Annotated in this window: 104 protein-coding genes and 1 pseudogene (1 of these 105 running past the window's edge); 28 read left to right on the top strand and 77 right to left on the bottom strand. The window is 35.8% G+C overall.

What is annotated here, in order from left to right; translation table 11 throughout:
- The 8 genes from moeA to fdhF all read right to left on the bottom strand — a co-directional run.
- A protein-coding gene (gene moeA / locus FOT98_RS08370) for a molybdopterin molybdotransferase MoeA (RefSeq protein ID WP_063262501.1) crosses the window boundary here: on the bottom strand, positions 1–565 show its start. It extends 719 nt beyond the left edge of the window; the window shows 565 of its 1,284 coding nt (coding positions 1–565); it begins with the start codon at positions 563–565; the stop codon falls past the left edge of the window.
- Between the two features lie 18 nt (positions 566–583).
- Positions 584–1,600 (bottom strand): molybdopterin-synthase adenylyltransferase MoeB, encoded by a 1,017-nt coding sequence (locus tag FOT98_RS08365; protein WP_063262500.1) that lies wholly within the window; start codon positions 1,598–1,600, stop codon positions 584–586.
- A 24-nt stretch (positions 1,601–1,624) separates the two neighbouring features.
- Entirely contained in the window at positions 1,625–2,404 is a 780-nt protein-coding gene (locus FOT98_RS08360; protein WP_061678487.1) for a formate channel, read from the bottom strand.
- A 200-nt stretch (positions 2,405–2,604) separates the two neighbouring features.
- Positions 2,605–3,621 carry a GTP 3',8-cyclase MoaA gene (moaA, locus tag FOT98_RS08355; protein ID WP_063262499.1) on the bottom strand — a complete coding sequence of 339 codons (1,017 nt, stop codon included), beginning with the start codon at positions 3,619–3,621 and terminating at the stop codon, positions 2,605–2,607.
- Positions 3,622–3,641: 20 nt separating this feature from the next.
- Positions 3,642–4,439: a formate dehydrogenase accessory sulfurtransferase FdhD gene (fdhD, locus tag FOT98_RS08350; RefSeq protein WP_063262498.1), complete on the bottom strand. Its 798-nt coding sequence runs from the start codon at positions 4,437–4,439 to the stop codon at positions 3,642–3,644.
- Between the two features lie 16 nt (positions 4,440–4,455).
- The gene (locus tag FOT98_RS08345; RefSeq protein WP_000039580.1) at positions 4,456–4,800 is read right to left on the bottom strand and encodes a Na-translocating system protein MpsC family protein; all 345 of its coding nucleotides are present in this window, start codon (positions 4,798–4,800) and stop codon (positions 4,456–4,458) included.
- A gap of 116 nt (positions 4,801–4,916) precedes the next feature.
- Complete coding sequence (locus tag FOT98_RS08340) at positions 4,917–5,399, bottom strand: helical membrane plugin domain-containing protein (protein WP_000729894.1); 483 nt, start codon at positions 5,397–5,399, stop codon at positions 4,917–4,919.
- Between the two features lie 12 nt (positions 5,400–5,411).
- Positions 5,412–8,351 (bottom strand): formate dehydrogenase subunit alpha, encoded by a 2,940-nt coding sequence (fdhF, locus tag FOT98_RS08335; protein WP_063262497.1) that lies wholly within the window; start codon positions 8,349–8,351, stop codon positions 5,412–5,414.
- Between the two features lie 448 nt (positions 8,352–8,799).
- Here fdhF and FOT98_RS08330 point away from each other — a divergent pair, with 448 nt between their 5' ends.
- Genes FOT98_RS08330 through FOT98_RS08320 form a run of 3 tightly spaced genes read left to right on the top strand, consistent with a single transcriptional unit; the run spans position 8,800 to position 12,569 of the window.
- A complete protein-coding gene (locus FOT98_RS08330) occupies positions 8,800–10,338 on the top strand; it encodes a spore germination protein (protein WP_063262496.1) in 1,539 nt (512 codons plus the stop codon).
- Positions 10,335–11,432 (top strand): endospore germination permease, encoded by a 1,098-nt coding sequence (locus FOT98_RS08325; RefSeq protein WP_063262495.1) that lies wholly within the window; start codon positions 10,335–10,337, stop codon positions 11,430–11,432. The genes FOT98_RS08330 and FOT98_RS08325 overlap by 4 nt, the downstream gene beginning before the upstream one ends.
- Positions 11,433–12,569 (top strand): Ger(x)C family spore germination protein, encoded by a 1,137-nt coding sequence (locus FOT98_RS08320; protein ID WP_063262494.1) that lies wholly within the window; start codon positions 11,433–11,435, stop codon positions 12,567–12,569.
- 79 nt (positions 12,570–12,648) lie between these two features.
- Here the strand turns inward: FOT98_RS08320 and FOT98_RS08315 are convergent, their stop codons facing one another.
- The 5 genes from FOT98_RS08315 to FOT98_RS08295 form a co-directional block, all read right to left on the bottom strand.
- Positions 12,649–12,783: a hypothetical protein gene (locus FOT98_RS08315; RefSeq protein WP_001116178.1), complete on the bottom strand. Its 135-nt coding sequence runs from the start codon at positions 12,781–12,783 to the stop codon at positions 12,649–12,651.
- A 57-nt stretch (positions 12,784–12,840) separates the two neighbouring features.
- On the bottom strand, positions 12,841–16,203 hold the full coding sequence (locus tag FOT98_RS08310) for a tubulin-like doman-containing protein (RefSeq protein ID WP_063262493.1): 3,363 nt from the start codon (positions 16,201–16,203) through the stop codon (positions 12,841–12,843).
- Positions 16,204–16,276: 73 nt separating this feature from the next.
- Positions 16,277–18,376: a vWA domain-containing protein gene (locus FOT98_RS08305; protein ID WP_063262492.1), complete on the bottom strand. Its 2,100-nt coding sequence runs from the start codon at positions 18,374–18,376 to the stop codon at positions 16,277–16,279.
- Positions 18,377–18,632: 256 nt separating this feature from the next.
- On the bottom strand, positions 18,633–18,971 hold the full coding sequence (locus FOT98_RS08300) for a VOC family protein (RefSeq protein ID WP_063262491.1): 339 nt from the start codon (positions 18,969–18,971) through the stop codon (positions 18,633–18,635).
- A 71-nt stretch (positions 18,972–19,042) separates the two neighbouring features.
- A complete protein-coding gene (locus tag FOT98_RS08295) occupies positions 19,043–19,378 on the bottom strand; it encodes a hypothetical protein (protein ID WP_063262490.1) in 336 nt (111 codons plus the stop codon).
- Between the two features lie 135 nt (positions 19,379–19,513).
- Here FOT98_RS08295 and FOT98_RS08290 point away from each other — a divergent pair, with 135 nt between their 5' ends.
- Complete coding sequence (locus FOT98_RS08290) at positions 19,514–19,906, top strand: hypothetical protein (protein WP_063262489.1); 393 nt, start codon at positions 19,514–19,516, stop codon at positions 19,904–19,906.
- Positions 19,907–19,946: 40 nt separating this feature from the next.
- Here FOT98_RS08290 and FOT98_RS08285 read toward each other — a convergent pair whose 3' ends face one another.
- From FOT98_RS08285 to FOT98_RS08240, 10 genes are all read right to left on the bottom strand, one after another.
- A complete protein-coding gene (locus tag FOT98_RS08285; protein ID WP_063262488.1) occupies positions 19,947–20,666 on the bottom strand; it encodes a class I SAM-dependent methyltransferase in 720 nt (239 codons plus the stop codon).
- Positions 20,667–20,773: 107 nt separating this feature from the next.
- Positions 20,774–22,480, bottom strand: a complete 1,707-nt coding sequence (locus tag FOT98_RS08280; RefSeq protein ID WP_063262487.1) for a peptide ABC transporter substrate-binding protein — start codon at positions 22,478–22,480, stop codon at positions 20,774–20,776.
- Positions 22,481–22,764: 284 nt separating this feature from the next.
- The gene (locus FOT98_RS08275) at positions 22,765–24,471 is read right to left on the bottom strand and encodes a peptide ABC transporter substrate-binding protein (protein WP_063262486.1); all 1,707 of its coding nucleotides are present in this window, start codon (positions 24,469–24,471) and stop codon (positions 22,765–22,767) included.
- 376 nt (positions 24,472–24,847) lie between these two features.
- Positions 24,848–26,560 carry a peptide ABC transporter substrate-binding protein gene (locus FOT98_RS08270; RefSeq protein WP_063262485.1) on the bottom strand — a complete coding sequence of 571 codons (1,713 nt, stop codon included), beginning with the start codon at positions 26,558–26,560 and terminating at the stop codon, positions 24,848–24,850.
- A gap of 347 nt (positions 26,561–26,907) precedes the next feature.
- Positions 26,908–27,945, bottom strand: a complete 1,038-nt coding sequence (locus FOT98_RS08265; RefSeq protein WP_063262484.1) for an LCP family protein — start codon at positions 27,943–27,945, stop codon at positions 26,908–26,910.
- Between the two features lie 17 nt (positions 27,946–27,962).
- On the bottom strand, positions 27,963–28,961 hold the full coding sequence (locus tag FOT98_RS08260) for a hypothetical protein (protein ID WP_063262483.1): 999 nt from the start codon (positions 28,959–28,961) through the stop codon (positions 27,963–27,965).
- Between the two features lie 12 nt (positions 28,962–28,973).
- Entirely contained in the window at positions 28,974–29,507 is a 534-nt protein-coding gene (locus tag FOT98_RS08255; protein ID WP_063262482.1) for a sigma-70 family RNA polymerase sigma factor, read from the bottom strand.
- A 127-nt stretch (positions 29,508–29,634) separates the two neighbouring features.
- Positions 29,635–30,006: a VOC family protein gene (locus FOT98_RS08250; protein ID WP_063262481.1), complete on the bottom strand. Its 372-nt coding sequence runs from the start codon at positions 30,004–30,006 to the stop codon at positions 29,635–29,637.
- A 50-nt stretch (positions 30,007–30,056) separates the two neighbouring features.
- Positions 30,057–30,863 (bottom strand): ABC transporter permease subunit, encoded by an 807-nt coding sequence (locus FOT98_RS08245; protein ID WP_063262480.1) that lies wholly within the window; start codon positions 30,861–30,863, stop codon positions 30,057–30,059.
- Positions 30,856–31,749: an ABC transporter ATP-binding protein gene (locus FOT98_RS08240; RefSeq protein WP_063262479.1), complete on the bottom strand. Its 894-nt coding sequence runs from the start codon at positions 31,747–31,749 to the stop codon at positions 30,856–30,858. The genes FOT98_RS08245 and FOT98_RS08240 overlap by 8 nt, the downstream gene beginning before the upstream one ends.
- A 136-nt stretch (positions 31,750–31,885) precedes the next feature.
- Here FOT98_RS08240 and FOT98_RS08235 point away from each other — a divergent pair, with 136 nt between their 5' ends.
- Positions 31,886–32,506, top strand: coding sequence for a TetR/AcrR family transcriptional regulator (locus FOT98_RS08235; protein WP_144290990.1), 621 nt, complete (start codon positions 31,886–31,888; stop codon positions 32,504–32,506).
- 92 nt (positions 32,507–32,598) lie between these two features.
- On the opposite strand, the gene FOT98_RS08230 is transcribed toward FOT98_RS08235, so the two are convergent.
- Entirely contained in the window at positions 32,599–33,543 is a 945-nt protein-coding gene (locus tag FOT98_RS08230; protein WP_063262477.1) for a helix-turn-helix transcriptional regulator, read from the bottom strand.
- Positions 33,544–33,625: 82 nt separating this feature from the next.
- Between FOT98_RS08230 and FOT98_RS08225 the strand changes: the two genes are divergently transcribed.
- The 4 genes from FOT98_RS08225 (at position 33,626) to FOT98_RS08210 (ending at position 37,816) form a co-directional block, all read left to right on the top strand.
- The gene (locus FOT98_RS08225) at positions 33,626–34,069 is read left to right on the top strand and encodes a VOC family protein (RefSeq protein ID WP_063262476.1); all 444 of its coding nucleotides are present in this window, start codon (positions 33,626–33,628) and stop codon (positions 34,067–34,069) included.
- Positions 34,070–34,321: 252 nt separating this feature from the next.
- Positions 34,322–35,554 carry a tyrosine-type recombinase/integrase gene (locus tag FOT98_RS08220; protein ID WP_000156041.1) on the top strand — a complete coding sequence of 411 codons (1,233 nt, stop codon included), beginning with the start codon at positions 34,322–34,324 and terminating at the stop codon, positions 35,552–35,554.
- A complete protein-coding gene (locus FOT98_RS08215) occupies positions 35,541–37,421 on the top strand; it encodes a tyrosine-type recombinase/integrase (RefSeq protein ID WP_001096999.1) in 1,881 nt (626 codons plus the stop codon). The genes FOT98_RS08220 and FOT98_RS08215 overlap by 14 nt, the downstream gene beginning before the upstream one ends.
- Positions 37,421–37,816 (top strand): DUF6262 family protein, encoded by a 396-nt coding sequence (locus FOT98_RS08210; RefSeq protein WP_000002619.1) that lies wholly within the window; start codon positions 37,421–37,423, stop codon positions 37,814–37,816. The genes FOT98_RS08215 and FOT98_RS08210 overlap by 1 nt, the downstream gene beginning before the upstream one ends.
- Positions 37,817–37,915: 99 nt before the next feature.
- Here FOT98_RS08210 and FOT98_RS08205 read toward each other — a convergent pair whose 3' ends face one another.
- The 8 genes from FOT98_RS08205 to FOT98_RS08170 form a co-directional block, all read right to left on the bottom strand.
- Positions 37,916–38,947: an oxidoreductase gene (locus tag FOT98_RS08205; protein ID WP_063262475.1), complete on the bottom strand. Its 1,032-nt coding sequence runs from the start codon at positions 38,945–38,947 to the stop codon at positions 37,916–37,918.
- A gap of 184 nt (positions 38,948–39,131) precedes the next feature.
- On the bottom strand, positions 39,132–41,555 hold the full coding sequence (parC, locus tag FOT98_RS08200; RefSeq protein WP_061679912.1) for a DNA topoisomerase IV subunit A: 2,424 nt from the start codon (positions 41,553–41,555) through the stop codon (positions 39,132–39,134).
- A gap of 1 nt (position 41,556) precedes the next feature.
- Positions 41,557–43,521 (bottom strand): DNA topoisomerase IV subunit B, encoded by a 1,965-nt coding sequence (parE, locus tag FOT98_RS08195; protein WP_061679913.1) that lies wholly within the window; start codon positions 43,519–43,521, stop codon positions 41,557–41,559.
- Between the two features lie 375 nt (positions 43,522–43,896).
- A complete protein-coding gene (locus FOT98_RS08190; protein WP_063262474.1) occupies positions 43,897–44,310 on the bottom strand; it encodes a CoA-binding protein in 414 nt (137 codons plus the stop codon).
- A gap of 79 nt (positions 44,311–44,389) precedes the next feature.
- Positions 44,390–45,631, bottom strand: a complete 1,242-nt coding sequence (locus FOT98_RS08185) for a S1C family serine protease (RefSeq protein ID WP_063262473.1) — start codon at positions 45,629–45,631, stop codon at positions 44,390–44,392.
- A 203-nt stretch (positions 45,632–45,834) separates the two neighbouring features.
- A complete protein-coding gene (locus tag FOT98_RS08180) occupies positions 45,835–46,512 on the bottom strand; it encodes a response regulator transcription factor (RefSeq protein WP_061679915.1) in 678 nt (225 codons plus the stop codon).
- 18 nt (positions 46,513–46,530) lie between these two features.
- On the bottom strand, positions 46,531–46,983 hold the full coding sequence (nrdG, locus tag FOT98_RS08175; RefSeq protein WP_000867061.1) for an anaerobic ribonucleoside-triphosphate reductase activating protein: 453 nt from the start codon (positions 46,981–46,983) through the stop codon (positions 46,531–46,533).
- Entirely contained in the window at positions 46,980–48,836 is a 1,857-nt protein-coding gene (locus FOT98_RS08170; protein WP_063262472.1) for an anaerobic ribonucleoside triphosphate reductase, read from the bottom strand. Before FOT98_RS08170 ends, nrdG begins: the two co-directional genes overlap by 4 nt.
- A 225-nt stretch (positions 48,837–49,061) precedes the next feature.
- Here FOT98_RS08170 and plsY point away from each other — a divergent pair, with 225 nt between their 5' ends.
- Both plsY and FOT98_RS08160 read left to right on the top strand, forming a co-directional pair.
- On the top strand, positions 49,062–49,658 hold the full coding sequence (gene plsY / locus FOT98_RS08165; RefSeq protein ID WP_000258967.1) for a glycerol-3-phosphate 1-O-acyltransferase PlsY: 597 nt from the start codon (positions 49,062–49,064) through the stop codon (positions 49,656–49,658).
- A gap of 108 nt (positions 49,659–49,766) precedes the next feature.
- The gene (locus FOT98_RS08160; protein ID WP_001054449.1) at positions 49,767–50,057 is read left to right on the top strand and encodes a HesB/YadR/YfhF family protein; all 291 of its coding nucleotides are present in this window, start codon (positions 49,767–49,769) and stop codon (positions 50,055–50,057) included.
- A gap of 29 nt (positions 50,058–50,086) precedes the next feature.
- Here FOT98_RS08160 and FOT98_RS08155 read toward each other — a convergent pair whose 3' ends face one another.
- Both FOT98_RS08155 and FOT98_RS08150 read right to left on the bottom strand, forming a co-directional pair.
- Positions 50,087–50,506 carry an acyl-CoA thioesterase gene (locus FOT98_RS08155; RefSeq protein WP_063262471.1) on the bottom strand — a complete coding sequence of 140 codons (420 nt, stop codon included), beginning with the start codon at positions 50,504–50,506 and terminating at the stop codon, positions 50,087–50,089.
- Between the two features lie 165 nt (positions 50,507–50,671).
- Positions 50,672–51,787 (bottom strand): RNA-guided endonuclease InsQ/TnpB family protein, encoded by a 1,116-nt coding sequence (locus FOT98_RS08150; RefSeq protein WP_063262599.1) that lies wholly within the window; start codon positions 51,785–51,787, stop codon positions 50,672–50,674.
- A 321-nt stretch (positions 51,788–52,108) separates the two neighbouring features.
- On the opposite strand from FOT98_RS08150, the gene FOT98_RS08145 reads away from it, so the two are divergent.
- Positions 52,109–53,401, top strand: coding sequence for a glycoside hydrolase family 18 protein (locus FOT98_RS08145; RefSeq protein WP_061679919.1), 1,293 nt, complete (start codon positions 52,109–52,111; stop codon positions 53,399–53,401).
- Between the two features lie 68 nt (positions 53,402–53,469).
- Here the strand turns inward: FOT98_RS08145 and sspN are convergent, their stop codons facing one another.
- From sspN to FOT98_RS08125, 4 genes are all read right to left on the bottom strand, one after another.
- The gene (sspN, locus tag FOT98_RS08140) at positions 53,470–53,604 is read right to left on the bottom strand and encodes an acid-soluble spore protein SspN (protein WP_000527987.1); all 135 of its coding nucleotides are present in this window, start codon (positions 53,602–53,604) and stop codon (positions 53,470–53,472) included.
- A 43-nt stretch (positions 53,605–53,647) separates the two neighbouring features.
- Positions 53,648–53,791 (bottom strand): FbpB family small basic protein, encoded by a 144-nt coding sequence (locus FOT98_RS08135; protein WP_001254697.1) that lies wholly within the window; start codon positions 53,789–53,791, stop codon positions 53,648–53,650.
- 141 nt (positions 53,792–53,932) lie between these two features.
- Positions 53,933–54,880: a 3'-5' exonuclease gene (locus tag FOT98_RS08130; protein ID WP_063262470.1), complete on the bottom strand. Its 948-nt coding sequence runs from the start codon at positions 54,878–54,880 to the stop codon at positions 53,933–53,935.
- Between the two features lie 115 nt (positions 54,881–54,995).
- A complete protein-coding gene (locus FOT98_RS08125; RefSeq protein ID WP_063262469.1) occupies positions 54,996–55,571 on the bottom strand; it encodes a TlpA family protein disulfide reductase in 576 nt (191 codons plus the stop codon).
- 483 nt (positions 55,572–56,054) lie between these two features.
- Between FOT98_RS08125 and FOT98_RS08115 the strand changes: the two genes are divergently transcribed.
- Together FOT98_RS08115 and FOT98_RS08110 are read left to right on the top strand one after the other, a co-directional pair.
- On the top strand, positions 56,055–56,279 hold the full coding sequence (locus FOT98_RS08115; RefSeq protein WP_063262468.1) for a hypothetical protein: 225 nt from the start codon (positions 56,055–56,057) through the stop codon (positions 56,277–56,279).
- A gap of 5 nt (positions 56,280–56,284) precedes the next feature.
- Positions 56,285–56,617 (top strand): YmzC family protein, encoded by a 333-nt coding sequence (locus tag FOT98_RS08110; protein ID WP_080467759.1) that lies wholly within the window; start codon positions 56,285–56,287, stop codon positions 56,615–56,617.
- A 22-nt stretch (positions 56,618–56,639) separates the two neighbouring features.
- Here FOT98_RS08110 and FOT98_RS08105 read toward each other — a convergent pair whose 3' ends face one another.
- Positions 56,640–58,298, bottom strand: a complete 1,659-nt coding sequence (locus FOT98_RS08105) for an ABC transporter ATP-binding protein (RefSeq protein WP_063262467.1) — start codon at positions 58,296–58,298, stop codon at positions 56,640–56,642.
- Positions 58,299–58,415: 117 nt separating this feature from the next.
- Positions 58,416–61,139: an aconitate hydratase AcnA gene (acnA, locus tag FOT98_RS08100; protein ID WP_063262466.1), complete on the bottom strand. Its 2,724-nt coding sequence runs from the start codon at positions 61,137–61,139 to the stop codon at positions 58,416–58,418.
- Positions 61,140–61,430: 291 nt separating this feature from the next.
- On the opposite strand from acnA, the gene sspO reads away from it, so the two are divergent.
- The gene (gene sspO / locus FOT98_RS08095) at positions 61,431–61,580 is read left to right on the top strand and encodes an acid-soluble spore protein SspO (RefSeq protein ID WP_063262465.1); all 150 of its coding nucleotides are present in this window, start codon (positions 61,431–61,433) and stop codon (positions 61,578–61,580) included.
- A 41-nt stretch (positions 61,581–61,621) separates the two neighbouring features.
- On the opposite strand, the gene pdaB is transcribed toward sspO, so the two are convergent.
- A complete protein-coding gene (pdaB, locus tag FOT98_RS08090; protein WP_098374097.1) occupies positions 61,622–62,347 on the bottom strand; it encodes a polysaccharide deacetylase family sporulation protein PdaB in 726 nt (241 codons plus the stop codon).
- Between the two features lie 46 nt (positions 62,348–62,393).
- Positions 62,394–62,657, bottom strand: coding sequence for a hypothetical protein (locus FOT98_RS08085; RefSeq protein ID WP_001146295.1), 264 nt, complete (start codon positions 62,655–62,657; stop codon positions 62,394–62,396).
- A gap of 121 nt (positions 62,658–62,778) precedes the next feature.
- On the opposite strand from FOT98_RS08085, the gene FOT98_RS08080 reads away from it, so the two are divergent.
- Both FOT98_RS08080 and FOT98_RS08075 read left to right on the top strand, forming a co-directional pair.
- The gene (locus FOT98_RS08080) at positions 62,779–62,901 is read left to right on the top strand and encodes a small acid-soluble spore protein P (protein WP_000517650.1); all 123 of its coding nucleotides are present in this window, start codon (positions 62,779–62,781) and stop codon (positions 62,899–62,901) included.
- Positions 62,902–63,025: 124 nt separating this feature from the next.
- A complete protein-coding gene (locus FOT98_RS08075) occupies positions 63,026–63,412 on the top strand; it encodes an Hsp20/alpha crystallin family protein (RefSeq protein ID WP_000516737.1) in 387 nt (128 codons plus the stop codon).
- Positions 63,413–63,504: 92 nt separating this feature from the next.
- On the opposite strand, the gene FOT98_RS08070 is transcribed toward FOT98_RS08075, so the two are convergent.
- Both FOT98_RS08070 and FOT98_RS08065 read right to left on the bottom strand, forming a co-directional pair.
- A complete protein-coding gene (locus FOT98_RS08070) occupies positions 63,505–64,743 on the bottom strand; it encodes an MDR family MFS transporter (RefSeq protein ID WP_063262464.1) in 1,239 nt (412 codons plus the stop codon).
- Positions 64,744–64,811: 68 nt separating this feature from the next.
- Positions 64,812–65,219, bottom strand: coding sequence for a hypothetical protein (locus tag FOT98_RS08065; protein ID WP_061678575.1), 408 nt, complete (start codon positions 65,217–65,219; stop codon positions 64,812–64,814).
- Between the two features lie 137 nt (positions 65,220–65,356).
- Between FOT98_RS08065 and FOT98_RS08060 the strand changes: the two genes are divergently transcribed.
- Entirely contained in the window at positions 65,357–66,559 is a 1,203-nt protein-coding gene (locus FOT98_RS08060; RefSeq protein WP_153039037.1) for an alanyl-tRNA editing protein, read from the top strand.
- 44 nt (positions 66,560–66,603) lie between these two features.
- Here FOT98_RS08060 and FOT98_RS08055 read toward each other — a convergent pair whose 3' ends face one another.
- Entirely contained in the window at positions 66,604–67,047 is a 444-nt protein-coding gene (locus FOT98_RS08055; protein ID WP_063262462.1) for an NUDIX hydrolase, read from the bottom strand.
- 104 nt (positions 67,048–67,151) lie between these two features.
- Between FOT98_RS08055 and FOT98_RS08050 the strand changes: the two genes are divergently transcribed.
- Positions 67,152–67,733: a DUF6434 domain-containing protein gene (locus tag FOT98_RS08050; RefSeq protein WP_063262461.1), complete on the top strand. Its 582-nt coding sequence runs from the start codon at positions 67,152–67,154 to the stop codon at positions 67,731–67,733.
- A 177-nt stretch (positions 67,734–67,910) separates the two neighbouring features.
- Here the strand turns inward: FOT98_RS08050 and FOT98_RS08045 are convergent, their stop codons facing one another.
- The 9 genes and pseudogenes from FOT98_RS08045 to FOT98_RS08010 all read right to left on the bottom strand — a co-directional run bounded on the left by FOT98_RS08045 (position 67,911) and on the right by FOT98_RS08010 (position 76,686).
- Positions 67,911–68,108, bottom strand: a complete 198-nt coding sequence (locus FOT98_RS08045; protein WP_000827732.1) for a hypothetical protein — start codon at positions 68,106–68,108, stop codon at positions 67,911–67,913.
- A 413-nt stretch (positions 68,109–68,521) separates the two neighbouring features.
- A complete protein-coding gene (locus tag FOT98_RS08040) occupies positions 68,522–69,787 on the bottom strand; it encodes a helix-turn-helix domain-containing protein (protein ID WP_001020464.1) in 1,266 nt (421 codons plus the stop codon).
- A 360-nt stretch (positions 69,788–70,147) separates the two neighbouring features.
- The gene (locus FOT98_RS08035; RefSeq protein WP_063262459.1) at positions 70,148–71,239 is read right to left on the bottom strand and encodes an acetyl-CoA C-acyltransferase; all 1,092 of its coding nucleotides are present in this window, start codon (positions 71,237–71,239) and stop codon (positions 70,148–70,150) included.
- On the bottom strand, positions 71,232–72,695 hold the full coding sequence (locus FOT98_RS08030; protein WP_063262458.1) for an acyl-CoA synthetase: 1,464 nt from the start codon (positions 72,693–72,695) through the stop codon (positions 71,232–71,234). Before FOT98_RS08030 ends, FOT98_RS08035 begins: the two co-directional genes overlap by 8 nt.
- 65 nt (positions 72,696–72,760) lie before the next feature.
- Positions 72,761–73,336: a biotin transporter BioY gene (locus FOT98_RS08025; protein ID WP_063262457.1), complete on the bottom strand. Its 576-nt coding sequence runs from the start codon at positions 73,334–73,336 to the stop codon at positions 72,761–72,763.
- Positions 73,337–73,459: 123 nt separating this feature from the next.
- Complete coding sequence (locus FOT98_RS08020; RefSeq protein ID WP_063262456.1) at positions 73,460–75,073, bottom strand: long-chain fatty acid--CoA ligase; 1,614 nt, start codon at positions 75,071–75,073, stop codon at positions 73,460–73,462.
- A gap of 169 nt (positions 75,074–75,242) precedes the next feature.
- Positions 75,243–76,031, bottom strand: coding sequence for a helix-turn-helix domain-containing protein (locus tag FOT98_RS08015; RefSeq protein ID WP_063262455.1), 789 nt, complete (start codon positions 76,029–76,031; stop codon positions 75,243–75,245).
- A gap of 343 nt (positions 76,032–76,374) precedes the next feature.
- Positions 76,375–76,479: pseudogene (locus tag FOT98_RS33405) on the bottom strand (GNAT family N-acetyltransferase); the annotation flags it as partial.
- Positions 76,480–76,482: 3 nt separating this feature from the next.
- Positions 76,483–76,686 carry a hypothetical protein gene (locus FOT98_RS08010; RefSeq protein ID WP_000810209.1) on the bottom strand — a complete coding sequence of 68 codons (204 nt, stop codon included), beginning with the start codon at positions 76,684–76,686 and terminating at the stop codon, positions 76,483–76,485.
- Positions 76,687–76,838: 152 nt separating this feature from the next.
- Here FOT98_RS08010 and FOT98_RS08005 point away from each other — a divergent pair, with 152 nt between their 5' ends.
- Positions 76,839–77,651: a GNAT family N-acetyltransferase gene (locus FOT98_RS08005; RefSeq protein WP_063262454.1), complete on the top strand. Its 813-nt coding sequence runs from the start codon at positions 76,839–76,841 to the stop codon at positions 77,649–77,651.
- A 315-nt stretch (positions 77,652–77,966) separates the two neighbouring features.
- Complete coding sequence (locus FOT98_RS08000) at positions 77,967–78,179, top strand: CsbD family protein (protein WP_063262453.1); 213 nt, start codon at positions 77,967–77,969, stop codon at positions 78,177–78,179.
- 213 nt (positions 78,180–78,392) lie between these two features.
- On the opposite strand, the gene FOT98_RS07995 is transcribed toward FOT98_RS08000, so the two are convergent.
- The 4 genes from FOT98_RS07995 to FOT98_RS07980 form a co-directional block, all read right to left on the bottom strand.
- Positions 78,393–79,871 (bottom strand): DUF4822 domain-containing protein, encoded by a 1,479-nt coding sequence (locus FOT98_RS07995; protein WP_063262598.1) that lies wholly within the window; start codon positions 79,869–79,871, stop codon positions 78,393–78,395.
- Between the two features lie 436 nt (positions 79,872–80,307).
- A complete protein-coding gene (locus tag FOT98_RS07990; protein WP_001983516.1) occupies positions 80,308–80,559 on the bottom strand; it encodes a DUF2164 domain-containing protein in 252 nt (83 codons plus the stop codon).
- A 17-nt stretch (positions 80,560–80,576) separates the two neighbouring features.
- Positions 80,577–81,029, bottom strand: coding sequence for a peptidoglycan recognition protein family protein (locus tag FOT98_RS07985; RefSeq protein WP_063262452.1), 453 nt, complete (start codon positions 81,027–81,029; stop codon positions 80,577–80,579).
- A gap of 14 nt (positions 81,030–81,043) precedes the next feature.
- Positions 81,044–81,865: a protein phosphatase 2C domain-containing protein gene (locus FOT98_RS07980; protein ID WP_140384300.1), complete on the bottom strand. Its 822-nt coding sequence runs from the start codon at positions 81,863–81,865 to the stop codon at positions 81,044–81,046.
- A 126-nt stretch (positions 81,866–81,991) separates the two neighbouring features.
- Between FOT98_RS07980 and FOT98_RS07975 the strand changes: the two genes are divergently transcribed.
- Positions 81,992–82,801 (top strand): YitT family protein, encoded by an 810-nt coding sequence (locus tag FOT98_RS07975; RefSeq protein WP_000251342.1) that lies wholly within the window; start codon positions 81,992–81,994, stop codon positions 82,799–82,801.
- A 20-nt stretch (positions 82,802–82,821) separates the two neighbouring features.
- Here FOT98_RS07975 and FOT98_RS07970 read toward each other — a convergent pair whose 3' ends face one another.
- Positions 82,822–83,193 carry a VOC family protein gene (locus FOT98_RS07970; protein WP_063262450.1) on the bottom strand — a complete coding sequence of 124 codons (372 nt, stop codon included), beginning with the start codon at positions 83,191–83,193 and terminating at the stop codon, positions 82,822–82,824.
- Positions 83,194–83,428: 235 nt separating this feature from the next.
- Here FOT98_RS07970 and FOT98_RS07960 point away from each other — a divergent pair, with 235 nt between their 5' ends.
- Positions 83,429–84,961: a BA3702 family sensor histidine kinase gene (locus tag FOT98_RS07960; protein WP_063262449.1), complete on the top strand. Its 1,533-nt coding sequence runs from the start codon at positions 83,429–83,431 to the stop codon at positions 84,959–84,961.
- A gap of 44 nt (positions 84,962–85,005) precedes the next feature.
- Here the strand turns inward: FOT98_RS07960 and FOT98_RS07955 are convergent, their stop codons facing one another.
- The 11 genes from FOT98_RS07955 to hutP all read right to left on the bottom strand — a co-directional run bounded on the left by FOT98_RS07955 (position 85,006) and on the right by hutP (position 98,789).
- Positions 85,006–85,614, bottom strand: a complete 609-nt coding sequence (locus FOT98_RS07955; protein ID WP_063262448.1) for an alpha/beta hydrolase — start codon at positions 85,612–85,614, stop codon at positions 85,006–85,008.
- A gap of 19 nt (positions 85,615–85,633) precedes the next feature.
- Positions 85,634–86,578, bottom strand: coding sequence for a ring-cleaving dioxygenase (locus FOT98_RS07950; RefSeq protein WP_063262447.1), 945 nt, complete (start codon positions 86,576–86,578; stop codon positions 85,634–85,636).
- A gap of 350 nt (positions 86,579–86,928) precedes the next feature.
- On the bottom strand, positions 86,929–88,407 hold the full coding sequence (putP, locus tag FOT98_RS07945; RefSeq protein WP_063262446.1) for a sodium/proline symporter PutP: 1,479 nt from the start codon (positions 88,405–88,407) through the stop codon (positions 86,929–86,931).
- A gap of 303 nt (positions 88,408–88,710) precedes the next feature.
- Positions 88,711–90,279 carry an FMN-binding glutamate synthase family protein gene (locus tag FOT98_RS07940; protein WP_063262445.1) on the bottom strand — a complete coding sequence of 523 codons (1,569 nt, stop codon included), beginning with the start codon at positions 90,277–90,279 and terminating at the stop codon, positions 88,711–88,713.
- 67 nt (positions 90,280–90,346) lie between these two features.
- Positions 90,347–91,474: an alkene reductase gene (locus FOT98_RS07935; RefSeq protein ID WP_063262444.1), complete on the bottom strand. Its 1,128-nt coding sequence runs from the start codon at positions 91,472–91,474 to the stop codon at positions 90,347–90,349.
- A gap of 593 nt (positions 91,475–92,067) precedes the next feature.
- Complete coding sequence (locus tag FOT98_RS07930) at positions 92,068–92,529, bottom strand: CarD family transcriptional regulator (protein WP_176374220.1); 462 nt, start codon at positions 92,527–92,529, stop codon at positions 92,068–92,070.
- Positions 92,530–92,811: 282 nt separating this feature from the next.
- A complete protein-coding gene (hutG, locus tag FOT98_RS07925) occupies positions 92,812–93,783 on the bottom strand; it encodes a formimidoylglutamase (protein WP_063262442.1) in 972 nt (323 codons plus the stop codon).
- Positions 93,762–95,033: an imidazolonepropionase gene (gene hutI, locus FOT98_RS07920; protein WP_063262441.1), complete on the bottom strand. Its 1,272-nt coding sequence runs from the start codon at positions 95,031–95,033 to the stop codon at positions 93,762–93,764. Before hutI ends, hutG begins: the two co-directional genes overlap by 22 nt.
- A gap of 12 nt (positions 95,034–95,045) precedes the next feature.
- Positions 95,046–96,704: a urocanate hydratase gene (gene hutU, locus FOT98_RS07915; protein ID WP_063262440.1), complete on the bottom strand. Its 1,659-nt coding sequence runs from the start codon at positions 96,702–96,704 to the stop codon at positions 95,046–95,048.
- Between the two features lie 23 nt (positions 96,705–96,727).
- Positions 96,728–98,245 (bottom strand): histidine ammonia-lyase, encoded by a 1,518-nt coding sequence (gene hutH, locus FOT98_RS07910; RefSeq protein ID WP_063262439.1) that lies wholly within the window; start codon positions 98,243–98,245, stop codon positions 96,728–96,730.
- A 103-nt stretch (positions 98,246–98,348) separates the two neighbouring features.
- Positions 98,349–98,789, bottom strand: coding sequence for a histidine utilization transcription antiterminator HutP (hutP, locus tag FOT98_RS07905; protein WP_000926516.1), 441 nt, complete (start codon positions 98,787–98,789; stop codon positions 98,349–98,351).
- A gap of 194 nt (positions 98,790–98,983) precedes the next feature.
- On the opposite strand from hutP, the gene FOT98_RS07900 reads away from it, so the two are divergent.
- Positions 98,984–99,931, top strand: a complete 948-nt coding sequence (locus FOT98_RS07900) for a class I SAM-dependent methyltransferase (RefSeq protein ID WP_063262438.1) — start codon at positions 98,984–98,986, stop codon at positions 99,929–99,931.
- Between the two features lie 13 nt (positions 99,932–99,944).
- Here the strand turns inward: FOT98_RS07900 and FOT98_RS07895 are convergent, their stop codons facing one another.
- Both FOT98_RS07895 and FOT98_RS07890 read right to left on the bottom strand, forming a co-directional pair.
- Positions 99,945–100,517, bottom strand: a complete 573-nt coding sequence (locus FOT98_RS07895) for a DJ-1/PfpI family protein (RefSeq protein WP_063262437.1) — start codon at positions 100,515–100,517, stop codon at positions 99,945–99,947.
- On the bottom strand, positions 100,514–101,101 hold the full coding sequence (locus tag FOT98_RS07890; protein ID WP_144290989.1) for an AAA family ATPase: 588 nt from the start codon (positions 101,099–101,101) through the stop codon (positions 100,514–100,516). Before FOT98_RS07890 ends, FOT98_RS07895 begins: the two co-directional genes overlap by 4 nt.
- A gap of 245 nt (positions 101,102–101,346) precedes the next feature.
- Here FOT98_RS07890 and FOT98_RS07880 point away from each other — a divergent pair, with 245 nt between their 5' ends.
- Together FOT98_RS07880 and FOT98_RS07875 are read left to right on the top strand one after the other, a co-directional pair.
- Positions 101,347–101,643, top strand: a complete 297-nt coding sequence (locus FOT98_RS07880; protein WP_063262435.1) for a hypothetical protein — start codon at positions 101,347–101,349, stop codon at positions 101,641–101,643.
- 103 nt (positions 101,644–101,746) lie between these two features.
- Positions 101,747–102,184, top strand: a complete 438-nt coding sequence (locus FOT98_RS07875) for a DUF2621 domain-containing protein (RefSeq protein WP_063262434.1) — start codon at positions 101,747–101,749, stop codon at positions 102,182–102,184.
- 34 nt (positions 102,185–102,218) lie between these two features.
- On the opposite strand, the gene FOT98_RS07870 is transcribed toward FOT98_RS07875, so the two are convergent.
- Complete coding sequence (locus FOT98_RS07870) at positions 102,219–103,274, bottom strand: hypothetical protein (RefSeq protein ID WP_063262433.1); 1,056 nt, start codon at positions 103,272–103,274, stop codon at positions 102,219–102,221.
- 55 nt (positions 103,275–103,329) lie between these two features.
- Positions 103,330–104,400, bottom strand: a complete 1,071-nt coding sequence (locus FOT98_RS07865) for a hypothetical protein (protein ID WP_063262432.1) — start codon at positions 104,398–104,400, stop codon at positions 103,330–103,332.
- A gap of 275 nt (positions 104,401–104,675) precedes the next feature.
- Here FOT98_RS07865 and FOT98_RS07860 point away from each other — a divergent pair, with 275 nt between their 5' ends.
- Positions 104,676–112,238, top strand: coding sequence for a DUF11 domain-containing protein (locus FOT98_RS07860; RefSeq protein ID WP_063262431.1), 7,563 nt, complete (start codon positions 104,676–104,678; stop codon positions 112,236–112,238).
- 62 nt (positions 112,239–112,300) lie between these two features.
- Here FOT98_RS07860 and FOT98_RS07855 read toward each other — a convergent pair whose 3' ends face one another.
- Both FOT98_RS07855 and ccdA read right to left on the bottom strand, forming a co-directional pair.
- Positions 112,301–112,807: a CcdC family protein gene (locus tag FOT98_RS07855; RefSeq protein WP_001028635.1), complete on the bottom strand. Its 507-nt coding sequence runs from the start codon at positions 112,805–112,807 to the stop codon at positions 112,301–112,303.
- Positions 112,808–112,897: 90 nt separating this feature from the next.
- Entirely contained in the window at positions 112,898–113,605 is a 708-nt protein-coding gene (ccdA, locus tag FOT98_RS07850) for a cytochrome c-type biogenesis protein CcdA (protein ID WP_063262430.1), read from the bottom strand.
- A gap of 485 nt (positions 113,606–114,090) precedes the next feature.
- Between ccdA and FOT98_RS07840 the strand changes: the two genes are divergently transcribed.
- The gene (locus FOT98_RS07840) at positions 114,091–114,999 is read left to right on the top strand and encodes an EamA family transporter (protein WP_063262429.1); all 909 of its coding nucleotides are present in this window, start codon (positions 114,091–114,093) and stop codon (positions 114,997–114,999) included.
- A gap of 74 nt (positions 115,000–115,073) precedes the next feature.
- On the opposite strand, the gene FOT98_RS07830 is transcribed toward FOT98_RS07840, so the two are convergent.
- Positions 115,074–115,343, bottom strand: a 270-nt coding sequence (locus FOT98_RS07830) for a zinc ribbon domain-containing protein (protein WP_144290988.1), incomplete at its 5' end; no start/stop codon positions are given.

Here is a 115,343-nt window from a genome sequence, read left to right as displayed (position 1 = left end):
ATCCAATTACAGGCTTTCTCGCCACTGGCACCTCACTATACCCGAACGTAGCAAGAAGAGCTGAAATACCTGGATGAATGTATGATCCTTTTTTTGCAAGAACCGTTCCTTTACGAGCATCTTCACCTTGAAAAGAAATATTGTCGCCCGTTTTGAATGATCGCTTCACTTCCATATAATTGTTGCCAGCTTTCTCATATTGACGAGTCAACTCTAACATAACCACCGCATCACACCCATTCGGAATTTGCGCTCCCGTCATAATTCGAACTGCTTGAAACGGACCTACTTTCTCGTGGAATATTGATCCCGCACCAATTTCACCAATTACTTCAAACACAATTGGCGTTTCATAACTTGCTACATTCGTATCTTCTGCTCTAATAGCAAATCCGTCATACGGTGAACGATTGAATGAAGGAACATCATGGTCAGCTACTAAATCCTCCGCTAATATACGCCCGTAAGCTAATTCAATAGGTAGCAGCTCCCTTAATCCCTCATTAGCAAATCCCATTACTTTACGAACAGCTTCTTCAACCGTAATTGGCACTCTTCTTTCCATTATTGACAACCCTTTCTATTAACCGAATACGCGATAATATAATTGTTTCGCTTTCGAAATATCATTTGTACCATGAATGAAAACACGACCATCCCGAAAAATAACGACGCGGTAATCATCTAGTTGGCAAGATAGTAAATACGGATTCCGATCTACTTTCCCCAGTTTGTTTAATACTTTTTCTATATCGTCAAAATCGTACTTTCTATTTTCTACCGGCCTAATTTGTACTGTATTTCTTCCGCATAAAGCAGCTACCTTCGTTTGGTTTTCATATGATAAATAAGGATAAGTTCGATTTAAGCCGCACGAAGGGCAATCGTCTGTTTTGATTTTCCCTAGTTTTATAAAATGGTTCTGATTGCTCCATATATCAAACATGAAAAATGTTTTTCTAATTGCCACGAAATCTCCTACTAAAATTTTGAATGCTTCCGCCACTTGATATGCTGCGACGATTTGCACAGTCGGGCTAATAATTCCAGCGGTATCACATGTCACACCTGTAACAGGAACGCTCTTCAGCACACAATGTAAACATGGTGTCTCTTGCGGCATAACCGTATAACTCATACCGTACGATCCAACGCAAGAACCGTATACCCACGGAATCTTATGTTTTTGTGATAAATCATTTATTACAAATCGAATATCAAAATTATCTGTTGCATCAATTATTACATCTACATTTTTTAATAGGTCTTCCATGTTTTCTGCACTTGCATCCATTACGAAAGCATCTATGTGTACTTCCGAATTAATTCGCTCTAACCGATTTTTAGCAGCAATTGCTTTCGGTATTTTCTCTCTTGCATCTTCTTCAGAGTACAATTGTTGCCTTTGTAAATTACTCCATTCAACGTAGTCACGATCAATAAGCGTCAACTTGCCAATACCTGCACGTACGAAACTTTCAGCACTCGCACTTCCTAATGCGCCTGCTCCTACAATTAACACATGTTTATTTTGAATTTTTTCTTGTCCTTTACTCCCAATCGGTTTGAACAACTGTTGTCGTGAATACCGCTCAGCCATTACATACCCTTCCTCTCACGAACTCTATTTCATATTAGAATGTTGTTTTTGATAACAAGCAAAGTAAGCGAATCCAACAAATCCAGCTCCTCCAATTACATTTCCGATAAAAACAGGAACAAAATTTCTAGCAAGATCCATCCACGTCAGATGACCTGCAAAAATAACTGCTGAAATAACAAACATATTTGCTACCACCTGCTGAAATCCAATCACTACAAATGCCATAATCGGAATCCAAATTCCGATTATTTTTCCGACAAAATCACTCGTCCCATAAGCGAGCCATAGCGCAAGACAAACGAGCCAATTACATCCAATCGCTAAAATTAAAGTTCTCCCAAACGTTTCATGTAACTTTCCTTCTGCTATCGCTACCGTTTTATTTAAATAATCTCCCTCTGTTAATCCGCCAAGATGACCGAAACAATACGCAACAAAAATAGCTCCAACGAAATTCATGAAAGTAATCCAAACCCAATTATTTAGTACACTTACCAATGTAATTTTCTTTGCATAAAGTGCCATAGAAAGTGACATCATATTTCCGGTAATTAACTCTCCTCCTGCTAATACGACGAGCATTAATCCAACAGGAAAAACCGCTCCTCCTACAATATTGACTAAACTACCCCAGCGCTCTGGTAAATTACCTAAAACGCGAATATTAAGCAAAAAACCTAACGAAATAAACGCTCCTCCTAAAAAACCGAGAATAAGCATTGCTGGCAACGTCTGACTTACTTTTTGGACACCGGCCTCAATTACAAGCTCAGCAATTTGTTCCGGTTTATGAAATGCCATTACCAATTCCTCCATTTTCTCCAAATAAAAAAGCAGCTTCAAAAAACCTCCTCAAAATACAGGTTTTTGAATGCTGCTTAATTTCTCTGCACATCTTTTACAGAGATATCAATCATCACTTTTACTATAAAATAGAAAATCTACAACCGTTGCACATTTCCCATTTTGTATATACTTCATCAAAGCGTCACTCTTATATATCAACCACCAATATGTGACATTTCAATTTTAGGCGCTCTTTTTTTACTAGTATGACTTAAGCGTTCATCTGAATAACGATCTTCTCGGTTGTTCCATATATCACGTACGATATATGTTATTTCATCGTCAGTATATCCAGATCGAAGTAGTTCTCTCAAGTCATTTCCTTTAGAAGCGAACAAACAAGTATATAATTTTCCTTCTGCAGAAATACGGGCTCTCGTACATGAGGAACAGAAAGAATCTGTTACGGATGAAATAATACCTATCTCTTCACTACTTCCAATATAACGATAGCGAGTCGCAACTTCACCTGCATAATTCGCTTCTATCCGTTCTAATGGCATAACTTGATGAATCGCATCTACTATTTCTTGTTTCGAGACGACCTCTTTTAATTCCCAACCGTTATAATTCCCAACGTCCATATACTCAATAAAACGAAGAATATGCTTATTTTCCTTAAAATATTGTGCCATCTGCAAGATGTCCTGTTCGTTTTTTCCCTTTTGAACGACCATGTTTATTTTAATTTTCATACCAACTTCAGCTGCAGCCTGTATTCCTTCTAGAACTCTTTGCACTTTGCTTCTATTACCATTCAAATAGAAAAAACGATCTTCTTCTAAGGAATCTAAACTAACTGTCACACGTGATAAACCTGCCTTATATAAATCAGGAGCAAACTTTTTAAGTAACGATCCATTGGTTGTTAAACCGATATCCTCCACACCATCTATTTTATTAAGGCGCTCAATAAGCTGCGGAAGACCTCTTCGAAGTAACGGTTCTCCGCCCGTAATTCGTAACTTTCTTACACCTAAAGAAACAAAAATACGTGTTATCCTTTCAATCTCATCAAAAGATAAAATTTTATCATTAGACAAAAACGAATAATCAGGACCAAATATTTCTTCTGGCATACAATAACGACAGCGAAAATTACAGCGATCAGTAACAGAAATACGTAAATCCTTTAAAGGACGTTGTAGTTTGTCTAATGTGACAGATTTCATATTTATTGCCTCGCTTTTACTTATTTTATATTTAAAACACGCTCTGGATGTGTATATACGTTTAAGGATTGATTCCGAATAAATCCTATCGTAGTAATACCTAATTCTTCTGCTAGCTGCAAAGCCAACTCAGTTGGAGCTGATTTTGAGAGTATAATTTCACAACCAATTTTTGCAACTTTCAATAATATTTCCGAAGAAATACGACCACTAAAAACAATGATTTTATCACTTATAGAAATATTATTTTTTAAGCAATAACCGTAAATTTTATCTAATGCATTATGTCTACCGATATCCATTCGGCTTAAAATAATAGCATTCACATCACACAAAGATGCATTATGAACGCCACCTGTATGACGAAATGTCTCTGCAGATTGCTGCATTTCTTTCATTAATCGAAAACAGTCTTCTGCAGCAACCTGTACATGGACGCCATTCATTTTTTTTGCGCTTAGTGCATCATTCGCAAAAACAAACCCTTGTCTACTCATACCACAGCATGAAGTAATATAACGTTTATTTTGCATTTGTTCGTAATACAGGTTCACTTTTTTCGTTGTGACATGTACAAATCCTTCTTTCTCTTGTACCCATATGTCATCAATATCTTCATACTTCCGAATGATTCCTTCAGATGCTAAGAAGCCTATTACCATGTCTTCTATATATTCTGGAGTACTAACCATTGTAACAAACTCCTGTCCGTTCATTTTAATCGTGACTGGAAACTCTGTTACAATGCTGTCCTCTATATGTTTAAACGCCCCTTGTTCATAACGAAAGATTTCTCTTTCTACCTGTATCGGTTTCACGATCAGTATCCTTCTCTCACGTTATATTTTTATCAAAAACGAATACCGAAACTGCAATATCTTCTTCTACTTTCATATCTGAAAATAAATTCACTAATTTCGCTCCAACAAGTTCCTCCAAATGTTCACGGGAATTCGCAGCATACACTTCTTGAATCATTTTCGTTCTAGCCAAATGAACCATTTCCGCACCGTCCATCGTACTTGAAATGAATTTTTCAGTAGGTGTTAAGTTTCCGTAAAGGGTCGCAATCGCCATATTTTCAGCAAAAACAGTATGAATTCGTTCCGGTCCTTTTCCGAAAAGTTCCTTTCGAAGTTTTCGTATCATATCATTAAATTCATGTACTTTTTTTGACATACAATTATACCTCCAAAAAATCCTCATTTTACTTTATTATATATTTTACCAAAATGAGTCTTCCGCCCAAAATATTTCGTACAAACATTTGGGCGAAAAGATTCACTTCATGAAGATTATTCGTCTTTTAACCCTTTACCCATACCTTTTAAGAAATGAAGCCCAAACCCGATAGCACGGTTAATGTCTGGGTCTTTCAATACTTTCATAAGATCGAATACCCCTACTTTTTTATTACTCTCTAGATGTTCATTACCTTCTTCTAGTCCTACTAATAAACTACCTATAAGCTTTTTCGTAAGTTCCGGATCAAGTTCTGTTAAAGCACCTGCAGCACCCATCATATTATTAATTAAATTTGTAACAGGCTCACGAGTCACTTGGCCAAGAACGATTTTTGCGATTGGTTCTTTCGCTTTTAGCATAGAATTTGCGGCTTCTAGCATTCCGATGTCATTTAATTCACCGACAATATTAAACATTTGATTTAAAGCTTCTTCATTATTAGCTAGAAGTTCTTTTAAATCATCTAATTTTTGCTGTTTTATTTCTTCCTCAGTTAATTCTTGTTTTTGAATCATTTTTATAGGTGCAGCCATATTTTTCTCCTCCTACTTATCCGTTAAATGCACATACCCTGGACGTGCCCACTTACGATCTACCTCAATACCAGCTTGAGGGTGACGTTTTTTATTGCGTGGGTTCGCTTTTGGCATCGGATTTTCGCCATCAACTTCTAGCAATTCCATACGCACTTTCGTCTGTTTATAAGCAGGTGTGTTCGTACGCGTATCAACTGCAGGACCTGTTAAGAAATTAATTGCTGTTTCATTATCTGTAGAGTTCATCGGTAAATATAACTCATTCGCTTTTACACGGTCTGTTACAAGCGCACGTAATTTTAATGCTCCAAAAGGAGAGACAAGACGAACTAATGAACCTGTTTTCACTCCACGTTCTTTTGCAAGCGCCGGAGAAATTTCAACGAAAACGCCCGGTACTTTCGTTTGAATACCTGTTGATTTATTTGTCATATTCCCTTCATGGAAATGCTCAAGCATACGACCGTTATTAATGTGAAGATCGAACTCCGCTGGGAATTCAGCTGGACGTACCCAATCAGCAATCGCAAAACGAGCTCTTTTATCTGGGAAGTTAAATCCATCTTGGAACAGAAGTGGTGTATTTGTTCCATCAAAACTTCCCCAATGGAAACTATTCCACCCTTCAAGTACTTCATAATTTGCTTGTGAGAATAGTGGTGATAAACTTGCCATTTCAGCAAAAATTTCACTTGGATGACTATAATTCCAGTTTGCACCTAATTTATTCGCAATCTCCTGCACAATCCACCAGTCTGGCTTCGCATCTCCAAGCGTAGGAAGAACTTGATACAATCTTTGTACACGGCGCTCTGTATTTGTGAAAGTACCTTCTTTCTCAAGAGACGGTGCTGCCGGTAATACAACATCTGCATATTGAGCAGTTTTAGATAAGAAAACATCTTGCACAACGAAGAAATCAAGGCTTGATAACACTTCATGTACATGGTTCGCATTAGAGTCTACAAGAGCCATATCCTCTCCAACAAGATACATAGCTTTCATTTTCCCTTCATCAATTGCATGAAGCATTTCAATATTATTAAGACCTGGTTCACTATTAATTTTCACTCCGTAAGCCATTTCAAATTTCGCACGCTCCATATCGTTAGTAACGTGCTGATATCCTGGAAGCCATCCTGGTAAAGTACCCATATCACAAGCACCTTGTACGTTATTATGACCTCGAAGTGGATATGCACCAGCACCTGGACGACGATAATTACCTGTTGCAAGAAGTAAGTTTGAAATCGCAGCAGAAGTATCAGAACCACCCGTATTTTGCGTTACGCCCATACCCCAAAGGATACATGTACCATCTGCATCACGAATCATTTCAGCCATTTGAATAAGTGTTTTTTTTGAAATACCAGTCATTTCTTCTGCATATTCAAGTGTATATTCTGTCAGACTCTCTTTGAAATCTTCAAAGAAGTTTACATTCTCATCAATAAATCGTTGATCGTGCCAGCCTTGATCAATCATATATTTCGTAACAGCCATTAACCATACTTGATCTGTTCCTTGTTTTGGACTAATAAAGACGTCTGAGCGCTCTGCCATTTCTGTTTTACGCAGATCAGCGACAATTAATTTTTGTCCGTGTAATTTATGCGCACGTTTAATACGTGTAGCTAAAACAGGATGACCTTCTGTCGGATTACAACCTACAATAATAACAAGACCGGATTTTGCGATATCTTTAATCGTTCCTGCATCTCCGCCCATACCAATTGTACGGAATAATCCGTCTGTCGCTGGTGATTGACAATAACGTGAGCAGTTATCAATATTATTCGTTTCAAATACTTGTCGAGCTAATTTTTGAATAACATAATTGTCTTCATTCGTAATTTTTGATGAAGAAATAAAACCGATAGCATCTTTACCGTATTCTTCTTTAATAGATCCTAATTTACTTGCAACTACATTTAGTGCCTCTTCCCATGTAGATTCAACAAATGTTCCATTTTTACGAATTAAAGGTTTTGTAATTCTTTCTTTAGAATTTACGAAATCCCAACCGAATTTCCCTTTTACACAAGTAGAAATTGCGTTAACTGGCGCATCAGAAGAAGGCTGTACTTTAAGGATTTTACGCCCTTTCGTCCACACTTCAAATGAACAACCTACACCACAAAATGTACAAACTGTTTTCGTTTTCTTCGTACGAGTATCACGCATGGCCGCTTCCACTTCTGATACCGCAAAAATGCCGCTATATCCAGGCTCAACTTCTTTAATTAAATCTACCATTGGTTCAAGAATATCTGGTTTTAATCCCGTCATAAATCCAGCTTCACCGAGCATCGTTTTCTCCATTAAAGCATTACAAGGACAAATGGTTACACATTGACCACAGCTCACGCATGAAGAATCATTAATATCGACTCCTTCATCCCAAATAACTCGTGGGCGTTCCGCTTCCCAGTCTATTGATAACGTTTCATTTACTTGTAAGTTTTGACATACCTCAACACATTGACCGCATGCAATACATTGATTAGGATCGTAGCGATAAAACGGATGCGTCATATCAACTTCACTTACATCTACTTTCGGTTCATAAGGATATTTTTGATGTTCAATCTCCATTAGTTCTGCTGTATTATGCAGCTTACAGTTCCCATTGTTGTTATCACATACAGTACAGTATAATAAATGATTTTCTAGTAACCGATCCATCGCCTCTGTTTGTGCTTCTTTTGCACGAGTAGAATTACGTTCAATATTCATACCTTCCGTCGCCACTGTCGAACAAGAGCGCATTAACTTTCCGTCAACTTCTACAATACAAGTGTCACATGTTTGAATAGGATCTACTTCTGGCACGTAACAAATTTGCGGATGTTCAATCCCGTTCTCATTAATAACACCCAATATCGTTGAACCAGGCTCCGCTGTATACTTTTTTCCGTCAATTGTAATATGAACCATGTTGTTATTCATGGTCTTTCCCCCTTTTTGAGAATAAAAAAACTCCACCACGAAAATATACGCACCACATTTCGGCACGTTATTATCATGGTGGAGTAGTTTATTAGCACATCTTGCTAAAATACCAATCCATTTATTCATAAATAAAACGATAGATTCATAACAGGTCATATCACGATTCCATCTTTAACACTATAATTATAGCGTTAAAACTAAAAATATACAATATAAAATTTAAACTACGCATATGTCCGCATAGAACTATCCATAATAACCCATATAAAGTGAAACTTTAATCAGTGGGGGTTTTCTTCATCCCCCACTGATTATTAGTTGAACCAATCGGACTTTTATGGGCAGTTGATCCCCCATCTAAATTCTTTGCTTTCGCTGTATTTTGAGATGGGGGTCTTACTGCCCATTAAAGTGGGATAATACATGACAAGGAGTAAGCGAACAAATGGGGTCTTTTAATAAATGGATACGTGGTGAAAAATCTTTTTCTGCACAAGAGCAAGCTGATCACCAATTAAAAAAATCTATTTCTTCTTCTCTTTCCCTTAATCTAAAGCACTTGTCCAAACTGTTTAGCGGTATTCCAGAATTAATTACACGCACTTTTCCGTTAAAAAACGGAAAAGAAGCTGCACTTATATATATGGAAGGACTTGTCGATAAAACTGTTATTAACATTGATATTCTCCGCCCCCTCCTATTTAAAGAGTGGAATGAGGACGATTTTTGGGAATCCTCCGTTACAATCGGGAATATACAGAAAGTTCAGCAGTGGGCAGACATCGAGCAGTCCCTTTTACATGGAAAAAGCATTTTATTCATAAATGGACAACTTACAGCTTTAGAACTAGATACGCAATCCGCACCAAAAAGAAGTATTGAAGAACCGACTACAGAAACTTCCATAAAAAGCTCGCACGAAGGATTTAATGAGGTAGCGAGCGACAGTCTTGCACTTATTCGTCGATATATTCCAAATCGCGAATTGAAAGTGAAGGAATTCACTGTTGGTGAACGAGCTACTTCAAAGGTTTTTTTGCTATACCTAGCAGACATTACAAACGAAGATGTCGTACAAGAAATGGCATGCCGTATCGAATCCATTAAAGTGGATGCCATTCTTACTACCGGAGAATTAGAAGGATTTGTTGAAGATAATTCCTATACTCTCTTTCCTCAATTATCTATCACTGAACGCCCTGACACAACGGCCCATCACATTCTGGATGGACGAATTGCTGTTGTTGTAGATCGCTCACCAGGCGTATTAATTGGACCTATGACTTTTTCAGCTTTTTTTCAGACGATAGATGATTACAGCTTTAGGCCAATGATTCCATCTTTCATTCGATTACTTCGTTTCACCGGATTATTTATTGCAATATTTGCACCAGCTCTTTATATTGCTATGATTTCCTTTCATTATGAAGTGATTCCCCTTAAATTATTGTTAACAATTGGAGAATCTCGAGCTAAAATTCCTTTTCCTCCTATATTAGAAGCACTTTTGATGGAATTAGTACTTGAAATGCTCCGCGAAGCTGCGGTTCGGCTTCCTGGTCCCGTTGGACAAACAATCGGCGTCGTAGGGGGGATTGTCATTGGACAAGCCGCGGTTCAAGCTGGAATCGTAAGTAACGTTATGGTTATCGTCGTATCTATTACTGCAGTCGCTTCTTTCATCATTCCTAACATGGAAATGTCGGCAGGAATTCGGCTTCTTCGATTCCCAATGATGGTAATCGCTTCTTTATTTGGTGTCATTGGCATTATGGTCGGGATGGCAGTTATCATCATCCATATTCTTTCTATGGAATCACTTGGTGTACCATATGGTAGTCCTTTCTCTCCGTCATTTGCTTCGGATTTAAAAGACATTCTCATACGTTCCCCATGGAAAATAATGAGAAAACGACCACTCTCTCTTAACTTGAAACAAGAAAACCGACAACGAGATATGAAGGAAAGGAAGGAAAAGAAGTGACAAATCGCGCAAAGAGGGAGATTACTTTATTTCAATACATTCTAACAATTAGTGGTGTTCAAGTTGGATTTGGTGTACTCACACTTCCACGTGAAGTTGCACAAGGAGCGAATACCGATGGCTGGATGTCAATTATTATTGGATGGGCTATAACTACTTGTGTAAGTCTTTGTATTATACAAATTATGGCGAATCATCCTGGTTATTCTTTACTTGATGTGTTAACACGTTATTTTGGGAAATGGCTAGGAAAAATCGCGATGCTGCTTTGGATTTTATATGCTGTACTTGCAGCTGTTTCTTTAATATTCTCCCTCTTATACGTTATTCACATTTGGATTTTACCTAGATCTCCAATGTTTTTAATTATGATGTTACTATCTATTCCAATGCTTATGCTCGCATGTAAAGGTGTTCTTATTATTAGCCGCTATGCTGTTTTTACTGTCTTCTTTACACTCTGGATGCCATTATTATTATTTATCCCACTTAAAGACGGGCATTGGGTTTATCTTCTTCCTCTCCTGAAAGAGGGATGGATACCCGTTTTCAACACAGTAAAATCAACTATTATTGCGTTTCTCGGATTTGAATTTGCATTTGTCCTTTATCCTTATCTCAGTAATAAGTCATCTGCCAAAAAAGGGATCGTTCTTGCGAATTTGATTACGCTATTTGTTTATCTTCAAGTCACGTTCGTCTCTTTTGTTTATTTTAGCCCGGATGGTATAACAAAGTTTTTATGGCCCACTCTTTCTCTTGTTACACCCTTTCACTTTTCATTTCTGGAACGGTTTGAAATTATCTTTTTGTCATTTTATCTCTTCATTATTTTTGATTCTTGCATTCCCTATATTTTCACTGCTTCAGATGGAATCAATCAATTACTTAACAAAAAAGAGAGTTCATTACCTGTTTGGTTTTTACTATTTGGGTGTGTTTTCGTTTTATTCTTTTACATCCCATCCTCGTATCAAATAAGTGCATTGCGAGAATTTTGGGGAACTGCAAGTTATTTTATCGTTTTTCTATTCCCAGTCGTATTTCTCTTATACATGACACTTTATCAGCATTGGAAAAGGAGAAGAATTTAAATGAGGCGCTTTATTTTCACTATATTTTTCTTTCTCATAACCTTTTTAACAGGATGTGGAGGAGATCGGCTCGACTTAGAAAAACAATCCATTTCATTAATTTATGGGTTTGATGCAAAAGCAAAAGGAAAATTAATTGTGTACCACGTAAACCCTATTTTTAATGAAGATGTGGAGAAAAAATACGAAACTCATGAAGCGACAGTACATACCCCTCGAGAAGCAAAAGCAACATTTAATAGTTCAAGTAGCGGTTTAGTATCTACAGAAAAGTTACAGCTCATTTTATTTAGCACGAAGTTTTTAAAACAAGAAGGCGCTATGCCTTACCTTGATGTTTGGTATCGCGACCCTAAAAATACTGGAAATATGCGCATGGTTGCAGTTGACGGTCCAATTTCTTCTGTTATATATAATAATTTCAAGGATAAGCCTGCACTTCCTGAATATTTAACAGATTTAATTAATACGAACAAACTATACAATCGAACCGCGTTTACGACATTCCATGAATTTCATAGGCAAACTTTTAATAAAGGTATAACACCTGCTATCTCAGAAATAAAAAAAGGAAAAAAAGATATTATCGTTACCGGTTCCGCACTATTAACTTCTCGCGGAATCTATAAGATGTCTTTAAATCGATATGAAAGTGCCCTCCTTCTTCTATTACAAAAGAAGGCCAATACACCAGTTTCTCTTACAATGAAGATCCCTTCTACTCAAGTTGAAAGTAATAGTGATTTAAAAGATACAGAAGGCAAAGATTTCGTAACAATAAATGTTCTTAGCATGAATCGTGACATTCACACAAATTATAACGATAACCACTTCAAATTTAATATTGCAATGGATTTTAAAGTTTCCGTATCTGAACTTACATTCAACATGGATATAGACAAAGATAGAAAGAAATTAACCTCTCTTATTACAAAACAGCTAAACAAAGATTTAAACGATTTAATCTACAACATTCAAAAGCAGCAACTTGATCCGTTTGGATTTGGTGATTATGCGAGAGCGTTTCAATATAAAGAATGGAAAACTGTCGAAGATGATTGGCCAAGTGCCTTTTCAAAAGCTAATGTGAAAGTAACTCCTACTATTAAAATTTTAGAAAACGGGATCATTAAATAGTAAAAACACGCTACTTACTCTTATACGTGTAAAGAGTAAGCAGCGTGTTATCATTTTTATTTTGAAACTTCTTATACAGTTACGCTTCTGTTTCTGGTTCTTCGTTTTCCGCTTGTTCCAATCTTTGCTGCTCCGCAAGTTCAGCTGAAATCATTCCATAATAAATTTCTGGATACAATCCAAATATTTGATATACACTTCCTAAAAACGGCATCGGAATCCCTCTTTTCTAAAGTTGTATTGCCACTTTTAAGGATTCCCTTTTCATTCATTAAACATTCGTTTTTGGTGTTTCCTCTTCATCATAAACGCTTAATAAATTTTGCCACTTTTTATAAGGAGCACTATTTGGGTCTACATAACCTTTCGCATACGAACGATCCCACAATTGTTTAATAAACATTTCTTTCTCTTTCTTTGCAACCATATCGGCACCTGTACCGTAATAGTTTTGGAAATACAACTCAATTTCATCAAGAAATAGCCTTAATAATTCATCAGAAGTTTCTTCTAGCGTTGGGTCATATTTTGCTTCACGGTCATACATTAAAATCATATCTAAAATATTATGGACATGCTCTTTACGAAGCCATCTAATATCTTGAGCACCTAATACGAACGGATGTGTATATAAATGTCCGCCCTGTATCATCGCTTTTTCTTGTTCTTCTTCAAATCTGGACAAGATGTTTTCATAAATAAACGGATTATGAAGCAATGCCCTGTGTAATTTGTAACTTTCACTTGAAATATTTTTTCCCATCGACTGAATTAAGAAGCTACGCCCAACACCGTTATATTGATACACGAACTGACCATCAACAGCAACTAAACTAATCCAGCGATACATATACGCGTATAGAAGAGCTCGATTACATTTATCGTAATCTAACTTCGTTTGTGTTGCATTTAAGTCTGGCATGAATGCTGGTAAGTGCCAATACTTATCTAAATGCGGCGTTAAACTAGATTTTTTACTATTCAACTTGTTTACACGGCGATAGTATGACTGAAAATAATCACCTTTATCATTCATAAATCCATTTGCAATGTGTCCAGACGAAAGCTTAGGAAAGTCTTGCAACGATAAACCGTAATGCGCACGATAACAAATGACTTCAAATGGAGAAAAAGCTTCATGTACTGTATCTTTTTCTTTAAACATTTCTTGAATTAATTCCTCTTGTAGTTCTTTCTTTAAAGATGGATGTATACCCCAATATTGTAATTCCCTATGATGTGAAACTTTCGGCACAAATGGACTAGCTAAATGGAACAAGTCTTCAATTTTTTCACGGACGTATTCATCACGATCACGCTTCTTATAATCCGCTTCTTTTCGTAACGCCTCAACGATATTCAGTTCTAACTTATCGCGATAGCGTATTTGTAATTCATCGTAGCAATAACTTAGTATGTGCTCACGATAAAAGTCTTCTACCTTTTTCGATTGAATCTCTTCTGTTTTCGCATCCCGGCAATATTCCCCGTATAAACTCATATAAATTTCCGCAGATATATCTTTCGGTAATACTCCTAAATTTAAATGTTGCTGCATATCTTGCCATATTTTTTCTTGTAACTTCTCTTCCGCTAATACGTATACATTCGTTGGGTTTGTTTTCCCTTCAAATTCCTTGCTTCGTTTTTGAATTTCGAACAATAAATTTTCACGTGTTTCGTGTAAATTATCAAAAAACCTTTCCCAATATTGAATCATTTTATTAACTGCTTGATATAGTGATTGATACACGAGTTCTAATAGCATTTCTTTACGATACTCGTTTAACTTGTGTACGTACTGCGTTACAATATCTTCAAATTCCTTTTTAAATAAACGCTGCTGATTATTTATCATTTTTCCAAACCAGCCTTGTTGCTGCGCGATTTCTACTCGGCGAACAGCAGTTACCGTTCCATCAATATTACTTACATTAAATTTCTTATCGTAGTTTTGAATTAAATTACGCTTTTGTTCATTATTTTCATGTAAACGATTCATTTTCTCTACTAACTGCTTTCGAATTTCATACAACATAAAACGAGCTGATACTGGATGAACAGGATCTGTTTTCTTTAAAAACCATGTATTTAGTTGATATGACTGGCCTTCAGAACCACTTGGTGAAAAACGGTCTGATTCAATCATGTCATATAAAAGTGTCGTTACATGTTCATGTACGCGGCTCGGAATCGCATACGCATATAAACGAACCGCATGATCCACTCTTGCTACTTCACCTTTCATTTGCTCCATCATTTTCAGCTTCGCAGCCGAAATTTTACACTCATGCTGCAGACGGTTTAATTCCTCATCTTTTTGCACCGTACGCTGTACATAACTTTCTACAGCTTCTAAAAATAATTTAGATTTCGCTACACCAACCTTACCACCTTCTGCTCCTTCACGCGTTTCATTGTACATTTGTCTATAGAAAATATGAGCCTGCTCCGGACGAGTAGCAAGATGTTCTAAGTCTTCTAAATAACTTTTCCCACGCTCTGGCTTTTCACGTTGCATCCCTCGTTTTACATCTTGATCATATCTTTGTTTCTTCTCTTGAAACAGTTGATCTAAATGAAGCCACGATTCATCTAAACCTTGCACTGCCCATTTTAAAGCACAATATTTTAACACGTGCTCATACGGATAAATAATCTTTGCCGTTCCTGCCCCGCAATATCGTCCTTTCCCGCTCGATTCTGCTAATTGCTGAATTTGATTATCTTCCTGCGCAAAATGGTTTGCAGACATCGGACTAAATAACTGTAAATAAATCGTATTTGCCATTTGCTCCATATAATCTGATAAATTGTGTAGATGGTGCCCATGTAAGTTTTCATAATCGTATAAGAAACAATAATTGTACGGTAAATGATGCTGTTTAATCGTATGATTCGTTCTCCCATCCTCATCTACTTGATCAGGACGATACTCTAATTCAATCGTGACGCCACCGCGTTTTGATAATTCCCCCGTAGAACCGAGTGTAATGGCATGTAATTCTTTTAACGAGGCATAGCCGTTTGCTTGCACTGTTTCAAACTCTTTCGCACTAACCGTTCTCGTCTTAACTAAAACGTCAGGCATTAGAAACGCACCACGTATTAAAATGTTGTGATGCTGCAGTTTTTTCCGAAGCATTTCACGTAAATATAATGCAATTTGTAGAAACATCCCTGAACCTGTTCCGCCCGCTAGTGACGTTACTATAATGACACGTACTCCATATTCCGTTTGATCGCTTGTAACCGGAAAAATCTTCTCGATTTCTTGCCAAAAGGATGTCAATTTATCTTCTTTCATCGCAGCACGTAACGCTAAACGGGAAATGACGCGTAACTGTCCTGCCCCTTCCGTCAGTGGTTTATCAAGTATAGTCGGGTCCATTGGAAACCATTCTGGAATCGTTGGATCTCCCGCAATATACTCTCTTGGCGTTTTACTTGAACTCGTTTGTGTTTTAAACTTTCGAATATGATCAAATTTACTCAATGTATTCACATCTGTATCAAATACGTGCATTGCTACCTTTTTCCGGCGCTCCTCAGGTAGTCTTTCATATATTTGATGTGTTACAGTACTACCGATTCCACCTAAACCAATTAATATCGTTGGAACTTGTAACGTCATGTGAACCACCTTCCTATTCTTGCTTGTTTGAAAAGAGGAGGACAAGCTAAAATCCCCCTCTTTGCCCTATCTACTATTCACACTCGTACCTGTAAATCTCTTTACCATATCCTCTATCAATTACTAAAAGTTCATTTGGATATAGCGTCTTATGCTCCATTCCAACCTCATCCTCTGTTATAAACATCCCATCAATAATCATTCCTACTACTTGTGACTCTTTCGCTACAAATATTGATTTCGATCCTTTCTTTGCTATAAACGTAACAGATTGCACAGTCTTTCTTTCTGCCCTAAACGGAATGCCAAAATAGTGCTTCCACCATTTATTTTTAAGTAACTCTGGTTCAGATTGATATAACCAATCTTTCGCTACCTCTTGATCCCATTCGTAATACAATAGTGCTTTCCGGTGAAATCTTGGGCGAACAATCCATCCTAAAACGATTATTCCTACTATTAACAGTAATAAAGTGATAGGAATAACAAACTTAAAGATAAGCGCATATTTTTCATAAAATGGTGCATTTTGAATATGAAGTGAAATACTTTTCTTTACTTCTTGTAATTTTGAATCTTGCACTGCGATGGTAGCTTCTACGGTGCCGGTATCTGTAAAATTGAATGTGTCGGAGTAATGAGGTCGAGGATAAATATAAATTTGATTACCATGTTGTTTGATTTCATAGTTGATTGATTGTTTAGATGTGACACCAGTAGATTTTATTAGTCTCTTTACAGCCTCTTCTGTCATCGGCTTACCATCTAACTGTGGTTGTATAATAAAGGGTTTACTATTCTCTAAATTTGTTACTTTTTCTTCATAATCTTTCGTAATAGTTTGCAGTGATAATTTTGGTTTTTCCGTTACTTCGACTTTAAATTCTTTCGTCTGTCTGTAAAATCCCTTTATGTTCATATGAACTTTCCCGCGCACTAACCCTTTATCAATCTTCGTTTCGTAGTAAAATACATGTTTTTTATCATCCCACTTCATCTGGTACTGTTTTCCGTCTATTTCTACTTCTGCCTGAAAATATGAAGACTGAATTGGTAATTCGGTAGGCTTCGCTTCAATAACAGCAGTAACACCTTCGTACATTTCTTCCACATTTTTTTGACTACGATCATCTTTGTCATAAGTAGAAACAGTATAGTTAAGCGCTGGTTCAACTAGTACTTGTAGTCCTTCTTTCTCAATGTCTCGATCCACCTCTATCGTATAAGTTCCTGGTTTAATAACTTCCTGATTTTCCGTACTGATATGAACTATATTTCCGAATAATTTCGCTTCTCCTGGTGCATGTATGGAATAGGAAGATTGGAATTGTAACGGTTTAGAAATTTGTGTGACCTGATAATTAGACAAAGAAGGCGATTGTCGTACAAGCGTCATACGCTTTAATGGAAATGGTGTTGTAATCTCTACTTTCTTCCCTACTACTTTCGTTTTTACAATCGATTCAACAGAAGAGAACGGATCACGATTTGCAACTAATGCAGCTACTTGATTGACGCTTTTTACAATACCATCCTCTCCACTAGATGGCATCGCTACTCCGTTTATCTCTTTCTTCCATATCTCTTTAAACGTATTTAGTTGTGCCTTTTCTTGCTGTCCTAAATCCTCTTCCATCGTAATTAAAATTGGATGTAGCGATATTTTTTTTGCATCCATATCCTTCTTAAACTGTGCTAACTTCTGCAAGATTTGTTCTTTCCCGCCAACCTTATCTTTCTCTAAATCATTAAATGCCCCGTCAGTTAAGACAATAAGCCAAAATTCACGTTTTCCATCTATATCTGCTTCCTTTTTTATAGATTGCATCGCCGTTTCTACTGCGCTAAACGGAGTATTTAAATACGTTTTCCATGCCCCAATTCCCTCAATTTCTGTTTGTCTCTTATCCTTCGTTAACGAAATGTTTAATGGATCATTCGGCTTGCTCATTGGAACATACGAAAATTTATCTTTTTCATCTAATAGCGCAACTAAACTTTGCAAAGCGTAATTGGCATATTTCCAGCGATCGTTATTTCTCATGCTGCCCGAATCATCATATACAAGTGAAACGACCCTTTCCTTTGCCTCCTCTCCTTTTGCAAAAGTCCAAAAAGGATGTAACCATATAAATAGAAACAACATGAATGTGGCACAAATTCGAATTTTCATGATGAGGCTTCGCCACCTTTGTAGACAAATTCCTATGTTTAAATTTATGAGAGGAAACAAGATATATGACTTGTATTTTAGGACAACTAACATGGCATAACTTTATTATGTAAACAGTTATATAAACTGAATATGATTCCTTCTAGCGTTTTCTATCCGATACTATAAGTAAAAAAGCCTGTTTAAGCTCTACACTTAAAACAGACTTTTCCTACTTTTCATATTGAAAACACATAACAAAAAGTTTGATTTTGAATTAACACATCACTTCAATTGTAAATCCACCAGGTGCTTCAACATAAAACGTATACGCATGTGCATGCTTAGGAGGTTCGACCAAAAAGCCATCCGCATGCAATCTTTGATTCATCTTATTTACTTGTTCTTCATTCTCTTGAGGAAACCCTACATGAAATGTTTGTGGATAATGTACGTCTTTCCCTTTCATTAATGTTAATATAAACCCATCATTATCACGCAAAACCGCAAAGCCATTTCCCCTTGTTCCACTACAAGTTAAACCAAAATATTTTTCTAAAAACTCTCTAGCAGCTACTACATCTGAAACTGTTAAATTAAGATGTTTAATTTCCAAACTATCACCACTTTTCTTAATTTTCTAACATTTTATCATAAAAATAAAAAACACGCCTTTCACAGCGTGTTTCATTTCTTCACATACACTTCAACAACCGGATTATCTTTATTATCCGCATGCAAGCGTATATTCTCTTCACTCGCACTATAAATACTAGCTAATAACATAATTGTTAACACATTAGGAGTTTTTGCATCGCTTCCGTATTTTCTTTCAAGTGCTTCCTTATATTCAAAATCCAAATCCCCTTGCACATATGTATACACTTCAAAGCCATCTTCTAAATTGCAAACTACTGTATCAATTATATCTGCCCCTACTTGCTTCTTCATTTCCTCTCGCAATGCTTCAATAAATTCTTCCCACGGTACTTCGTATGTCTGAAACTGATCTGTAGATTTCATTGCCTTTTCCTCCTTATATATCCTTCTCCTATATTTCCCCTTTCCTATAACAATTATGATAGATAGGGCATTCGTACAAGCCGCACTTGTCCCCCTTACATATCGTATTACTGTAATGGAGAAGGAGGAAAGAACATGCATAGACAAAAATGCTATGATACGTGCCAACGTTATTTCGGTAAAGTCGTTCGAATTGAAGATCGTGATGGTCGCATTCATTTAGGTAAAATAATTGATGTGACAAAAAGCTCTGTATGGATTGAACCAGTGCAACAGCGCTCATCTTTTGATACAGGATTTGGATACTATGATGCTTATGCAAACGGTGGCTGTGATCTTTGCGGCGGCATTAGTAGATGTGATAGCTGTGGATTTGGTTGTGGTGGTGGTGGATTCAGCGGCTGTGGATGTGGCGGTCGTGGTTGCGGTAATTGCGGCGGCTGGGGAGGCGGCGGTTGTGGATGGGGCGTTGAACTCGGATTTGGTTTCATCTTCGGAATTACATTAGCTGCATTATTTTTCATTTAACATAGTAAAGAGTTGACTAACTTTAGCCAACTCTTTTTATTTATTTTTCACATATAAAAATACGATGACCTAAAATATGTTGGTACATAAGTCGTACATTTTCATGCTGTACCCATGCCGCATATAATTCATTTGGAATATGCGAGGATACATTCCATTCTGGCTCTTCTATATAGCCCGAGATCGTTTCTGCAATTGTACCACCGCCAGCAATTGTAATTCTTTTAAACTTTGCTTTCCGGAATAATTGTACCCATTCATTCTCAGTTAATAGTTCATTCATCCCATATAATCGGGCAATCTTTTCTTCCTCACTCTTCTCAATGTGCCTATCAATAATCATTTCAATGACAACAAGCTTGCCATCCTTCTGTAATACACGATAGCACTCCGAGATAACCCTTTCTTTCTCTGTAAAAGCGAGTATCGATTCTCCGAGTACGAACTCAAATGAATTATGCAAACAAGGTAATTGCTCTACATTCCCTTCAATTAATTGAATGTCTAGTCCTTCAATTAACCATCTATCTTTCGCCTTTTGAATCATAATCTCATTCTTTTCAACCGCCGTTACTTTATAACCACATTCTTTTGTCATATATGCCGCTGTTTTCCCCGTACCGCACCCTATCTCAAGGACATTCGCTCCAAATCGAAAAGGTAGTTGCGCCAACAATTGTTTTGTTAGCGTAAAGCCACCAGGATGAGCACTTCCTATTCCATAATAAGCTAGGAAATCGATGTAAGTATTTCGTTCCATGGGATTCTCCCTTTTTTATTTTATATATTCGGGGAAGAAATAAAAGTGCATAGAAAAAGCATTTTCAAGTGCTCTAATACCGCAACTTGAAAATGCTCTTCTCTTTTTTATTTCTCTTCAATATACGCCCATTTGAAGCTATATTCCGGACTAATATTATGTTTCACAATTCCCTTTATATTTGGTTTCATAACATATGATTTAGCACTTTGGTATAAAGGTACAAGCGCTACATCATCTTCAAGTAACAATTTCTCTGCCTTCCCTAACTCTGTCCAACGTTTTTTTGCATCAGCCATCCATTCTGTCTTACTTTTAGTAATAATGTCATCATATTTTGAATCTGAGTAGCTCATCTGGTTCTGAGAATTTGTCGTTTCAAACATATCAAGATACGTCATTGGATCCGCGTAATCCGGATTCCAGCCACCATATGAAAAATCATAATCTTGGTCTGATTCTAATTTCAGCTTTTGCTTAAATGGTTGCAGTTTAATATTTACTGTCACGCCTTTTAGATTTTTTTCAACTTGATCTTTTACATACTCCCCAACCTTTTTCGCATTACCAGTATCATAATTTAACAGTTCAATTGTTACTTGATCTTTTCCAAGTTCTTTTTTCGCTTCTTCCCAAGCTGCTGCTGCCTTTTTAGTGTCTTGTTTTAAACCATTCTTGAACGTTTCTGCGAAATCTTTACCATCTGGTCCACTCGCTAAACCTTTTGGTACTAAGTAATCCACTGGTTTTGAACCATCATTTAAAATGACATTCGCTAAAGCTTTCTTATCAATTGATAATGCAATTGCTTCACGTAATTTTTTGCTCTTTAACGGTGTATCTTGCCCGCCACGTTTTTGGTTTAGACGTAAGTAAAACGTACTTGTTTCCGAATACGCACCAAACTCTTCTTTATTATTTCTATACTTATCAACAAATTCTCCTGATAAAAGGGCGAAATCAATCGCTCCTGTATCGTATAAATTCACCCGAGTAGCTGGTTCTTTTACTACACTATAGTTGATTTCCTCTAGTTTTACAGTCTTTTTGTCCCAATACTGCTCATTTTTCTTTAATTTCCAGCCTTGCTCATGTTTCCAATCAGTAAGAACGAACGGTCCGTTATATACTGTTGTATCAGACTCTAAACCGAATTTATTCCCTTTTTCTTTTACGAACTTTTCATTTAATGGATAGTATGACGCAAATGCCATTAAGTTCAAGAAATATGGTACTGGTCTTTCTAATTCCACTTCAAGCGTATAATCATCTGTCGCTTTTACACCTAATGTAGCAACTTCTGCTTTTCCTTGATTAATTGTTTCTGCATTTTTAATATAGTAAGCAATAAATGCATACTCAGCAGCTGTTTTTGGATCTACGAGACGTTGCCATGCAAATACGAAATCTTTCGCCGTTACTGGATCACCGTTTGACCATTTTGCATCTTTCCGTAATTTAAATGTATACTTTTTCCCATCCTCGCTTTTCGTGCTAGATTCTGCTACAGCAGGGATTGGCTTATTATCTTTATCAAGGCGATATAAACCTTCCATCGTATTCCCTAAAATTTGTGCGCCAAGTGTATCTGTACTTTTTGAAGTATCCATCGTCGGAATTTCATTCGTTTCTGTACGATTTAGCACTTGCTTCGCTGCATATTTTATATCAGATTTCTTCTCTTCCCCGCCATTATTAGACGTTGTAGTCGATTTCTTCTCCCCACCAGATCCAGAAGAACATGCTGTTAACGCCATACTCATTGCTAAAACTGGCACTACAACTGCCGTTAGTTTTTTCATTTTTTTCTTCATTCTTGTACCCTCCCCAATTATATGTACGAAACTAACTTTGAGAGATTTTCTATGAACTTAGTTATTAATACTTTTTCACCAATTAACATCTTGGTAATTATCCTCATTTTTGAAGTTTCCATTATTTTATTTTCATAGTAACTATGTATTTTACTATTACTACTATACGGATTCTCCCCCATCTACTATATGTCAGTACTACTTTTCTTATTCTTCTCTATTTAATTGAATAGAAAAAGAGCGTGTTAAAAGTGAATTATTTACTTTTAAACACGCTCTTTTTATTATTTCCCTTCCGTTACATAAGCCCACTTAAAGCTATACTCTGGACTGATGTTATGTTTCACAATTCCTTTTACATTCGGCTTCATTACATACGCTCTTCCTGTTTGGTATAAAGGAACTAATCCTGCATCTTCTTCAAGGAATAATTTTTCTGCTTTCCCTAAAGCTTCCCAACGCTTCTTCGGATCTGACAATAATTCATTACCCGCTTGTTTAACCATTTCATCATATTTTGGATTCGAATAACTCATTTGGTTATATGGGCTCTTCGATTCAAACATATCAATAAATGTCATTGGATCTGAATAATCTGGGCTCCAACCTGCAAACGAAACTTCATAATCTTGCGCTGACTCTAACTTTAGTTTTTGTTTGAACGGCTGAATTTTCGTATTAACCGTTACACCTTTTAAGTTTTTCTCAATTTGATCTTTAAAGTAGTCAGCGATTTTCTTCGCAGTTCCATCATCATAGCTTAGTAATTCGATTGTAACTTGGTCTTTTCCAAGTTCTTTTTTCGCTTCATCCCAAGCTGCTGCACCTTTTTTCGGATCATATTTTAGACCGTTTTTAAATGTATCTTGGTAATCTTTACCGTCTGGTCCAGTCGCAAGTCCTTTTGGTACTAATTGATCTGTTGCTTTTGAACCGTTATTTAAAATAACAGTTGCTAATCCTTTTTTATCAATTGATAATGCAATCGCTTCACGAAGTTTTTTGCTCTTTAACGGTGTATCTTGTCCGTTACGTTTTTGATTTAAACGTAAGAAGAATGTACTCGCTTCTGAATACTCACCGTACTCCTCTTTGTTCGATTTATATTTATCAACGAATTCTCCTGATAATAATGTGAAATCAATTGATCCTGTATCATATAAGTTTACTTTCGTCGCAACTTCTTTTACTACACTGTAGTTAATTTCTTCTAATTTTACAGTCTTATTATCCCAGTACTTATCATTTTTCTTTAGCTGCCATCCTTGTTCATGTTTCCATGAAGCCATCACAAACGGTCCATTATACAACGTTGTATCTGCTTCTAAACCGAACTTATCTCCTTTTTCTTTTACGAATTTCTCATTTAAAGGATAGTATGACGGAAATGCTAGTAAATTTAAGAAATATGGTACTGGCTTTTCTAATTCTACTTCTAGCGTATAATCATCTACTGCTTTTGCTCCTAAATCTGTTAGAGGTTTTTCACCTTTATTAATTGCTTCTGCATTTTTAATATAGAAAGCAATAAACGCATATTCTGCAGCTGTATTTTTATCGAGTAAGCGCTGCCAACCGTATACGAAATCTTTCGCTGTTACAGGGTCACCATTCGACCATTTTGCATCTTTACGTAATTTGAAAGTATATTTTTTACCATCCTCGCTTTTCGTACTAGATTCTGCAGCAGCAGGAATTGGCTTATTATCTTTATCAAGACGATATAATCCTTCCATCGTGTTTCCTAAAATTTGTGCCCCTAGCGTATCAGTAGATTTAGATGTATCCATCGTCGGAATCTCTTGATTCTCTGTACGATTTAATACTTGTTTTGCTGCGTATTTAATTTCAGATTTTTTCTCTTCCCCACCACCACTAGACGTCGTAGTTGTTTTCTTCTCCCCACCAGATCCAGAACACGCTGTCAACGCCATACTCATCGCTAAAACTGGCGCTACAACCGCCGTGAACTTTTTCATCTTTTTCTTCATTTTTGTACCCTCCCCAATTATATGTACGAAACTAATTTTGATAGATTTTCTAATAACTAGTTATCAGAAAATTCTTATTAATTAATATTCTACTAATTTTTCAGATTTTGTAAAGTTATTTTTAAAATATTCTAAAAATTATTTTTTTATTATAGTAACAATTGTTTTTTTACCATTATCACTATACATATCCTTCCTTACATCTATTGATTTATTTACATTTAATCTCATAATAAAAGAGCATTCCAAAAGTAATTAGTCTACTTTCGAAATGCTCTATCATTTTATCTTACTATTGTGGACGATGAGATTCTCACTACAAAATAAGCTAAGAAACTTTTATAAATCCACCTAAATCTAGTATTACTGTTTAAAATTATTTCCCATCTTTTTCAGTCATGTATGCCCACTTGAAGCTATACTCTGGGCTAATGTTATGGTGAACGATGCCTTTTGCGTTTGGTTTTTGAACGTATGCATCACCACGTTGGTATAAAGGTACAAGCGCTACATCTTGCTCAAGAAGTAATTTCTCAGCTTTTCCTAGCTCTTCCCAACGTTTCTTCGCGTCACCCATTAATTCTCCGCCAGCTTTTTTGATCATATCATCATATTTTGAATCAGCGAAGCTCATTTGGTTATGAGAATGATTAGACTGGAACATATCTAAGAATGTCATTGGGTCAGCGTAGTCAGGTCCCCAACCAGCAAATGATATATCATAGTCTTGCTCTGTTTCTAATTTCAGCTTTTGTTTGAATGGCTGAAGTTTAATATTAACAGTTACACCTTTTAAGTTTTTCTCAATTTGATCTTTTACATATTCGCCAACTTTTTTCGCATTACCAGTGTCATAGTTTAATAGCTCAATTGTAACTTGGTCTTTCCCAAGCTCTTTTTTCGCTTCATTCCATGCAGCTGCTGCTTTTTTCGCATCTGGTTTAATACCATTTTTAAATGTTTCTTGGAAGTCTTTACCGTCTGGTCCAGTTGCTAATCCTTTCGGTACTAAGAAGTCCGCAGGCTTAGATCCATCATTTAAAATAACGTTTGACAAATTCTTTTTATCGATTGATAATGCGATTGCTTCACGTAATTTTTGGCTCTTTAACGGTGTATCTTGTCCACCACGTTTTTGATTCATACGTAAGAAGTAAGTACTTACTTGTGAGTATGAGCCAAACTCTTCTTTATTGTTTCTATACTTATCAACGAATTCACCTGTTAATAGCGCGAAATCAATTGCATTTGTATCATATAAGTTTACTCTTGTAGCTACTTCTTTTACTACACTATAATTGATTTCATCTAGTTTTACAGTCTTTTTATCCCAATATTGATCGTTTTTCTTAAGTTTCCAGCCTTGCTCATGCTTCCAATCAGTAAGAACGAACGGTCCGTTATATACCGTAGTATCAGACTCTAAACCGTATTTATCCCCTTTTTCTTTTACGAACTTCTCATTTAATGGATAGTACGATGGGAATGCTACTAAGTTTAAGAAGTATGGTACTGCTTGTTCTAATTCAACTTCAAAAGTAAGGTCATCTACTGCCTTTACTCCTAGTTCTGTTACTGGTTTTTCCCCTTTATTAACGGCTTCTGCATTTTTAATTGGGAATGCAATAAATGCATACTCAGCAGCTGTTTTTGGATCTAATAGACGTTGCCAAGCATATACGAAATCTTTCGCTGTTACAGGATCACCATTTGACCATTTTGCATCTTTACGTAATTTGAATGTATATTTTTTACCATCCTCACTCTTCGTGCTTGACTCTGCCGCAGCTGGGATTGGTTTGTTATCTTTATCTAATCGATATAAACCTTCCATTGTGTTCCCTAAAATTTGAGAACCTAATGTATCAGTATTTTTAGAAGTATCCATTGTCGGAATCTCATTTGTTTCAGTACGATTTAGTACTTGTTTCGCTGCTAATTTTTCTTCTGATTTGCTATCTCCGCCAGAGCTAGAATTTGTGCTTGTCTTCTTATCTCCGCCTGATGTAGAACATGCTGTCAATGCCATACTCATTGCTAAAACTGGTGCTACAACTGCTGTTAATTTTTTGATTTTTTTCTTTTTCACTTTCTGTACCCTCCCTAATTCTTAACGCTCTCATTTAAGAATTTTCTGATAATTCTGTTTTTCTTTATATATTTATCAGAAGATTCTTATTAACTATTATTCTACTAATTTTTCGAGTTTTGTAAAGTGTTATTATTGAAAATTTTTAAAAAATTATTTTTTTACAGTAATATTCATAAAAATTCCATAATCTTTCGAAACACTATATCTCATTGAATTCTATGTATTGATTTAATAGCCTTTATATCCTTTCACTATAAAACACTTGTAAATTATTGTTAATAAATAATGTATATCGTAACAAACCTCTTTTCTACAAAAATAAAAAAGCAGACATTACGCCTGCTTCAATTCTCTTCAATCTGTTTTTCACTTAATCCTAGATGTGATCTAAGCGTATTACTCAAACTCTGTAGATCTTTTTTATTAGGATTATAATAATATACACGTTGCCCATTTGGACCGTTAGGTAAATATAAATCATCACCAGCTAATTGTATTTTTTCAACTGAACCGTTTAAACCGTACTTATAAAATGATAAAATATCATCCATTACTAAGTTTGTTTTAAAATCACCGTCAACCGCCTCAACCATTTTTTCTAGTTTCGTAATCGAACCTACACTTTTTAATTTACTTAACATCGCTTCAATAACAAGCTGTTGGCGCTGACCTCTCATTGCATCACTATCAATATGACGCGTTCTTGCCAGTGCAAGAGCTTCTTCCCCTGTTAATTTTTGTACTCCCTTTTTCAAATGAATCGCATCAGGTTCATCTTTACTATTTTGCTCCGTAAATTCAACTGGGACATTTACTTCAATCCCATCTAATCCATCAACAATTTTAGTAAATGCATTAAAATTAAACTTCACAAAATAATCAACAGGCACTTGTAACAATTTTTCTACCGCTTCCACTGAAGCTTGCGGCCCTCCATCTTTACCATTTTTAACGAAACCACTACCATATGCATGTGTTATTTTATCTTTTTTCTTTTCAACTGGAACATATGTATATGTATCACGTGGTATGCTCGTTAATTTCACTGTCTTATCATCTTTATTAAAAGTAGCTAACAGTAGTGCATCTGTATGAAAAGCACCGTTATACTCCTTTTGTCGTTCTTGATTTTCATCAATTCCCATAATTAAAAGTGAAACATTATTTGCAATTGGTTTTACGGCGTTCTCACGTAAATTTGATTTTTCACCACGCGCTAAATGTAAACTAGACTTTTGTACGAGATTAGAAGTTTTCATATATACATAAGCACCATATCCCACTCCGCCAAATAGTAATACTACTAACAATACACTTATTATCATTGTCTTTTTATATTGTCTTTTATTTTTCTTTTCTCTTGAAGAAGAGGTATTCTCCATATAGTTCCCTCCATTTTCTATTCATCTAATATATTTTTCAATTTTTCATACTTAGCGCTATCCTTTTGAAACACATTCTCTTTCAATCCTTTGTTTATTTGTATCCATTCAGTCGTAATCGAATATTGAATCATACCTTCGTGGAAACTAAGGAACTTTAGCATAATCCCCGTATTTTTCTCTACAACCATTTCAAATTTCCCTTTTAAATCTTCAGATGTACTTACAGGCATTTCTATGTTTATTGTCCCTTCTATTTTGTAGCAATCTAATCCAAGATACTTCGTTTCTTTATAATTCCAATCCTTATATCGAATTAATAGATCAGCAAATTCTGATTGAATACTATATTTAGCAAATCCCACATATTCATCATCATATCTTTTTTTCTCGCCTGATTTTCTCAATAATCTTTCCGTAGGATTTAATTTTAATAGTTCATAGTTCCTTTCTTTCGGGCTCCATTTTGTTTCTTTATATGTATACTTCTCATCATCAAATTCTTTTTTCTTGCCCTCGTTATATATAATTGTTCGTTTTTTCGCTAGTTTATCTTCTTTCGAAGAGATACCACTTTGTTGCTCCGTATCAATCGCATATTTGTATGTTGTAGCAATTCTTGACGAGCTAGAATATTCCTCAAATTGTCCTGAAATATTTTTAAAATGATCAATAGAATCCAGCATCTTTTCATGAATTTTTTCTTTATCTGGATAATTTACATTCGATTTTATTTCCTCTTCATTTTCATAATCAGAAAACGCCTTTTTCTTTACATATTGAAATACTCCGCCATTTTGAGCGAAAATTTGATCAGAGAACTCCGACATAGATACGATTGAAAGTGCTAGAACAGCAGCACTCATAACCATCATATACGCTCTGTAACCTTTCTTTTTGACCGGAAGATTATGTAGTGTACGATTAATCTTTTCATTTAACTCTGGCGGTACTATAACATTCTCTTCTTTTATTCTCTTTTTTAATTTCTCATCAAATAATTTTTCGTTATCCATCCTATACACCCCCTATTCCATCTTTAATTGTTTTTGCAGTTGTTCCCTCGCACGTGACAATCTCGATTTCACTGTTCCTTTTGGTATTTCTAAAAGCCTTGCTATACTCTCTTGATTCATATCTTCATAATAATAAAGAACCGTAACCGCTCTTAATTCTTCATGTAACGATTGAATCGCATTACACAAATCTATATCTTCATACTGATCACACGCACTCATATTGTAATCATTCTCTTCTATCACAATTACCTTTTTATACGCTCTAATAATATTGTTACACTCATTCATTAAAATTCGAATTAACCAAGTTTGAAAGAACTCTTCTTTTTTTAATTTTTTTATATTTTCATAGGCTTTTAAAATTGTTGCCTGTATCGCATCCTCTATATTTGTCTCATCACGTAACATAGCCTTTGCAATGCGATACATCTTCACTTTTTCTGTATGTATAAGCGCTATAAACGCTTCATGATTACCTTTTTTCGCTAAAGAAACATCGGTTTCTTCTTTTACAATCATTTTATATAAAGGGATTACTTTCACCATTGCTCCTCCTGTTTCATCCTCACTTCAAATTTAACTTTACATGTATTAGACGGATGAGCCTAGAAAAAGGTTCATTTTTTTGAATATTTTCATAAAAAAAGGTAAACATTCTTCATGTTTACCTTTACTCAGATGTAATTCTAAGGAAATATCCATCTGGATCCGTAACTTTAAATCCCTTCATCTCCCACGGATACGTTTGAATTTCTTCTTTTATTGTGCACCGCTTCTCTTTACAACGTTCATATACTTCTTCAATCCGATTGACAACAATAATTAGTTCAAAGCCATTCCCCTTCATTTCTTTTCGATTGTAAAAATAGTGATTTTCATTCAATCTTGAATCACTGACTAGCAATAAAGAAAACTGATCGTGATTAAAACGTGCTGCATGCATATCTTTTTTATACAACTGTAAACCAATTACTTCTTCATAGAACAATAATGACCTCTCAATATCATTTACATATAACTGAACCCGGAACAAATGATTCATTCGCTTCCTCCTCATCAAAAAAAGCCCACTTTCTCAGTGGACTTTCTACTTTACAACGGTAAATCCCTCTTTCTAAACACTACAATTGCTACTATGAAAATACAAAGGGCTCCAGCAGTTAAACCTATACTCACTGGCCATATATTATACGTTCCCTCCGCTATTTCTTTCGGACGAAATAGCGTAAATAATGATATATTTCTCACCCACTCTAACTTATCGCTTAATTTACCTACCATATCCGTTACGAAGAATAAAATAGTTAAACTCGCTGAGTAGCTAAGTGCCTTTCTTGCGTCATTACATATACAAGAAAAGAAAAATGAATAAGCACTAACGACTAAAAATATGAGCCCTCCGACTACATTTATCTTCAGGAATAATTCTTTATTTAAGTTATTATCTTCTAAAAACCATTTTGCACCTACTATACCCGCTACATACGTAACAGTTACTATAATTAGTAGTCCCAATATAAGAATAGCCGCTTGTGTGATTGCAATTTGCACTCTAGATACAGGTGTTGCTAGCAAGTATGCCATCGCTCCTTTATCTACATGACGAGCAATTAAATGCGTTGCAACCGTTACACAAAAAATTGTTAATATGATAATAAACAATAAACTATAATATTCGCCAGCTAAAAAATCCATTACGTTTTGAATCGGACTTTCCATGCCAACAATTTTTTTCACACTATCAGGCATAGCACTTATTAATTCATTTAACCCTTTTGCCGATACCATTGAAGGGAATATCCAAATTAACAACCATAAATATAGAGCTGCACCGGTTGCATAACTCAAAATACTTTTTTGTGTTTCTTTCAAACTAGCTAAGAACAATTGCTTATTCATGCTTTACCCCTTCTTTCTTATCGTAATAATGCATAAATAAATGTTCTAAATCCATTGCTCTTGTTTGAAGTGCCGTTACATTATAGTTTGAAAGTGTTTGTAAAACAGCTTGATAGTTTCCTTGTACAATAATCGATGCTTCTCTTCCTTTCACCGCTTCAAATTGCAAATTGCATTGCGCCAGAGATTCAATCTCTTCTTGCGATGATACGGTTACATCTATTACCTGTCGTCTCATACTTTGTAAATCATGAATATTTTCAACCGTTACAAGGCGACCATCTTTAATAATCGCTACTCGATCACACGTACGCTCAATTTCAGTGAAAATATGCGACGACATAAGAATTGTTTTTCCTCTTTGTTTTTCCTCTACTATTAAATCTATAAATACTTGCTGCATAAGTGGATCGAGCCCTGATGTCGGTTCATCTAAAATTAACACTTCTGGATCATGCATAAAAGCAGCGACAATTCCTACTTTTTGCTTCATTCCTTTAGACATTTTTCGAATCGGTGTTTTCACATCAAATTGCAGACGTTCTATTAATTCATCTCTTCTTTTCGTATCCTTAAGCCCACGCATTCCTTGCATTAACTTTAAAAACCCTAATCCGTTCATTCCTTCAATAAAAGAGATTTCTCCTGGTAAATAGCCAACTTCTCTTTGAATTTTCGCTGCTTCATTCCAACAATCTAATCCAAAAATTGTCGCTTTACCATCTGTTGGTTTTATAAATCCCATTAAATTACGAATCGTTGTGGATTTCCCGGCACCATTTGGTCCTAAGTAACCGAATACTTCCCCTTCTTTTACATCAAATGTAATATGAAACAAACCTTTTCCATTTGAAAACTGTTTTGTGACATTTTGAACTGAAATCATAATTCCACCTCATTTTTGAAATATTAAATATGTGATATTTCAAAATTATTGTACTCCTCATCTTTCATATTCGCAACAACTTTTTGAAATATTTATATGTACATATTTCAAAAATATTGTTTTCCATTATTTTTTCTTGTATATTTTAATTGAGGTGATTGCATTGAACGGCTTTGAAAAAGTGAAAGAAAAGAAAAAACGTGCCATTAAAGAGGCCGCCTTCTTATTATTTTCAGAACGTGGATTTAATGAAGTTAAAATAGAACATATTGCAAAAAAAGCAAACGTTTCTCAAGTTACCATTTATAATCATTTCGGAAGTAAAGATGCGTTATTTCGAGAGCTTATACAAGAATTTATTATATCTGAATTTCAATATTATAAAGATCTTGCAGCGGAAAAATTACCTTTTCATAATATGATGCAAAAAATGATTGTAAGAAAAATGAATACTGGTGGGTTATTTCAGCCAGATATGTTACTACAAATGATGCAAAGAGATGAAGAGCTCCGAGAGTTTATTTATAGTTATCAAAACGAAAAAATCCTACCTTGGTATTTAGAAATATTAGAACAAGCACAGCAAAAAAATGAAATTAACCCTCACCTGACTAAAGAAATGATGTTATTATACATTCAAATGTTCACTAAATTAGGTGATGATTTTGGAGCACAGCTTCTTGAAGGGGATCGTGAAAAACATATACAAGATATCGTTACGATGTTCTTTTATGGACTGTCCGTCCCAGTAGAATAATGTTTCTAAAGAACAAATAACATCACAAAAAAGCCCTTTAGATATTTAAATCTCAAGGGCTTTTTCATGTCAAAAAATGATTAAAACTAACTTTATCTTAAAGAAGTTAAATGCTGCTCTATAGATAATACCTTATTATAGATTAGCTCCTTTAGCATGACAGGCTGAATGGAGATAATCGTTTCTCCGAAATTTAGAAAATAGTTCGATATAAAATCAACTTCTTGCTTATTAAAATAGCCTGTTATCATGTAACTTTCATTTTCTTTTTGTATCTTCATGGAAGGATAATTCTCTTTATCAAAAATGTCTTTTCCTTTTTGATTAACAATAATAATAAAATCAGTTGCATCAGGCTTTCTGTGAAAAGTAGTAAGATAACTTAACAATTCTTCCAGAGTTTTTGAATTCATATTATTTGTTTCCTCAATAGAAAGAATTTTATCACATCTAATGATTTGAACATGATTTGTCTCAAAATTTAAGATTTTAGCATACCACTGGCCAAATTTAGATTCGATTCGAATAAATTGAGCTACCATTACTTTCTCCACATCTTTTTTTAAATATGTTAAATGATAAACTCGCTCAGCAAAAATCCCCTGTAAAATTTCTTTTAAGAACGGACTAAAATTGCTATGATTTGTTACCTCAAAGGAAAGCGTTCGCTCCATAATCGAAATATTTTTACTCACATTATCCGGTAGTACATGTTTAAATTTATTTTCAAGTGCAATACTTTCTATATTAAATGGTTTTGTCTTGTATCCATTTAATGTGAGAATCGAAAAGTATAACGCATACATTTCATCCACACTAAAATAAATTGGCGATAACACACTATTTTCTATAATTTTATAACTTCCATTTCTACCTAATTCAGAATATAATGGTACACCTATTTCTTCCAATGATTGAATATCTCGTAAAGCTGTACTTTTAGAAATAGCATATCTAACCATTAAATCCTTTAAATTAAAATGCCTTTTATTATTTAAGAAAATAAGCATATCATTTATTCGTTCCGTTTTTTTCATATTCCCCTCCCGAAAGGTGTCATGTATTGAAACCTTTTTAGTCTATATTATAATTATTAACTAATAAAGGAGTTGAATATGTATGACATTAGAAATAGCTATTTTTCTTTCAATGAATGGGCATGCAAAAGAGGCAATTAATTTTTATACACGCAATTTAGAAGCTAAGCAGTTAATGATTGTTACGTATGAAGAACTGGCGAAAAGAGATCGTTCTTTTAAAATTACAAGTGAAAATAAAGATCATATTGCTCACTCTGTTTTACAAATTGGGAATACAAAGCTAATGATAGCAGAAGATACAATGAATCCTAAGGAACGTTTTAACGTTGGAAATAACATGTCACTTTGCATTCAAAGCGCTAATTTAGAAGAAATACAAAGGTTTTATAATAATTTAATTTCCGATAAGAACGTGAAGGTAATCGCTCCACTAGAAAAAAATATATTTAGTGAAGCATATGGTATTATTGAAGATCCTTACGGCACACAAATTCAGCTAATGTATGACAAACGATTAAGCTAAATAATTAGTCATATTCACATTTCCCTAATAAAAAAGACACGAAATTCTTAAAGACATATGAATAATAAGAGTAAAGATAGTAAGGATTGATTATCCCTACTATCTTTTTTTATCTAAACGGATAAATTTAAAATACATAGTAATAATAGATACTTTATGTTATTATCTGAATATTATATATATTATTTTTATGGAGGAAGACGTAGCCTCTGTGCGAGGACCTTGAATTTAAGTAAAGGAGTTAGTAGCTAAATGACAATATCTCGTAAGGAAAAAACAATAAAGGATAAATGGCATGAGATTGTATCTGTTAGAGAAGCACAAACAGGTAATGGGACAATGTACTATCTTATGGATGAAAACTTAGATTTTATACTATTAGTAAAAGAATATCTCGATATGATACAAGCAAGAGCAATACGAGAAGTATCTCCTAATACGATAAAAACATATTGCTACAACTTATGGTATTTCATTGTGTATTTGAAAATAAAGGGTTTGGGTATTTTGGACCTAGATGGAAAACCTGATATTCTTACTAACTTCAAATTATGGCTCAAGAACCCGTATAGATTTTATGAAAATGTAGAGATGCTAGATTATGAATACGTTGAAGACGACCTTAAAGTTTCTACTGTCAATGCCATCGTAGATAGGGTAAGTTCTTTATTCCTTTGGCTTAAAGCTAGTGGGAGGATTAAAGACAATCCTGTTGTGTATCGTAATGTCATGGTTACAAATGAGATGAGAGATAAAGATATGTTATCCCACACTCGGAAAAGCAGGACTGTTCAGAAGAACACTTTAAAATCAAAAGTTCCTCATATTATTCCTAAGACCATTGATCAAAAGGATTTTCAGACGTACCTGAAGGCAGTCAATCTCTTACGAGATAAAATCATTCTCTTAACTCTTAAAGAAGGAGGGGTAAGGTCTGGTGAGCTTCTTGGAGTAAAGCTTGAGGACATTGATTATGGCGAGCAAGGCATACATATTCGTTTCAGACCAGACAACGAAAATGGATCAAGGGCTAAGGCTGGGTATGGCAGGGACAGGTTTGTTCATCTCCCACCTGACCTTATGATTTTGATAGATAGATATATTAGTAGCTATTGGGTGAACAGTGACCCTGTTACTGATTTCCTGTTTGTTGTGGTTAATAGTAATAATCCTATGGATAATGGAAAGCCGATGAAGAAATCGACACTTACCTCCACCCTTAATCATTACAACAGGAAAACAGGGATTAAACTGAACACCCATAAACTAAGACACACGCACGTTACTGAATTAGCAAGAGAGTACATCAGTAAAGGTGAGCCTATCAACTGGAAGTATATCCAAGAAAGGGTTGGTCACAAAGATGTTGCAACCACGATGCAAATATATGCCCATTTAAATGCAGAAGACCATAAAAAAGAATACCAACGAATGAGTGAGTATAGAGAAGAGAAACGGAAGGAGCGAGAAAATGGCAAAAAATGAAGCAGCAAATTCATCAAAAGCAAATAACTCGAAGAGTTTGGGAACAAAGGCAACCTTTTCTCCTTTTCCTATTACAGCTATCGATACCTCTTGGATGACGAAGACACAGAAGAAGTTCTTCGAAGTCTTACAGCAATCTGAAAACCAAGATAAAAAGTATGACGTATTATCTAAATTAGCAGGATTTAAAAGCTCTGGTCCTTGGTATACAGCCATCAAAGATGAAAAGTTCGCTGAACTTTTAGAAAACATGGGTGTTCAGGTAAAACACTACGAAGATGACTACCCTCCCCATCACGAAGTTGAGTACATTAAAAACCCAAAAGAGCGAGAAGAATATCTCAAAGAAGATGTGTGGGATGTAAGAAGGTTATTTAAGAATTATCCAAAACATCTTTCTCCTGTTCAATTTATCGTTAAATTGACTAAATTGGAAAATATTCATTTACGCCCAACGGTAAAAAGGTATTTTGTAAATATGCTTGGAACTTGGGAAGCTAAAACGTTTAAAGAAAACATCCTATGCTTGAGTGATTTTTTTAGTATACTGCATGATAAATTTCCGAATATCAAATCTTTTAAGGAGCTAAATAGGCAGGAACATATCGAAAAAATTCTTCCTGACATATATTCACTTTCTAACTGCAAATCTATCAGAGCGATAATAACTACCCGTTCTATGTTCCGATACATGTACGAAAATAAATGGTCCGATGGACCAAAAACAGACGCTTTATTGATTAGTTATGATACGCCTAAAACGGTAGAAACCCTACCAAGACCCATTCCACCACATATTAAAATAAAATTGGATGATTACTTGGAAAATATAGTAATCCCCCTATTGGAAGATAGTGAGGAAACTCCCATTGTATCCCCGACTTATTGGGATTTAATTATCATTTTAAGATATACAGGAAGACGTTTTGAGGACATAGCTCACTTAATTGCAGATGGAAGTGATATTGATTGTTTGAAATATGATTTGGATGGAGATCCACAACTTTTCCTTGACCATCGTATTGCAAAAATCAAAAAAGATTTGGTCGTTCCATTAGCACATTTAAAAGACTCCAAAGGAAGAAATATAGTGGAACGGGCAATTTTACGCCAAAAGGAACGGGTAAAAGATTTACCTCCTACTTCTGATAAGCAAAAGTATTTATTTAGGGAAGTTATTACTTTCGTTCAAGAAAAAACTCTGATAACGGAGTCTGTTAGTTATGCCACTATTTATCATCATGTACTGTCTAAAATATGTAATCAAATCCCATTATCAGATATTGGTGCACAGTCTGGAGATATTTATAAAATAGCTTCACACCAGTTTAGGCATACAGTAGCCACCGAAATGATTGATGCAGGAGTCGATATATACGCTGTTAAAAACTTTTTAGGGCATTCATCAGTTAACATGACAGAAAAGTATATTAAGGTCTACCAACAACGTTTAAAAAAGGAGTTTAAAGATAAGCTTCTTAAATCTGATGCCACAGCAATTAAAGACAATCTCCCAGAGCAAGAAGAAACTTTCGGTGATAACAAATGGGTCAAAAACAAAATTATCGCTATTTTTGACCAAGGTGACGGATGTTGTGAGCATCCTTATAAGATGCCCTCCTGTCCTCATCAGGTGGCTTGTAAAACGTGCATTAAGAAAAAGATATTGCCGAGACATAAAAACGCAGTTATAGATACAATAGATGCCTTTACAACGCATTTAAACCAAGCGAAACAAATTGGACTAAATGAAAAAATTGAGGAATTTGACAAGGTAGTTCAGTTCTATCAAACCGCATTGGAAATCATTGAAAAGGGTGAAACATTCGATGCCTCAAAACATTTCTATACAGGAGGTGTCCATTAATGGCTAATATGAGTCCAAATACCTCTAAAATGGTTGAATCAAAGAAAATGGAAAGCAGGTTAAAGAAGCAAACTGTTTTAGCTGTTCTAAAGGAGCTAACGCTCCTTGATGATCCAATAAGTAACCCTATATCAAAAGCTGAAATTTGCCGTAAAGCAGGAGTAAGTAAAACGTTTTTGTACTCGTATCCAGAAGAACTTATAAAGCCAATTGATGAAGCAATAATAAAACAAAATCAGAAATTAAAGGTTATCACAAAAAAACAGACATTTAGTGAAAGTTCCAAGGACAAACTTATTGATTCCCTAAAAAGAAGAATAGGTAATTTAGAAGAAGAAAACAAAAAACTAAAAAGAGACAATTCTATTCTACTTGGAAAAATAGCGAATAAGTAAAAAAAGCCTGTATCGAAAATTACCAGGTAATCGTCGATACAAGCTTTATATTTTAATGTTTAATAATGGTTATATATATTTAACCATATGGTGTCTTTTTTATTTTACATTGATAACTCTACCTGTTTCACTACTTTCAATCGCTAATTGAATAAGCCTAATAACTTCTAAGCCTTCTTGTGCTGTTACAGGTGGTTTCTCACCATTTACAATACTATCTCTTACACCTTTATAGTACATGTCATAACATCCAACTGCTGTCGGAATACGCTCTAGCTTTTCTTCAGCATCTAAAGTAGCAAAATTCTCTTCAGCATCTACTCCATAACTGTTATCGCCTGGCTTCATTCCATTTTTTAATTGTTCCTCCTGTGAATCCATACCGTATTTCACGATAGAACCTTTATCTCCATGCAGTGTAAAGTGTGGACCTGCTTGCTTTACGTAACTGCTACTATGTAAAGTGACACGTTTCACACCGTAGTGAAGTATAACATGGAAGTAATCATCAATTTCTGCACCTGGTCGTTGTTTGATCACATCTGCACTTATCGCATCTGGTTTCCCAAATAATGATAATGCTTGGTCAATTAAATGAGATCCTAAATCATATAATATCCCTGAGCCTGGTAAATTCTTTTCTCTCCAGCGATCACGTACATTCGGGCGAAAACGATCGAAATGCGCTTCATATGCGTATACATTTCCTATTCTATTTTCTTCTAACAATTTCTTTATCGTCAAGAAATCATTATCAAAACGACGATTATGATATACACTTAAAACCACATTATGTTGCTCTGCTAACGAAATAAGCTCTTCCCCTTCTTCAATTGAAACAACGAATGGTTTCTCCACAACTACATGCTTACCATGTAAAATTGCTTCTTTTACATATGGAAAATGAGTCGTATTCGGTGAAGTAATGACCACTAACTCAATATCAGCACGATTTACTAATTCCTCAATTGTGCCAACAACTTCAGCGTTTGGTAACGCTTGTTTCACTAGTTCTTCTTTTGAAGATAAAATAGCACGAATATCGTATTCTTCTATCGTTTGTAATAATGGGATGTGAAATGTTGTACTAGAAAACCCAAATCCTACAATCCCTACACCTATTCTTTTCATGTTGCCCCTCCATCTGTCCGGCTTCAACTAATAATCAGTGGGGATAAAGAAAACACTCACTGATTAAAGTTTCACTTTATGAGAACGATTTCATTCAATTATTATAACAAGATTATTGTTATGGACATAATAATTTGCCTAGAAAAAAGCATCTTGCTATTATTCATAGCAAGATGCTTTCACTTTACTCCGGTCGTTTTTTCGTCCACGTTTCAATAACTTCACCAGTATCATTAACATCTAGTACTAAACTACCGTTACTATACCGGTCTTTATTTCGATACGCTTTCGGATCAATTTCTTCTACGATGTGCTTCTCTGTCTTCATGTAAACTAGTTCATCGTCTCGAACAATTTCAATACCGACAATACGGTATGGATTACGTTTTAACTCTTTGAAAATAACAAGACCTCGCTTCGCCCTCGTTGATTTTTCAATTTCTGATGCTTTTAAACGTTTTACAGCACCGCGCTGCGTTACGAGAATAAGTTGATCTTTTTCACCATTTAACGGTTTACCAGAAGCAACATAATCATCTTCTTTTAAATTAATTGCTTTCACACCAGCGGCCCTTACACCGACTGGACTTACTTCATCTTCATGGAAAATAAGTGCATATGCACCATAGGTTGCAAGAACGATATCACTCGTTCCATCTGTTGCAAATATATCTACTACTTCATCATCTTTTTTCAAGTTTACAGCAACAAACGCCCTTGAATAACGCTGTACTTTATATTGGTTTAATTCTGTTTTCTTAATCATGCCATTCTTTGTTACAAATACGATAAATCGTTTTTCTTCTTCAAAATTCGGTACGACAGTCGCCCAAATAATCATTTCATCCCGCTCAAGCGAAACGAGATTCGCAACGTGTTGACCTAAATCTTTCCAACGGATTTCTGGCATTTCATATACTGGCAGATATATATAGTTTCCTTTATTCGTAAATAAGAGGACTGTCTCTGTCGTATTCGTATCGAATCGCTCCAGTAAGATGTCACCCTCTTTCATACCGAAGTCTTTCCCGTTCGATGCATTATGCGAACGCCAACCTGTTCGTTTCACATATCCTTCTTTCGTTACAGTAACGATGACATCTTCCTGCGGAATCATCACTTCCACATCGATTTTAATTTCCTCAATTTGGTCTTCAATAATAGCACGGCGATCATCACTATATGTTTTCTTTACTCTCTTCAAATCTGTTTTAATAACTTGAAGAAGTCTTTTTTCACTTTGTAAAATTGCCTGTAATTCTGCAATTTTTGTACTTAATTCATCCGCTTCTTTTTCCAGTGCTGTAATATCTGTATTTGTTAAACGATATAATTGCAACGAAACGATTGCTTCTGATTGTGCTTCTGTAAAGCCGAATTTAGCACTTAAGTTATCTTTCGCATTGCGCTTATCTTTAGAAGATCTAATCGTTTCGATTACTTGATCTAAAATTGATAATGCTTTCATTAAACCTTCAACAATATGTTGACGATTTTCTGCTTTTCGTAACTCATACTGAGAACGCTTTGTTACGACTTCTTTTTGGTGTCCAATATATGCATCCAAAATTTTTGGTAACGTCATAAGTGTAGGACGACGATTATTTATCGCAACCATATTAAAGTTATATGGAATTTGTAAATCTGTATTCTTATATAAATAATTTAAAATACCTTCAGCATTTACTTCTTTTTTCAACTCTACAACAATGCGAAGACCTGTACGATCTGTCTCATCACGTACTTCAGCAATTCCATCTAGTTTTTTATCTAGACGTAATTCATCCATTTTTTTAACAAGGTTCGCTTTATTTACTTCATATGGAATTTCTGTAATAACGATTTGTTGCTTACCACCGCGAATCGTTTCAACTTCAGCTTTCCCGCGAATAATAATTTTACCTTTTCCTGTTTCATACGCTTTTTTAATACCATCAATCCCTTGAATAATACCACCGGTCGGGAAATCTGGTCCTTTCATAACTGTTAATAAATCATCAACAGTACTATTCGGCTTATCAATACGCATCATCGTCGCATCAATTACTTCCCCAAGGTGATGGGGAGGAATTTCTGTTGCATAACCAGCTGAAATCCCTGTAGATCCGTTCACTAATAAGTTCGGGAACATCGCTGGAAGCACAACAGGTTCTTCACTCGTATCATCAAAGTTTGACACAAATTCTACTGTTTCTTTATCAAGATCACGTAACAACTCAGATGCAATTGGTGATAAGCGGGCTTCCGTATAACGCATTGCCGCTGCTGGATCACCATCCACACTACCATTATTACCATGCATTTCAACTAAAACATTACGTACTTTCCAAGTTTGACTTAAACGTACCATCGCTTCATATACAGAGGAATCACCGTGTGGATGGTAGTTACCGATAACATTACCAACTGTTTTAGCTGATTTACGAAATGCTTTATCATGTACATTTCCTTCTACATACATAGAATATAAAATACGTCTTTGTACAGGTTTTAAACCGTCACGCGCATCTGGAAGCGCGCGGTCTTGAATAATATATTTACTATAACGTGCAAAGCGGTCACCTAACACGTCTTCAAGCGGGAGGTCATGAAACTTCTCTGCCTGCATGTTATTCCACCTCCGTCTCCATAATCATTTCATTTTCTAAAATATTTCCTTCTTCTTGCATACCAAATTGTACATTTCGTTCGATCCATTTACGACGAGGTTCTACTTTATCACCCATCAATGTCGTAACTCGGCGCTCCGCTCTTGATGCATCGTCAATTTTCACACGAATCAACGTACGTGTTTCGGGATTCATAGTTGTCTCCCATAATTGATCTGCATTCATTTCGCCAAGTCCTTTATAGCGCTGTAGCATGTAGCCTTTACCAACCTTTTTTGTTACACCATCTAATTCTTCATCAGACCATGCATACTCAATTATTTCACTTTTCCCTTTTCCTTTACTTACTTTGTATAAAGGAGGAAGTGCAATAAATACTTTGCCAGCTTCGATAAGTGGTTTCATATATCTGTAGAAGAACGTTAATAACAATACTTGAATGTGTGCACCATCTGTATCGGCATCGGTCATAATTACAACTTTATCGTAGTTAATATCTTCAACAGCGAATTCATTCCCTACACCACCGCCAATAGCGTAAATGATTGTATTAATCTCTTCATTTTTAAAGATATCAGCAAGTTTTGCTTTTTCTGTATTGATTACTTTACCACGTAACGGTAATACCGCTTGGAAACGTCGGTCTCGACCTTGTTTCGCAGAACCACCGGCAGAGTCACCCTCTACTAGGTACAGTTCATTTTTTTGCGGGTTACGTGATTGTGCAGGTGTTAACTTACCACTTAATGTACCTTCTGATTTCTTTTTCTTTTTACCAGTACGTGCTTCTTCTCTCGCTTTGCGAGCAGCCTCACGTGCTTGCGCTGCTTTCACTGCCTTTCTCACAAGAAGTGTAGCAACATCCGGGTTTTCTTCTAAAAAGTAAGCTAAATGCTCTGATACAATGGCATCAATTGAAGAACGAGCTTCACTTGTACCTAGTTTCCCCTTCGTTTGTCCTTCAAACTGAAGTACTTCTTCTGGTACACGTACAGAAACGATAGCCGCTACACCTTCACGAATATCTGTACCTTCTAAGTTTTTATCTTTTTCTTTTAATAACGATACTTTACGAGCATACTCATTGAACACACGAGTCATTGCTGTCTTAAACCCAGCTTCGTGTGTTCCACCATCTTTTGTACGTACGTTATTTACAAACGAAAGAATATTTTCTGAGTAGCCATCGTTAAATTGGAATGCTAGCTCCGCCTCAATTCCATTTTGTTCACCAGTGAAATATACTACCGGATGGATTGAATCTTTTTCTTCGTTTAAGTATGAAACGAAAGCTTCGATTCCTGTTTCATAATGAAAGACATCTTCTAAATCATTTCGCTCATCTTTTATTGAGATTTTCATCCCTTTTAATAAGAATGCAGATTCACGTAATCTTTCACATAATGTTTCGTAATTGTAATTTGTCGTGCTGAAAATCGTTGTATCTGGTTTGAAATGCATTGTCGTACCAGACTCTTTCGTCTTCCCGATTTTCTCTAACGTCGTTGCAGGAACACCGCCATTTTCAAAGCGTTGTTCATAAATATTTCCGTCACGCTTAATCGTTACGACTAACCATTCAGATAAGGCGTTTACAACTGATGCCCCAACACCATGTAAACCACCACTCGTTTTGTAACCACCTTGACCAAACTTACCACCAGCATGAAGTACAGTTAAAATAACTTCAGGTGTAGGTTTCCCAAGTTTATGCATTCCCGTAGGCATTCCTCGCCCTTTATCTATAACGCTAATACTATTATCTTTATGTATTACGACAGAAATTTCGTCGCCAAATCCCGCTAACGCTTCGTCAACGGAGTTATCTACTATTTCATATACTAAATGATGCAATCCACGGCTATCCGTACTCCCGATATACATACCCGGGCGTTTTCGAACGGCTTCAAGTCCTTCTAGCACTTGAATTGCATCTTCATTATATTGGAACTGATGCTTCGCCAAACTCCTTGCCCCTTTCCTAATCAAATCAGAACATATGTTTCTATTATAGAATAACGCCTCGACTATAGTTTTGGCAAGTTATCTTATCTCTTTTATATACCATTTTCAATAGAAAAATCCTTGTTTTTTTCACAAGGATTCCTCTAGGCTACTATTTCAGAAAAATAATCGTTTGTCAACGAGAAATGGATATGTATGCCAAGATTACACATTCCAAACCTTTATCATGATCCAAATGATCAATATCCAAAATGGGATAACGAGTAATAATCCCCAAAAACAGCCTTTAAAAAATCTCATGATGAACACCTCGTTCATCGGCCCTACTTATCTATAACGAGGGCTGAATCAATCTTTCTCTCTTTAAAATCTATACTACTTTGTCATCGCATGTTCTACTTTAATACAACGATCCATTATTACAGTATAGCCTTTTTCATTTAACAGTTTATATGTATCTTCATCTTGTACTCCTAATTGTGCCCAAAAAACATCTGCATCAATCTCTACAAACTCTTTTGCAACATCCATTAAAAATTCTGAACGGCGGAATACATTTACAATGTCAACATGTTCCTTAATATCCTTTAGTGAAGAAACTGCTTTTTCTCCAAGCACCTCATCTACTGTTGGGTTTACTGGAATAATGCGATACCCCGCATCTTGCATTGCTTTTGAAACCATATACGATGTACGTTCTGGTTTATCCGATAATCCAACAACTGCAATCGTTTTACTTTTCTTTAATACTTCACCAATTTCCGTACGAGTTGGGTTTTCAATTGTCATAATTTATCCCTCCTATTCCTTTAGTATAGCCGATAAAGAAAGTCTCTTTCAATATGAAAGAGACTTTCTTTTATTTCAATTATTGATTCTTTGTAGCTGAATTATCTGCTAAAGTAGCTGTTTTCGTCATTTTTTGACCGTTACGATAGAATGTAACTTCTACTTTTTCGCCTACTTTTTTCTTTTCATATAAATATTTACGGAATTGAAGTGAATTTTCTACTTTTTGATTATCTAATGCTACTACAATATCATATTGCTCTAAACCAGCTTTTTCTGCAGGTGATATTGGGTAAATTTTACCTAATACAACGCCGTTTGTTACTTCTTTTGGTACTTTCAATTGATTTACTGCATAAGCTTGCACATCTTCTAATGAAACAACACCTACACCAAGAGCTGGACGTTTCACTACTCCGTCTTTTTCAAGTGATTCAATAACTGGTTTTGCGATATTAATTGGAATAGCAAATCCAATTCCTTCAACTTCTTGTTGTGCAATTTTACTTGAATTAATCCCAATTATTTCACCGTTTTGGTTAAATAACGCACCACCACTATTACCTGGGTTAATCGCTGCATCTGTTTGAATAACTTGAGCATTCCAATCCGCACGTTTATCGCCATCAATATCTACTGGAATTTCACGTTCTTTACTACTAATAATACCTTCCGTTACACTTCCATCAAAGCCTAGTGGGTTACCGATTGCAATTGCTTTTTCACCAGCTCGGATTTTACTTGAGTCACCTAAAGTGGCAACTTTATTTACATTAGACCCGTCAATTTCAACAACAGCTAAATCTAACCAAGGATCTTTCCCTACTAGTTTTGCATCTACTTGTTTACCATCACTTAATTTTACAGCAAGTTTATTTGCACCATCTACTACGTGGTTATTTGTTACAATATATGCTTTATTTCCTGCTTTTTTATAAATAACACCTGATCCTGAACCAGCTTGTTGTTCTTGGCCTGTTGGTTGCATTGCAAATGGATCAATGCTTTGTTGCATATTAATAACACCTACAACAACATCTTTCGCGCCTTCAATCATACCAGGTAAATCAGTTTCATTTTTAGCTTTATTGACAACAGGAACTACAGTACCTTCAACTTTTGAATCCGAACTGAATGATGATACGGCCGCTCCATTATTTTGAGCCCATGGCATATATGGTGCTGCAAAACTAATTGTGACAGCCCCAACTACCGCTCCGACTAAACCTGTGAAAAAATAACCTTTTTTACCGCCTGATTTTCTCACTTCTCTCGTTTCACTATGCTCTTCATTTAAATTCGGTCCGTCGTAATATCCCATGTTTTATTTCCCCTCTCTGATGAATTCGTACTTTCAGTATAGTCACAGTTTGTGTCCTTCTTGTGAACTCATCGTGAAATCCAATTAAAAAAATACTCTTATCTAACATTGTAGACAAGAAAAGTATTTTTTGTACATTCCACCTACAAAAGAGAGTATAAATTTGCTATATCCCAAAGCCAAATTACATAGTATTCTCAAGGTTATTCTTCAAATTTATAACCAACTCGAATAACAGTACCGATATGCTTCGCTTTATCTCCTAGCTTATTTCGTAGTTTTTTAATATGAGTATCAACTGTTCGGTCATCACCGTAGTAATCATATCCCCATAACTGATCTAATAAATGTTGACGTGACAACACAATTCCTTTGTTCTCCATTAGATAAACAAGAAGTTCAAATTCCTTATGTGTCAATATAATTTCTTCTCCATTTACTAGCACCGTTCTAGATAGACGATTTACTTCGATTCCAGCTAAGGACATAGTATTTTCTTCCGCTACTCCTACCACGCCATCCGCACGTTTCAATAACGTCTTCGCTCGAGCTACTAACACTTTCGGGCTGAAAGGTTTCGTTACATACTCATCTGCACCTAATTCGAACCCTAGTAATGTATCATCCTCATCTGAACGTGCTGTTAGCATAATAATTGGTACTGCTGATTCTTTTCTAATTCGTCTACAAACAGACCATCCATCTATTTCTGGTAACATAATATCTAACATAATTAAATCAATTTCATGCTCTGCAAATAATTCTAATGCTATTTTTCCGTCTTCTGCTTCGATTACTTCAAAGCCTTCATTACGAAAATAATCACTAACGATTTCACGTAGTCTTCTTTCATCTTCAACTAGTAATACTGTTTTATTCATATCATCTATCCCGCCTTTTTACTCTTTCAATCGAATAATACGTTGATTGGAGCTTCCGCGAAATGGAAGTGTTAAATCTTTTTTCTCGATTTCAAATCTTCCATCGACTAAAACATCCCCATAATGTAACAACTCTATCATATCATTATTTTGAGAACTCTGTATCTCTTCTAACGTATAACCTGTATACATCCATAGATTTTTTTTCAAGTCTTTCACAGCCTTTGCTACTTTTTTCACTTCCGCAGCTTGAAAAAATGGATCTCCACCTGAAAATGTTACATCAGTTAATGGATTACTTGCAATCTCTTTCACAATTTCTTCTACTGTCATTTCAGTCCCATTACAAATATTCCACGATTTCGGGTTATGGCAGCCGAAACAACGATGCGGACAGCCCGCAAAAAACACGACTGTCCGCAACCCTTCTCCATCTACTACACTATCATGAATGATGTTCATCACTTTCATTTATGCTTCACCCGATCCATCTCTTCACTGCGTTTCGCACTATTCCACTTCGACATATCACCTACAAGATAACCTGTTATACGGCGAATTCTTTCTATATTAGCCTCGTCTTCATTTCCACAGCTTGGGCATTCATTACCAATAACTCCGTGGTAACTACAGCACTTACAACGGTCAACTGGATGATTAATTGAACCGTATCCAACGCCATGATCTGCCATCGCTCGTACAATTTGTTTTAACGCCTGTTTGTTATGCATAGCTGCTCCGTCTAGCTCAATATACGTAATGTGTCCCCCGTTACATAGGGCATGGAAAGGTCCTTCTAAACGAATTTTATTTATCGCTTGAATGTTATAGTAAACTGGGATATGGAATGAATTCGTATAATAATTATGGTTCGTTATACCGCTAATCACACCAAATTCTTCCCTATCCTTTTTCACAAACTTCCCTGATAATCCTTCTGCAGGAGTTGCAATTACTGAGAAATTCAGTTCATGTTCTTCCGTCGCTTTATCCATTCTATCTCTCATAAAGGAAATGATTTCATACCCGAGTTTCCATGACTCTTCATCTTCTCCATGATGCTTTCCAGTTAAAGCTACTAAACACTCTGCAAGACCGATAAATCCAAGACTTAACGTACCTTGCTTTAAAATGGATGCTACAGAATCTTCAGGATGTAACTTTTCTCCACCGCGCCATACACCTTGTGAATATAAAAATCGAAAATCTCTTGCTCGCTTCGTACATTGATACTCAAATCTCTCTAATAATTGCTTAATTCCTAAATCTAAGTAATAATTTAACGCTTCAAAAAATGCTTCTTTTGAGCCACTAATTAACGCTAATTTCACTAAGTTGATAGACGTAAATGATAAATTACCTCTTCCAATCGCTGTTTCTTCTCCATGTATGTTAGACATAACACGGGTACGACATCCCATGTAACATACTTCACTTTCCGGTCGCCCGTCATAATGCACGGCATTAAATGGCGCATCTAAAAATGAAAAGTTAGGGAATAACCGTTCAGCAGTTGTCTCTAGCGCTAATTCAAATAAATCATAGTTCGGATCACATTCTTCAAAGTTCACACCTTTTTTCATTTTAAAAATTTGAATAGGAAAAATTGGTGTTTCTCCTTTACCAAGACCAGCTTGTGTCGCTTTTAAAAGCTGTCTAACTAATAACCGACCTTCTTTTGATGTGTCTGTTCCATAATTAATAGAAATAAACGGTACTTGTCCCCCGCCCCTACTATGCATACTATTTGAATTGTGAATGAAAGCTTCACACGCCTGATACGTATCATTTTCTGTTTCTTTCCATGCAAATTCTTCTATTTGTTCTTTCGTAAGCGGATATGACTGTAATCGTTTCTTATGTCTCGCTACTGTTTTTCTCACATATGGAGCTAAATCAATATCAAAGAGTGCAAATGATTGACCACCGTGCTGCATATTTTGATTCGCCTGAAAAATAATAGACGAAAGAGCCAATGCACTTTTAATATCCTGCGGCTGTCTCATATGCCCATGTCCGGTATGAAAACCGTTCGCAAGCATTTGAGCTAACGGAATTTGCGAACAAGTCGTCGTTCCTGTCGCATAAAAATCTAAATCATGTGGATATAATATATTTTGATTTATCGCTTTTTTCACTTGATCTGACAATAAATTTTCAACTGCATAATATTTCGCACTCTCTGATGCGAACGTTCCCATTACCCCCATCGGAGAGCGGCCATCTACATTTGCATTTTCTTGCATTAAATCTTGCTCACTACCGTGGACAATCGTCTCAAACACTCTCATTAATTCTTCTCCACGTACATTTCGTTGTAACATTTATAACCCTCCACCAATATGTTGTTGTCTTTTGACTAAAATGTTACTACATATAGTCTTGGTGTTTCTGTGAGAAATGTAACATTCCTGTGAAATTTTTTTCACGAAATAATGAATTTTTCATTTACAAAAAAGAAATGTGCTCTTTACAAATGTATGGTACAATATACGGGAAAAACTCTTTTTACCCTTTATCAACACATTTGAATAAAGGAGACTGAACTTATGGTTACTACATATCTTTTATTTATCGTTGCCTACTTACTTGGCTCGATTCCATTCGCACTAGTCGTTGGAAAAATCGGCTACGGAATCGATATTCGTGAGCACGGAAGCGGTAATCTAGGCGGAACAAATACATTCCGCACACTAGGGAAAAAAGCAGGTTTTATCGTTACAATTGCTGACATTTTAAAAGGTACATTAGCAACAAGTCTACCGATTATTTTCGGATTAGATGTTCACCCACTGTGGTTCGGATTAGCAGCTGTTCTTGGACATGTGTATCCGATTTTCGCAAAATTCCGTGGTGGTAAAGCTGTTGCAACTTCTGCTGGCGTGCTATTATGCTACTCTCCAGTTGTTTTTGCAATATTAGCTGTTGTCTTTTTCAGCCTTTTATTTACAACAAGATACGTATCACTTTCTTCTATGGTAACAGCGGTTGTTGCTGTTATTGCATCCATTGTTAGCGGGGATAAAATCTTCATTATTGCGATGTGTTTATTAGCAGGTATGGTTATTTATAAACACCGTGCAAATATCGGACGAATTATAAATAAAACTGAACCGAAAGCAAACTTTTCAAAAAAGCAAAAATAAGATCGTAACCCACATAACGCAAAAAGAAAACGTGAAGCATATTAATAGCGTCTTTTTGCGTTATTTTTTATACTAAAGAAAAAGCAACATAATTTGGAGGAACTATACATGAATCTTTCCGTAACAAAAGAAGCAGCACAATGGTATAAAAACGAATTAAACTTACAATCGGGTGAAACACTACGCCTTTTCGTACAATACGGCGGTTGCAGTACTGTGCAAAAAGGACTTTCTTTAGGTATTCGTAAAGATGACCCTGCACATCCTGCTGTTCAAACTCAAGAAGAAGGTATTAACTTCTTTATTGAAGGCGATGATGAGTGGTTCTTCGATGGACATAATTTATCTGTTACATTTAACGACGGTGATGATTTCCCGCAATTTAATTATGAAAAATAAAAAAAAGCGTGGCTTCTGCCACACTTTTTTTATTTTTTCTTAATTTCCTCATATTTCGCATACCACTCAGGATATAACTTTTTAAATGATACGGGCCTGAACCCTTCTTTTTTCGCACAAATATTCGTCGTAGTTGCAGTAATACAAAGATCTCCATCACCGTTATATATTTCATAACCATATACAACACGAAGCGGGCTCACAGTGTCCACCCACGTTTTCACAATTGCTTTTTCACCGTAACGCATCGCTTTACGATATGAAATTTGTAAGTCTAACACAGGAGAAATAATTCCCTCTTTCTCCATTTCAACATATGAAAATCCCAAATCTTGTATAAGTTTCGTACGGCCTAGTTCAAGCCACACCAAATAGTTTGAATGGTAAACAACACCCATTTGATCTGTTTCCGCATAACGGATTTCAATTTCATGTTCTGCTACAAACATATGTATTCGCCGTTGCCATAAACTTATAAAAATCTATAAATTTTGTTTATTTCCCTGTTCTACGTGTCCGATTTCACAGAAGCTACTTTCGTTTGATATAACACTCCGAGGGCGTAAATTCGGATACAACGAATCCTACATATTAGCCGTAACTTTTTTTAGATGTTAACTGGCTAATTCATACCGTGACAAATTGATAGCCGCATTTAAATCCCTATCCATTTCGTGACCACAAGTGCATTTGTATACACGGTCAGAAAGTTTTAGTTCTTTGTTGATGCTTCCACAATTGGAACACATTTTTGAAGAAGGATACCATGTATCAGCTTCTACAAATTCAATATCATATTTTTCACACTTGTATTGAATTTGTCTTTTGAACTCATATAAACACTGCTTCGCAATCGCTTTAGCTAGGTGTCTATTCTTCATCAGACCTTTCATATGCAACGTCTCCATCACAATGCGAAATGGCTTGGTTTTCACAATTTCGCTCGTTGACTGATGAAGATGATTCTTTCTGATATTTGATAACCTTCTATGTAGTTGTCGTATCTCTTGTTCGATTTTTATAATGTTGCTCGTTTTGACAAAACGGTTTCCCTCCCTGTTCATTTCATATTTACGAGAAACTTGACGTTGCAACCTACGAAGGCGTTTCTCTGCCTTTCTTACCACCTTTGTTTTGTTGATATTTTTCTTTTTCTGACCATCAGAACAATATGCTAATTCTTTGATTCCAATATCTATCCCTAACGAAACAGCCGTTAACTTCTCTTTTGTAAACTCCTGTTCGATACTGACAGATAAATACCAATACTTACCGTCAAAACTAACGCGTGGATTAGAGCACTTCACCTCTACAGGTAATTTTTCGGATGTTTTTACCCAACCAACTTTCTCAATCAAAACTTGTTTTTCTTTTACTTTTAACTTGATGTTATCGTTGTAGAAAGAGGGTTTTGATTTCCTTCTGCTTTTGAATCGTGGTTTATCAGCCAACCCCTTAAAAAATCGTTTATATGCTTCACAAGCATCTTTGATTGCTTGTTTGGCTATATTATTCGAAACATCATACAACCAAACATATTCTTCAGTCTGCTTCAATACAGTTAATTCTTTCCGTAAAAAACCGTCTGATATGAGCTTTCCGCCATTCTTATAATTCTCCTCTTGCTTCGCCAGTGTCCAATTATAAGCCCATCTTGCCGTGCCAACAGATTTCCAAAGTTGCAATTCTTGTTCCTTATTTGGCTTGATTCTCACTTTCTTCGCAAGCATCACTTTCTAACAACTCCTTAACCATCTTCTTAGCTTATTTTCCCTTGAAGATGGCAACTAGTTTGTTCTATCCTACCTGCCTTTTTTTGCAAAATCACCAATTGAATATACTTTCATATTTTTCATCCCATGAAACTACTTTACCCCGGCGACAATTTTTCATCTACAAATATTTTATCACTAATTATATATTTTTTTAGATATACACTAACTGTTTCTTCCCTTCTTTCACTTCTGCTACCTTGCATACATTTAATCATAATACAGTGACATCAAAAATAAAATAAAAACAGTGAATCTTTTACCGAAAGGAGCAAGCATATGATTCAAATTGTAACTGTTCGTAGCGGTGATAGCGTATATAGCTTGGCATCAAAATATGGATCAACACCTGATGAAATAGTAAAAGACAATGGACTAAATCCATCTGAAACACTCGTCGTTGGTCAGGCACTAATCGTGAATACGAAAGGAAATAATTATTATGTACAGCCTGGCGATAGCCTCTATCGAATTTCTCAAACATATAACGTTCCTCTCGCTAGCTTAGCTAAAGTGAATAACTTATCTTTAAAATCCATTCTCCATGTCGGGCAGCAATTATATATACCGAAAGGGACAAAACGAGCAGTAGAATCCATCGCTTATTTACAACCTTCAACTATACCTATTAAAGAAAGTTTAGTTAATGCTACGCGTGCTATTAATCCATTTTTAACATACTTAGCTTACTTCAGTTTCGAGGCAAAAAGAGATGGTACGTTAAAAGAACCAACTGAAACAGCTAAAATCGCTAATATTGCAACGCAAGGTAAAACCATCCCTATGCTCGTTATTACAAATATTGAAAATGGAAATTTCAGTGCCGATCTGACATCAGTTATTTTACGTGATGCAACGATTCAAAACAAATTTATTACAAACATTTTGCAAACAGCTGAGAAATATGGTATGCGAGACATTCATTTTGATTTCGAGAGCGTGGCACCTGAAGATCGCGAAGCGTATAATCGTTTTTTACGAAATGTGAAAACACGATTACCTAGCGGATACACATTAAGTACAACGCTTGTACCGAAAACAAGTTCAAATCAAAAAGGGAAATTTTTCGAAGCTCACGATTATAAAGCACAAGGACAAATTGTTGATTTCGTCGTTATTATGACATACGACTGGGGTTGGCAAGGCGGACCACCGATGGCTATTTCTCCTATCGGTCCTGTAAAAGAAGTACTTCAATACGCAAAATCTCAAATGCCTCCCCAAAAAATTATGATGGGGCAAAATTTATACGGATTCGATTGGAAACTTCCGTTCAAACAAGGGAATCCGCCAGCAAAAGCAGTTAGCTCTGTCGCAGCTGTTGCACTAGCTCGTAAATACAATGTTCCTATCCGCTATGACTTCACAGCTCAAGCTCCACATTTCAATTACTTTGACGAAAACGGCGTACAACACGAAGTTTGGTTTGAAGATTCGAGATCTATTCAAAGTAAATTCAACTTAATGAAAGAACAAGGCATTGGTGGTATTAGTTACTGGAAGATCGGTTTACCATTCCCGCAAAATTGGCGTTTACTCGTTGAAAATTTTACGATTACGAAAAAGGGCTGACAAAAGTCAGCCCTTTTTTACTATTAAAAATCCGTCACAAAAAAGAAGAATGACAACATTCTCCCTTTTTAACCGTTATCAACAATCGGTTGTTTACCTGTTTGGTCTTGCATTTGCTTTCCTTTATTGCCACCAGCTTTTTTTGATTGTGTCCCAATATGATTCGGTGCAAAGTCTTTCGAATTTTTTTTCGGATTACCCATTACTATCGCCTCCTTAACACTAGTATCGTACTAGTGTTAAGAATTATTCAGCTTGCTTAAAAAGTTTCATTTCATAACGTTTTTCAATACGCTCTTCAATACGATCGATTGCATCACGATCGCTTAATAATTGTTGTTTATTTTCTTTCACAAGTTCGTCAAATGATTTACGGCGACTTCTTCTCACGCTGTTCACCCTCTCTCCTTCGCATTCTTACTATACATAGTATGAGCAAAGGAAAAACTCTTTAATCAGATTTGCAAGAAAATTTTATGTTTTAGTACTCCTAAAAAACTCCGTGTACAGTAAACCGTACACGGAGTTTTTTTATACCATCATATTTAAATACTCTTTTAACTTTTCATCTGCATTCATTTCACTTTGTTTATACTCACTTAGCGCTTGCAGTACGAAATCATACTGTTCTAAAATATAACTTTCTAATTTCAGGACGTCCTCTAAGCTATTAAGCATAATTCTCGTATTACCAACTTCACTTTTTAACGCCGGTTCACAATTTAAACTCGTACATATTTCTTTCACATCATCTTCTAATATCTCTGTTAATACGTATTTCTTTCGCCCTTTTACTTTTACTCTCATAACTGGATAAAAAGCTTTTATATCTAAATAGCTTCCTACATTCATGCAACGAACCCATTCGATATCACGTTTATTTCGTACAAGCATCTTTTTTACTACTTCATATACTGCTGTTTCATCAAGTACTTCCGTATCCGATTTCCTGTTTGTTTCTTCTTCAATAGATGCACATTTTTGATAAACAGCTGCACACGTAATACAATCATCAAATGCATTATGAGAACTTAAACGAATGCCAAGCATTCGCTTTAACGTTTCAAGTTTATGATTAGGCGCGTGCTTCATATATTTCTTTGCTAAAAACACAGTGTCAATCACTTTATTTTTAGACTCAGGCAGCCCAAGCATATTTACATTGCTTTTCAAAAAACGCATATCAAAAGATGCATTATGAGCGACAATTACATTTGTATGTAAAAATGCTAAAAATAAAGGTAATACTTCTTCAATCGTCGGTGCATCTGAAACACGATAATTTGTAATACCTGTTAAACTCGTTATTCGGTCCGGAATTGAACGCTCTGGATTCACATAGGAAACAAACTGATCTACTAGTTCATGATTACGATATTTCACTGCTGCGACTTGAATAATTTTATCATTATAAGGGTTAAATCCTGTTGTTTCAAAATCAATTACAACATAATCTAACGGTAAGGATATATTCCCCACTCCATACACTCCTTTATCTCTAAACGTTTATATTTCTTTTATCATAACATGCTGCTATCACTACGTGAAAAAGAAAAGGCAGAAATGGTAACTTTCCACTTCTACCTTTTCACCGTTATTTTAATTTAGCAATCCGTTTCTCCATCTCTTTTTGCGTCATTGGTCCAATGAACTTATCTTGAATGACACCTTTCGTATCTATAAAATACGAAGTTGGGATCGTAATTACTTTATAGGCTGTCGTTACATCAATATTCTTGTCCAATAAAATAGGAAAAGTAATTCCTTTTTCCTTAGCAAAATTACTTACCTTTTCTACACCCCCACCTTTTTCTGAAGGTGTATAATTTATTGCTAAAATTTCTACGTTTTCTTTATGTTCTTTATAGAAAGCCTCCATATCAGGCATTTCTTGCTGGCAGGGTCCACACCACGTTGCCCAAAAGTTTACAATCACTTTCTTTCCTTTTAAATCCGATAACTTTACATCCGTTCCATCTAACTTCATTAATGTAAAATCCGGAGCACTCTTCCCTATTTCAATACCATTACTTGCAATCATCTCTTTCATAGCAGCTTCACTTTTTTCTTGCTTCCCTTGTACCACCTGATCGTTTTTACCAAACTGTTCATACGCTGCATATCCGGCTAAACAAAGTAACACTACAATAATCGTAAACTTCCGCCACATTTTATATCACCCTAACGTGTTTGTCTTCTTATAACTTAATTAACAAAATACTATATACCTTATTTTAGCTTATACGGACGAGCTTGGAAATATTCACAGTCTAAATAATCGGAATATTTGTAATTTAAATGAAATATTTACCTTTATATCATATAATTAGAAATATATACAAAAACTGCGAGGTGATATGTATTTTACAATTGCTAATTAACCCTTTCACTTTCGTTTTTTTCACTTTACCATTACTATGTATTTGTTCGAGCAGTTTGCTATACAAATTTAAATGGGCTGCTATTATTATTTCTTTTACTGTCCCGTTTATATTTTTCATTATCGTTTCTGAATTTGACATACACCTAGCTTTACAAAGCTTTGATGCTTGGATCATTTTTAGTGCTGTTTATTCTGTACTTTCCTACATAACGGCAGCATTAATAAGAAGAAAACTCCACATATAGAAATTTCAAAAAGGAGGATGTTTTTATGAACTTATTTGAAAAAATACTATTATATATTCTTAGTTTTATATTTTCCCCAATCGGCATTATTACTTGGATCATCTCGCTCTTCAGTAAAGATCCTGAAAAAAGGCAAGTGGGACGTATTTGCCTCTATATCGCTTTAATCTCATTTATCCTATTAGCCGGCCTTGGTTTTCTTAGTTTCTTCACGACGACTATGACTACCACTACTATACAGAAGTTATAGAAAGGATGATTATTTTGGGAGAACATCCTATAAGTAAAGAACTTCGTTATATACGGATATGTTTAGTTGTTTTAGTAATTGTTCTTTTATTTTTCAATAGTAAAAAAGTCGTTGAAATTTCTACAAATCATGATTCTACAGAAAATGTTTCGACCAGTAATATGACACAGATTGCTGAAAATACATTCGCTATTCAAGAATATAACCCCTCTCTAAGTAGCGAACATACGGTCAAAATTTTCAAATATAATCCAGATACAAACCAACTTACTCTGGTGAAAGAGTTTAGTACTAACGATACTGAGTCTTATACGTATCAACTTAATACGAGTGAATAAAGATAAGAGCACTATGTCGCTCTTATCTTTTTATTAACATCTTTTTGAAAAATGACTTATATGTTAGTAATTCTTTAGGATCCCCACATTCCACAACACTTCCATTATTCATGACAACAACTCGATCCGCTATCATCGCCCTCTCAACATCATGTGTTGTCACAACTCTCGTTACATTTCTTCCTAGCCCTTTAAGCATATTCCAAACTACTTCTTGATTATCCGGATCTAATCCAGCAGTCGGTTCATCTAAAATAATAAGATTCGGATTTGAACCCATTGCTCGCAATAATGCAAGACGTTTTCTTTCTCCTCCCGAAAACTCTTCACCACTTTTATGTAATACAGTTTCAATCCCCCCAGATAAATCTCTAATAATCGGTTTCACATTTACAAGTTCAATATTTTTTTCTAATTGATCTTCTAAATACTCTTCTCCGAAATACATATTCTCTTTTACTGTCGTCCGAAAGAAACGAGGTTCTTGCCACACTGTAGTCATACGTGCCTCATTACCATAGTAAACAATGCTACCGCTAGATGGTTTATACAAACCTGTCATTAATTTTAAAAGCGTTGTTTTTCCTGCACCACTTTCTCCTACAATAATAACGAGTTCACCAGGATGAATTTGCAAATCGATATTCTTAATTCTGCATTTTTCTCCATCACTTTCCTGAAATGAAACATTTGTTACCGTCATCCCCATCGCTCTTTCTCGACTACTATCTGCCCCTCGTTTATTTAAAAAGGAAAAAACTCTATTTGCCGAAGCGACTGCAACTTGTGTCATCATTAATAAATCGCCAACGTAACGAACTGGAAAAAAGAGCATTTCAATTGTAGCTAATACCGCAACAAGTGAGCCAACTTCCATTTCCCCCTTCATTATTTTCTGCGCACCTATAATGAGAACAACGATATATGCTCCTGTTTCAATCATTGTTCCAACTACTCCAATACAATGTTGCATCATCGTCTTCTTTACTTCTGTTTTATAAGATTGTGCCGTTACTCCTTTAAATACGCACATGGCCCACTTTTCTTTTTGCAAACTACGTAAATCTTGTGCTCCTTTTACAAACTGTGAAACCATCTCTACAACACTTGATTGATCGCTTTGAGCAATGCTTGCAATATTTCTTACCTTTTTCCCCATCAAGATCGGAACCGTTGCACTTAAAAATAAAAACGGAGTTACCCATAATATGAACATGATATCTATATGTTGTAGTGCTATGAACGCACCTATAAATTGCGCAATGGCGTGTATATATTCTATTAATATAGAACCATATAACCTAATCCAATTCGGAATATCAGACACAACTAACGTCTCTAACTCTCCTTGTTTAATTTTCTCACTCTCTTCAAACGATAATGAGAAAAAATGGCGTAATACATCTATACGCTTCTTTCGCAATATTCGTTGACTTGCTTTGGAGCTTATATAATCAAATGACAGATTGTTGATCCACATCAACAATCGGCTAGCTGCAAATAAAATAATGTAAAGGTACGCCTCCTTTAACTCCCGTTGAATAAGGTTATCTATAATTAATCCCATTAAAATCGGTCTAGATAAGTTTAAAATAGCTGCGAAGGAGCCACTGCATACAGCTGCTATTACTAACATTTTTTCTTTCTGTAACGGTAACAATATTCTTTTATATTTTTTCATGACCTTTCCTCCATTTTTTTAAGTAAAAAGAAAGGGATGAAACCAAATGGTTTCATCCCTTTTCATAAAATAAGGAAGCTAACAGTTGTTAGCTTCCTTATCGTTCATTTCAATTATTTAGTTCGACACTTTAGACTCTTCAATTTTCTCACGAAGAACCATTTGTAAGATACCACCGTGACGGTAGTAGTCAATTTCAACTTCACTATCGAAACGAGCTACTACTTCAAATTGTTTTTCGTTGCCATCTGCATCAGTTGCAACTACTTTTACAAGATCGCGTGGTCTAACTGTTTTGTCAATTTGAATTTCAAATGACTCGTTACCAACAAGACCTAATGTTTCAGCGCTTTCGCCATCTTTAAATTGAAGTGGTAACACACCCATTAACACTAAGTTACTGCGGTGAATACGTTCGAAGCTTTCTGCGATTACTGCTTTAATACCTAATAAGTTTGTACCTTTCGCAGCCCAGTCACGAGAACTTCCCATACCGTAATCTTTACCAGCAACAACTAGAAGGCCTGTGCCCTCTTCTTTATATTTCATAGCAGCATCATAGATAGATGTTACTTCACCAGTTGGCCAATGTGTTGTATATCCGCCTTCTGTTCCTGGTGCGATTTGGTTTTTAATACGGATGTTCGCGAATGTACCACGCATCATAACTTCATGGTTACCACGACGAGAACCGTAAGAGTTGAAGTCAACTGGTTGTACGCCGTTTTCTAATAAGTAACGTCCAGCTGGCGTGTGCTTACCGATTGAACCTGCTGGTGAAATGTGGTCTGTCGTTACAGAATCACCAAATTTACCAACTATGCGTAAGCCTGATAACGTTTCAACTTCACCTGGCTCTTTTGATAAACCTTCAAAGAATGGTGGGTTTTGAATATAAGTTGAATCATTATCCCAAGTATATAGAGCTTCATTTGAAGTTTGGATTTCGTTCCAACGCTCATTGCTGTTAAATACTTGTGCATATTCTTTTTTGAACAGTTCAGATGTAACAACACTTTGAACTACATCTTCAATTTCTTTAGCTGATGGCCAAATATCGTTGAAGTATACAGCATTGCCATTTGCATCTTTACCGATTTCATCATTTTTCAAGTCAATATCAACAGTACCTGCAAGTGCATATGCCACAACAAGTGGTGGTGATGCTAAGTAGTTTGCTTTTACAAGCGGGTGAATACGACCTTCAAAGTTACGGTTACCAGATAAAACAGATGTTACTAATAAATCGTTTGCTGCGATTGCTTCTTCTAATTCCTCTGCTAATGGACCAGAGTTACCGATACAAGTCGTACAGCCGTAACCAACTGTTTGGAAACCTAATTGATCTAAATATGTTGTTAAACCTGATTTATCTAAGTACTCAGTAACAACTTTAGATCCTGGTGCTAATGATGTTTTTACGTACTCAGGTACTACAAGTCCTTTTTCAATTGCTTTCTTCGCAACTAGACCTGCCCCAATTAATACGTATGGGTTTGATGTATTTGTACAGCTTGTAATTGCAGCGATTGCAATTGCACCTGTTTTCATCGTTACTTCTTTATCTTCTAATGTAACCTTCACTTCTTTATCGAACTCTTGCTCATTAAATCCAAGTCCTTGTGTTCCAACTGGTGCTACAACAGCTTTGTGGAACGCATCTTTCATATCTGAAAGTGGAATTAAATCTTGTGGGCGTTTCGGTCCAGAAAGGTTAGATTCAATTGTATTTAAATCAATTTCAACAAGATCAGTGTAAATTGGATCTTTGCTGTCCGCTGTATAGAATAAGCCGTTCGCTTTACAGTATTCTTCCACAACGCGAATTTGCTCTTCATCTCTACCTGTTAAACGTAAGTATTCTAATGAAATATCGTCGATTGGGAAGAATCCACAAGTTGCGCCATATTCTGGTGCCATGTTTGAAATTGTTGCACGGTCAGCTAAAGGCATGCTCTTTAGTCCATTACCGAAGAACTCAACGAATTTACCAACTACACCTTTTTGACGTAATACTTGTGTTACTTTTAATGCAACGTCTGTTGCTGTAGTACCACTTGGAAGTGTACCAGTTAATTTCACACCGATTACTTCAGGTACTGGGAAGTATGAAGGCTGTCCAAGCATTCCTGCTTCTGCTTCAATACCACCAACGCCCCATCCAAGAACGCCGATACCGTTAATCATTGTTGTATGTGAGTCTGTTCCAACTAATGAATCTGGGTATGCAACTAAGTCACCTTCAGCATTTTTCACAGCATGAACAACTGGCGCTAAATATTCAAGGTTTACTTGGTGTACAATACCTGTAGCTGGTGGAACTGCACGGTAGTTATCAAATGATTTTTGTGCCCAGCTTAAAAATTTATAACGTTCTTCATTACGTTTAAACTCTAAGTCCATGTTGAATGCAAGCGCGTCTGCCGTACCCGCTCTATCAACCTGTACAGAGTGGTCAATTACAAGGTCTACAGTAATTTCTGGATTAATTTTATCAGGATCCCCACCCATGTCTGCCATTGCTTTACGAAGCGAAGCCAAATCTACAACAGCTGGTACACCAGTGAAATCTTGTAAAATTACACGAGATGGTTTAAATGGAACATCGATATCTTGCACATCTTTCGTTCCCCATTTCGCTAAATTTGTAACATGCTCTTCTGTAATTACACGTCCGTCTACTTGACGAAGTACTGATTCAAGTAAAACTTTCACGGAATATGGTAATTGAGATACGTTGCCAACCCCTGCGTTTTCAAGCGCTTTCAAATCATAATAATGATACGTTTTTCCATCTAATTCAAAAGTTGCACGTGATTGAAATGGATTATGTTTGACCATTATGTTTCCCCCCTGTTAAACGTGACTAAGTTGTCTGAATATAAAATGTAGACAAACTTTTCAATACCTTACGATAATATCTTATTACAACTTTCTAAATAAGTAAATAATAAGAAACTTATAGATTATCATAAGTTTTCTTTATGTTTCTAAATTTGAATAATGTTCATGCTCCTTATGAATACTATTACCATAAAGTAAAGTGCTCTATTAGCGCTTTGCTTACAGTTCATACATACTATGAACTGCTTATCATTCAACACACAAAAAATGTTATAGAGGTGAAATAAAATGGGTAAAAGAAAAGCAAATCATACTATTTCAGGAATGAATGCGGCATCTGCACAAGGACAAGGTGCTGGTTTCAATGAAGAATTTGCAAACGAGCCTTTAACTCCAGCAGAGCGACAAAATAATAAGAAACGTAAAAAGAACCAGTAACGAAAAATCCCAAAAGGTCCATTTTCCTTTTGGGATTTTTTCTAATGTTTATAACGTAGTAATTCTGAAACCGTTACAAATCGATAGCCTTGTTTTTTCAACTCAGGTAAAATTTTTGCTAACGCTGCTACTGTTTGACTACGATCATTTCCTCCATCATGTAACAATACAATATCTCCACTTTTAGCATTTTTCACTACATGATTTACAATGGATTCAACCCCTGGATTTGCCCAATCACGCGGGTCTTGATGCCACGACCATAGAACCGTTTGATAACCCGCTTCTTTCGCGGTTTTAAATACAGCATCGTTAATATATCCGCCAGGCGGACGGAATAGCAAAGGTTCTTTCACCCATTTTTTAAAATATTTCTTCCCATCTAAAATATCATTTTCTAATTTTTCGTCTGATGAATTACTCGCATACAAATGATTCATCGTATGGTTTCCAATTTCATGTCCCTCTTTTAACACTTCTTTCACTAAATATGGATTACGCTGCACTCGAAATCCAATCATAAAAAATGTCGCTTCTGCTTTATATTGACGTAATAAATGTAAAACTTGTGGTGTATAAGTTGGATCTGGTCCATCATCAAATGTAATGGCAATAATCTTTTCATTATTAGGTACTTCCCACGTTACATAGCCCGTTGGTTCTAGCTCTTTTCTGAGCAACATTTTCGCTTCCACTTTTTCAACTTGAAATATATGTACTGCGCATAATAAACAAAAAACGAATAGAAAAATCTTCTGTTTTAGCATAACGTTCGTCAAAGTAATAAGGTTGTCGAATACACAACAATCTCATTTACTTTTCTAATTGATCTACATTTCGCATAATGTTTTGGAGATTATTTTCGTATTGCTCAAGTTGTGGGCGTTGTGTTTCCGAAGCTACTTCTAATGCATTTTGAATTTGTTCATACGCTTCCTGAACCTCTTGGCGTAACTCTTTTAAATCATGACCGTAGTTTGGATCATTTTTCACAATGTTATTAAATGCGTTTTCTGCTTGTGTAACTCCTTGCTGCGCTGCTTGAAAAGCTTGTTGTTTATCTTTATGATATGGCACTATATAATCCCCTTTCCATAATAGTTAGTCCCATTTATCTTTACCTTTTTTTCTAAAAACATTCTCGTATAAATTTGCAAACTTCTCTCATTCTAAAGAGAAAGAGGAGGTGTCACATACAATGGGCAAAAACAATCGTGAAGCAAAAGAAAAAAAGGGACAACCTGAACCATTAAGCGGATCTCATAAAGTAAAAAACCGTAACCATTCACGTCAAAAGAATCATGCACATCATGATATGTAAAACAAAAGGCTCACACTAGCTACCTTTGCCACATACAATGTTTATATTTTTCCATTTATTCTTCACCCCTACTTCATTCATGCATAACATAGTATGAATTGAGATTTTACGGAGGGTGTCTTACATGGGCAAGAAAAAGAAGGATTGTCTTTTTCATGTTGATGGTTTCGAAGAATGGATGGATCAATTTTGTTCTGATTCTTGTAGTAACTTTAGTTTCCCAAATCAAATTCATATTGACCTTTGTGAAACTGAACAAGAATACATTTTGGAAACAGATGTACCGAATGTCTCCGAACAAAATGTAGTTATTAAAAAGATGGAGACAGGCCTAAATATTTGCATACTTCATAATAATAGTTCTTTACAGCGGATCATTCCTTTACCCGCTACTATCATTTATAAGAAGATGCTAGCCTGCTTAGAGAATGGATATTTAGCTATTCATATTTCCAAAAATGAAGTTGCTAATAAACATGAAGAAAAAGTTCTTTTTCAAATTGAGAAGTAAAATAAAGTAAAACTTTAATCAACGGGAGTTTTACTGCCGCAAATAGCGGGATGAATACAAAAATAAGCCCCAGCCGTCTGCTGGGGCTTATTTTATTTCGCATGTAATTCTAAATTACAATTTCTATCATCTCTTTTTTTCAATAAACCTTTTGTAACTAAAAGTACAGGAAATGCTACAGTTGAAAATATAGCTAGCGCTGAAAAGACAATAAATCCATTTTGGTACCCGTAGTAATCGAGAAGTACTCCCCCAAGCCATGGACCAATTACTGCTCCAATTCCTGAAAATCCCATTGCTCCAAAATATGTGCCTTTTAAATGTGAAACAGCTATACCATCTATAAATACATCCGTCATTGAAAACATGAGAACTTCTCCAATGGTAAAAATAATTGTGCAAGTTGCAGCACCTAGTATAGATTCTACTATTCCAAATCCAAACAATCCTCCGCTCACAAATAAAGTTCCAACCATAATGGATACTAGCGGTGTATACTTTTTACACATTTGAATAACAGGGTATTGAATTACGACTACAACAATCGCATTTAAAGCTAACATATATGAAAATAATTTCACTCCATCCTGAAATATATGTGCATTTGCAAAATATTGAGATACTGTTGTCGTTAAGTGAGAAAAACCACAATTACTCAAAATAATACCGACTAATGCAACTAAAAATACGACATCCTTTCGCAAAATGCGAATTGCATTTAACATTGTGACAGGTTTTTCTGTATTTACTTTCTTTTTTTCAATTGGATACTTCTTAAATTGGAACGCTAAAATAGCTGTATATAGAATGTATACTCCAGCTGCTACTAAAAACGGAATTGTTGATTTTGCGCTTCCAATTTGTAATCCGACAAGTGGGCCAATTGCTACTCCAACATTGATTGCACCGTAACGCAAATTATATACGAGTAAACGATACTCTGGTTTCGTTAAATCTGATAATAATGCTCTTGACGTCGGTTCAAAAAAGGACCTACATAATCCATTCAAAGCATTTAATAAAAAGAAACTTAAAACATGATCTGCAAGTGAAAAACCTATGAATACAAACACCCAAACGATCATGGACCATATTATAATCATATTTCGGCCGATCCGATCCGATAAATTCCCTCCGATAAAACTAGCAAATACTCCAACAAGTGCACTCGTTCCGATAATAGCACCCGTCATTCCAGCTGATACGCCTTTCACAGTCGTTAAATAAATTGCTAAAAAAGGAATGCTCATTGACGTGGCAAACCTCGCAAATAAAGTCCCTATTATAATTGTCATTCCTAACGGATGAATATTTTGCAACTTCCCCTTCATCTAAAAAACCTACTCTCCCTGTTCTTACATAAAAAAAGAAAGCAAAGGTTCTGCTTTCTTTTCCCTTTTTATACTTGAGCTGTTGATACTCGAGTTGTTCTCGTTATATCCATATCTATGCCGTATGTAAACTGTAATTCTTTACAAACATCTTTAATTAAAATTACGACATTGTATTTCTCATTAAATTGTAAAACGATACTTTCTACTTCTTCATATGTATACTTATATTCCCCTGTAATGACACTTTTTAGATCAAAGCATTCATTTATACAAAGTTGCACAAGTAGCTGGTCATATTTCTCTATTACATCTTCTTTCTTCCACAGTACCTCTTTTACGTATAACCGATCGAACTTCACACTTTCTCGATTACAGTCCGTTAAAATCCGGGTCATTTCATTTAATTCTCGATACAATTCAGAAATATTTTTGCTTAAACTAAGTAGTTTATCTACGCCGTTTTCATATAACATATTCATTCCACCCCCGCATTTTCTTTTTCTTATTATAGCAAGAAAATTCTAAAATTAGTTTCTTTCTTCTGAAATATTAGGAAACTAATTTCAATTGCTTTACAATGAAACTATTGAACACGAAAGGGGAAAGAAAATTGAAGCAAAAATTATATTACACTGACGCTTATAAGAAAGACTTTACTACTAAAATTATAAAGCAAGATTATGATAAAGACGGTAACTTATACGTTGTTTTAAACGAAACAGCATTTTATCCGACAGGTGGCGGCCAGCCCCATGATACTGGAACTTTAAATGACATTGCAGTAATCGATGTTGAAGAAGTCGATGAAGAAATCCGCCACTTCATTACAGAACAATTACATACAGAAGAAGTTGAAGGTAAAATCAATTGGGAGCGCCGTTTTGATCATATGCAGCAACATGCAGCTCAGCACATTTTATCCGCTGCTTTTTGGGACCATTTTAACATACCTACAATTGGATTCCACCTTGGTAAAGAGACGGTAACAATTGATTTAGAAACAGAAAATCTGCATGCAGAAACAGTTGAAAAAGCAGTACAAATTGCAAACAAAATTGTTTTTGAAAACCATCCAATCCGCATCCAGTGGATGAACTTAGAAGAAGCGAAAACATTGCCCCTTCGTAAAGAACCGATTTTAACAGAAAATATACGTGTTGTTATAATTGAAAACTTCGACTACAACGGCTGTGGCGGAACACATCCGAAATATACAGGTGAAGTAGGTCCTATTCAAGTATTAGGATGGGAGCGTAATAAAGGTGGCATAAGATTAACGTTTATCGCTGGCTGGCGCACACTTAAATTAATGGGGCAACAGCAACAAATTATAAAAGATGTTTCTAAACAATTAAACAGTAGCGAGAATGATATTCCAGCAAAAGTAGCACAACTTCTCACTTCTCAAAAAGAAAACGAAAAAACAATACAAACAATGAATGAAAAATTATTATATGCAGAAGCAAACGAACTACTGCAACAGCCTTCAGAAATACATGCTGGCATACTTATTTCTAAAGTATTTACAAATCGTTCTATGCAAGAAATCGCAAAGCTTTCTGCTATTATTACAGAACAACAAGAGCATACCCTTACATATTTCGTTATCGAAAATGATGACAAACTACAATGCATCCTCGCTTGCGGAAAAACAGTCACACTTGATATGAACTCACTTTTAAAAGACGCTCTTCCTGCTATTGAAGGAAAAGGTGGCGGAAATAAAAAGAGTGCGCGCGGCGGCGGAAAAGCGGTTATGACCGGAGAAGAATTTTTAAATCAACTTGTTTCTTCTTTACAGTCAGCGGTGTGAAATATTTTTGCGAAGGATAGCTAATAGCTATCCTTCATCTATACTTACAGGCCTATATTTTGTTTCAATCCTTGATAACTCCCTGCATTTGCAAACCCTTCATTTACCAGTTTTATAAAAGTTTCCGAAAAACCATAATGACTTAATTCATTAATCGGTACCATTTGCACATCATGAATCGGATTATGATCGAACTCGTTAGAAGGTAGCGTAATTTCACCTTCAATCTTTTCAAGCAGAAACGTAATATGTAATAAAGATGGACTAGCATCTGGTTTATCACAAACATAGAGTAGCTTCTTAATTTTAACTTCTAATCCTGTTTCTTCTCTCATTTCTCGAACCATCGCTTCTTCTAACATTTCACCATTCTCTATCCTTCCTCCAGGTAAAGACCAATCGCGATTAGCAACTTTTTGCTTTACTAGCAATACTTTTTCATCTTCAATTAAAATTCCCGTAACACGAACTTGCATTACATTTTCCATATGTAATCTCCTCTTCCTGTTATATTTACAAATTAATCCTTCCATAAAAAGAACGTACGTTTTATAATTAAAGAAAATTATGGAAGAAAGAAGTTGTTACATTCATGCGTCCAACTTTAACAAAATCTATATCACTTGAAGATTTCCAAAACTATTATTGGTTAAAAGCAGAACTCCAAACATTTTGTCGTGAGCATGGTTTGCCAGCTAGTGGCTCTAAGATTGAAATAACCGAGCGTATCTCACATTATTTACATACTGGTAAAATATTAAAAAACAGCTCTAATCAAAAAGTGAGTAAAGCTCCACTCTCTTATACGGACCTTTCTCTTCAAACGATTATTACTAAAAATCACCGCTGTAGCGAAGATGTTCGTGCTTTTTTCAAAGACAAAATTGGAGCAAACTTCCGCTTTACAGTAGCTCTTCAAAAGTTTTTTAAAGAGAATGTTGGAAAAACATATGAGGACGCGATAACGTTTTGGTATGAAGAAAACGAACGAAAAAAAGATCCTACTTATAAAACAACTATCAGCGCGCAGTTTGAATACAATCGTTTCACTCGCGACTTTTTCGAAGATCCAAATAATAAAGGAAAATCAAAAGCTGATGCTATCGCCGCTTGGAATGAAATAAAAGCAAAACCTGGTAGCAATGCTTATGTTCCTCAAAAAGTAGAAAACTAGTAGCACCACTATCCAAACCTAAACCTAAAATACTTTAAAAGATAATTGAATATTGAATAGGGATTAGTTGTTATTCAATTATATAATCACCGACATTAAGCATTTATCTCTTATTTTGAATTTACATTTGCATAAATAGGCAATTAAGAAATAGCTCTCAATTGCCTATTCAATTATTTAACTATCTCTTTTTCTTTCAGGAATAAAACTAGAAAGGAAAATGGCAACAATTAATGCCAGACTGAAGTTTTCAGTAGTATCAACCTCTAAACCATTTTTCCATTGATATATAAAGGATATCAATAATAAAAGTATAGCAATTCCACCTGTATATCTTACTATTTTTCTCTTAGTTCCCGTTTCGTTTCTTTTCATATGTATCCCTCTTTCTTATTTATTAAGTATGCTGCATTGTATCTTCAGTGCCATTTATTTTTTGTTCATCTCATTTGAATTGGCTTAAATATTGTCTTTTTCATCCATTTTGTAGATTGTTTTTTCTCTTGCATCAGAATAACCACCTCCTTACTGTTTGAATTTCTATACTTAAAATATACATGTTCATTTATGTTAATAACAATTAGTAAAATCCCATTAAAATTTTAGCGAATTATTAATCGTTTTAAACTTGATATTTTACTTTTTTTGAAATATAGGAAAGATTTACTCCCCTAACTAGATATTTGACGAAAGTAATGTACTTGAATGGAAGCTTTATAAACATAGTAGTTTTACTAGCATTAATTTCCTATTAGATCAATACATAAGAAAGCCCACTTAAGCGTAGCTTAAGTGGGGAGTTGACTGGATATTTTCAAGTACTTTGCTGACATTTTATAAGCGCGATTATCATAAAAATAGTTTCCTAGTTCAGTAGCGAGTTCACGAACTAAAGGGTATTGCTTTTTTTCTAGCCCCCTTTCAATAGCTTTTTGCATATTTTTCTCATATCCATGATTATCGCCCCTTAATTTGGATATTTTCCCCTTAAGTCCATATATTTCAACATATGCGTGTGGCATATCAGAAATTGATAACATTTCTAATGCATCATCCATCAGTTTATTAACAATTTTCCAGTCTTTAGATTCTATATAAATTTCTATTAAGTTTCTTACTGCATATATTTTTTGAGCTTGATCTGGATAAAGATTGCTAGTCTGTAAACTTTTTTCATAACATTTAATAGAATTGGTGTAATCTTTTAATCCTTGATATATTTTCCCATAATTATATGCAATCAAAGGTAAATACATAGGATTATCGCTAACCTCTGCTTTAATTTCTGCTTGTTTTAAAGATTCAAGAGCTTTCTCGGATAGATTATCTTTTTGATATTGTAATGCAATAATTATAAGAATGTTTATCACTTGATTTTCTACATTTAATTTTTCATACAATCTGTAGGCTTTTTTAGCATACAAACGACTAATCGTTTGATCTTTATAAAGACTTTGATTTGTTAGACTTAGATTATAATATATATCAGCGTGTAGCCTAGTTTCATCTAAACCAAGTAAACTCTCTGTCTGCATATAAATTTCATTTGCAGTCATATAGTCTTGTTTATTAGAAAAATAATGACCTCGAGCCATTAAATAATATATAAAGTCTTGAGTATATGGGAAGGCTACTTGATTTGGAATTACTTGCGAAGCCTCATTTACAATAGTTGCTACATGTAATAAGTTATTATTTCGAGAATGATAGTATATTAAAACACCATAGGCCTTTAATAATAAGAGAATAGAGTCTGTATCGCGAACATACAACTCTAAAGATGATAAGTCTTTAGAGCTTATAATATTATCATTTTTATACCTATTACATATTTCAAGAATCTTAGCTTCAATATCCTCATAATCTACACCTACAAGAAAGTTGTAATCAATATCTAGATTTTTAGCGATTTTTTTTAAAACAGAATTTGAAGGTTTAATTTGTCCATTTTCAATTCTACTTAAATAAGTTATAGAACATACCCCTGATACTACTTCCCCTTGCGTGAATTCTTTATGTATACGTATTTGTCGAATCCGTTCGCCAATGTTCATATTCCCATTCCTTTCTTCAAATAAACTGATTTGATTATTTTAGAGCAATATAATAAGAATAACGCCTATATTATCTATCATAATATACGTATAGTTTTATGTTCAGAGAGAGAAATGTTATTAATACTTATCTGGATGCATATGAAATTTTTATGCTCAATTTACTAATATCAGCTTTTCCACCTTCCACCCATATTATTACATTATACCAATTATCTGAGGCTCAAGCTTACAAATTTAACCTCAGGTAACCCAAAAATATAGAATAATAGTTGTTTGTTTTTTGGTTACTAAGAGAGGATATAAACTCATATATTGAACTAATTATCCCCTATTAATCATAGTACAGTTAATACCTCGCTAGTCTTCTACTTTCTCAAATAATAAAGCCAGCCCTATTCCGCCCCCTATTCCTAACGTTGCAATTCCATATTTCATATGCTCTCTTTGCGCTTGATAAAATAAACGTGTTACAAGCATAGCTCCAGATGCACCGTACGGATGACCGAGCGCAATTGCCCCACCATTTACATTTAATTTTTCGTACGGAATTTGTAACTCCTTTGCACAGGCAACAACTTTTGAGGCGAATGCTTCATTTATTTCAAAGTAGTCGATGTCTTCTATTTTTACATTCATTTCGTTTAATAATTTGTTCACCGCAAATATCGGACCAGTTCCCGGAAGATTTGGATCCACTCCAACTACAGCACTATGAACGAAACGAAGTACAGGCTTGTATCCTAATTTTCGGGCTTGCCCCTCTTCCATTACAAGAACTGCACATGCTCCGTCGTTTACACCACATGAATTCCCTGCCGTTACTGTACCATTTTGTAAAAATGCGGGTTTTGTTCTTTTAATAATTCGTTCATAATTCATTTCTGGCTTTATAGATTCATCTAACAATCCATTAAAAGACAATATTTCATCATGTATATATCCTTTTTCTAATGCTTGCAATGTTCGTTTATAACTGAGGCAAGCATACTCGTCTTGCATTTCTCTCGTGATGTTATAACGTTCTGCAACATATTCAGCCGCTATTCCCATATCAGGATCGCCAATTGTTGCCGGTGAAAATCGCGCTCTATTTTGAAAAGGTGATGTACTTGTACTCTCTACTCCCCCTGCAATATAACAATTACCTGCTCCGCCTTGAATGAAATGACATGCGGTGCGAATCGCTTCCAATCCGGCACCACATTGCCGGTCAATCGTTACACCCGGAATATGATAACCAAGTCCTGCTTCTAAAGCAGATAATCTCGCAATATTCCCTCCTGGTCCAACAACATTCCCTAATATAACATCGTCTATTTCTCTCTCAATTCCTTTACTGAATAACGTAAGAAGCGGCGTTACTAATTGCTGAACTTCATAATCTTTCAATATCCCATTCTTCTTACCAATAGGTGTCCTTTTCGCTTCTACAATAACCGCTCTATTCATATATCTTATCCCGGTTTTCAATCATATTTTTTGCTGCAAGACGAGCAATTTTCCCGCTATTTGTATACGGTATTTCATCTACAAAATACCATTCTTTCGGTATTTTAAACGAGGATAATCGTTGTAAGCAAAAACTTTTTAATTGTTGCTTCGTAGCAATTCCTTTTACGATGGCGACAGGTTTTTCACCCCAATAACTATCTTTCACACCAACTACAACTATTTCATCAACGGCTGGATGCTCATGTAATACACTTTCTATTTCTTCTGGAAAAATATTAATTCCTCCAAATAAAATCATATTCTTCTCTCTGCCGACAATATAAATGAAGCCTTCTTCATCTTCATAACCTACATCTCGTACTGTCATCCATCCATCTTCAGTCAACTCTGGAACTAAAACCTGATCCAATATGTATCCCATAAAAAACTGATCACTATTCACATAAACAGTTCCAATCTCGCCTTTTTGTACTTCTTCTCCTGCTTCATTACATATTCGAACTTGCACATTGTGACAAGGTTTTCCTACTGAATTTGGCCTTCTATCGCTCTCTTCATCAACTAGTGCTGTTACAAAACTTAGTTCCGATGCACCGTAAAATTCATATTTTCGTGCATAAGGAAATATACTCTTTATTTTTTCTTTCGCTTCAGCTTCCCATTTCGCTCCTGACGAAATAATTTTCATTTCATTTTCTATTACTCTGTTTTCTTTATATAAAGATTCTAGCATTGTCGGAACTGTATACATGACCGAGATATGTTCCATTTCTAACTTATCCAACACTTGATCTGGAATAAACTTTCTCATAACGTGCACCGTTTGCCCTACATATAATGCACTTATTGCGCCATATAAGAAAAGAGAATGAACGAGCGTCCCAGCTATTAAAATAGAATCTTCTTTTTTCATATGAAAGTCCTGTATATTGCAATCAAAACTATGAACCCATGATTGTTGCGCCCGTAAAAATGCTTTCGCCTTCCCAGTCGATCCTGATGTAAATCCCATATAGAACGGAGCATTTTGTACATTTTTTACAGGATAATATGTAGGCAGGTAGTTCTCTATCATACGTTTCCACTCATCAATTTCTATTACTCTTTCTTCTTCACCAGGTAGATCATTTACCTTATATCGCTCTGTCACAATCACATCCGGATTACTGATTGCAATTCTTTCTTTGAGCTCATCCTGTTTCCACTTTATATCTAATGGCACACAAACCCATCCGGCCATAGCAGCACCAGCAAATAGTTGTAAAAATTCTATACTATTCTCTAATACAATTGCTATCGTTTTATTCTTCGATTCTTTTTCATTCAACCAGTTTGCTACTTTACACACTGACTCAAACCATTCTTTATATGTTAAAATTCGATCATTTTCCTTTATCGCCATTTTATTTGATTGTATAGAGAGATGTTTTTTATATTCTTTTGTAATTCCCATATAAGTTGTCCTTTCTCTGCAAAATAATAAAAAGAAACACGCAATGAACGTGTTTCTTCTCTTTCTTATCCTGCATTTGTATATTTCCCGCCCTTTAGAGCAGGCGTAATAATATGTTTCAATGAACGATGTAATTTCGTTACAAGAATCGCTGCTATAATCGCTTTTATGCAATCACCTGGTAAAAATACGGCACTTACTTTCATCGTCTGCCATATAGAAACATCCATAAAGAAAGCTTGTACAATAATACCAAATACATAAACTACGAAAATACCACCAATTATATTAATACATAATACCTTTATTATAGAAACTTCACGTAAACGCTCGATTAAATAACCAATGACAAACGCTCCAACGATATAACCGAGTAAATATCCTGCACTTGGCCCAACAAATACGCCTGGACCACCGCGTCCACCAGCAAGTAATGGTGCTCCAACTCCAACTATAAGTAAGAAAATAAGCTGACTTAACGCACCAAGACGTGATCCTAACAATCCACCAGCAAGCATAACACCGAGTGATTGTAATGTAATCGGAACTGGTGTAATAGCAAGAGCAATTGGAGGTATTAACCCTAACACTCCCATAATAGAACTAAATAAAGCGACGAAAACTAAGTTTTTTGTATTCATATTTGCTTCTCCTATTTGTAAACTTAAAATGATTTTTAGATAACATATTATAGGAGTTATATTATCTTTCTATTTTGCCTTTGTCAACTTATTTTAAATATAGGTTTACAAATATTTTTTCAATTATTTCTCTTTATGCAAATGCTCAAGTTCTTTCCGAAGCGCCTGTTTTAAAAACTTCCCAACAGATGTTTTCGGTATTTCTTCCATAAATACAATATCGTCTGGTAACCACCACTTCGCAAACTGTGGTTTTAAAAACTCATATATTTCTTCTTTTGTTACTGTACTATTTTTCTTTTGAACGACGCAGGCAATTGGTCGCTCTTGCCACTGCGGATGAGGAACGGCAACGACAGCTGCTTCAAATATAGCATCATGTGCCATTAATGCATTTTCAAGGTCAACTGAAGAAATCCACTCACCTCCGCTTTTAATAACATCTTTCGTACGGTCAACAATTTTCACGCAGCCTTCCTCATCAACTGTAACAACATCACCAGTATATAACCAACCGTCTCGGAATCCTTCGACAGTACGATCATCGTTATAATAGCTTTCAGCGATCCAAGGTGCTCGTAAACATAACTCTCCCATCTCAGTACCATCCCACTTCACTTCACCGTTTGTACCGACTACTTTCATCTCTACACCAGGGACAAGATATCCTTGTTTTGAGCGGATTTCTAATTGCTCTTCATATGATAATTCTGTTTCATAACTTTTTAAACGTGCAAGTGTTACGAGTGGGCTTGTTTCAGTCATACCATATGCATGTACGAAAGGAACATTATATTTTTGTTCAAATGCCTTAATAACGCTTTTCGGTGCAGCAGCACCACCGCATAATATTCTCGTTATACTAGATAAATCGTAACTATTATTTTCTAATTCTTGTAATACACCGAGCCAAATTGTCGGCACACCTGCTGCTATCGTTACTTTTTCAGCTTGAATCATCTCTAATAAAATTTTTGGCGTAAACATTGGTCCTGGCAGAACTTGTTTAGTTCCAAACCAAGTAGCAGCGAAAGGAAGTCCCCAAGCGTTCACATGGAACATCGGTACAATCGCCATTGCCGCATCACTTTCCGATAAAGCAGCTGTATCCGCTAAACCGAGTGCCATACAATGCAAAACAGTACTACGATGCGTATATACAACACCTTTTGGGTTTCCTGTAGTCGCTGACGTATAACACATACCAGCAGGTGTATTTTCATCAATATCTTTAACAAATTGGAAAGTTGGATCGCCTTCTTCTAATAGCTTTTCATAATGATATACAGGATCCAGTGTAGTTTCTGGGAGTTCATCTTTATCAGTCATAATAATGTAGGCTTGTACAGTTGATAATTGTGATTGAATTTTTTCAACGAGCGGTACGAGATCTTCATCAATAAGTAGAATTCGATCTTCTGCATGCTGAATAATGTATGAAATATGTTGAGGAGATAAACGAATATTAATTGTGTGTAAAACGGAAGCAATACCAGGAATAGCAAAATACGCTTCCACATGTCGATGATGATTCCACGCTAACGTTCCTATACGCTCGCCTTCTTTAATTCCTAATTTTTTTAACGAACTGGAAAGCCTTCTCGTCCTTTCACCTAACTGCTTATACGTTAACGTCGTAATTGTATCATGTGTCCGTGAAACAATTTCTTTCTTTGAAAACAGTTTTTCTGCTCTTTCCATCATGGAACTAATTGTTAGCGGTACATTCATCATCATATTGGTTATATCCCCCTTTAAAGCGTTTTCATTTTTCATTTATTATAACAGACTTCTACAAATGATTACGACATTTTTCTGTATTTTCTGAATTATTTCTTTGGAAATAATTCAGAACGATAAAAAAACATGTTTTGAATACGTTGATTCGAAACATGTTTTTTATTCTTTATAAACTATCTACCTTTTTCCTTACTTTCTTTTTCATTTTAAAAATAAAACGATTACTGTATTCCTTATTTTCTACTAAAATTCGATATATCTCCCACACTCCTACAACACGGACAAAAAGATAGACTCCAATTGCAATCAGTACAACACAATACGGATAATACTGCACTAATTCTCCTGAAGTGATATGTTTTTCCTCAAACAAAAACGGTATTGCGCCTGCGGCTATAAAACAAAATCCAACAATCATCACTGCAGCATACTTCTTCTTAATAATCGCATATCTTTTTGTCAATTCCTTTAGAAAGTTTTGATCAAATAGTAGTTCTTCTTTTTTCAGTACATTGTATCGACTCTCTTCTATTGTTGCAGGTACCATCATTGATCCAATTCCAAGGACAGCAATGATAATGACAAGGAATGTTGACATTGTTGCATTTTCTTTAAATAATAAATACGGTATTGTAGATAAAATGAGCAAACTAAATCCTAACGCAATATATTTAGAAATTTTTTGCCCATACACTATATACCCTTCTGCCATTTCCTGACTTACATAATAGCCCTCCACATTTTCATTACTTTGCTCTGCAGTTTCTTTTAATAAATAGTCGAGTGATACTTCAAAAACATTTCCAATCATTATTAACTTTTCAGTTTCTGGAAAACCTTGACCGTTTTCCCATTTACTAACCGCTTGCCTTGTTGTGTTTAATTTTTCAGCTAATGCTTCTTGAGAAAGGCCCTTTTCCTTTCTTAATTTAAAAAGCTTTTCACCAAATCCCATATGTGTGTCCCCCTTTGTTTTCTTACCTAAATTGTATGTAAACATTGCCCTTATCTCTATCTTCCTGCGGTTGCACTTTGTCAACTTACGGTTGCGATTGTGTTAAATAGCGGTTTTGTATACGATTTAGCTAGTTTTCTTTTATGATTATGGTGTGAATAAAAACACTCTATCCCAATAACCAATTATAACAATTAAAGGAAGTTTTTGCTATAAAAATACAAAAACCCCCTTATTCATTTAAAGGAGTTTTCGATATGAAATATTCCAAGAAGAACTAATTTTCTTTCTCATATTAATTCACAATTTCTTCTATACATTTTTGTATGTTGTGCAACTATTAATAAGCATCCCACACAGTATATGTTGTCATCTCTTTATATAAGGCATATTCATATATATGTAAAATATTACTCCTATTAACTTCCTTAATAAAAACACTTTTCAATAATCATAACGGCTTCTGCTTAAACTTTTCATAATGTCGTACTTTTAATAAAAGGATATTCCCGCAATCTGTACAAATATAAGCATCTACTGGTGAAGATGTGAACATCGTCTCCTTTTTCCGTATTTGTGCATATCCGACAAACTCACCTTCCCCTATGTTTTGAGAACCACAATTAGAGCATGTCTGCACGTCTTTCTGTTTCATGAGAGCACCACCTTTAATCTGTTTTCACTCCCTTCGACAATTCACTTCCATTTCCCTTCCAAAAAACCTCTTATTCTCTTACATTTCAACAGGAATCTCAAAACAAACACCGTATATGTACTATGAAATATATTTATTGACGGAGGAATTATATGAGTACAATTATGACGCTCAATACAGCACAAGAAATAGAAAACGCAGAAATACATATGCTTTCTTCTAGATTAGTGCTACTGCAAGCAACAAGTGGAAACCCAATGCAAATACAAATGAAAAAATTCGGGAACGCCACTGCCTTTTCATCAAAAATAATTGCTGGTCCTGCTTTTAATACCGTGAAGGGTACTACATTTACCAATACAGATGAGATAGATGAAATCATCTCTTATTATCAATCGCTACAAATCCCTTGTCGTTTTGAAATTACACCCGCTCAAGGTACAGCCGAATTATTTCAATACTTATCGCAAAAAGGTTTTTACCAATCGGGCTTCCATACCGCTTTATATAGTATACCGAGAAAGGATCCATCCCTGCTTCCTTCTAACATTTCAGTACGCCAACTGAAAGAAAGTGAATTTCATATTTTTGCAGACATATATGTACGTGGATTTAATATGCCATCCTTTACAAAAGATGGCGTCCGTCAAAATAACGAAATTCTCTACAATAAACCCGGCTGGCATTTTTTCATAGCCGAAGTTCGAAACACTCCTGCTAGTATAGGCGTTCTCTATATAAATAACGGTGTTGCTTCATTAGCTGCATCTGCTACTTTACCAGAATTTCAACGTAAAGGCTGTCATACTGCATTAATTCAAAAACGAATTGAAACAGCTATTGAATCCAATTGTAATTTAATAATTGGGCAAGCAAAGTTCGGTAGCGGCAGTCAAAATAATATGGAACGTGCCCATATGAAAATTGCTTATACAAAATCAATATGGACTACAAAAGAAATATAATTAACATTCTTTCTCCTTTCATTACAATCTTATACATTCTACCCCGCATTAACGGGCAGTAAGACCTCCACCGCCAAATTCAGCGAAAGCAAAGAAATTAGGTGGGAGATCAACTGCCCATAAAAGCCCGATTGGTTCAACTAATAATCAGTGGGGATGCCCCCACTGATTAAAGTTTCACTTTATGACAATTCCTTTTCTATCCTATTAATCATTTGAATATTCACACTAGATTTGTTACGCTATTACTAGATACATCATTCAACTTGCAATATGAAAAGAGAATTCTAATCAAACTACAAGGAGGAGAAATGTATGACTAAACATGATCATGGTTTAAAAGAAAAAGTAGAAGGTGCTATTGATAAAGTAACAGGCGAAGTAAAAGAAGTTGTTGGGAAAGTAACTGACAATAAAAAATTACAAGCTGAAGGAAAATGGGATAAAGTGAAAGGCACTGCTAAAGATACTGTAGGTAATGTAAAAGAGAAAGTTCATGAATATAAAGAGCATAGAGAGAATAAATAAAAAAGAACCAGGATGTATGGTTGGGCAAGTAGTAAGTTACTAAAGTTTGTATTTTATATTTGCCGATAAAATTATTTTAAAACGACAAATAGATGCCTAAGGGCATCTATTTGTCTATAAACTGCTATTTTGCTTCTACTATATAACTTCCTAACCACTGAGGCTTCCCCTTACCGACATTCCCCAACATAATACCTTTGCTAGAATAAAAGATTACTTTGTGAAATTTGGTTTTAGGTCACCTGTATACGGTTCATGCTCAACGAAGATTTTTATATCTTTTCCATTCGCATCTTTCCCGATTCTTGTATACGTAAATTTCTCTTTATTTAACTCTGTAAGTTCAAGGACCGCACCATATTTATTATTTCCTAACGAAGCGTGAGCCCTTATTTTATTACCATGTACAACATCAAAGAAACCATAGTCTCCACGGCTTTCTCCTGTATTTACATTGAAAAACTCGTATTTATTTGTATTTTTATCGTATTTTGCTAGACTGATTAAGTTTGAGTTGTATTTTGTTACATTATTACCTTGTTCGTCTAATACCACCGTTCCGTTCCATAGTGTACTAGATAAAATTTCATCTCCATCAACGTCTGTAACTATTTTACCTGTCGAGCTTTCTAAATTTTTATCAGGTCGCGTGAAAGATAGTTCTTTTTCATGGTAAGGAACATGTTCAACAAACACTTCTACATCGCTCCCTTTTGCATCTTTCCCCATTCTTTTATATGTAAATTTCTGCTTATCTAATTGCGTTAATTCAACAACAGCTTGATAATTTTGCGTTTCAGAAATTAACACTCTTTTCTTTCCATCATTCGTTATAAAAAAGGTACCGCTATCATTACGACTCTCTCCTGTATTTGCATTAAAAAATTCATACCTTGCAGTTTTAACATCATATTTTGCAAGCCCAATGAAATTTTGATTTTCTTTCGTTACATCATTATGATCTTTGTCATAGACTTTTGTCCCTTGCCAATTCGTTTCACCAAGTATATTAGCTAGTAGTTGCCCTTTCGTTTGTTCAGTTTTTTTCGTTTCTTGTATTGCATTGTATAAAAATTGTGCGTACTGTTCACGTGTCACATCCATACTTGGAGCAAACTTCCCTTCTCCTACTCCTTTTGCAATATTATTTGTTTGAACAGCACTAATTGCATTTCTTGCCCATGAATTCGTTGAAACATCATTAAAAGTGTGATCACTCTTTGCCTTTAAATGAAAAGCATTTGTAAGAACTTGTGCCATTTCTGCACGTGTTAAGGATGCCTTCGGTCTAAAGTTCCCATGCTCGTCACCCGTAAACACACCCATTTCTGTTAAAGATAAAATTTCCTTTATATAGCTTGTTGAATCTTCACTTACGTCACCGTATGGATTTTGATAATTTTTGTTTTCTTCCATATTAAAATAACGATACATTAAAGCTGCAACCTGTTCGCGTGTTACGTTATCTCCAAAACCAAATGTTCCATCATCATAGCCAAAAATGATTTTCTCACCTGTTAATTGCTGAATCGCCTCATATGCCCAGTGCCCCTTTGGAACATCTTTGAATACACCAGTATGATTCGTTTTTGGTGTAACCTCTTCTGCTTTCACCTCTCCATTCGTTTCACTTAATAGACTTCCACCTAAAACTGCTGATATGATACATGTTTTTAAAATTGTTTTATTCATAGCTTCCCAATCCCTTCCTTCATTTAACAAAGAATTACACCACTTATCTTCCAAAAGAAAATTCTATGTGAGCAATTCATGTTTTAAATTTTGATTACAGCGAATTGGATACAAAGTGTTACACATCCAAATTTTTTCTTTGTAGTATCCATAGCTGCTATATATAGGAATTATAAATAGCAACTATAAATTGCCCATAAATAAATTATTAAAAAAAGATAAAATTAAGATAATATATTTTTAATCTCAATCAAAAAAACGTTATTCTTTCTCATCTAGCTTGTTAAGAAAGAATAACGTTTTTTTAATTCTGGGGTCCCTTTTGGTAAAAAAGAAAAGGTTTATTTTATATGGTCAAAAACAATTTCACGGCCTTTTCCAAACAAAACATTGGAAAGAAGCCGTGGCAAATACTTATTTTATAATTGGCGAAAGTTTACTTCCCTTCACTCTTCTCTAACACATACAAATCTTCTTCAATATTAGATAGTTTCTCTGTTACAAGCTTTCTAGCGTCTCCTATTGCTTGATTGTATGCAAACGGTCCTACTAATTTAATCATTTCTTCAATTAAACGCTCTGCTTGGAAACGCCCAATTTCATCTAAATCTTCTTCAACGAAAAATTGCTGAATTTGTGCTACAAGCTCTTCTTTTTTATCATTTGGTATTTTTATATTCATCATCATTTCTTACTCCTCTATATTTAAGATAGTTCGTTTCTTAACTCTACCATAGAAAATCGACTGCCAGGACAACTTTTTGTAACTCCTTCTAACTCCCTATGACCTAGTATATTTTCTTTCTTTATAGCAAACTGCCTCATAAACATTTTACATAAAAAATATAATGCATTCATTTGTGCAATAGTTGGATCATATTTATCAAAATTACCCGTTATGCATATTCCAATTGTATCTCTATTATTATCTTTCGCATGTGCTCCAATATGTAAACCTCGTCCTTCAACTACAGTTCCATCTTCTTCAATAAAATAGTTATAACCGATCCCGCTCCACCCTCTTACTTTTTGATGAAATTCATGTGTTTTATACACATCCCATCCATCTTCGGATGTGTGGTGAATAATCAGTTTATTTACTGTTTCTAAAGGAACTAATTCATCTTGAAATGTTAAATTAACACATTTAATTTCCATTTCAACGTCCTCCCTTACAATTCAATAATCATCATTGTTTTATCATCTGGTCTTATTCTCTTTTCCCCTTCTAGCTCTTCAATAATTGCTACATAATCATTTATACTATTCTTTCTTATATATGCAACAGTTTGTTCGAGTGGCCAATCTGGGTGGAATAACCCGTCTGAACAAATAAAAATCCCGCTCACTTCATCTATATGTAATTCCCCATGTTGTAAATAATGTATCGCTTCTCTCATTCCATTTGCAACGGAATATCCATCCTGCATATTTGCAAGATAACGATTGTATTTTAACTGTTCTTTCACATCTTGAAAAACATGTTCTTCTGGTACAGATAACCCTTTTTTACGATCTTCTTCTCTCTTCTTTTTTGCTCGTTTACTAATTCCTTCGACTGTGTCTTTCGTTAATACTTGCATCGTTCCATTTTGAAGTATTGCGACAATCATACAGTCCCCTAACTGTACATATTCGATTTTCTCACCATCTATTTGAACGGCCGCGATACATGTACACCACAATTGCTCTTTCTTTCTCATGTCTACTTCATATTCTAACATTTTGCTTTGCAATGCTTCATTTGCTTTTGCGACGGCAACTGGTAAACTATGAGTTTCGCGTAATGAAGCAAAATAACTTGCAAATAAATGTGAAGCGATGTATGCTCCATTATGTCCCTTTTCATCATGAAACGGGACGAGTGGTGTTGCCCCATCACATACACCATAAATCTTTTTTTCTTCATTACAAAAATAAGAATCCTCACATTCTTGCTTCAACGGGCTTTTCTGTTGATATGTTTTTATCTTCACAACTGTATCCCCTTTCAAATGATAAAATACTCGAATTCTTTTGATTAATCTAATTTTCCGAAATAAACTGTTTTTACCCAAAACTTTCAATATCATATATAATCTTGAAATAATATGAATTTTTTAGTGAAGGACGGGAAAGAGATGGTCAGATTTCTTGGTGTTATTATTGGTTCTATTATTATTGCGATTGCCTTTAATCTTTTCCTTATCCCCCACAAAATTTTAAGTAGTGGAATTGGCGGAATTGCTATTATTTTAGGGATTGTAACTCCTGTAAACACGGGTATTATTAACTTCGTATTAAACTTACCTATCCTTATTTTAGGATACATAGGTCTTGGAAAAAAAGTAATTTTTAACACTGTTATCTCTGTTATTGTATTATCTGTTGCATTATACTATGTTCCAGTGAAAGTCGTAGCAACAGATCCACTTTTATCATCTATCTTTGGTGGTGTCATTGCCGGAGCTGGTATCGGTCTTGTTTTTAACTGTAATGGATCAACTGGTGGATTTGATATTATCGGTATGTTGTTGTCTCGCAAACGTGACATTAAACTTGGCGGATTCCTTATTATTTTAAATGCAGTCGTTGTAATCATTGCAGGATTCTTCTTCACTTGGGATGTTGCTCTTACAAGCTTACTTTCCATTTATGTAACTGGTAAAGTTATCGATGCTATTCATACGAAACATCGGAAGGTTACACTTATGATTGTAACAAATGAAGCAGAAAAAATGAAAAAACAACTTCTTTCAACTGTTGTACGTGGAATTACATTACTTGATGGCGAAGGTGCTTATTCCAGCGAAAAGAAACGTGTACTTATGACAGTCGTTTCTCGTGAAGAATTAGCAAGTATGAAATTAACAATTTCTGAAATTGATCCTCATGCATTCGTTAACATTACAGAAACGGTTGAAGTATTAGGATTGTTTAGAAAAGGTTAAAAAACTAGGTGGATTTCCACCTAGTTTTTATTTTCCATAAATTCAATTCGATTTCCGAACGGATCTGACACATAAAATCTAATTACATCTGGTCGTGCATGATCATCTATTACTTCAATACCTTGCTTTATTAACTCTTCTTTAAATTCATCAATTTTTAAAACATAAAAAGCCGGATGCGCTTTTTTAGCTGGATTGAAGTTTTGCTCAACTCCAATATGAATCTCTTGATTTCCACACTTAAACCAACAGCCACCGCGCTTCTTTAATTCCTCTGGCTTCGGGATTTCCTCCATACCAATTTTATTACTATAAAAATCTCGTGCTTCTTCTTCACACCCTACAGGCGCAGCTACTTGTACATGATCAATACCTTGAATATAATTTCTCATTTTCTCTCCCCCTCTTCTATCCTAATATTATAAGGAAAACCTACTCCTGTAACTTACAAATGCTTTATAAAACAATATAAGCTCCCCTTATTACCACCCTATACGCACTTTTCCAAAATAAAGAAAACAAATTTTATTATATAACTTCCATTTTTTATAGAAATATACATTGCATCTATATTATAGTTATGAATAGACAAATCTTTTTAGATGCTATTTGTACGGAGGAACTATTATGAGTCGTAAAAAATATTCATCATTTCAAAGAAAACGTCATCTGAACATTTCTGGACGTTTGCGAAACCATATACAAGATCGTTCTTCAGCAGAAATGTACGCATCTCTGTTCGAGCACAATCCTGATAGTATTATTTCATTGAACTTAGAGGGAGTTATTCTACATACGAACCCTTCTGTCGAAAGAATATTAGGTTACACTTCTTTAGAATTAGAACAGAAAAATATTACCTCTATTTTAGAAGCTCATATTTCTGAGCAAGTATTACAAAATATAAAGAATACTAAAGCGGATAATCAACAAGAGTATATGTTATCTATTTATCATAAAAATGGATTCTTATTAGACGTCGTGACTAAACTAGTTCCTATATTTGTCCAAAATCGTCTAACTGGCGTATATGCCATTATGAAGCCTCTTGAAAAATCAGAAAGAATTGAGAACATACTAAAAGAAAGCGAGAAGAGATTACGTACATTAGTGAACTCCATGCCTGCGTTCGTTATATTTAAGGATCATGAAGGGCGCTGGCTTGAAGCAAATGACTACGCACTTTCTTGCTTCAATTTCCACCATGTACCTTACCACGGGAAAAAAGATAGTGAACTCATTCAATATAATGAAGCGTACCGAGAAGCTTTTTTACATTGTGAAGAAGTTGATGAACTAGCGTGGCAACAAAGACAAATTCTTCATGGTGAGGAATTTATTATTCATAGAGATGATTTCGACTTAATCTTAAGTATATCGAAAGTTCCTCTCTATCATCCTGACGGCTCGCGTAAGGGTCTTATCGTAATGGGTAGAGACGTTACCGAACTTAAAGAAACAGAAAAGTTATTACGAAAATCAGAAAAGCTCGCAGTAGTCGGACAACTGACAGCTGGAATTGCCCATGAAATTCGAAATCCACTCACTTCTCTAAAAGGTTTTCTAACATTGCTACTCCCTGAAATCAATGAGGAGCAGAAATGGTATATCGATGTTATGTTAAGTGAGATTTCACAGATGGAATCTATTACAAGTCAATTTATGGCAATGTCTAAACCACAAGTATTATCTATCCAAACTTGTAACATACAAACTTTAATTGAAGAAGTAGTTACATTTATTTTACCAACTGCTATTATGCATAGTGTCCATATCATTATGGATCATTTTGATTACAAACATGATATTCAGTGTGATGGTAACCAATTAAAACAAGTTTTTATAAACATATTAAAAAATGCGATAGAAGCGATGCCAAATGGCGGAAATATTTACATCCAAACAAAACCATTTGATGATGCTTTCATTTTAATACGGATTATTGATGAAGGCTGTGGTATCCCAGAAGATCGTATCTCTCGTCTAGGCGAACCGTTTTATAGTTTAAAAGAAAAAGGAACTGGACTAGGATTAATGATGTGTTACAAAATAATTGAGGAACATCATGGTAAATTACACATTTCAAGCGAATTAAATCAAGGTACAATCGTTGATATTCAATTGCCACTTTCTTCATCTCATCTTGCGATTCAGTCGTAAATAATAAAAGAAGCATCTGCTAATTGTTAGCAGATGCTTCTTTTTTAAAATGCTTTGTCATACCATTCTTTTGCTTTTTCTACTTCACCCATTGTTAATTGATGCCCTCTATTTTCCCAGTGCATTTTTACGTTTGCAGTTGCACTTTCTAATAATGCCTTCAATTCCTCTGACTCTGCTGATGAACAAATCGGATCATTTGTCCCAGCAGCAATAAACACGGATTTCCCTGCTAAATTAGGTAATTGTGTTCCTCTTCTAGGCACCATTGGGTGATGGAGCACAGCGCCTTTTAATGCATTTTCGTAATGGAATAATAAGCTTGTAGCAATGTTTGCTCCATTTGAATAACCGATAGCTACAATGTTATTTCTATCAAATTCGTATGTTTTTGCAGCTTCATCTAAAAACTCATTTAATTCCTTCGTACGGAAAATCAAATCTTCTTCATCAAAAATGCCTTCTGCCAATCTACGGAAGAAACGTGGCATGCCATTTTCTAATACATTTCCCCTAACACTTAATACAGATGCTTCCGGATCAACTATTTCTGCAAGTGGTAATAAATCTAATTCATTACCACCTGTACCATGAAGTAATAACAACACTGGTTTTGACGTATCTTTTCCTTTTTGAAAAACATGTTTCATCATAATCTTTTTCCCCTTTCAATCACTTTCCGTCTAAATTTCTCACTTCAAATGGTAAAAGTGTTTGTTCAATTTGTTTTCTATGTGTTTCATATTGCTCCGGTAACTTTAATTCCTCACCCATCGTCTCTAACGATTCGTCATGAGCGAAACCAGGAGGGTCTGTTGCAATTTCAAATAAGATTTCCCCGTGTTCTCTAAAATAAATTGCGTTAAAATAATTTCGATCTTGTACAGGCGTTACGTGATATCCAAAACGAGTCACACGCTCTTTCCAATCTAATTGATCAGCATCATCACTCGCTCTCCAAGCAATATGATGAACTGTACCAACACCCATTTGACCACGACCGATTGTTGATAATCTCAAGTCGATAATATTTCCAATATCAGCAGAAGAACGGAATCGAACAAATTCACCTTCTTCTCCAATTTTCTCAAGACCCATAACATGCTCTAACAATTCAGCAGTTTTTTGAGGTTGTGCAGATAAAAGAACAGCACCACCAAATCCTTTAATTGCTACTTCTGGTGTAACTTCTCCAAAACTCCAATTATTTAATTCGCCTTCTTCTCTTTCCACTAATTCTATATGCAAACCATGTGGATCATCAAATTCTAAATACTGTTCTCCAAATCGAGTCATTTTTGTATACGAAACATCGAATTTTTCTAATCTATTTTCCCAAAACTCCATTGCGCCCTTTGGTACGACATAAGAAGTGATTCCTACTTGACCATCACCAATAATTCCTTGACGAGCACCTGCCCATGGGAAAAACGTAATAATTGTTCCGGGCTTCCCTCCTTCATTACCAAAATAAAGATGGTACGTGCCTGGATCATCAAAATTCACTGTTTGTTTCACTAAACGTAAACCTAACAGACCAGCATAAAAATCTACATTTTCTTGTGGGTGTCCTACGATTGCTGTAATGTGATGAATTCCCATCGTTTTCTTTTCCATTTTCTCCGCCCCTTTTTATTTCATTTTAAAAACTTTTATACATTCAAATTCATTATTCATTTTGTCCATACTGCAAAGTAAAATCCATCGTTACGATTTTATCTCGAATTCAAGATATTAATTATAAAATTACACATCAACATCTAACTTATCGGAATTATCTCGAATTCGAGATATTATACAAAAAATATTTTCTCATTCTATAATCACAATAAATCTTGATTTGAACTATTATTTATCTCGAACTCAAGATTTATTATAAGTTACTTATTTTTCATTGTCAATAAGTCCTTATTTTCATTTTTAATTAAAAGAGAGTAAACATCAATTTAGTTTACTCTCTTTGCAATTTATTTCGTTTCCTCTTTCAGCACTGCTTCCATCTCATTAAATTCACGATGAATTGCTTTCACTGGTTCTTTCGTTAATAAACTTACAACAATAACAGCTAATAAGCTACAGAAGAATCCAGGTACCATTTCATACATAGTTGCTTTTAAACTTGGAATTTGTACCCAAGTAATTACAACTACTGCACCTACAATCATCCCAGCAAGAACGCCCCATTTGTTCGTTCTCTTCCAATATAAGCTTAATAAAATAGCGGGTCCGAATGCTGAACCAAATCCCGCCCAAGCATAACCGACAAGTGTTAGAATTGTGTCACTTGGATGATACGCTAAAGCAACTGCAATCATAGCTACTACTAATACTGACAGCCTACCGATAAATACAAGTTCTTTGTCACTTGCGTCACGACGGAAAAATGTTTTATAGAAATCTTCCGTTACTGCACTTGAAATAACAAGTAATTGCGAGGAAATACTACTCATAATCGAAGCCAAAATAGCTGATAATAAAAACCCAGTAATGTACGGGTGGAATAAAATGTTTGAGAATGTTACAAAGACCATTTCTGGGTCTTGTAACGTTGCATTATTTTTAGCGTAATAAGCAATACCAATTAGACCAGTAAGCATTGCACCTATAATTGAAATCGTCATCCAACCGATACCGATTCTACGAGAAGTTTTTAAATCTTTAATAGAAGTAATCGCCATAAAGCGGACAATAATATGTGGTTGACCAAAATACCCAAGACCCCATGCTAAAAATGAAATAATCCCAAGAATTGTAGTCCCTTTAAACATATCTAAATGCGATGCATCAACTTGTTTAATTGTATTGAATGTTTCTGTTACACCGCCCACATCTGTAAAAGCAACAATTGGCACTAATACAAGAGCAATAAACATAATACATCCTTGCACAAAGTCGGTCCAACTTACTGCTAAAAAACCACCGAATAGTGTATAAGCAACTACGACACCGACAGTTACAAATAAACCAATCTTATAATCTAGGTTGAAAGAGTTTTCAAACAAACGTCCACCTGATACTAAACCAGCCGACGCATAAAATGTGAAAAATACTAAAATGACGATAGCGGAGACAAAACGAAGTATTTTCGTACGATCTTTAAATCGATTCTCTAGAAAGTCTGGAATCGTAATTGAATCATTTGCCACTTCTGTATACGTTCGCAAACGCGGGGCAATAATTAAATAGTTTGCATAAGCACCTATTAATAAACCTATCGCAATCCATACACTTGATAATCCTGTTGCATACATCGCACCAGGTAATCCCATTAGCATCCAACCACTCATGTCCGAAGCACCAGCTGATAAAGCTGTAACTGCTGGACCGAGTCCCCTTCCGCCTAACATATAATCTGATAAATCGGATGTCTTCTTATAAGACCAATAACCGATATACAACATACCTGCCATATAAATAGCAAGCGAAACCATAATCTCAATCTTCACCAAATCTCTCCCTTAGTTACATAAGCCATTCAAAATTTCGAAAGATGACTTTTTCTATTTTCTTGTTTTCGCTTATGGTTCCCTACCTTAACAAACATTTTTTGTTCTTTCAAGTGAACAAGCCAATTTCACTACATGTAAAAACCTTTATAAACGCCTTTATCCCAGTGGATTACCCGGCTTTTAAAATAAATTAAAGTAAAAATATTCAGAAAATATATCATGCACTTTTTCACTCCTAATTTCCAAATTAAAAAGCCATACAAATGTATGACTTTTAATCTATTAAACATAGCTTATTTTCTATTTACTAGTAGGAAACAGTTCCGAAAGAGGCACCACCCGCCCCACCTCATCTTTAAACATAATATGCTCTCTCGTTAAATGGCGTGGACTCTTTACTCCCGCTGCTGCCGCAAGTGAGAACAAACTATATCTCATACTAACAACATAATTCATTACGCGCCATTTCTTCTCATACGGATCTAACGCTTTTTGATAATGAGGATTCGTCGTCGCCACACCAGATGGACATTGCCCCGAATTACATTGAAGCGCCATAATACAGCCACTTGCCATCATAAACCCGCGTGCTGAATTTATAGCATCAGCACCAATAGCTAAAGCAATTGCCACTTTATCTGGTGTAATTAATTTCCCCGAGGCAAACACTTTGAATTTATCCCGAACACCATAATGATTCGCCGTATCAATACATGTCAGTAACGCTGGAATAAGCGGCAGTCCCATACTATCTGCCATCGATTTATACGTTGCTCCTGATCCACCTTCTGAACCATCGATTGTAATGAAATCTGGATAGATGTTTAACTCTTTCATCGTTTTGAATAAATCTTCCAACGGCTTCTGCTGTCCAATTACAATTTTCATACCGACAGGTTTACCTCCGTTTTCTTGCAACTGCTGAATAAAATAAAGTGTATCTGCTGCATTATTTAAAAATGAAAATCGATTCGGTGAATTAATCGTTTCTCCTTCTCGTACATTTCGAACAGAAGCAATTTTCTCATTTACTTTTTGTCCCTCTAGATGACCGCCACGTATTTTAGCCCCTTGCCCAAATTTCAATTCGAATGCTTTAATATTTCTTTCTTTCGCTTTCTCCATGAATTGCTCCATTGAAAAATTACCATCCTCATCACGGTAACCAAATAATCCTGGACCAATTTGCGCAACGATATTTGCACCTGTATGTAAATGTTCTGGTATTACACTACCTTCCCCTGTATTAATCCACGAACCACCAGCCATCTTCGCACCAAATCCACTCGCTAATATATAATTTTCGCCAATCGCACCGTAAGAAGTTGCTGATGCTCCAAACATGCCATACAGTTTCCATGGATATTTACGATTTTCACCGACGATAACAGCATCATCTTCTTCATATAACCAAAGATTCGTTGTATCCGCTGTCAATTTTTCTCTTCGTGAAAATAACCCTTCTTTATGAATCACATACTTTTTCCCTTCACGTTCTTGCGCTACATTCACACTTAATTCTTCTGTTAATATCGGAAATAATGTATTAGCAATATAATAACCAGATGTATCAAAATCTCGTTTTGATCCAAAGCCAAGTATTTCAGAACGGTACTTTGCTAAAAACATTACACTTTGAAAATCATACCGTGAAAAAGGCTTTCCATCCGTATCATGATCAAACCAATATTGCCTAAATTCCGGCCCTATCTTTTCAAGTAAATAACGCATCCTTCCTAAGTATGGATGTAGCTTTAATATAGAATGATGTGTCCGTTTTTTAATAAAAAATGTAATAATAAAAAAAATGATTAATAGTAGCATGAATAAGAGCAATATACTAATAATAACGAGTAGCGTTTCACTCATCCCGCTTCCTCCTATGAAAATCCATAATAAAAGGAGAACACCTGATGTGTTCTCCTTTTATCTTTATTCAAATTAATGTAACAAGATGCTCTTTCGCATCATATTCAACTAAACTTTCAGCATTTTTAATTCGATGAACAAAATCTGGATTAGCAATTAAAGGTCTTCCGAATGCCGCTACATCAATCGTTCCTTCTTGCAACGCTTCTTCAGCCTCTTTCGGATTTAAATTCCCTACTCCTACGATCGTACCATCCCAATATTTTCTTACTAATTGATGAAAATTCTTTCCGTCAGCAATGACTGCCGTATAATTCATCGTTGAAGGGTGAATCATCGCTAATCCAACTTCTTTGAACATATTTACAAACGTTTCAATTGCAAGCTCAGGGTTTTCCCACATATAAGTAGGATTATCACCTTTGAAAGCAGAGAAACGAAGAAGTGTTTTATTAGCTCCAATAGCTTCTATTACAGCCGCCGTTACTTCTTTCATAAACGTTAACCTTTCCTTTAAGTCTCCGCCGTATTTATCAGTACGCTTATTTGCAAACTCATAAGTAAATTGATCGATTAAATATCCGTGTGCACCGTGTATCTCTACTCCATCAAATCCAGCTTCAATTGCATTCTTCGCAGCTTGTGCGTATTGACCGATCACTTCTTGTATTTCTTCTAACGTCATTGCTTCTGGCGTATCAAACGGTTTACGAAAACGTGGAACATTTCCCTCTGCAGCGATAGCAGACGGTGCTTGTGGCATTTGCCCACCAATTATTTCGTGATGACTCATACGTCCAACATGCCATATTTGAGCAATAATCGTTCCGCCTTCTTTATGTACTGCCTCTGTAACAGGCTTCCACGAATCGATTTGTTCTTGTGTATAAATTCCTGGTACTCCTGGATTTCCTTTTGCTCTTGGGCTAATGACGATTCCCTCTGTAATAATTAATCCAACTCCATCAGCTGCACGCTTTCTATAGTACTCAACTACATCAGTACCAACTACTCCCGTTTCATGATTTGCGAAACATCTCGTCATCGGTGCCATTGCTATGCGATTACGAAGAGACCAAGATCCAATTTGAATTGGATTAAACAACTTTATTTCTTCAATATTTTCAAAAGATCCCCAAGCGTTTATATTTGTTCCTTCATAAATACTTGCTGCTTTATTATTTGAACTTGTCATTTTTCTTCCCCCTAAAAAAGTTCTTACTATAATCGCATCATACTTACTTTTAGATAGTAACGTCAATTTATTCGCCTTTACCATCAAACATTCGAATATCAAAAAAACAGAATGATACAAATAAAAAAAGGTTTCCTAGGAAGGAAACCTTTTTAGTTTACCGTATATGGATGACAACTCATTAATCTCTTTTATATAAAGAAAATAAACAATTATTGTCTCTTCACATATAAAAAACTTTAATAATAGAAGTGAAAGTCGTTCAGTATTCTTCTAAAAATAATAACTTATAAACCTAAAACAATGAAAGCCCTACCTCTCTTTCATCCTTACGGCTCCTCGTCCGTGCCAGTGTGAATCAGGATTGCAAAAATCAAGTAACTATTCTATCGAAGTGTTTAATTAAACTTCGAACATTCGTAAAGAATTTTAAAAATAAAAATGGATTTGATTGTAGTAATAACAAAAGGGGTTAATGCTCTAAAAGTGGTTTGAAAGAGTTGAATGTCTTTGAAATGATTAATTTTCTATAATTATGCTCCCAAAAAATTCAAAATCTTTTTTGGGATATAATACATTATTTGTAATGAATCTTAACAAAAGCTTTTTATTTGACTTTCTGTGATACCTTCAATTAATCCCAGTTCACTCATCAAAAATTCGTGTGCGTTATCTAACATTTTCTTTTCGCTTGCATTAAGTGCTTTTTCTTTCTGCATACGTAATAAATCACGTACAACTTCAGCACCTTCTTGTATTTTACCCGTCTTTATTTTATCAGTGTTCAATTTATACCTTTGTTTCCACGTAAGTAATCTATCAGATTCTCCATGTTGAAAAATATCCAATATGTGTGCTACCGCCGTTATATCCGTGACTGGTCGTATATTTGAGCTCAATATTCTCCCTGCAGGAATCATTAATTCCATATTACTACCCGACATTTTTATAACATAATACTGTTGTTTTTCTCCTGCGATTTCCTTCTCTTCTATGGCTTTAATTATACCTGCTCCGTGCATTGGATAAACAATGTTATCGCCAATTTGAAACAAATAATCCACCTCCATATATGGTAACCTTCTCAATCTTAACACACATTCATTTTTTTAGCAAAATTTTTATTTTATCATAAAATTATTTTTCATGTCAATTCTTTCAAACTAAGAAAATAAATTCGTAAAATATCACTAAAAACCCGCAATCTTATTAACTTTTCCACACATATATACATGCTACTTTCACCTGCTCTTTTTACATAAAAAACACATTACTACATATAAGTAGTAATGTGTTTTTTATACAGAATCATTAAACATTCCCTATTAATTTCACGCCTATACACTAACCTGCTTACGGACTGTCTCTCTTGCTAAAAGAAAACTCATAATCACTTGTGCAGCTACTCGGCTCGTCATATCCCTAAAATCAAGTGTTGGATCAATCTCTACAATATCCATCCCTTGAACGAGCGGTTCTTTACCAAGAAATTCAATCGCATCAAGTAAAGTCGTACTATCCATTCCGCCAGGACCAATTGCTGGACAACCTGGTGCAAATGCTTGATCGAGTACGTCCATATCAAGAGAAATATAAATAGAAGTCACGCCTTGCTTTCTTAATACTTCAATACTTTCCGTGATAATATCTTTGATTTCTCGCTCTCGTACATCTTTCATTGTATACACTGTCACGCCATGTTCTTTTGCATATTCATGGTACGCTCGCGCATTTGAAAAATTGCGAATTCCGATTTGAACGAGTTGTTTTCCTGTAATGACACCATTTTCTAGTAAACTACGGAACGGTGTACCATTTGATGGGCCACCATCATCTAAATTACGTAAATCATGATGGGCATCAAATTGAATAATCCCGACCTTTCCTTTACTGTTTGCAAATCCTGTTATACTCGGAAAACTAATCGAGTGATCCCCGCCAAGAACGATTGGTATCATGTTCGGATTTACTTTCGTTACATGACCAACTGTTTTCGCAATTCGGTTATGACTTTCTTTTATATCCGTCACATGCATCGTAATATCACCGCAATCATATAAAACACTTTCCTTCATATCATGTTCTTCTGTAATTGCGTACGTGCTATATGCATCTAACATCGCACGAATTGTTTTTGGAGCAAAAATCGCTCCTGAATGACTAATAGATGGTTTAGAAAGGGGTGCTCCAATTAAGGCAGCACCGAATATTTCCACGCCTTCCTCCCAATCTTTAATCATTTCACTCCATTTCGTCACTTCACGATCGATAAACTTTGCATTCTTCTTTAAATAGTGGCCGTGCTCCACGTTTGTTCACCTCTTGTATATGCGATATTACCATTCTTCCATACTGTATTTACATGACTTACGCCGTAATGATACGGTACGTAAGCATAATTGTAAGCATCCCATAAAACTAAATCTGCCTTGCGACCAACTCTAATTTTCCCAGCTACGTCCCCACGATTAATTGCGTAAGAAGAGTTAACTGTTACCGCGTTCCAAACTTCTTCTGGTGTCATTTTCAGCTTGAGCATTGCGATGCTCATAATAAGTTGAATATTTTCAGTTGGGCAGCTACCTGGGTTAAAGTCTGTAGCTAACGCAACCGCAACACCTTCATCAATCATTTTACGACCGCGGGCAAAGCTTTCTTTATTTAAATAGAAAGTTGTTCCTGGTAATAAAGTGGCCACTGTATTAGAGTTTGCAAGCATTTCAATTCCTTTATCAGAAGCACCAACTAAATGGTCCGCTGATGCTGCACCAATTTCAGCCGCCGCTTCCGCACCACCAAGAGGATCAATTTCATCTGCATGAATTTTCACATCAAAGCCAAGCTCTTTCGCTTTTAATAAAAACTCTTTTGATTCTTCGACAGAGAACACGCCTGTTTCGCAGAAAATATCAACGAATTCAGCTAATTGCTTCTCTTTCATTTCTGGCAGTAAGTCTAACATCCATTGTAAAAATTCTTTTGATTTCCCTTTATACTCTTTCGGAACTGCATGAGCACCTAAAAATGTGGAAACTAAATCAATCGGGTGCTCTTTTTGCAATTGCGCAGTTGCCTCTAATTGTTTCCATTCCGTCTCATCATCTAATCCGTAACCACTCTTCGCTTCTACAGTTGTAACTCCGAAAGATAGCATACGGTCTAAATGGAATTTCGCTTTTTGAACAAGTTCTTCTTTCGACGCCTTTTTCGTTGCATTTACAGTTGAAAGAATACCTCCGCCTTGTTCTAAAATTTCTAAGTACGGCACTCCTTGCAATTTTAGTGCGATTTCATTTTCACGAGATCCACCAAATACAAGGTGAGTATGCGGATCAACAAGACCAGGAGAAACCATTTTCCCGCCACAATCAATTACTTCTTTCGCTTGTAATCCTTTAGCCTCTTCCGCTGTTCCAACGAAAGTAATTACGCCGTTTTCAATTCCAACCACACCGTTTTCGATAACAGGAAGCGTGTTCATCGCTTCCCGTCTTAACAAGCCATCTTCTTGATCCATTGTTAGTAATTGACCGATATTTATTAGTAAAGTGTCCAGCATGTTTTCTCCTCCTTATTTCATCATTGGAATGTTAACGCCTTTTTCTTTCGCAGTTTCCACAGCTAAGTCATATCCTGCATCAACGTGACGAACAACCCCCATACCAGGGTCAGAAGTTAATACGCGCTCAATACGTTTCGCTGCCGCTTCTGTTCCATCTGCGACGATAACCATTCCAGCGTGAAGTGAATAACCCATACCAACGCCACCACCGTGGTGAACAGATACCCAGCTCGCACCGTTTACACTGTTAATTAATGCATTTAAAATTGGCCAGTCTGCTACTGCATCACTACCGTCTTTCATCGCTTCTGTTTCACGGTTTGGAGATGCTACTGATCCGCAATCTAAATGGTCACGGCCGATAACGATCGGTGCTGATAATTCACCATTTGCAACCATTTCATTAATGATGCGACCAAATTTCGCGCGCTCACCGTAACCAAGCCAACAAATACGTGATGGAAGACCTTGGAATTCAACTTGCTGACGTGCCATACGAATCCAGTTACATAAATGCTCATTGTCAGCGAATTCACGTAAAATAACTTCGTCTGTTTTATAAATATCTTCTGGATCACCAGAAAGTGCTACCCAGCGGAATGGTCCTTTACCTTCGCAGAATAATGGGCGGATAAATGCTGGAACGAATCCTGGGAAATCGAATGCATTTTTCAAACCTTCATCGAATGCAACTTGGCGAATGTTATTTCCGTAATCAAATGTAATCGCGCCTTTTTCTTGCATAGCAAGCATTGCTTCCACATGTTTTTTCATACTTTCTTTTGATAATTGTACGTAACGTTCTGGATCTTCTTCACGAAGTTTCGCTGCTTCTTCTAACGTGTAACCTACTGGAATGTAACCGTTTAATGGATCATGAGCAGATGTTTGATCCGTAACTAAATCTGGCGTGATATTACGCTTCACTAGTTCTGGTAAAATCTTCGCTGCATTTCCTAACAATCCGATTGAAATCGGTTCTTTCTTCTCTTTATACTCGTTCGCAATAGTTAATGCTTCTTCTAAAGACTCTGTATACAGATCACAATATCTCTTTTCAATACGACGATCGATGCTGCGCTTATCAACATCAATAGCAATTACAACACCGCCGTTCATCGTTACAGCAAGAGGTTGTGCACCACCCATACCACCTAAACCAGCAGTAAGTGTTACTGTACCTTTTAATGAACCATCGAAATGTTGACGTGCCGCTTCACCAAACGTTTCATATGTTCCTTGTAAAATCCCTTGTGTTCCAATATAAATCCAGCTACCAGCCGTCATTTGGCCGTACATCATAAGACCTTTTTTCTCTAGTTCACGGAAGTGATCCCAGTTCGCCCATTTTGGTACTAAGTTTGAGTTCGCTAAAAGAACGCGAGGTGCATCTTCATGTGATTTAAAAATTGCAACTGGTTTTCCTGATTGAACAAGTAATGTTTCATCGCTTTCTAACGTTTTTAATGAATCTACAATCGCATGGTAGCTTTCCCAGTTACGAGCTGCACGGCCAATTCCGCCATATACAACTAATTCTTCTGGTTTTTCAGCAACTTCAGGATCTAAATTGTTCATTAACATACGAAGTGCAGCTTCTTGAACCCACCCTTTCGTTTGTAGCTCTTTACCTCTTGGCGCGCGAATTGTTTGTTGTACTTTTTCCATTTCAATCTCTCCCTTTTCTCATTTTATAGTGCTGCGTTTACATCTAATCTTTCTTTTATCGAATAATTCGTTTTTAACCAGTGCGTAATATTTTCAATATCCGTTGAGAATATGCGATCATTTGTAATAGAAGGTACTTGTTGACGACCTTGATGGTAGAAGCTCTTCGTCACTGTACTCATGTTTTCAATACCGCGATATTCTGCTGCTTGCATCGCGCAAATCATCTCAATTGAAAGAACACGTCTTACATTTTGAATAATTTGATGTGCATGGCGTGAAGCAATTGTTCCCATACTTACGTGATCTTCTTGGTTAGCTGATGACGGGATTGAATCAACACTCGCTGGATGTGCTAACGTTTTATTTTCAGAAACAAGTGACGCTGCAGCGTATTGCATAATCATTGCACCAGACTGAAGTCCTGGTTCTGGACTTAAAAATGGAGGTAAATCATTTAATTGCGGATTTACTAAACGCTCAATACGACGCTCCGAAATATTTGCAAGTTCCGCCATTCCTACTTTTAAGAAGTCCATCGCAAACGCAATCGGTTGACCATGGAAATTTCCACCCGAAATTACTTTTTCCCCACCATCAAAGATTAGTGGATTGTCCGTTGCTGCATTCATTTCAATTTCTAATTTTTCTTTCACATAATTTAAAACTTGCCAAGAAGCACCGTGTACTTGCGGGATACAACGAAGTGAATATGCATCCTGTACACGTAGTTCCCCTTGTTTTGTTGTTAATTTACTATCATGAAGGATGTCACGAATTCTGCTCGCTACTTCCACTTGCTCTTTATAACCACGCGCTTTATGAACATTTTCATCAAATGCATCAATAATGCCTTGTAATCCCTCAATTGTCATCGAAGCAATGAATTCAGCTTGATAAGCCGTTGCTTCTGCTTCTATATAAGAAAGAACTCCTTGCGCTGTCATCGCTTGTGTACCATTGATTAATGCAAGCCCTTCTTTCGCTTCAAGTTCAATCGGCTCAAGACCTTCTTCTGTAAGAGCAACCATCGCATGAACGCGTTTCCCCTTATAGAACACTTCACCCTCTCCTAATAATACAAGTGCAAGATGAGATAAAGGTGCTAAATCGCCACTCGCTCCAAGTGAACCTTGTTGCGGAACGACTGGGTGAATTTTACGATTTACAAACTCAAGAAGCATATTTACAACAAGCGGTCTAACGCCAGATACGCCTTTAAGCATCGTGTTCGCTCGTAAAATTAACATACCGCGTGATACTTCTTCAGGGAATGGATCGCCTATTCCGCATGCATGTGACTGAATTAAATTGTGTTGAAGTGCCTTTACATCATCTTTTTGAATAAGCACGTCACTGAACTTTCCAAATCCAGTTGTAATACCGTAAACGACTTTTCCGTCCTCTACAATTTTCTCAACTACTTCGCGGCACTCCGCCACCTTTTGCATACTATTTGGACAAGCTGTTACACCTTCTCCTTCAAGTAACAGCCTCTTCATTTCTTCAATTGTCAATGTGTGTCCTGTTAACGTAATCATTCTTTTTCCTCCTTAAAAAGGCAAAAGGGGACCTTATCTTTTTAAGACAGACTTCTGTCCTAAAAAAGTAAGGCCCCCTTCTAACTAATAGACTATGGGCAAATCATATGTGATTAATTCCTAAACCAATCGCCTCATGCTCAGATCCTTTTACAGGTGCACCAATCGTTCCATATAATGCAACAGCAACCCATTCGCCTTCTTTTTTTCCGTCGTATGGTGTACCGCGCACAATCGCAAATCGAAGTCCTACTGTACGAAGAACGTCTGCTAACTGAATTTGACCTCTCGTCACTCCGTACAAAGCTTCCATAATTGCATGATAAAGTGCATGTGTTTCTCTGTAAACGTCTGTTTCAATAACTTGGTTGCTCTTAGCCGCTGTTTCCATTGCTGCTACAACTTTTTGCGAATTCATCGAACCCACTTTCCCTGTACAATACTTCCAACCTTTCGGAATAGATAATACAGGGCTTTCATTCTCATCCGCAAGTGCCAACAGCATGGCCATACGACCAATTCGATGTGTTCCTTGAAGAAGCATGTGACTCTCTCATTTCTTTTAATTATTTGAATATTTCTTAATTTAAGAATATATGAAAACGGTTAAATCGTCAATAGTTTAAACTCACATTCGAACAATTTTTTCATCCCCTCCATTTGTGTACACAAATTATTTACACGAATTTTTCAGGCGTGCTATAGTCTCACTAACAGATGCAAAGGGGCGAGATTTCAATGAAGAAGCGAAAAGATATTCATTTTCGAATTGAAGAAAAATTACTTGAAAGGTTTGAAGCTGCACTCCATTACGAAGGTTTAAGGAAAACCGACGTATTAACACACGCGATTCAGCAATTTTGCACGAAGGTGGAATGTGGAAAAATGAATGATGTAAAACGCCAATATAACGTAAGCAACCATTTACAGACACGTATCGATACGCATAAACATTACGAAGAAAAACAAATGAATTTTGATGAACTCGTCATGGAACACTTACAACTTCAAGGAGAAGAAAAAATATTAGAGGTTGGGTGTGCTAATGGAAATTTTCTTTCCCTTTTACAAACTAACGGTCATAAAGGTCAACTAACCGGTTTTGATCAATCGAAAACGATGCTTTCTGAAGCTGCAATAAAGAATAGCATAATTGAATGGAGACTAGGTGATGCTGGTAAACTTCCTTTTGAAGCTAATTGCTATGACTGGGTCATCGCAAGACATATGTTATATCACATGAAAGATGTCGAAAAAACAGTTCAAGGATTCCATAAAGTAATTCGTCCCGGAGGCTCACTTTTAGCTACAACAAATTCTGACGTTACATTACCTCGTATAGTTGAAATGTGTAACCGCATGTTAGACGCATTTGATTTACCGAAAACAACATCTTCAGTCACTCCATTTTGTTTAGAAAATGGTAAAGAGATATTACAATCTGTTTTTCCAACTGTTGAAGAAGCAGTTATGCATAATGCTCTCGTTTTTCATCATGCTACTCCGATTGTAAACTATATTTCTAGCATGTTTCCATCGCTAAATATACCTGATAATACATATCTTCACGCCGAAATGAAGGAATGGCTAAAAAAAGAAGTAGAAAATGAATTGTCACTTCATAACGGTATATGGCGCGACCCGAAAACGTTAGCCATTTATCGATGTAAAAAAGAAAAAAGCTAGCAAATGCTAGCTTTTACACATTCTCATGTAAAAGTTTCTCCATCATCATATTGCCCTTACCACCGTAAAAATTTATATTATGTTCGTTCGCTACTCCAAAATAAGAGGCAATCGCTATTCCAAATGGTACAAATGCATGCCCCTGTGCTGTAATAATATTTGAGTATCGCACAACTTCTTCATACACAAAATTTTCTACTGGAAAACAATCTAACTTTTGATAATCTATAGTCGCTGTATAAGAAATCCCTTTAAATAAACCTGCTCTTGCTAACGCATACGGTCCAGCACAAATCGCAGCTACTAATTTTTCTTTTTCAGAAAATTGGCGAATGACTGAAAAGAGAATATCTGCGTCTTTCATATGTACTGCGTCTCCCCCTGGAATGATAATCCCCTCATATTCATCTACACGCACTTCACTTAATTCTATATGCGGTTGTACTTGCAAACCTGTTTCACTTATAATCAACTCTTTTGTTAAGCCCGCAGTAATGATTTCATATTTCTTTTTCAGCAATGCTGTTGCTACTGTTATTTCAAACTCCGCAAATGTTGGGTATACGAATAATAATATTTTTTTCATAGTCCTTTCTCCTTTAACCAGCCCATAAAATATGCTTCTAACTCATCCACCGTTAATGTATTCGTGTCCACATAAGTTACAGGAAATTGTTTATACCATTCTTTTTCAGTTTCTACTAATTTAAATTTCTCTTCAAATGTACTTCGGTTTCTTGTCCTATCATTATTTTTTCTATCATATACATTCTTTTTCGTCACATCTAAATAAAAAATCGCATCTGAACGACATTCTCTTAATTTATACAATTCATCTTTCAATTCAGTTTCTATATCCCACTCTTTCCCTATAAGCGTTGGATAAAAAAGTGTATAAAATTCAATATCTTCAGGTCCACGATCAAAAATAATGACTGAATCTTTCACATTTTGAAACTCCTTGGTTTTTGCTTCGATAAACATTTTTTGATTTATAATAAATCCTTCTTTTGAATTCATATCCAAATTTAATTGCTTTCGCTTTTCTACAATTGGATAAGGATTTTCATATATAACTGAAAGTCCACATCGCTCTAACCTTTTAGCCAATGTTGTTTTTCCGCTTGCCATCGGTCCTTGAAGTGAAATTACATATGCCATCCCTCTCATTCCCTTGCGCTTTAGTACATCTATAATATACAGAATTTTGAAAACCATCAACAATATATATATCATCTTGTTTCTTATTCTTATCTAACTTATAATAAAAATTAGAGATTATGACGGACGCATCGATAATGTAAGCTTGGAAATCCAAGCTTACATTATTTTTTGCTTTCCCTTTTCTAATAAAAAGAGTATACTAGTTTAGAACGTATGTTCTTAATTATTACATACAGTAAGGAGATAGAACAATGGTATACGACACAAAAGCAATTTCTTGGAATGAGTCTTTAAAACAACTTCAACGCCGCTATACAAACAAACAAGTTGACCGAAAAGAATTTGAGGATATTGAACTAATGGAATTCTTCCGCGATAACGACTACATTTCTTTACCTACACATATAAGCGGCCTCTCAACAGCACGTTTTACTTCTTACTCTATTTTCACAACTGAAGATAAAGATCGTAAAGTTGGCACATTAATCATTGAATATGTAGAAGATGATAGTAACAATTTATGTGTTGAACAACTATACTTTGTTTAAATGATAACGCTTGGTCAAAATGACCAAGCGTTCTTGCTTTCTATGAATCTCACTGTTTATAATATGAATAAAAGAAAACCGCAATCATTAAGGGGGAATACGCTTGCTCGAAGGATGGTTCAGTTGGTTTATTGTGCTATGGACTGTTATTTTATTAGGACTTATGTCTATCGGTGGATACTTTATGTTCAGAAAATTTTTAAAACGACTACCAAAAGAAGATGGTATGTCTATATTAGATTGGGAAGAGCACTATATTAATAAAACTAGGCATTTATGGGATGACGAACAAAAACAATTATTAGAAGAGCTCGTAAGTCCTGTTCCAGAACTATTTCGCGATGTTGCTAAATCAAAAATTGCCGGAAAAATCGGAGAACTAGCATTACAAGAAAAAGCCTCTCAAATTACACAAGATTTAATTATTAAAGGGTATATTATTGCTACACCAAAGCGCGACCATAAATTTTTAGTGAAAAAACTACAAGAAAAAGAGATTGATTATTCTAACTATAAAACTTTATTAACAAAATCCCTCTAATAAAAAAAGATTGCTAGCTTATAGCAATCTTTTTTTAACTTACAGTTACTGATTTTACGGCTGTTAATCTAGCTTCTGCTAAGTCTATTTGTAATCCGACCGCACTTATATAAATCGTATCACCTGTTCCTGTAATATTCACTTGTGTGGATGTCGTATTTGATGCAATAGAACCTGTTGCATTTACATTTGTAATATCAAATTCAGCTCTTGCATTTGCATTTGTAGTTGTTCCAGAAAAATTTCGATCTGCAAAACTACCAATTGTGTTTAAATTCCCATCAATATCATTTACTTGCCCTCTAAAAAAGTTCCCTGATGGATTATTTGGTCCCGTTAATGTCACAGAATTCAATTGAAAATTATCACCTGTAAAATTCGGATCACCATTCATCGCCATTACAAAAGCCCTTGCTGTCACCGTCCCTGTAGCTGGTGTAAAAAATCCAGAAAGAGTTTGTGGTGTACCTGATAATAAAAAACCTGGAAATAAACTCACATTTCTCATTGGATATGAAGAGTCACGATATACAACAATCAACGACCATCCAGCACCATATCCAACTGGCTGACGTGTAGGTAATCTTGTTACGCTATATCTTCCTGCTGCTCGATTTGGTAACCCTTGTAGTAAAGATGTAACGTCTGCTGCTCGATTATAAACATTAGCTATAAAGGGTAAATTCGTCCCTTCTGATGACCATGCTGAATTAATGGTCACTTGTGTACTAGTTCCATCAGGCGTAACTAAATTTGGAGGATTCGCATCAACAACAGCAGTTGTAACAGCCGTATCCAATCCACCGGACCAAACAAGTAATGCAAAATCTACAACCGCGGTAGCTGGAACAATAGTAGTTAATGGAGTTAATTCAGCCCATGAGCCATCTAATGTCCAATCATTCGTCGTTCCTCCAAATGTATTTGGATCTGTTGATGAAGGAACCCCTCCAAAAGTGGTGTCAGTATTTAATGTTATAAGTGCATTGTAAGCAAAGTTTGTATTAGCAGTACCGCGCATTCCCATCGTATTTCCCGTATGCATCATAAATAAATTATCATTTTTTCCGTAAGCTTGAACGAAGGCCAATAAAACTCACTCCTATTATTATAAAAGGGATTTCCCCGTAATATTTTCAATTCCTTTAACTTACAGTTACCGATTTTGTAGCAGATAGACGAGCCTCTCCTAACTCTATTTGTAAACCTACAGCACCAGCATAAAGATAATCAAATGTATTTGGGATATTAACTGTCGTAGAAGTTGACCCAGCTGTTAATACACCATTAGCAGGAACATTCGTCACATCAAATTCAGCGCGCCGATTGTTTGCCGCAGTTCCAATGGGCATATTTCGGTCTGCAAAGCTACCAATTGTATTTAAATTCCCTACATAATTATTGACTTGCGAAGCGAAAAAATTAGGATTGGCATTATTAGGACCCACAAGCGCTGTACCATTTAACACAAATGTATCTGCTGTTGCATCTGTATCACCATTTAACGCCATTGTAAATACACGAGCGTTAACCGGTGCTGTAGCGGGCGTGATAAAATTTGAAATCGTTGCTGTCTCACCCAATGTAGAAATAAGTAATCCACTATATAAACTAACGTTTCTTATTGGATAGGAATTATCACGATATACAACAACTAATGCCCAGCCCACCCCTGTTCCTTGCGCTGGCGGGTTTGCTGTCGGAACTCTTTCAACAAAATAATCTCCTGTCGCTCGATTTGGAAGTCCTTGTAGAATGCTTGTTACATTTGCTGCACGTGTATAAAGGGTACCTTGAAATGTTCCACTTGACCTAGTCTCCCCCCAAGATGGAACACTTGTAATTGTATGTTGTACGCCATCCGGTGTTTGAAAAGTAGGAATGTTACTATTAACCACCGCCTCGGTCACAGCAGCACTCAATGTTCCTTGCCAAACTAACATCGCAAAATCTATAGTTGCTGTTGCTGGTACGTCTGTTAGTGAAGGATTTAGCCTTGCCCAAGAGCCATTTAATGTCCAATCGTCCGTCGTTCCTGCAAAAGTTAATGGATCCGTTGAAGACGGAACCCCCGCAAAAGTTAACCCAGTATTTCTTGTAATTAATGCGTTGTATTGATAAGCTGTCGCTGTTGTAATACCACGCATCCCCACTGTATTTCCTGTATGCACCATTAATAAAGAATCCGTTTTTGTATATGTTTGTACAAAGGCCAACAACCTCACTTCCTTTCTATTAAAAGTAATATTTTCTCGCTATTTCATTTAATGCAAGCAAAACGAAAAAGTTCCATTTATATACATACGAGCTAATTTAGGCAAAAAAAAAGTCGTTGCCTATTCCTATTCATTTATATTTGAATAGGATGCAATGACGAGCACATTTTTCATGTTTTTTTACAAATAGAACCCGTTTTAAATTTTGAATCGATGCTATTTGTAAATTTCTAACTATTGATCGGATTTAAATTTATTTAGAAAGGACGAATCTAATGGCAATAGCAACAATAGGAAGTCGTTTAACCTATACAATCGTTGTCCAAAATACTGGTACACTTCCTGCCCAAAACGTTACATTTACAGACCCTATTCCAGCTGGCACCACTTTCGTTCCAAACAGTGTAACTGTTAATGGCACTCCAACAGCTGGCAATCCCTCAACTGGTATTCCTATCAATAATATTCCGGCTGGTGGATCTGTTACAATTACTTTTCAAGTAGATGTAACTAGTATTCCTACACCACCTGTCGCTAGTAACATAGCATCATTTGGATATGAATTTCAACCTGCACCTAACGCACCCACTATCACACGTACAACAACCAGCAATATAGTTGATACAGATATTTTCACAGCTAATGTCGCATTAACAAAAGCAGTAGATAAAACAATTGCTACCGTCGGTGATACGATTACGTATACAATTACCGCTACAAATCAAGCTCCATTAGCTGCTAATAATGTTATCATTACAGATACACCTCCTGCTGGCACATCTTTCGTACCAGATAGCGTTACAGTTAATGGTACTTCCACTACAGATAATCCTGCTACCGGTATAAATGTAGGAACGATTGCTGCAAACGGGAATGCTACAATTACGTTTCAAGTTCGAGTTAATACCCTACCTACACCAAACCCTATTCCAAATAGTGCCACTTCAAGTTTTCAATATAATCCACCAAACCAACCACCAATTAACAGAAACTCTACAAGTAATATAGTTGAAACACAAATCAATGCTACTATCATTAACCCGACTAAAAATGCAAACCAACAAATTGTGAATATTGGTGACATCATTACGTATACGATTACTGTTCCAAATAACGGTAACATTTCAGCAACGAATGTTTCTATCACTGATCCTATCCCTACTGGCACTACTTTCATTCCAAACAGTGTTACAGTGAATGGAACGACACAATCCGGCGTAACACCAACAAATATTCCTTTAGGTACGATTCCTGCTGGTCAAACTACAACTGTCACATTTCAAGTTCAAGTCACTTCTCTTCCAGCTAACGGAACGATTACTAACGAAGCAAATATAACATTTACGTCGCAACCGAACCCTACTGAACCTCCAACGACAACTACGACAACACCACCTCCAACAACTACTTCTGTACGAACTGCAATTGTAAATCCAACAAAAACTGCTAGTCCACAAATTGCTGATATTGGTGATATTATTACGTATACAATTACTATACCAAATACAGGAAATATCGCTGCGACGAACGTTATTGTAACTGATCCTATTCCAAATGGCACTACATTTATTCCGAATAGCGTTACAATTAACGGCGCTTCACAAACTGGTGTAAATCCTGCTGGTGGTATACAAATCGGAACAATTGCTGCTAGTACAACCGCTACAGTTACATTCCAAGTTCAAGTTACTTCTCTCCCAGAGAATGGCTTAATTCGAAATATTGGAACCACAACATTTACGTATGAACCAGATCCAACAAAACCACCTATTACAACAACAAATCCTACACCACCCACCACTACTCCTGTTAACACTGCTATTACAAATCCTGTTAAAACGGCAGATAAAACTGCTGTTGATATTGGTGATATTATTACGTATACGATTACTTTTACCAATGATGGTACGATACCTGCTACGAATGTAGTTTTTAATGATACAATTCCTGCTGGTACAGCATTCATTCCGAACAGTGTAGTCTTAAATAATGCTCCCGTTCCAAATTCAAATCCAGCACTAGGAATTCCAATTGGAACAATTAATCCCGGTGAAACGAAAACACTCTCATTTCAAGTTCTTGTTACACAAATTCCCCCTAGCGGCGTTATTACAAACGAAGCTTCAACGACATATACGTATCAGCCAGACCCAACAAAACCGCCTGTTACAACAACCGAACCGACAGCACCTACTACAGTCGCTGTTAATACCGCTACGGTTAACCCTACAAAATCTGCTAATCGTAATTTCGTTGATATTGGTGATGTTATTACGTATACAATTAGTTTACAAAATAACGGCACTGTTCCCTCTACGAATATTTTACTAACAGATCCAATCCCAAACGGTACAACTTTTATTCCAAATAGTGTCACGATTGATGGTGTCTCACAACCTAACAGTAATCCTGAAAACGGTATACCAATCGGCACTTTAAATCCAAATCAAGCAAAAACAATTACATTCCAGGTTCAAGTTACAAGTGTGCCACCTAATGGCCTTATAGAAAACCAGGGCAGTGTATCATTTAATCATATTGTAAACCCAAATGAACCCCCTGTTACAAAAACTACCCCTACTCCTAAAACGGAAACACAAGTTGGGACCGTTGTTACAGCACCTACAAAATCTGCAGATAAACAAGTTGCTGATATAGGTGATACGATTACCTATACGGTCACATTCACAAATAATGGGACAGTTCCAGCTACAAATGTTGTCGTTACAGACCCTACACCTAACGGGACTATTTTCGTTCCCAATAGTGTTACGATTGATGGCGTTTCAAATCCTGGTTCCGATCCAGCACTCGGACTACAACTCGGCACTATTTCTGTCGGAGAAACAAAAACAATCACCTACCAAGTTGTCGTTACAAATTTACCACCTGATGGAATAATTAGAAACCAAGCGTCCTTCACTTATCAATATCAACCGAATCCAAGTGAGCCCCCCGTTACAACAACTACCACCACTCCAAGTGTGAGCATCCCAATTAACAATCCAAATCCGACGACTACAAAATCTGCAGATCGACAAATTGCTGATTTAGGAGATACGATTACTTTTACCGTAACATTTCAAAATAGGGGGACCGTGCCCGCTACAAATGTTATTGTGAAAGATATACTTCCATCTGGTGTTTCATTCGTTCCTGGTAGCGTTGTCGTGAATGGAACATCCCAGCTTGGAGAAAATCCCGAAATTGGTATTCCAGTCGGCACTGTAAATCCTGGTCAAAGTATTACAGTTACATTCCAAGGTGTAGTAAATAGCATCCCGCCCGGGGGAGTCATTAGAAACCAAGCAAATATAACATTCACATATGAGCCAAATCCGAATGAACCTCCTGTTACAACAACTATTACAACTCCTGAAACAGAAACGGCAGTTAATACAGCAACACTACATCCACAAAAAACAGCTGATCGTTCCTTCGTTGCATTAAATGATATCATTACCTATACACTCTCATTTCAAAACACCGGTACTGTCCCTGCTACGAATATAACCGTGATTGATTCTATCCCTGCTGGTACTGTATTTGTTTCAGATAGTGTTACGATTAATGGTATTCCTCAACCAGGAACCAATCCAGCATCAGGAATTTCACTTGGAACTTTAGCGCCGTCCGAACGAGCGACGATTACTTTCCAAGTACGAGTAGTAAACATCCCTGCTAGCGGCGAAATACGCAATCAAGGAAGTGTCACATTTAATTATCAACCGGATCCAAATTTACCTCCCGTCACAAAAACAGAAACGACTCCTGAAACTACGACTCCTATTCAAACTGTAGTCATAAGTCCAACAAAAACTGCAAACCTTACGTTTGCAGAAATTGGTGATATCGTAACTTATACTGTCACATTTACAAACCAAGGAACCATCCCTGCTACAGGTGTAACAATTACAGATTCTTTGCCACCTGGTACAACTTTTGTTACGAATAGCGTTACAGTAAATAATATTCCTCAACCTGGCGTAAGCCCAATCACAGGTATTCCCGTCGGTACTGTTAACCCTGGCGAAACTGTCACGGTTACGTTCCAAGTACAAATAAATGCTATTCCACCTAACGGAAAAATAGAAAATATGGCAGTTGTAACCTATATTTCTCAACCTAACCCAAGTGAACCACCTATTACAACGACAGAAACGACTCCTACTGTTACTTTACCGGTTCGTACCGCTAACCCGAATCCGCAAAAAACAGTAGACCGTGAGTTTGCAAGTATTGGCGATACACTCACTTATACAATCACCCTTCAAAATTCTGGTAATATACCTGCAACTGATGTCATTATTACAGATTCTATCCCTACTGGAACTACATTTATTCCTGGAAGCATTACGATTAACGGTATTTTACAACCTGACTTGACCCCTGAAACAGGAATCCCAGTTGGCACATTAAATCCTAGACAAATAGTGACTGTTACTTTAGAAGTACAAGTAACTGCTCTACCACCAAATGGTATTATCTCAAATGAAGCAAATGTCACTTACACATCTCAACCAGACCCTACCCTTCCGCCTATTACAACAACCACACCTACTCCAATCGCAGAAACAATTGTACAAAATGCAGAGTTAGAGTCAACTAAAACAGTAGATTTATCAGTTGCTAACATTGGAGATGTACTCACGTATACAATCACTCTTGAAAACATCGGAAATATTCCTATGACAAATGTATCTGTCATTGATCCACCACCAGTAGGTACACAATTTATTATAGATTCCGTTACAGTAAATGGTATTTCACAACCAGGTATTGATCCAAGTGTCGGAATACCTATCGGTACTATACAACCGAATCAAATAGTAAACATCACATTCCAAGTAACGATTACAAATATACCGCCTAACGGGGTTGTTACAAATGTTGGTTCAGTCAACTTTACATCTCAGCCTAATCCAAATGAACCTCCTATTACAGAAACAGAGACAACACCACCAGTTAATACTGAAATCATTAATAGTATTATTAATCCATCGAAAACAGCTGATCGAAACAACGTTGATATAGGTGATATTATTACGTACACCGTTACCTTCCAAAACTTACAAACTGTACAACTGACAGACATCGTTTTTACAGACCCCATCCCAATAGGAACTACTTTCATTCCAAATAGCGTTACAATTAATGGTATACCAACTAGTAATGTTGACCCAGCTCTTGGCATCCCTCTGGGCACATTAAACCCTAGTCAATCAGTTGTTTTAACATTCCAAGTTCGCGTTGTTTCCATACCACCTAACGGAATTATTGTAAATGAAGCTACTATCACCTACACATTCCAACCTAATCCTGGAGAACCACCAGTAACAGTAACTACTCCAACGCCCCCTACTACTACAAATGTCAACACAGCGACAACGAATCCTACAAAATCCGCTGATAAAGTATTTGCGTTATTAGGTGACACAATCACTTATACAATCTCCTTACAAAATACAGGAACTGTCCCTGCCACGAATGTACTTGTAACCGATCCTATTCCAGCTGGTACTACTTTCATTCCAAATAGTGTAATGATTAATGACGTGCCACAACCAGGTACCGTCCCTAGTTCTGGAATTCTTATCGGTACATTAGAACCTAACACCTCGGCCGTCGTAACTTTCCAAGTACAAGTAACATCGATACCGCCGACAGGTTTTATTGAAAATGAGGGCACCGTTTCATTCCAATATCAGCCAGATCCAAACTTACCACCTGTATCTATTACTACACCTACACCTGCTACAAAAACTCGAGTAAGTGAAGTTACCATTAACCCTAACAAGCAAGCAAACCCTCAAATAATCAATCTCGGTGATACTATCACATATACAATCACATTCCAAAATGTAGGAAATATTAATGCGACAGATGTCATTATGACAGACCCTACTCCAGCTGGAACCAATTTCGTACCGAATAGTGTTTCTGTAAATGGTGTTTCTTTACCTGGTGTAAATCCAAGTAGTGGTGTAAATGTCGGAACAGTAGCTCCAGGACAAATTATTACATTAATTTATCAAGTTACTGTAACAACATTGCCACCAGACGGCATTATTACAAATACAGCAACTGTCACTTACACATTCCAGCCAAACCCTAGCGAACCCCCTATTACCATTACAGATCCTACTCCAACTGTTGAAGTATCCGTTATTACACCTACACCTAACCCGAATAAACTAGCAGACAAACAAATTGTAGATATAAATGAAATCATAACGTATACCGTAACCTTCCAAAATCGCGGATCAGTCCCTGCAACTTCCGTCATCATTACCGATCCGTTAGCGAATGGGTTAACATTTGTTCCTGGTAGCGTTGTAATAAATGGCCTTCCAGACCTTGGAGCAAATCCTGTAGCGGGTATACCTGTAGGTACAGTCAATCCGAACGACACAATTACTGTTCAATTCCAAGCGAGAGTAACAAGCGTACCACCTGGTGGTATCATTCGAAATCAAGCAACTGTTACTTTCACATATGAACCAGTTCCTGGTGAACCTCCTATTACCATTACAGACCCTACTCCAATTAACACAACGGATGTAAATACAGCTATATTAAATCCGCAAAAAACAGCTACGCCGGAAACAGTTACACTAGGTGATATCATTACGTATACGATTTCACTCCAAAATACAGGTACCATTCCTGCTAATAATATTGTTGTAACTGATACAATTCCTGTCGGTACTTCTTTCATTCAAGATAGTGTTACCATAAACAATGTGCCGCAACCAACCGCAAATCCATCCACAGGCATCCCGATTTCAACACTTGCTCCTTCTGAATCCGCAACGATTTCTTTCCGTGTCCTTGTTACTTCAATTCCACCAAGCGGAGAAATTCAAAACCAAGGTAACGTTTCCTTCCAATACCAACCTGATCCTACTAAGCCACCTGTATCCGTTACTACGCCTACACCTACTACAATTACCCCTGTAAACGTTGGCACTATTAATCCGATAAAAACCGCTGATAAATCCATCGTGTCAGTAGGTGATACGATTACATTTACTATCACATTCCAAAATGAAGGTACGATTCCTGTCACTAATATCTCTGTTACAGACTCACTTCCTGCCGGCACGTCATTCATTCCAAATAGTGTCACAATTAATAACATTCCCGTTCCAAACGCAAATCCATCCACAGGAATTCCAGTCGGAACTCTTAATCCAGCAGAATCAGTAACTATTTCATTCCAAGTACAGGTTATTACACTTCCAGCTAATAGAATGATTACAAATATCGCATCTATTACGTATACTTCTCAACCTGATCCTACTAGACCACCTGTCACAACAACGACAACAACACCACCAATTACGATAGAAGTAAACCCTAATGAGCCAAACACATTTATTAAGGCAGCGAATGTAAATAGCGTGGAGCTTGGTGACTTCATCACATATACACTTACCTTTACTAATAATGGCGCTATTCCTGCTAATAATGTACTCATTACCGATCCACTGCCTCCCGAAGTTACTTTCTATCCAAATTCAGTAACAGTAAACGGCGTTTCACGTCCTGGAAGTAATCCGACTATTGGTATTCTTATTGAAACTGTTAATCCAGGTGAATCCGTTGTTGTCCGTTTTATTGTTCAAGTAACAGCAGAGCCAAGAAATGGTCTCATTCGAAATACCGCTCGCATTCGCTATACACTAAGACCTGACCCTACTAAACCACCTATCCCTGTCGATGAGACTACAGAACCAAATATTATTCCGTTTATCGGTCCTTTCGTATCACCAAATTTAAATTGTTTCTTTAATGGGGAACGTTTTATACGACGCGGCTGGGACAGAAGATGTTAACAATATAAATAAAAAGACAGCGTCAAAAAACGCTGTCTTTTTATTTTATACATATACAGTTTTTAAGTTAATTTCATATCTTTTTCATTATAAAAACCATCTTCTTTTTCCATTTCCTTTTGTAATTTCGTAAAGGAACGGTACATAGCAATTCTCCATGACACAATCATAGCGAACGCCAGTAAGAAGAACATGCCACTAAGTTGTCCTAAATCAAGGGATTGACTTAAGTATGTTTTAAATACAATCCGTACGACAAGTAATCCAATTAATATAAAAACAAATGCTTTTGAACGCTTCAAATAAATCTCTTGTCCTCTAATTTCAAATTTAGATGTTTTAATAAGAAAAATAGAGAAAAACAAACCGACGCCAATTGCTTCTAATATTTCTGCTGGAGTTAGTCGAAATTCTGGAAAAACAAACATCAATGCTCCCGTACTCATAAAAAATGGTGGAAGTATAATTTTTTTCAATGTTGCGGGTTTCTTAGCTGCTTTTAAACGAATAAACATCGCACCGACAGCCATACAAACAGCAACGATACTGGATAAAACAACTATGTTCATATTTTCTCATCCTTTTTTGTGGCTATATGCAAAATATACTTTCATTATATGCTTTTCCGTTAGTATTTCCAACATTTTCACAGAATAATACTAAAAACCGGTAAAACCACCAAATAAACTTGAGAAATATACGATAATTTTCGTCATCCAGTTAAAGTATAGGAAGATACCCATGACAATCATAACGTATCCCCCGATTTTCATGAATTTCATACTATTTCTTTTAATCCAAGACATTTTTGTAATAAAGAATGATAGCACGAAAAATGGGATAGCAAATCCAAGTATGTATGCAATCATATAAATCATTGCTGATTCTGGGTTCGTTGCTGCTAATCCAATGACAGATACTAAAATAGGTCCTGTACAAGGTGTCCACCCTGCAGCAAATGCCAATCCAATTAAAACGGATCCAAAATATCCGCTCGGGCGATTTTTAAACGTAAATTTACGGTCTTGCATTAAGAATTTCGGTTTAAACACACCGACAATAATAAGACCGAACGCGATGATAAATATACCACCTAACTGTCTAATTAAATCTTTATAATCTGTAAAGATACCTCCGATAAAGCTTGTACCAAATCCAATTGCAATAAATATAATTGAAAATCCAAGTAAGAAAAACGCTGTATGTATCATACTTCTCTTGCGAAGCATTGCATTTTCTTCTTTCAACTCAGAAACCGACATACCTGTTATGTACGATAAAAATGCCGGATAAAGCGGTAAGCAACATGGGGAAATAAATGATAAAAAACCAGCGCCAAACGCTAAAAAAATACTAATATCTTGCATTGTTCCACTCCTCTCCTTACATATTGTAGCAAAAACATATAAAAATACTGTGAACAATTCGTGAAATCACTTTTCCAACGTAATAATAAGAGAAACTACTCTTTCACAAAGTTTCTAAAAAAACGTTTTCATTTCCTTCTATTATATAGAAAAATCTCAATTGAACTACGAAACCTCTCTAATTGTTATTAACATAACAAAGGTAACATAGTTTCTCAAATGATTAGCACGTTACAAGTACGTCTACATACATATTAATTAAAAAATATTTTTTCAAATGCTATCTTTATACAATACAAAGCTGATTTTATAATACTTTTATTATTATTAATTTCAAGATTATGCATAAATATCATACTTTTATTATTATTCTATAAAATGTCACACTTTTCTTTTATTTGACCCTTTATTTTTAATTTTGTATACTTCCCTCTAGTTATATATGTCCGTTAGGAACAATTTCATATAGATGGGAGGAATTTTTCATGCTTCGTTATTCTCTTTTAGTTTTATTAGGAGCGTGTAGTTATGGGATTTTAGCCATTTTCGTTAAACTTGCATATGCAGAAGGATTTTCACTTGGAGAGGTAATTGGCAGCCAATATTTGTTCGGTTGGATTATTTTGCTTGCTATTACACTTCTATTTTCTAGACATCGTGTTCCATTAAAACAAGCGTTAATTTTATTCGTTGCAGGTACATCTGCAAGTTTCACTGGAATTTTTTATTATGCTTCATTAAAAACTGTACCAGCCTCTATTGCAATTATACTTTTATTCCAATTCGTTTGGGTCGGAATTATTATTGAAGCAGTCGCAACAAAAACATTACCTTCAAGAGAAAAGGTAATTTCCGTTATTTTTTTACTTGCAGGTACATTTTTATCAAGTGGTTTACTAGAAAAATCAGCAGGTGATTTCGATATGACCGGAATCATACTAGGTTTATTATCTGCTGTTACATTCGCAACATACATTTTCGTAAGCGGAAAAGTTGCTGTTGAAGTACCTTCATTACCGCGCGGTGTTCTCTTAATGACTGGCGCTTTAACTTTAGTAATGATTGTATTCCCGCCAACATTTATTTTTAACGGTGCAATTTCTGAAGGACTTTGGAAATACGGTTTAGGTTTAGGAACATTTAGTATCGTTATTCCTTCTATTGCCTTTACAATTGGTATTCCAAAGATCGGTTCTGGCTTAGCAACTATTCTTGGTGCAGCAGAACTACCGGTTACAACAATTATGTCTGTATTCGTCTTAAAAGAAGCTGTGCTATCTTCACAATGGTTCGGTGTATCACTTATTTTAATCGGTATTGCAATCCCGCAAATTGCCTATGCAATGCGTGGACGTTATCGTAAACATCATACACAAAAAAATTTGGCAGCTTGAACTACCCCCACTTAACACTCTAACGAGCTGTTTGAAGTGGGGGATTCCTACGAAAACTAAGGTATCCCTCAGTTTTATGAGTAGGCAATCCTCGTAATCCCTACGGTTAGGAGCCTTATGGCCTCTTTTCTCAGATTTTCCGCTGCATTCACATCTCTATCATGATACATACCACAAGAAGGACACTTCCATTCACGCAGGTTCAGGCTTTTCACATCTTTATTTTTGTAGTCGCAATGCGAACATGTTTGGGAACTAGCGAATGTTTTCGACACCACAATCACTTGTTTCCCATACCAGCATGCCTTATACAACAACATCGCTTTGAATTGTGACCATGATAC

It is taken from the genome of Bacillus sp. HY001 (genome assembly GCF_007558965.1).
Lineage (GTDB): Bacteria > Bacillota > Bacilli > Bacillales > Bacillaceae_G > Bacillus_A > Bacillus_A mobilis.
This window is presented reverse-complemented; position numbering and strand designations above follow the sequence as displayed.

Bases quoted from the DNA above. Each gene is read 5' to 3' on its own strand.
- FOT98_RS07940 (WP_063262445.1), bottom strand. From the start codon at position 90,279: ATGAGTGAAACGCTACTCGTTATTATTAGTATATTGCTCTTATTCATG.
- FOT98_RS08250 (WP_063262481.1), bottom strand. From the start codon at position 30,006: ATGAATCATTTGTTCCGGGTTCAGTTATATGTAAATGATATTGAGAGG.
- FOT98_RS08220 (WP_000156041.1), top strand. From the start codon at position 34,322: ATGACAATATCTCGTAAGGAAAAAACAATAAAGGATAAATGGCATGAG.
- FOT98_RS08360 (WP_061678487.1), bottom strand. From the start codon at position 2,404: ATGGCATTTCATAAACCGGAACAAATTGCTGAGCTTGTAATTGAGGCC.
- fdhF (WP_063262497.1), bottom strand. From the start codon at position 8,351: ATGAATAACAACATGGTTCATATTACAATTGACGGAAAAAAGTATACA.
- FOT98_RS08070 (WP_063262464.1), bottom strand. From the start codon at position 64,743: ATGAAGGGGAAGTTGCAAAATATTCATCCGTTAGGAATGACAATTATA.
- sspO (WP_063262465.1), top strand. From the start codon at position 61,431: ATGGGTAAAAGAAAAGCAAATCATACTATTTCAGGAATGAATGCGGCA.
- FOT98_RS08365 (WP_063262500.1), bottom strand. From the start codon at position 1,600: ATGGCTGAGCGGTATTCACGACAACAGTTGTTCAAACCGATTGGGAGT.
- hutP (WP_000926516.1), bottom strand. From the start codon at position 98,789: ATGCTTCTTCAAGGAACACATCGAATTGGTCGTATGGCCATGCTGTTG.
- FOT98_RS08045 (WP_000827732.1), bottom strand. From the start codon at position 68,108: ATGAAAAGAAACGAAACGGGAACTAAGAGAAAAATAGTAAGATATACA.
- FOT98_RS08285 (WP_063262488.1), bottom strand. From the start codon at position 20,666: ATGGAACGAAATACTTACATCGATTTCCTAGCTTATTATGGAATAGGA.
- nrdG (WP_000867061.1), bottom strand. From the start codon at position 46,983: ATGAAAGTGATGAACATCATTCATGATAGTGTAGTAGATGGAGAAGGG.
- FOT98_RS08260 (WP_063262483.1), bottom strand. From the start codon at position 28,961: ATGGATAACGAAAAATTATTTGATGAGAAATTAAAAAAGAGAATAAAA.
- FOT98_RS08005 (WP_063262454.1), top strand. From the start codon at position 76,839: ATGAGTACAATTATGACGCTCAATACAGCACAAGAAATAGAAAACGCA.
- FOT98_RS07960 (WP_063262449.1), top strand. From the start codon at position 83,429: ATGAGTCGTAAAAAATATTCATCATTTCAAAGAAAACGTCATCTGAAC.
- FOT98_RS08210 (WP_000002619.1), top strand. From the start codon at position 37,421: ATGGCTAATATGAGTCCAAATACCTCTAAAATGGTTGAATCAAAGAAA.
- FOT98_RS08105 (WP_063262467.1), bottom strand. From the start codon at position 58,298: ATGAAAAAATATAAAAGAATATTGTTACCGTTACAGAAAGAAAAAATG.
- FOT98_RS08115 (WP_063262468.1), top strand. From the start codon at position 56,055: ATGAACTTATTTGAAAAAATACTATTATATATTCTTAGTTTTATATTT.
- FOT98_RS08345 (WP_000039580.1), bottom strand. From the start codon at position 4,800: ATGTCAAAAAAAGTACATGAATTTAATGATATGATACGAAAACTTCGA.
- FOT98_RS08320 (WP_063262494.1), top strand. From the start codon at position 11,433: ATGAGGCGCTTTATTTTCACTATATTTTTCTTTCTCATAACCTTTTTA.
- FOT98_RS08145 (WP_061679919.1), top strand. From the start codon at position 52,109: ATGATTCAAATTGTAACTGTTCGTAGCGGTGATAGCGTATATAGCTTG.
- hutU (WP_063262440.1), bottom strand. From the start codon at position 96,704: ATGGAAAAAGTACAACAAACAATTCGCGCGCCAAGAGGTAAAGAGCTA.
- FOT98_RS08275 (WP_063262486.1), bottom strand. From the start codon at position 24,471: ATGAAGAAAAAGATGAAAAAGTTCACGGCGGTTGTAGCGCCAGTTTTA.
- FOT98_RS08035 (WP_063262459.1), bottom strand. From the start codon at position 71,239: ATGAATAGAGCGGTTATTGTAGAAGCGAAAAGGACACCTATTGGTAAG.
- FOT98_RS08315 (WP_001116178.1), bottom strand. From the start codon at position 12,783: ATGCCGTTTTTAGGAAGTGTATATCAAATATTTGGATTGTATCCAGAA.
- FOT98_RS08280 (WP_063262487.1), bottom strand. From the start codon at position 22,480: ATGAAGAAAAAAATGAAAAAACTAACGGCAGTTGTAGTGCCAGTTTTA.
- FOT98_RS07890 (WP_144290989.1), bottom strand. From the start codon at position 101,101: ATGAGAGGGATGGCATATGTAATTTCACTTCAAGGACCGATGGCAAGC.
- FOT98_RS08190 (WP_063262474.1), bottom strand. From the start codon at position 44,310: ATGACAATTGAAAACCCAACTCGTACGGAAATTGGTGAAGTATTAAAG.
- plsY (WP_000258967.1), top strand. From the start codon at position 49,062: ATGGTTACTACATATCTTTTATTTATCGTTGCCTACTTACTTGGCTCG.
- FOT98_RS08230 (WP_063262477.1), bottom strand. From the start codon at position 33,543: ATGAAAAAAACGGAACGAATAAATGATATGCTTATTTTCTTAAATAAT.
- FOT98_RS07895 (WP_063262437.1), bottom strand. From the start codon at position 100,517: ATGAAAAAAATATTATTATTCGTATACCCAACATTTGCGGAGTTTGAA.
- FOT98_RS07975 (WP_000251342.1), top strand. From the start codon at position 81,992: ATGGTCAGATTTCTTGGTGTTATTATTGGTTCTATTATTATTGCGATT.
- sspN (WP_000527987.1), bottom strand. From the start codon at position 53,604: ATGGGTAATCCGAAAAAAAATTCGAAAGACTTTGCACCGAATCATATT.
- FOT98_RS08290 (WP_063262489.1), top strand. From the start codon at position 19,514: ATGCATAGACAAAAATGCTATGATACGTGCCAACGTTATTTCGGTAAA.
- FOT98_RS08180 (WP_061679915.1), bottom strand. From the start codon at position 46,512: ATGAATAAAACAGTATTACTAGTTGAAGATGAAAGAAGACTACGTGAA.
- FOT98_RS08215 (WP_001096999.1), top strand. From the start codon at position 35,541: ATGGCAAAAAATGAAGCAGCAAATTCATCAAAAGCAAATAACTCGAAG.
- FOT98_RS07840 (WP_063262429.1), top strand. From the start codon at position 114,091: ATGCTTCGTTATTCTCTTTTAGTTTTATTAGGAGCGTGTAGTTATGGG.
- FOT98_RS07985 (WP_063262452.1), bottom strand. From the start codon at position 81,029: ATGGAAATTAAATGTGTTAATTTAACATTTCAAGATGAATTAGTTCCT.
- FOT98_RS07970 (WP_063262450.1), bottom strand. From the start codon at position 83,193: ATGAGAAATTATATTCAAGGTATTGATCATGTACAAGTAGCTGCGCCT.
- FOT98_RS08025 (WP_063262457.1), bottom strand. From the start codon at position 73,336: ATGAATACAAAAAACTTAGTTTTCGTCGCTTTATTTAGTTCTATTATG.
- FOT98_RS08240 (WP_063262479.1), bottom strand. From the start codon at position 31,749: ATGATTTCAGTTCAAAATGTCACAAAACAGTTTTCAAATGGAAAAGGT.
- FOT98_RS08015 (WP_063262455.1), bottom strand. From the start codon at position 76,031: ATGGGATTTGGTGAAAAGCTTTTTAAATTAAGAAAGGAAAAGGGCCTT.
- FOT98_RS08150 (WP_063262599.1), bottom strand. From the start codon at position 51,787: ATGCTTGCGAAGAAAGTGAGAATCAAGCCAAATAAGGAACAAGAATTG.
- FOT98_RS08245 (WP_063262480.1), bottom strand. From the start codon at position 30,863: ATGAATAAGCAATTGTTCTTAGCTAGTTTGAAAGAAACACAAAAAAGT.
- pdaB (WP_098374097.1), bottom strand. From the start codon at position 62,347: ATGCTAAAACAGAAGATTTTTCTATTCGTTTTTTGTTTATTATGCGCA.
- FOT98_RS07935 (WP_063262444.1), bottom strand. From the start codon at position 91,474: ATGACAAGTTCAAATAATAAAGCAGCAAGTATTTATGAAGGAACAAAT.
- FOT98_RS07955 (WP_063262448.1), bottom strand. From the start codon at position 85,614: ATGATGAAACATGTTTTTCAAAAAGGAAAAGATACGTCAAAACCAGTG.
- FOT98_RS08075 (WP_000516737.1), top strand. From the start codon at position 63,026: ATGGGCAAGAAAAAGAAGGATTGTCTTTTTCATGTTGATGGTTTCGAA.
- FOT98_RS08030 (WP_063262458.1), bottom strand. From the start codon at position 72,695: ATGGGAATTACAAAAGAATATAAAAAACATCTCTCTATACAATCAAAT.
- FOT98_RS08010 (WP_000810209.1), bottom strand. From the start codon at position 76,686: ATGAAACAGAAAGACGTGCAGACATGCTCTAATTGTGGTTCTCAAAAC.
- FOT98_RS08040 (WP_001020464.1), bottom strand. From the start codon at position 69,787: ATGAACATTGGCGAACGGATTCGACAAATACGTATACATAAAGAATTC.
- FOT98_RS08160 (WP_001054449.1), top strand. From the start codon at position 49,767: ATGAATCTTTCCGTAACAAAAGAAGCAGCACAATGGTATAAAAACGAA.
- FOT98_RS07995 (WP_063262598.1), bottom strand. From the start codon at position 79,871: ATGAATAAAACAATTTTAAAAACATGTATCATATCAGCAGTTTTAGGT.
- FOT98_RS08225 (WP_063262476.1), top strand. From the start codon at position 33,626: ATGACATTAGAAATAGCTATTTTTCTTTCAATGAATGGGCATGCAAAA.
- FOT98_RS08340 (WP_000729894.1), bottom strand. From the start codon at position 5,399: ATGGCTGCACCTATAAAAATGATTCAAAAACAAGAATTAACTGAGGAA.
- FOT98_RS07880 (WP_063262435.1), top strand. From the start codon at position 101,347: ATGGTATACGACACAAAAGCAATTTCTTGGAATGAGTCTTTAAAACAA.
- FOT98_RS08000 (WP_063262453.1), top strand. From the start codon at position 77,967: ATGACTAAACATGATCATGGTTTAAAAGAAAAAGTAGAAGGTGCTATT.
- FOT98_RS08310 (WP_063262493.1), bottom strand. From the start codon at position 16,203: ATGACGTTACAAGTTCCAACGATATTAATTGGTTTAGGTGGAATCGGT.
- parC (WP_061679912.1), bottom strand. From the start codon at position 41,555: ATGCAGGCAGAGAAGTTTCATGACCTCCCGCTTGAAGACGTGTTAGGT.
- FOT98_RS07855 (WP_001028635.1), bottom strand. From the start codon at position 112,807: ATGAACATAGTTGTTTTATCCAGTATCGTTGCTGTTTGTATGGCTGTC.
- FOT98_RS08330 (WP_063262496.1), top strand. From the start codon at position 8,800: ATGGGGTCTTTTAATAAATGGATACGTGGTGAAAAATCTTTTTCTGCA.
- FOT98_RS08185 (WP_063262473.1), bottom strand. From the start codon at position 45,631: ATGGGATATTACGACGGACCGAATTTAAATGAAGAGCATAGTGAAACG.
- FOT98_RS08065 (WP_061678575.1), bottom strand. From the start codon at position 65,219: ATGTTATATGAAAACGGCGTAGATAAACTACTTAGTTTAAGCAAAAAT.
- FOT98_RS08020 (WP_063262456.1), bottom strand. From the start codon at position 75,073: ATGATGATGAATGTACCGCTAACAATTAGTTCCATGATGGAAAGAGCA.
- ccdA (WP_063262430.1), bottom strand. From the start codon at position 113,605: ATGCAAGATATTAGTATTTTTTTAGCGTTTGGCGCTGGTTTTTTATCA.
- FOT98_RS07950 (WP_063262447.1), bottom strand. From the start codon at position 86,578: ATGGAAAAGAAAACGATGGGAATTCATCACATTACAGCAATCGTAGGA.
- FOT98_RS07900 (WP_063262438.1), top strand. From the start codon at position 98,984: ATGAAGAAGCGAAAAGATATTCATTTTCGAATTGAAGAAAAATTACTT.
- FOT98_RS07990 (WP_001983516.1), bottom strand. From the start codon at position 80,559: ATGATGATGAATATAAAAATACCAAATGATAAAAAAGAAGAGCTTGTA.
- FOT98_RS08170 (WP_063262472.1), bottom strand. From the start codon at position 48,836: ATGTTACAACGAAATGTACGTGGAGAAGAATTAATGAGAGTGTTTGAG.
- FOT98_RS08080 (WP_000517650.1), top strand. From the start codon at position 62,779: ATGGGCAAAAACAATCGTGAAGCAAAAGAAAAAAAGGGACAACCTGAA.
- FOT98_RS08155 (WP_063262471.1), bottom strand. From the start codon at position 50,506: ATGTTTGTAGCAGAACATGAAATTGAAATCCGTTATGCGGAAACAGAT.
- FOT98_RS08265 (WP_063262484.1), bottom strand. From the start codon at position 27,945: ATGGAGAATACCTCTTCTTCAAGAGAAAAGAAAAATAAAAGACAATAT.
- FOT98_RS08110 (WP_080467759.1), top strand. From the start codon at position 56,285: ATGATTATTTTGGGAGAACATCCTATAAGTAAAGAACTTCGTTATATA.
- FOT98_RS08125 (WP_063262469.1), bottom strand. From the start codon at position 55,571: ATGTGGCGGAAGTTTACGATTATTGTAGTGTTACTTTGTTTAGCCGGA.
- FOT98_RS08295 (WP_063262490.1), bottom strand. From the start codon at position 19,378: ATGAAATCTACAGATCAGTTTCAGACATACGAAGTACCGTGGGAAGAA.
- FOT98_RS07860 (WP_063262431.1), top strand. From the start codon at position 104,676: ATGGCAATAGCAACAATAGGAAGTCGTTTAACCTATACAATCGTTGTC.
- FOT98_RS08050 (WP_063262461.1), top strand. From the start codon at position 67,152: ATGCGTCCAACTTTAACAAAATCTATATCACTTGAAGATTTCCAAAAC.
- FOT98_RS08305 (WP_063262492.1), bottom strand. From the start codon at position 18,376: ATGAAAATTCGAATTTGTGCCACATTCATGTTGTTTCTATTTATATGG.
- moaA (WP_063262499.1), bottom strand. From the start codon at position 3,621: ATGAAATCTGTCACATTAGACAAACTACAACGTCCTTTAAAGGATTTA.
- hutH (WP_063262439.1), bottom strand. From the start codon at position 98,245: ATGATTACGTTAACAGGACACACATTGACAATTGAAGAAATGAAGAGG.
- hutI (WP_063262441.1), bottom strand. From the start codon at position 95,033: ATGCTGGACACTTTACTAATAAATATCGGTCAATTACTAACAATGGAT.
- FOT98_RS08205 (WP_063262475.1), bottom strand. From the start codon at position 38,947: ATGAAAAGAATAGGTGTAGGGATTGTAGGATTTGGGTTTTCTAGTACA.
- FOT98_RS08055 (WP_063262462.1), bottom strand. From the start codon at position 67,047: ATGGAAAATGTAATGCAAGTTCGTGTTACGGGAATTTTAATTGAAGAT.
- acnA (WP_063262466.1), bottom strand. From the start codon at position 61,139: ATGGTCAAACATAATCCATTTCAATCACGTGCAACTTTTGAATTAGAT.